The organism is Akkermansiaceae bacterium (assembly GCA_017798145.1).
Taxonomy (GTDB): Bacteria; Verrucomicrobiota; Verrucomicrobiia; order Verrucomicrobiales; family Akkermansiaceae; genus Luteolibacter.
Window position 1 is genome coordinate 1209096 of record CP059069.1, and the last position, 115343, is coordinate 1324438.

A 115343-nucleotide genomic window follows, 5' to 3' on the forward strand; every position below is an offset into this window, starting at 1 on the left:
CCCCCGTATGCACCATCCCTGCCAAGGAAACCAGAGCCTGGATGGCAAGTCCTCGGCTCGCGTTGATCACACCCACAGCAGCCCCCATGCTGTGCCCGATGTATGCGATCCGCCGCTCCTGCGGCACCGCCCTCAGAACCGCCATCAGATCCCCGGTTTCCTTGGTGATCGTCGCATCGGCGAAGCTCCCTTCGGATTCCCCGTTCCCCGAAAACGAAAACCTTACACAGGGCCAACCCTTCGCCGAAAGCCCATTTGCGATGGCCACCAGCAGCGGCCTGTCCTTGTTCCCGGTCACCCCGTGGCCGAGCACAACCATCACGCCTTGCCTGTCTCCGCCGTGGAATGCGGTGTCGATCCGCTCCCCCTGCTCGTTCCTGATCTGGCCTGTCGTGGTCATGATTCTTCAGTTCTCCGCGCGCCCCGGGAAAGTGAGTTCCGCCACGGCGGATTTGTCCAACTCCCCGCGTCCCATCCCGATGAGCAGCCTGTATTGCGCCTCGGTCGCCTCAGAGAGCGGGACTTTCACGCCCGCACGCTCCGCGATCCGGTTGGCGATCCCGCTGTCCTTCGCCGCATGGGAGGCGGAGAAAAAGCAATCGTGCTCCCGCAGGACCATATCGTCCCCGTCGGTCTCCAGCACCCGCGAGTTCGCACCCGTCTGCGCAAAAACCTCCCGCAAAAGATCCAGGTCTATGCCAAGGGCATGGCCCAGCCCCAGCCCCTCCGCCAGCCCTGCGGTGTTGATGTTCATCACCATGTTGACCAGAGCCTTGATCTTCGCCGCATTCCCGACCGGCCCGACGTATCTCAACGATGAGGAAATGTCACGGAGCAGGGCTTCGTTTTCGGAAAACACCGCCTCATCCCCGCCCACCATCAGATAGAGCGTCCCCTGCCGGGCCTGGGTGATCGAGGACGCCATGCTCGCCGCCATGGTCTCCGCACCGGCCTTGCCCGCGGCTTCCGCCGCCATCTCATGCGCCTCCGGGCTTACTGTCGCGCAGTTGATGAAGGTCTTGCCCTCCGCCCCCTCCAGGAGCGATCCCGCACCGGAGAAAATCCCAACCATTGCGGCATCATCCGTCACCACCGTGAAAATCACATCCGCCGCCGCCGTCACCTCCGCAGGTGACATAACCGCCTTCGCCCCGATCTCGGCAGCCACCGCCTCCGCCACCTCATGGCAGTGGTCATGGATCGCCGTGACATCGTAGTGCATGTCGTGAAGCCGCCGCGCCATGTTCGCACCCATCCGCCCAGCCCCCACAAAACCGATTTTCTTTTTGCTCATCGCCCTAAAAAACCCACATGGACGGCCATACCGCAATACAAAAAAGGGCGAGATCTGATAGATATCTCACCAGGCAGGGGCGAAGCCGCGGTCCCGAGGGATTTCGCCGTCGGGTCGCATGGCAAAGGCCGCCACAGTCACATCAGCGCCACCCTTCCGGCCAGCGCGAGGAAACCAAGCACCGCAAAGATCAGCTTGATCGCAAGGAACAGGCGGCACCAGCGTATCATCGCACGGTCGCCACGCAGCGCGGCGAGCTCGCGCGCCTCCTGCCAGTCGATCCACATGGTGGTGTCCCAGTTCGCCCCCGGCGTGTAAGCCATGCCATTCCTGATGCAGTAGCGCCGTATCACGAAAAGCCAGAGCGTGAGGGGCGAGGTTATGACAAGGACGGTGAGAAATGCGGGGAACATGGCAGGTCGCTCCGCTTCAGAGACAAGCCGCCATCCCCGCCCCGATCTCTGCCAGCCGCGCCTTCTCGGCATCCGAAAAATCATAGGGCACCACCTTGCCCACCCCGAGGGTCCCTATCACCGACTTGCCGTCTTGCGAAAGGACCGGCACCGCCAGCGAACCGGAGACACCCGTTTTCCTCGCATCCTCTTTCGCCACCCCACCGAGATCCTGCTGAAGATTGCACAGCTCCACCGGTTCACGCGTCGCCGCCGCCACGCCCGCGATCCCTTTCCCGAAGGGTATCCTGGAAATTTTCTCCAGCAGGAACTCCGGCACCCCTGCATGCGCCACCAGATGCAGCCACTCGCCCTCCGCCCGGTGCAAGGTTCCCGTCTGGCAGGAAAACTCATCCATCGCATCTTTCAGCATCAGCCCGGCGTCTTTCATACCCCACCCTAACCCACCAAGGCACCCCTGTCCATCCCCCCAGGCGGAACATTTCGCGCATCACGGCGGCGAAGGCCACTTCCGGTTCCTTGCCAGTCCCGTTCAGATTCACAGGCCTGTTGCAGGACGCCTTGGGCACGGGATTGCCGCGCATGTTCCCGCCTTGTTTCGGATGGGGAGCCACTCCGGAGATGCAAGCGTGGGGCTCGTCTCTTCGCTGGCAAGCCTAGCTCACTTCGCAGCCGCCTCCTGAAGCTGCCTGCGGGTGCCGGAGGCATCGCCGTTGTTGAAGTTCGTGCGCTGCACCATCATCACGGTGTAGCGTCCTTTTGCGGGATCAATCCATGCCTGGGTGCCATAGGCTCCGCCGTGGCCGTAGGAACCGGGGGAGAGCGGGGCGGTGACGCCGACCGGCTCGGCCACACGGATCCAGCCGAGGCCGTAGTTGCTGCCCGGGACAAAGCCGGCCTTCAGATCGCCGGTGTGGGAGCGGGTCATTTCCGCGATGGATTCCGCGGTGAGGTAGCGTTTTCCGTCGAGCTCGCCGCCGTTGAGGATCATTCGGGCGAACCTGCCGTAATCGGCGGCGGTGGAGAAGAGGCCGCCCGCCGCGCTGGGGAAGCGATCGGTGGAGGTCGGTGGTTTCCCGTAGAAAATTTTCACCGGCTGGGGCTGGAAACCGTCCTTGGTGGTCGCGTAGGAGACGGCGAGACGCTTCGCTTGGGCCTCGGTCAGGTTGAAGGTGGTGTCCTTCATGCCGAGGGGGGTGAAGAGGCTTTCGTTCAGGAAATCGGGGAAGGATTTTCCGGAAACGACCTCGATGATGCGCGCGGCGGTGCTGATCCCTGTCTGGCAATATTGCCATTTGGAGCCGGGTTCGAAATGGAGGGGCTTCCTGGAAACGAGTGCGGTGAGTTCGGCGAGTGTGGTGGTCGTGGCGTTTTCCCCGGCATCCAGATCCTGAAGTCCGCTGGTGTGGGCAAGGATCTGGGCGATTGTGATTGTGGCGGGTTTTCCGTCCGCACCCTTGAGATCCTTGAACTCCGGGAGGTGTTTCGAAACCGGATCGGAGATCGCGACGAAGCCTTTCTCGACGGCCATCATCATCGCGGTGCCGGTGACGGGCTTGGTCATCGAGGCGATCCAGAACATGTGATCCGGCGCCAGTTTCTCCCCGGTTGCGATGTTGGCGAAACCTGCGGTGGCGGCGGCGAGGATGCCTTCGCGGTTGCCCACCTCTGCGGTGACCCCGGCGATTTCGCGGGATTCGATCTGGTCCGCGGCAAAGGAATCGAGGGCTTGCTGAAGCGTGGATGTCGCCCCGGCGGCTGGGAGCGCGAGAGCGAGTGAAACTGAGGAGAGGAATTTTTTCATGGCCTTGGGGGAACCCTAAGGAGCGCGATCCCGGCTGGCAAGGGATCAGCAGCCGAGCGGCTTGCCGAGTTTCAGGAGCGCGGGGTCGATCTTGTATTTCGCATCCGCCACCTGTTCGATGGGAAGCTCGCCGTAGGTGCCGTCCCTGTAGATCATGATGGAATTCGTGTGCCCGGCCTCCAGTGCATCGACCGCGGCAACGGCGAACTTGTATGCCATGATCCGGTCGTATACGGTGGGCGATCCGCCTCGCTGGACATGGCCAAGGACGGTGAGGCGCGCCTCCATTCCGATGGAGTCGTTGATGAATCGGGTGATGTATTCCCCCATTTTCGTGCCCTCCGCGACGACGGCAATGACGTAACCGCGCCCTTCCTCGATCTCCGCCTTGATGCGCGCGCCGATCGTGTCGAGGTTGTATTCGATTTCCGGGACAAGGCAGATTTCCGCCCCGCAGGAGAGAGCGGAGGTGAGGGCCAGATACCCGCAGTGGCGACCCATGACCTCGACGACGAAGGCGCGGGAGAAGGAGGATGCGGTGTCGCGGATCGAGTCGATGGACTGGCGGATGACGTTGAGGGCCGTGTCAACGCCGAGGCAGTAGTCGGTGCCGGCGATGTCGTTGTCGATGGTGGCGGGGATGCCGGCGAAGGGGATCTTGAAATCCGCATGAAACTGGTTGAGCGCCCGGAACGAGCCGTCGCCTCCGATCACGATGAGCTTTCCGATGCCATGGGACTTGAGGTTGTCGTAGGCCTTCTGACGGACAGCCAGGTCATAGAATTCCGGCGAGCGGGACGATCGCAGGACGGTGCCGCCCTTGTGCATGATTCCGGAAAGCAGATCCTTGGTGGCCGGGACGATCCTGCCCGCGACCAGGCCTTTGAGGCCGTCATAGACGAGGTAGGGTTCGTAGCCGCGCTGGGCGGCGTATTCCGCCGCGCATTTCACGGCGGGGTTCATCCCTGCGGAGTCGCCCCCGGATGTCATGATGGCCAGTCCTGGCTTCTTTTGTCCCATGGTCTGGTGCCGGGTAGCAGGAAAGGTGCCGGACTTGGCGGATCGTCGGAAAACGCCGCTTCAATGGGCTGCGCAGCCACCGCAATTTTCCACCACCGCCGGCTCCCGGGATCCGTGAACGGCCTCACCGAGCCACATTTCCGGCGCGGATGCGAAGGAAGGCGGTGTCACCGGCGCAGGGGCTGGCCCCACCTCCAGGCGGTAGAAATTCGCCCCGGTGGGCGGCGTTGTGTCGGTGACGGAGGCCGGCCCGGAAACACCGGACACGGGGGAACCGAGATCCTGCCAGCCCGAAAGGATGGGCGATTCCTCGAGCTGGTATGCGAACGAGTTTTCGGCCGTCCATGAGAGTGTCACATGCCCGTTGGAGGGGTTACGGGAAATCGCCAGCGCGGGTGCCACGATTTCCGCCGGAGGGGCGCTTGTGATGTCCCAGCCTATGTCATCAAGCCCGGCCAGATCCAGCTCGGTGAACACCAGGTGGTTTCCAGGGATCTGGCAGCTGCTTGGATCCATCCTCGCGATCTGGTCCAGCCCCGCCGGGGTGCCGAACTGCCCGACTGTCTTGCTGAGGACATTGAGCGGGTTGAGTGGGTTGTATCCATTCGGTAAAACGCAGGCGGCATCGTCCCGCCAGTGCGCCCCGTCACCGGACATCGGAACATTTGCCCCGAAGCTCGCAGCGGACTTCGGCCCGGTGAAAACGGAGCCGATGATGTAGGCGGTCCAGGATGCGGAGGTGCCGACTCCGAAAATATGTCCGAGCTCATGCAAGGCGGTGCTGACAAAACTGGGATTGCCCGTCGCCGAAGTGAGCGAGAAATTCCATGTCGTGGACGTATTGAATGCGACCGAGCCGCCCCATGATGCGAAGTCCCTCGGCGGCACCTGCAGAGCCCCCGATTCACCGCGTGTTTCCACCAGGTTGAACCACGCCTGCGCGTCCGCTCCGGTGCCAGTCACCGAGTATCCGCCCGGGCCGCCCCTTCCGAGCGAGCCGCCCAGCGGCCTGCCTCCGGCGTAGATGACGACCGTATCGGCGGGTATCACCTTTCCGGGGATCGATTCCACCACATCGGTGGCCGGATTCCTCACCCTGGCGGCCCATGTCTCACCCGTCCACTCCGACTGGTCTATCCTTGCGAGATCGTCGGTCAATATGGATTCGAAATAATCGCAAACGGCACGGAAAGCCTCCTTGGACCCTGGCTGGTTGAAGAAACCGTTCGCATCCAGCGAGTAGTCGATCTCGATCTCGATGGCATCGGATGATGCGGATGACGCAATACACACCGTTGCGGCGACCATCAGGCTGCGATTTCTGGATTTTGCCGGAAACAACATGGTCTCAGGATAATCCACTCAGGATGGATCGCCAGAAAAACCGCCTGAGATTTCGGCAAGGATGGGCAGGTCCGCCTCCGCCCAGTCCAGTGCGGCAAGCCCGGACAAATCGCACCAGAGGATTTCCGAATGCTCCAATGCCATCGCACGGCCGTGGATGATCTTGCAATGGAAGGCCGACAGGCGTATCGAGACATCGCCGTCCGCCCATTCCACCTGAGCACTCAGCCTGTTTCCCACCGAAACGATGATTCCGAGTTCCTCCTGCAACTCTCGCCTCAGGGCGTCGCTGTGGCTTTCCCCGGCATCCACCTTCCCGCCCGGGAATTCCCATAGCCCGCCAAGATGCCTGCCCTCGCCCCTGCGGCAGGCAAGGATCCTGCCACGGGCATCGGAAATCACGGCGCACACCACCTCCAACATGAGCCCGGCTTGTCAAAGATCCTCCGCCCGCTGGCGTATCCACTCCAGCCCTTCGCGGTATTCCTCGCTCTGGGGCCGGGATTTCACCAGCCTCTGCCACAGGGAAACCGCCTCGCGGTAGATCGCCGCGGACTCCTGCTTTTTGTCCGCCAGCTCAAGCGCGAGCGCGAAATCCCCTAACAGATAAGCGCTTGACCGCTGCAGCTCCTCAACCGGCAGACCGCTCTCCAAACCTTTCGCCTCAAGATCCATCAGGGAATCCCTGGCCCTTCCCAGCAGTGCGATTTCCTCCTGCTTCTTGCCATCGTAGCCGAGCATCCTGCCCTTCTGCCACCACAGCAAGGCAAGCCGGTAATCCACCAGCGGCTCGCGCCCCGCACCGAGCCGTTCCAGCAGCTGGATGCCTTGCTCGAAGGCTGCCATGGCTTCCTTCGCCTTGCCCTTGTCCCGCAGCAGCCCCGCCTGCAGGCCGAGCTGCGCCGCCTTCCTGGCGGCCGCGACCGTGGAGTCTGGACGTTTCTGCAAAACACCGTCGAGGAGCTTCATCGCCTCTGCGGAAACCTGCTCCGCCGCAGCCACATCGCCGGAAAGGACGGAAGCCTCAGCCATCGCGCCGTAGCAGCCGGCCAGATCCAGCCGCAAGCCTATGTCCTCTGGGTTTTCGTTGAGCAGGCGCACCATTTCCGCCACCGCCAGCGCTCGCACTTCGCGCGCGTCGCCGAGCTTTCCCATCCCCTCCAGGATCGTCGCGGAGGAAAGGAAACACGCTGCCAGCTCAGACCGCAGCACGGCGGCATCCGGCCTGGCGTCGGCGAGTTCGTTGAGCTTCTGGGTGGCCCGCATGAGCTGATCCAGGGCTTTCCCGTCCTCGCCCGCTGCGGCAAGGAGCTTTGCTTCCTGGAAATCCAGGATCGCCAGCAACTGCTGGAGGCGCTGGGAATCGACATCGGCCTGCGGCACCGCGTTGAGCGCATCCCGCGCCTCACGGAACGCCTCACCGGCCTTTTCGTCCCCCTTTTCCAGCTTCAGCAGCGCGAGCAAAAGCGAATTCCTGCCGAGCCGGAGCTTTGTGTCGCCATCGGGTGCGGAGCCTGTCCAAGCGGAGATCGCCTCAGCGAGCCTGCGCTCCGCGGCTTCCGCATCGCCCGCCGCGAGCGAGACTTCCGCAAGCTGCAGCCGCACCCGCGAGCGCTCGTCGTCGAGGCTTTTGATCTCCGCCGTCCTTACCAGGAAATCCTCGAAAAACCTTTCCAGCCGTTTCAGCCGCAGCTCTCGCCCGTCGAGCGGGGGAAGGTCGCGCCGCCCCTTCTCCATCGCCCAGTCGAAGAGCCTGTCGCCGATGAGCCGCGAGGCCTCCAGCCGCGCCAGCCCGAGATCGCGCTGATACTCCATTTCATGCTCCGCCGCCGCCTTTGCAACCACCGCAGCGTTCATTTCCTGAACCGCATTTTCCGCCTTGGTCTCCAGCGAAAGCTTCGCGCCCTGCGCCTCCGCCCGCTCGGATTGGAGCCTGCTGCGCGTGAGAAGCCACAGCCCTGCGAAAACCGCACAGGCTGCCGCCGCCATCCCCGCGAAAAACACCGCCCGCCGCCCGAACCTCACCGCCCGCCTGCGCTGGTCCATCAGGCTCTCCCGCTCCGAATGTGCCGCCACATCACGCTCCACCTGCGCGAAGCCTTCCATCACCGCCCCCATCGAACCCGGCCGCTCCGGCGGATCAAGCCGCAGACATCTGCCCACCCACTCCCGGTAGCCCGACTCAAGCAGGTTGCGCGGCTCGCACGCCCATGAGAAATTCGCCTCCTGCAGCAGGCTGGCCGCGATCTTTTCCGAGTCCGCGTGGATGCCCTCCATGCGTGTCTCACCGTCGCTTGGCGCCACCGAAGTGAAAATCTCGTTGCAGCGCGGGAAGCGCCCCGTCAGCAAGCGGAACGCCAGCACGCCGAACGAGAACACATCCCAGCGATAGCCATCCTCCTCGAAGTATCCGCCCGGATCGAGCAGCTGCTCCGGTGCCTGGTAAAGCAGGGCGTCGGTGAAATCGAAATGGGTGATCCCCGGCATGTTGCCCAGGCTCCAGTCGGTGAGCCTCACCTCGCCGCCATCTCCGAAAAACACGTTCCCGGGCTTGAGGTTCCCGTGCACCACCCGCCTCGCGTGCATCTGGGCGAGTGCCTCCCCGATCTCCATCACAAGATCCCACGTATTCTCGCCCGGATGATCCCCGAGCCGGTGCTGCAGGCTTGCCGGACTCCAGCAAAAATTCTCCCCTTCCTCTTCCGCCTTGCCGTAGATGGGCAGCACCCAACACGCCGGCCGGCCTTCCAAATCCGCAGACTCGATCGGTGCAAGCCCCGCAGGCCACCCCCCCGCCTCGAGCCGCGCGACCGCCCTGGAAAGCAGCCCCCGGTTCACCGCCATGCCCTCGAAAACCTTCACCGCCCACACCACCCCGTCATCATCCCGCGCCGCGAACACCCTGCCGCTTTCTCCTGTGCCCACCGTGCCGAGCACCTCCAAGCCGTTCATTTCTGGCAATTTCATCTGCCGCAGCATTACACGAAAGCCACGCATGCTGCACCCCATAATATCGGCCTTCCACGGCTTGCCGGAAAGATCACGATTCCATGCAACATGACGGCTCCATGCCGCGTATCCCTCGGGTTAGCCGCCATTGCTCCATGAAGCCCCACTGCCCAGGAAACCCGCTCGACCGTTACACCTCCCGCCGCGAGTTCCTCTACGTCGGCCTGCTCGGCTCCGTCGGATTGGGACTGCCGCAGTTCCTCGGATCGCGCGCCAGCGCCGCCACCAAGACCTTCCCGCTCCACACCCCGGTCGCCGAAAGCGTCATCCACATCTTCCTCCCCGGCGGGCTCGCCCACCAGGAATCCTTCGATCCGAAACCCTTCGCCCCCGCCGAATACCGCGGCCCCTTCGGCGCGATCGACACCAAGATCCCCGGCATCCAGTTCGGCCAGTTCATGAAGGAAACGGCCAAGATCGCCGACAAGGTCACCATCATACGCAGCATGTCCCACGGCGAGGCCGCCCACGAGCGCGGCACCCACAACATGTTCACCGGCTACCGCCCATCCCCCGCACTCGCCTTCCCCTCCATCGGCTCCGTCGTCTCCCACGAGCTCGGCCCACGCAACGATCTCCCTCCCTACGTCTGCGTCCCCAGCGTCCCAAACGAATACGCAAACTCCGGCTACCTCTCCTCCGCCTACGGCCCCTTCGCCCTTGGTGCGGATCCCGCACAGGCCAATTTCCGGGTGCGCGACCTCAACCTCGCCGCAGGGGTCGATGAAAAACGCTTCGAGCGCCGCCGCTCGCTGCTTCAGACCGTGGACGACCATTTCCGCACTTTGGAAAAATCCGATGCGCTCGATTCCATGGACGCGTTCTACCAGCACGCCTACAAGCTCATCTCTTCCCAGAAAGCCCGCGAGGCCTTCGACCTCTCCAAGGAGGACGACAAGACCAAGGAGGAATACGGCAAGACCCAGGCCGGCCAGCGCATGCTGCTCGCCCGCAGGCTCGTCGAGGGCGGCGTCCGCTTCGTTTCGCTCACCGCAGGCGGATGGGATCACCACGACAACATCAAGAACGGCATCGAGAAAAACATGCCCGAGACAGACAAGGCCATCGCCGCCCTGATCCGCGACCTCGACCGCCGCGGCATGCTCGCCAACACCCTCGTCATGGTCACCTCGGAGTTCGGCCGCACCCCCAAGATCAACCCCACCGCCGGGCGCGACCACTGGCCGCGCGTCTTCTCCACCATGCTCGCCGGCGGCGGCGTGAAAGGTGGCTACGTCCACGGCTCCTCCGATGCGCTTGGTGGCGAACCCGAGGAGGACAAGGTCGGCGTCCAGGATCTCGCCAAAACCATCTACCACCAGATCGGCATCAACGCCGAAAGCGAACTCATGTCCCCCGGCGCACGCCCCATCGAGATTGTGGACGGCGGCGACATCCTCGACGCCATCCTCTCAAAGAAAGCGTAGCCATGGCTAAGCCTCGTATTCTTCCACTGATCACCGCTCACTTGGCACTGATCACGCAATCCTTCGGATTGACCCCCATATCCCCTGCCGGCGGCCAGCGCGGCACCGACGTCACGGTCACCCTCCGCGATGACAACATCGCCTCCTTCCAGGAACTCATCACCTACCAACCCGGCCTCTCCCTCTCCGGACTCAAGGTGAACGAAAAGGACAACAAACTCGCCACCGCCACCCTCCACATAGCGCCCGACGCACCCCTCGGCGAGCACTCCGTCCGCATCCGCACCGCATACGACATCTCCTACGTGCGCCCGTTCTGGGTCGGCCCCTTCCCTTCCGTGAAATCGGTCGAGTTCGAGGAAAACCCCAACCCGATCCAGCGCGTCGAACTCAACACGACCGTCGAGGGAACCATCACCCTCGAGGACGTGGACATGTTCGTCGTAGCCCTGAAAAAAGGCCAGCGGCTCTCCGTCGAGGCCGAGGCGATGCGGCTCGGGCGCGTGCTCTTCGATGCCTACATCGCCGTCCTAGATCCGAAGGACACCGAGATCGCCTCCTGCGACGACTCGCCTTTCCTGAAAACCGATCCCTTCGTTTCCTTCATCGCACCCGAGGACGGGGACTACCGCATCGTGATCCGCGAAGCCGCCTACGAGGGCGGCGACAGCTCGAAATACCGCCTCCACATCGGCACCTTCCCGAGACCCACTGCGGTCTTCCCGCCCGGAGGGAAACCCGGCGAAACCCTGGATCTCACATTCATCGGCGATCCCACCGGCCCCTTCGTGCAAACCGTCACGCTCCCTTCCGAAGCTTCCCCGGATTTCGCAATCCACCCGGTGCAGAACGGCGAGACCGCCCCCTCGCCCGTCCCATTCGCCGTCTCGCCACTCGAACATTCGTCGCAACCGCAAAACAACACCGGGCTCAATCTCGCCCACCCCTTCCCGCCCATTCCCTCTGCCGTCGATGGGATCCTTGACGCCACCAGCCCGCAGCGTTGGTTCAGTTTCACCGCGAAAAAAGGCCAGAACCTCGATATCCGCCTCATCGCCCGCTCGCTCGGCTCGCCTCTCGATTCCGTGCTATCGGTCCGCGATGCGAAATACAAGACACTCATCTCCAGCGACGACGACCAGCTATCACCGGACAGCTTTATCAAATGGACCTGCCCGGAAGACGGCACGTATTACCTCCAGCTCCGCGACCAGCTCGGCCGCACCGGCCCGGACTTCACCTTCCGTATCGAGATCGAAAACCGCAGGCCGGCCATCTCCGCATCGCTTCCCGTCGCGGAACGGAACGAATCCCAGAAGGAAAAGTTTTTCACCATCCCCCGCGGCAACCGCAGCGCCGCCGTAATCCAGCTCAAGCGTGAGAACACCGCCTGCGACATCGCCTTCGAAACCGTGGATCTCCCCCCCGGCATCCGCATGATCGCGCCTCCCGTCCCGAAATCGCTCAACAGCTTCCCGGTCATTTTCGAGGCATCGCCGGACGCGCCCCCCGGCTCCTCCCTCCAGGCTTTCACCATCCGCGCCACCGGCGAGCAAGCCCCGGAAAACCTCAGCGGAGCACTCTCCGACACCGTCCACCACATAGAGGTCAACAACGAGGGAACCTACCACTCGTTTTCCTCGGATCGCATCCCCACCGCCGTCACCGAGGCCGTTCCGTTCTCCATCGAGCTCGCCCCACCCGCCGTTCCCATCGTCAGAAACGGCAAGCTCATGCTCAGGATGCAGGTGACCCGAAGCGGCGATTTCAAAGGCAAGATCACCGCGAAACTCCCGTGGTTCCCACCCGGAATCACAGGCCCGGTCACCGTTGAGATCCCGCCGGAAAAAACCGAGGCCGAATACGAACTCAACGCCAGCGCCGAAGCGGCGGCAGGCACATGGCAGATCTGCGTGATGGCCGCCTCAGACACCCCGAACGGTCGCCGCTCCGTCTCCTCGCAATTCGCGCCACTCATCGTCGCCGAGCCCTACCTCAGTTTCACCCTAGACCTCGCCGCAGGCCGCATCGGCGAACCATCCGCCCTGCTCGCCAAGATCGAGCAGCTCCGCGAATTCAGCGGGGAGGCCACCGCCGAGCTGCTCTCGCTTCCCTTCGGCGTGACCTCGTCACCGGTGAAATTCACCAAGGATCAGTCCGAAATCACCTTCCCGCTCACCATCGCCGCGGATGCAAAACCAGGCAAAACCACCGGCCTCCTCTGCAAGGTGCTCGTCCCGGAAGGCGACGCAATGGTCACCCACCAGACCGGCCAGGGCGGAACCCTGCGCATCGACCCCGCCCCGAAAAAGGAAGAAGGCAAGCCCGCCCCAAAACCGCAGCCCGAAGTCGCCGGTGCCACGCCGCCCGCCAAACCCCTCTCCCGCCTCGAGCAGCTCCGGCAGAAAAAGTGATGAACATGCTCAGATCGACGAAGCCACCCGCCTGAGCTCCGCCAGCACCTCCGCTGCCAGCGGATGAATCGTACCCCGCCATACCCCGGCGATCGTAAGTTTCCCGAAATCCTTCAGCTCGATCGTTTTCACCGCCTTGGAAAACCCGACGCCGGGAACCTTCACCGTAACGCCAACTCCCATCCCCCGCGATACGTATGCCTCCACCAGCTCGATGGAACTGACTTCCATGCGGGCGGGCCAGCGGATGCCTTTCTTCGCCAGCCCTTTTTCGAACATCCTCGCCATCGACGATCTGGAGGAAGTGCGTATCAGCGCCTGTTCCCCGGCAAGTTTCGCAAGGCCGCCCCTCGGCATCGGCAAGCCGGCGGGCAACAACAACAGCAGGGGCAGCGAACCAAGCGTCTCCTTGCTTATACCCTGTGGCACCTTCGCATCCAGATCCACGATGCCCAGATCGATCTCCTCCCTCTCGAGCAGCCGGAAAACGCCTTCCGACCCGACATCCAGCAGGGTGAGTTCCATCGCCGGATGTTTCTTCCTGATCCGGAAGATCACTTCGGGCAGATAATTCTTCATCGCGATCCCGGGCGCGGCCATGCGCAGATGGGATGAGGATTTGCCCGCAATCCTCTCCGCCACCTGCGGCAGCTTCCCGAAAAACGGCGCAATGAAATCGTACAACTCCTGTCCGGGCGGAGTCAGCTTGAAAGGCCTCCGATGGAACAGCCGCACACCCATCCCCGCCTCCAGCAGTGAAATCTGCGCACTCACCGCCGGTTGCTGGATGCCATAGCTCATCGCGCGGGTGGCGGCGGTGATCCCACCCGCCTTGGCCACTTGGTGGAAAAGCTCCAGATGATGTAGATTCAGATCCTGCATGCCCTGATCATCGTTTTTATCGATGTTTTGTAAATAATTTTCAACTCACGCGATACAGCAGGATTGGGCATTGTCGCAGCATGTTGATTCTCCTGATATGCATCGCGGCGCTCATGGTGCTCATCGAGCGCATCTGGCCTGCCAACGGACTTCCCCGGGTTCGCGGTTGGTGGCTGCGCATCCTGCTCGTCAATCTCGCCCAGGTCGGGGTTGTCATCCTCGCCGGGTTCACTTGGGAGAAATGGCTCTCGGCGGCTTCGCTTTTCCATCTCAGCACATGGCTCGGCGATATCCCGGCCGCGCTGATCGCATACTTCGTCTCCACCTTTGTTTACTACTGGTGGCACCGCGTCAGGCACGAGTCCGCTTTTTTCTGGAAGCTCTGCCACCAGCTCCATCATTCGCCCCGCCGCATCGAGCTGCTCGCCAGCTTCTACAAGCACCCGCTCGAAATTTTCCTGAACTCACTCATCAGCGCCACGTTGGTTTATGCATTGCTCGGCTGCTCGGTCACCGCCGCCGTGATCTACACCGGGCTTACCGCCGTCGCCGAATATTTCTACCACTGGAACATACGCACCCCGCATTGGCTGGGATTCCTCATCCAACGCCCCGAATCCCACCGTATCCATCACAAGCGCAACCACCACACCCAGAATTACGCGGATCTGCCGCTGTGGGACTGGCTTTTCGGAACCTTTCACAACCCGGAGAAATCCCCCACGCGCTGCGGGTTCGATCCCGCCAGGGAGCAGCGCGTCATCGAGATGCTCGCCTTCCGCGACGTCCACAAAACGGAACCCTCCCCCGTGCTGGCACCCACCTGCATCGGCTGCTCGAAACGCTGGGCCTGCACCATGTCGAAACAACTCCACAACCCATGAAAACGCGCAACTTCATCGCCTGCCTCCTGCTCGGGATCGGCTCGTTGCAAATGGCCGGATACCTTACTGGATCAAAAATCCTTCGTGGAGCCGGGCTCGCAAGCGGCATATCACCGTTCCCGAAAGTCTTCTGCGAAGCGGACGGCTACGAGGCCTTCGCAGCCAGCTTCCGTTTGGAGGGGATGCGCGATGGCGACCCGTGGGTCATGACGCTCACACCGGAAATCTATTCCCGCCTCCATGGCCCATACAACCGCCGCAACGTTTACGGCGCATCGCTCGCCTTTGCTCCGCGCCTGCCGATGGAGCTTCGCGAGAACCTCTTCGCACAGTCACTCTCGCCGGGCTCAGCCATGCGCTCCGAACTCGGCATCCCGGCGGACGTCAACGGGTTGAAAGTCATCGTGACTCCTCGCGACGGAGAAAGCCACGGCCCGTGGATTTATGAAATCCAAACCAACTCCGCAAATCCATGAACGCCTCATCCAACGCCATGACCGCATGGCAATTCACCGCTTTCCGCATCATCTTCGGAGCCTACCTCGCCATCCACTTCACCGGCCTCGTTCCCTACGCCACCGAACTCTTTGGAAGCACCGGCCTGATCGGCGACCCATCGCTCAATCCCGCCGCAGGGCTTTTCCCGAATCCGCTCAACCTCGGGCTTCCGCCCGCCTCCCTCGCCGCAATCCTGATATCGCTGGTCGCCCTCTCGCTCTGCTACGCAGCGGGATTCCTACGCCCGCTTGTCTCCATTGTCCTCTGGTTCGGCTGGACCGCCCTGTTCCACCGCAACAACCTCATCTCCAATCCATCCATCCCATACGTCGGCCTGCTGCTGGCACTCTCTGCCATCGTGCCCGGAGGCGAGCCCCTTTCCACCGGCAGGATCCGCGATGATTGGAAAATGCCTGCCTGGATCCCTCGCTGCGCGTGGTTTCTACTCGCCGCCGGTTACACCTTCAGCGGATACACGAAGCTCCACTCCCCTTCCTGGACGGATGGCAGCGCGATGAGATTCCTGTTAGAAAACCCCCTCGCCCGCCCAGGTTTCATCCGTGATTCCATGCTCGCGCTTCCTGACGGATTCCTGGCCTCCGCAACCTGGTTCACGCTTGCCGCCGAGTTGCTATACCTGCCACTTGCTTGCTTCAGGAAAACCCGCCCGTGGATCTGGCTGGTGATGGTCTTGCTGCACATCGGCATCATCCTCGTGGTGGATTTCGCCGATCTCAGCCTCGGGATGCTCATGATCCATGCCTTCACCTTCGACCACCGCTGGCTACCCGGAAAATTCTCAAGGATCATCGTGGCATACGATGGCGATTGCGCGACCTGCAGCCGCTCCATCCGTTTCCTGGCCGGGCAGGATGATCGGGACATCATCCGTTTCACCACCCTGCAAAGCGATCGCGGCAAACAAATGGAAGCCACATCCGGCTCCGGACACCTCACCGGTCTGGTCATCGAGGCGGATGGCGCGATCCTGACGAAATTCCCCGCCGTGATCGCACTGCTAGAATCGCTCGGCGGCATGTGGCGGATAGCCGCCTGCTGCGCCTCATGGCTGCCGAAATCCGCCGGTGGCTTCGCATACGACCGCTTCGCCGCAAACCGCTACCGCTGGTTTGGGAAAAACCTTTCCTGCGGACTTCCGGACGCAGGGATCCGTTCAAAACTCCTGTGACAACCAAAACAAAAAAACGCAGCCGCCGAATCACCGTCCCATTGGCCGTCATTATCCTGCTCTCATTGCTTGGAGGTTGCGGGAGCCAGACCCCACACAAGGGCCGGCTGCCCTTTTCACTCGCGGAAAGGCCCCCTCGCAACGCAGGGAAAACGATGGATGTCATCGCCCGCAACGACCATCCCGGCACCCCATCCGAAAGCGCCGCCATCGCCACCCTCAGGCCGGGTGACGTGATCGCCTTCCACATGAGCCACAGCGAAGCGTGGACGCAGCTGCGCAAGGGGAAAATCCAGAAGATCCCCTACGACCTATTCCGCTACGGACACATCGCCCTAATCGTACCCGATCCTGGAAACGACCTTGCCACATCGGATCTCCGCCTGCTCCAGATCGCCATGAAACAGGCGGCCAATGCGGATGCGGCCACGGATTACCTGGAGGGAAAGCATTGGGTCGCCTACCGTCCGTGCGGAGATCTCGACTTGGCAAGGCTCCATGGGTTCTCCCGGCAGGTCACCATCACCGCCGGGAATGCGGAACATGCCTACGACTACGCGGGAGTGCTCGGACTCCGAAACAAGCCCTATCAGCCCGATTCCATTTCCGAGATCGGCGGGAAATTCAGTTGCGCCACACTCGTGGTGGCCGGATTGCACTATTCCGGCTGCCACCTCGATGCCGTGCACCGCAACGGCTGGTTCGATATCGTCACGCCCGGGCAGGTGGTGGACAGCTCAGTCCGCCAGGAGAAGAAGACCCCTCATCTCCTCTCCGGGAAATAGATCTTCTCCCATTGCTCAGCGATCTTTCGCTGCTCCGGGGTCATCTCATCCATCTGGTGCTTCATCGCATATCTTCCGAGAACGCAAAAGTGGATTACCAAAAAGAATTGAAATGCGAAGATCATGGCAAGGATGGGGAATGCGCCGATATCCCGCGCCACCACCTTGTGCCCGCCGATGTGATCCCAGATCGGTTTGCCGAGCCGCCTCGTCGTGAACCAGCTCATCGCGTTGCATAGGACCGCCAGCAGGCCCCAGCCGAAACCCACCCCCGTGACCATCACCCGCAGCGAGCGCCAGACCGCCGGTTTGAGCGCCAGGGCGGAGCCGTCCTCGTTCACCACCCTCAAGCCCATCAGCCATTTTCCCGGAGTCCATCCCAAGCTGTGGAGCAACCAGGACTCGATGGCGAACCAGGGCATGTACATGGACAGCAGCAGCCACATGTTCGCCATCGCAACCTCGATATCCCTGCCGCTCAGATACATCCCCAGCCACCAAAGCGCGGAAAAACCCATCAGATCCAGCCACCGGGCCCAGAACCTCCTGCCCAGATGCGGATTCGGCTGTCCGGACTTATCGAGATGCCCGGTCGGCAGCGGAGGTGGCAGCGCCTTCGCACGCCCACCTCCGAAGCTCTTGCTGAACAGCTCCAGCTCACCCACCGGCGTCCACTCCGCCAGCCCCTCATGCCAGACCATTTCATCCCGCCCCATTTCCCCATGCTCGATCCTGCCACGGATCTCATAATCCGGATACGGGCCGGAACGCTTGCCGTTGATGATGAGCCAGATTTCCATGGTCAGAGATTGCGCAGGGATTTCGCGGCATCGCTGCGGGCTGCGAAAAATGCGGGAACCAGCGCCGCAAGCGAACACAAAACAAAGGCGAGGAACCCGATCACCGCCTGCTCCAGGGGATCGTTGAATGCCGGCAAGACCCCGAATCCGGTCAGCTGCGCGGAAAAGGGATCGAACCCGATCAGCCGCATCCCCTCCTGCACCACCCCGCGGAAATGGATCACGATGCGCCCGAGGCCGACCCCGAGCGCCGCCCCGAGCAAGCCCAGCAACATCCCCTGATAGAGGAACACCCGCACGATCTGGCCCGGCGCGGCACCCAGCGCCTTCATCACCCCGATCTCGCGCCTCTTCTGGATCGTCACCGTGAACATCACCGCCATCATCGAGAACGCCGACACCAGCACGATGAACGAAAGCGCGAAATACATCATCACCCGCTGCTGGCTGATGAGCGCGAAGAACGCCTGGTATTGGTCGCCCCAGGTCTCAACATACCGCTCCGGGCCAAGGCTTTTCCTCGCCGCCGCCGCCACCTCCTCCGCCTCATACGGATCCTCCAGCCGCAGCGCGATCCCCTGCACCTGGCTTCCCAGCCCCGCGAGATCCTGTGCCAGCGGCAGCGGCACGAAAAGATCCGGCGTCACCGCCATCTGCGAGGCGGAGTAGATCCCGGCGACCACCGCCTCCTTGGGCAGCACCAGGCTTTTGAGCCCTTTGAGGATTTCGCCATCCATCTTCTCCGCATCCGTTTTCTCCAACGCATCGAAGCCATCGATCACCGCCTCCTTGTTGTCTTTGGAAAAGCGGAAGATAGCATCTCCTTCCCCGCGCTCCCCGCCCTCCATCGCCCGCAGCAGATTTTCCACCATCTCACGCTCCGGGGCACGGATGTCCTCGGCGAAGATCATCTCAAGGGCATGATACGCGCCGATCAGGTCATCGGCGGGCATCGTGAAATTCTCCCCGTCCTCGGACCACTTGTCCCGCAGCACCTCGGACACCGTCGCCCAGTCGTCCGCATACGCCTCGCGCGCCACCGGCTTCTCGGTCGCCTTGTAGGCCTGCATCACCCCCTCAAAGTTCCGCGTCGAATACAGCCGCATGGTGTCCCCCACCCGCAGCTTGAATTGCTCCGCCACGATGGAGGAAATCACCGCCCTGTCATCCAGACCGAGATCGGCGCTGGAATCGGGGAAATTCTCCAGATCCAGCATGTCGGAAACGCCTTTCACCTGCGCCGCATCGCCGGTGTCTATCCCCCGGAAACTGACCGGCCGCTGCCATGAGCCGACATCGAGGATCACGTTGTCCGCCACGAACGCCGTCGCACCGGCAACACCGGGGATGCGCGCCGCCTCATCCGCAAGATCCTGCCAAGGCGCCGCATCCTCCTCATCCGGCAGCGCCACCGTCCTAACAAGAACGTGAGGGGTGAACCCGAGCAGCCGCTCCTTCACATTCCGCTCCAGCCCCGCGAACACCGCCATCACCACCACCAGCACCAGCACGCCCAGCAACACCCCGACCAACGAGATCAGGGTGAAGGATGAAAGCACGGCGCGGCGCGGATTCAGATACCGCCTGGCCAACATGAAACTGAAAGAGCGCTTTTCGATACGCAGACCTAGCCCCATCCCACCCCCCGGCGCAACCAAAACCGGAAGCAAGCGGAGGCTGACAGCTGCCTGAAAATCGCTTTGCCCGCCCAAGGAGAGCTCTCCGAAGGCATGCACCGCCTGTTTCCCCTTCTCCACGGTCTTCCCGGCGAGGCAATCGTAGGCCAGGGCGAGCTCGGCGATGGTGGTGAGGAGACGGGAATGGCGGAGTTCGAGGAGTTTGCTAGGGTGGATTCCGAGCCCTTTTCCCTGATTCCGGCATGGATTACGGAATGCCCGGGATGGACGAGGGCACGCGGTGCTGTGGATCAAACTCCGAAACACTACACAATCGACATTTCCGCCTCACCCGCCGAACCTCCACGACTTGATCTCGCCCACCACAGTCATCCTCTCGGTGCTGCCCGTCTATCTGCTGATGGCAGGCGGGGCGGCGCTCAGGAAGCTTGGCGTGCTCAAGCAGGAGCATGACGCCGGGGTGATGCATGTGATCTTCTCGGTGCTGCTGCCGTGCTTCATCCTCGACAAGATGCTCGGTGCCGAGGTGCTGCGGGATATACAGGTTCTCGCAACCGGCACGGGACTCGGCTTTTCACTCATCATCCTCGGCATCGGCATCGGCTACCTTGCGGGAAAAGCGATCGGCCTCACGCCCGGTCACGGGATACGCACCTTCGCGCTCGCCACAGGCTGCCAGAACTATGGCTTCACCGCCGTCCCCGTGGTTGAGATCCTATGGGGCACATCCGCCGTCGCCCTCCTCTTTGTCCACAACATCGGCGTGGAAATGGCGATCTGGTCGGTGGGAGTGATGCTGATGTCCGGGGAAACCGGCGTGCCGTGGAAGCGCCTCGCCAACGGCCCCATCATCGCGGTGGGGATCGGCCTTGTGCTGGTCATCCTGCATGTGGATCATCTGGTCACCGGCCCACCGCGAACGGCGGTTTCCATGCTCGGCACCGGAGCTTTCCCGCTGGCGATCATGATGACGGGGGCGACGATCATGGATCTGGCAGGGAATGAGAAACCCTCCTGGAGAATCATCACCGCCGCGTGCGTGGTGCGCCTGGCCATCATGCCCGCCGTCATCATCCTCTGCGCGAAATTCATACCCATGGCCGCCGAACTGCGCCAGATCCTGCTGGTGCAGGCGGCAATGCCGGCCGCGCTCGTACCCATCCTCCTAGCCCGGATCTACGGCGGGCGCCCGGCTGTTGCCGTGCAGGTGGTCATCGCCACGACCGTGGTCTCGGTTTTCACCCTCCCCTACATCATCACCTTCGGCATCCGCTACCTGGATCTCACGCCGATCAGCCCCTGAGCCCAAGAATTTCCAACAATGCCCGAAACACCCGCAACGAAAGCCGTTTCCCTCCAGCCCGCCATCGACGGCCAGCTTTCCCCCGCCGAGCGCACCGCCCTTTTCAAGCGCTACATCGGCGCGGAGCAGGCGCGCATCCTCGCCCTCCACAATGCGGGCGGAGGGGGGCTGGAAATCGCACGGGCGCGCGCGGAATTCATCGACACCCTGATCTCCACGATCCTGCAGGCGACCATCCGCTCCCACGGAATCGAGGAATCCCCCATCGCACTCGTCGCCGTCGGCGGATATGGGCGCGGCACGCTGAACCCGGGCTCCGACATCGACCTGCTTTTCCTCCTGCCGCGGGCTTCTACGAAGCTGCCAAAGCCCGTCCAGGAACTCGTCCAGCAGATCCTCTACCCGCTCTGGGACGTCGGCTTCAAGGTCGGCCACTCCTGCCGCTCCACCGCCGAGTGCATCCTGGAAGCCCGCGCGGACCCGCAGAATTTCACCGCGCTTATCGACACGCGGCTCATCGCGGGGAACACGGAGCTTTATGCGGAGCTCGTGGAGAAATTCGCGAAAAACTGCCTCTCGAAAAAACCCGACGCTTTCGTGGCACTGCGGCGCCAGGATCTGCGCTCCCGTTACAAAAAAAGCTCCCACACCGTTTTCCTGCAGGAGCCGAACGTGAAGGAATCCTGCGGCGGCCTGCGCGATTACCAGAACATCCATTGGGTTGCGCGGGTGAAGACGGGATCTGAAAACCTGCAGAAGCTCGTCGATGACAGGCTCATCACCGCCGCCACCTTGCGCGAGATCGACGAGGCATACGATTTCCTGATGCGGGTGCGCAACCAACTCCACTACCACAGCGGGAAATCCACGGACATCCTCACACTCCAGCTACAGGGAGTGGTGGCCACCGCCTTCGGATACCCGCAGCGCAGCATCCTGCGCCGCACCGAGGCCTTCATGCGGGACTACTACCGCCACACCCGCGCCCTCTACCGCCACACCACCTCCCTGATGGAGACTTTCGAGATCCAGCAGGAAACCGTCGCCGAGAGCGGCATCGGCTCCTACCTGACCTTTCGGAAAAAGAAGCGCGAGGAGTTCGACGGCTTCATCGCCAAGGAAGGCCGCATCCATCCGGCCAACCAGGACATTTTCAGGGATGATCCGCACCGCATGATGCGCCTCTTCCAGCACTGCCAGCAGCGCAACCTGCGGCTCTCCCCCCAACTCCGCCGCCTTGTCGCCAGCCACTGGGAGGACATCGACAGGCCGTTCCGCTACCTCAAGGCGAACCGGGAGACCTTCCAGGCCATCCTCGAGCGCAAGGGCGAGGTCGCCAAGACCCTTCGGCAGATGCACCGCATCGGTTTCCTGGGGCGATACCTGCCGGAATTCGGTGCGCTGGACTGCCTCGTCCAGCACGAGTTCTTCCACCGCTACACCGCCGACGAGCACACCCTCCGCTGCATCGACGAGCTCGACAAGCTCGTCGGAAGCACGGATCCCTCGCTGGAGGTTTTCCGCCGCATCTTCCACCAGATCGTGGATCCCTACGCCCTCTACATCGCCCTCATACTGCATGACACCGGGCGCTCGGAAAACGTCCGCGAGCACATCGATGGCTCCGCCATGCTCGCCATCAAGCTTTGCTCACGCCTCCAGATCAAGGGGCCGCGCCGCGCACTCATCATGTTCCTGGTGGACAACCACCTCACCTTCTGGCGCACCGCCACCACGCGCAACCTGGAGCATCCGGAGGTCATCGCGGAGTTCGCCGCGATCATGAAGACCCCGGAGAAGCTCGATGCCCTCTATCTCTTCACCTACTGCGATACGAACGGCACCGCCCCGGGAGCATGGAACGGCTGGAAAGCATCCCTCATGCAAAACCTGCACAAGGCCACCCGCAGGTTCCTGCAGGAAGGGCGCGAGGGCTTCGCACGCAAGCTCGATGCCGACCGCAAGGCGGCGCGCGCCGAGGTGACCGCCATCATGCGCGAGGACTACCATGCGGAGATCCGCCAGCACTTCGACCGCACCCCGGCGGCCGCCTTCGCCTACCGCGAGGCGTCGGACATCAAGACGCAGATCCGCACCGTCCGCCATTTCCTGCTCGCGGAGAAAGACGCGCAAACCCCGGATCCGTTCTGCATCAAGTGGATCGATGAGCCGGAAAAAGGATACTCCGAGATGGTGCTTGCCTCCCGCGACCGCCCGCTACTCCTCGAAAAGCTCTGCTGCGCCCTCGCCTCGGAGCAGATCAACATCCTTTCCGCAGATCTCTTCACCCGCAGCGACGAGATCGTACTCAACATCTTCCGCGTCTGCACGACGAACTTCGAGCCCATCGCCGATGAGGCAGCCCGCAACCGCGTCACCGCAACTTTCACCGACATCCTTGGAGCCGAAACCTACGATCCGGAAACCTACCTCAAGCGCAAGGCGAACTTCCTCAGACCCCGCACCGAGACCGGCCTCTCCGTGCCGGTGCGCGCGCATGTGTCGAACGATCTCCACCCCACCTGCACCACCGTCGAGATCCAGGCGCAGGATAGGATAGGCTTGCTGCACGACCTTTTCCACACCATCAACGAGGCTGGCCTGGACACCGCGCACGCCCGCATCTGCACGGAGAAAGGGGTGGCCATGGACACCCTTTACATCACCACGGCGGACCACAAGCAGATCGGCGATCCGGAAACCCTGCGCATGCTGGAAGACAAATTCAGCCGGCTCGTTGACCGCCCCGATGCCTAGCCCCGCGAGCTCCGGAACCATCCGGTGATGCTGGCCCGCGTCTTCCCCGCGGGCAGCACCTCATGCCAATGATCCCCGGCCAGGAAGCATACCAGCGTCCCCAGTTTCGGCTCGACCATCACAAACTCCCCCTCCCTGTCCCCCGGCTGCGTCCATATTTTCAGCTCCCCTCCATCGCCCGGCTCCCAGCCGGGGTTGAGGTAGAGGATCACAGTCACGATCCGATCGGAGGTCTCCCGGTGGCGGTCGAGGTGCGGCTTGTAGAAACCGCCCTCAGGATACACCGCGAAATGCCCCTCGAAATCCATCAGCCCCAGGTAGAGCCCCCGGTTCAGCGCCAGCCGCACCTCCTCCAGCCTCGTGAGGTAACGCCGCTGGCATTCCGTAATCTCACCATCCCGCAGCCACATCACATGATCCATCCGCACATCCTCGCGGATCACCAGATCCTTCCCGCGCCCGACCCCCGCCCGGCGGAACTCGCCCTCCTCCCAGGCCGCCCGGCTCTCCGCCGAAAGCACGCCGGCAAGATCCTTTTCCAGGAAACCCGGAAGCGCGATCCACCCGGATCGCTGAATGCCATCAACCAATTCGCCGACGGATGATGTGAGTTGGTCGGGCAGGGCTACGCGTTCTTACGTTGAATGCAACGTGGTGGCCCGACCCGGATTCGAACCAGGGACACGCGGATTTTCAATCCGCTGCTCTACCAACTGAGCTATCGGGCCTCACGGCCTGCCCTTGCGGGCGGGCGGCGAGTAAGTCTCCCCGCCCCCGCTTTGACAACCCAAAAATCATCTTCGCTCCGGAAAATCTTCCCCATCATCCGCCCGCCGAGATGGAGAACGGGAATGAGGGAGCGTGTCCCCTGCCCCAAGGAGGGGCGCGAATGCTTGCGCGCGGCAACCCCGGAAAGATCATCCCGAGGCATTTCCCACATTCCCATCCGGCGGAAGAATTCGCGCCGCCCCTTGTCCACCATAGAACATCCGCAAGCTTTGCCCGGCAATCTTGCAGCCCGGGCGGGGAAGCAAGGTGACGATCCCGTCACAGTGCCGGACTCCCTTCCCGCCGCCGCCGCGCCACCTTGCGGGGCATCCGCATGGAGCTGTTCCTCATCGATGCCATCGGCCCGTTCTTCCGGGGCTATGAAAAGCGGCGGATCAACTGGTCCAAGATCCCTTTCACCCACCTCAAGACCTCGGGACCGGAGGCGGGGGCGCAGTGGGCGCAAATCCGGGAGGACATGCGGCACCTCGCCCGCGAGGTCTGCGCGCTCGGTTACAACGCCGTAACGCTCGACGACCTCGCCCATCTCGCTCCGCACCCGCTGCACGAGCCGGGGATCGCGGCGGACATCGCGTTTTTCCGGGAACAGTTCGCCGCGCTCTTCGAGATCCTCACCGAGGAGTTCAACCTCGCCGTCTATCTCACCAGCGACATCATCCCCCTCACCCCGGCCATCGAGGCCTCGCTAGCGGGGAAAAAGGACGAGCTGGAGGATTACTACCTGTCCCTCGTCGATGGCGTGCTCGCCGATTTCCCGCAGCTCTCAGGACTCGTCCTCCGCATCGGCGAGAGCGACGGCAACGATGTCACCGATCCCATCCGCACCAAGCTCCACCTGCGCAACCCGCGCGACACCAACCGGCTGCTGCGCAGGCTCCTCCCGCTCTTCGATGAAGCCGGGAAAACGCTCATCCTCCGCACCTGGACCGTCGGCGCGCACAGGATCGGCGATCTCATCTGGCACCGCGGCACCCTTGCGCAAACGTTGGCCGGGCTTGACTCGGAACATTTCATCGTCTCCATGAAGCACGGCGAGAGCGATTTCTTCCGCCACATACCGCTCAACAAGGCGTTTTTCCGCGTCAGGCAGAAAAAGATCATCGAGCTGCAGGCGCGGCGCGAATACGAGGGTGCGGGCGAATACCCGTCCTACATCGGGCGTGATTGCGAGCGCTTCGCCCGCGAGCTGGGGGGCGCGGAGAACATGGTTGGCATCTCCGTGTGGTGCCAGACGGGCGGCTGGCACCGCTTCCGCCGGCTCGCCTTCCTGCCAGGAAACCCAAACCCGGACATCTGGATCCGGCTCAACGCCGCTGCCGCGGTCCATGTTTTCCGCTACGGGAAAAGCGTCGAACAATCGGTCTCCGAAGCCCTGGGCGCGGACAAGGCCGCCGCCGCCCTGGAACTGTTGCGCCACGCCGACACGCTGGTGAACGAACTTCTGTACATCCCGGACTTCGCGCGCCAGAAGCTGTTCTTCCGCCGCGTCCGCATCCCGCCGCTGCTCAATGTCTATTGGGACTGCCTTTTCATCAACCACGCCGTCAGCAAGGTGCTCCGCCACTTCGTCCCGGATCCGGAGCAAACGATACGAACCGGCGAGGGAGCCGCCACCCTCTTCCCGGAAATGATACGCCTTGCCAGGGAGGCGGAGCTCCCCGTGGCCGACATCCTTCACATGCGGGATTTCTTCGCCTTGCTGCTGCTTGCCAGGCGCTACTATTTCCTCCCTTTCGATGAGACGCTCTCCGCCCGCATCCGCTCCGCGAAAAAGGGGTACAAGCACCGCCACCCCTCCCATGACCGCCAACGCTACCGGATCAAGCTTTCCTTCGAACCCTTCAAGGTGAAGCGGCGCACGCTCTCGTGGGCCTCCTCAATCCTCCTGCGGAAACAGCGCGGCTACCGCATCATAGACCACCTCTTCACCCTCCACCTGCTCGGCTACCTGTTCCGCCTCTTCAAGCCCCGCAACCCCCGGGACATGCCGAAAATCCTGAGGAAATCCGCGATGGGCATAGACGCCCTCTTCAAGTGACGGGCGTGGACGATAGGGAAAAAGGAAGGCCGCCGGGGTGTCCCTACCCCGGCGGCCGATAAGATTGCCATCTCTTCACCCACACCCATGAGATCGGATAGACAACTGCTGTTACACCCTTACATGAAGGCGGCATGGCCGGTCTTCAAGGGGGATAGACCTTAAACTTTTACGGATGTTCAAACTTTCTTTAAAAAAATTGATGGGGCACTTTTGCTGCATGACCGGCGAGGTGGAAAGCCCTTGATTCTTGGGCAACGCTCCCCAAGTCTTCCGCCGATGTCCCACGAACATATCGATGTCCGCTACGTGGCGAAGCTCGCCCGCCTCGACCTCACCGAGGAGGAAGCCACCGTTTTCCAGGGCCAGCTCGATTCCATACTGCACCATGTCGAATCGCTTTCCGCCCTGGATCTGCCGGACGATCTGGGCACCGAAGACCACGCAAGCCTCGCCATGATGCGCGACGACAGCCCCGGCACCAGCCTCGCCCCCTCCCTCGTCCTGGCCAACGCCCCCGAACAAGCGCAAGGCCAGATCCGCGTCCCGAAAGTCGTCGCCGACGCCTGAACAAAAAGGAAATCTCTGCATTTCAGAATTTCAAAATTTCAGCTTTTACCCAGAAAATGACCCTCACCAGCCTCCGCCAGAGCTACGCGAACGGCGAAACCACGCCCTCCTCCATGCTCCGCAGCCTTGCGGAAAAGATCTCCGAGCGCGACGCGATGACCGGCGCCTTCGTTTCCCATGACATTGATGCCGCCCTGGAAGCGGCCGGGAAAGCCGATCTCTCAAAGCCCCTCGGCGGCCTGCCCATCGCCATCAAGGACAACATAAACACCCTGGGCCAGCCCTGCACCTGCGGCTCGAGGTTTCTCGATAATGCCTACACCGCGCCCTACGACGCCACGGTCATCCGGAAACTCAAAGAGGCGGGAGCCATCCCCTTCGGCCGCATGAACATGGACGAGTTCGCGATGGGTTCCGCCACGGAAAACTCCGCCATCCAGCTCACCCGCAACCCGCGCGATCCGGAACGCATCGCGGGCGGTTCCTCGGGAGGCTCCGCTGCGGCGGTTGCGGACGGCACGGCCTTCGCCGCGCTCGGATCGGACACCGGCGGCTCGATCCGCCAGCCCGCCTCGCATTGCGGCGTGGTCGGCCTCAAGCCCACCTACGGGCGCGTTTCCCGATACGGGCTGGTTGCCTTCGCATCCTCGCTGGATCAGATCGGCCCGCTGACCCGCTCGGTGGATGATGCGGCGCTCATCCTCCAGGCCATCGCCGGGCACGATCCTCTCGACACGACCTCTCTCAATGTCCCGGTGCCGGATTATTCCGCCGGGATCAACGACGGGGTCGAGGGAGTGAAGATCGGCATCCCCGCCGAATATTTCGGCGAGGGCATCCATCCCGGAGTCCGCGCGAATGTGGAGAAAGCCACCAAGGAGCTGGAAGCGAAGGGGGCGATTCTCGTCCCCATTTCCCTGCCCCACACGCAATACGCCGTCGCCGCCTACTACGTGATCGCCCCGGCCGAGGCCTCCTCGAACCTCTCCCGCTTCGATGGCATCCGCTACGGAAACCGCGCACCGAACCCCGCCGACATCATCGATGTCTATCACCAGTCGCGCGAAAACGGCTTCGGCCCCGAGGTCAAGAGGCGCATCATCCTTGGCACCTACGTGCTTTCCTCCGGCTACTACGATGCCTTCTACACAAGGGCGCAGAAGGTGAGGAAACTCATCACCCGGGATTTCAGCGAAGCCTTCGCGAAGGTCGATGCGATCCTCTCCCCGGTCGCCCCGACCCCCGCCCGCAAGATCGGTTCCTGCTCGGACGATCCGCTCCAGGACTACCTTTCCGACATCTTCACCATCCCGGCGAACCTCGCCGGCATCCCCGCGATCTCAGTCCCCTGCGGCACGACCTCCTTCGACGGCTCCGACAATCTCCCCGTCGGCCTCCAGATCCTCGCACCACACCTCGGCGAGGCCATGATGCTCCGCGTCGCCAAGGCCGCTGAGCAGCGACTCTGATTCCAGCCTTTCAGCATTTACCCAAAGGATGACCCTCGGCTACTGCACCAACATCCACCCTGCCGAAACGTGGGCGGAAACACTCCGTGCTCTCGACACCCATGTCATGGCGGTGCGCGACCGCCTGCTGGAGTCCGGCGAGCAGCCTGCAAACCAGTCCTACCCCATCGGCCTGCGGCTGTCCGCACTCGCCGCCCGCGAGCTTCTTTCGGGCGATCACCTCGGGAGATTCCAGGACTGGCTCGCGGAAAAAAACTCGCATGTCTTCACAATCAATGGCTTCCCCTACGGCTCCTTCCACGGCACCCGGGTGAAGGAAAAGGTCTTCCTCCCCGACTGGACCAGCCGGGAACGGGTCGATTACACGCTAGACCTTTTCCAGATCCTGGCCGCCATCGCCCCCAAAAACGTCGGCGGCTCGGTCTCCACACTCCCCGGCTCGCACAAGACCTTCCACGCCGAGGAGGCACCGATCCGGGAAAACCTCATCGAGATGGCCTATTACATCGAGGATCTCTCGCAGCAACACCAGCTCGACCTCCACCTCGGCCTGGAGCCGGAGCCGCTCGGACATTTCGAGAACACCGCGGAGACCCTGGCGTTTTTCCAACGCCTCCACGATCATGCGAAATCCCCCGCCATCCTCGGGAAACGCATCGGCCTGAACTTCGATTCCTGCCACTTCGCCATCGAGTTCGACGACGCCGCCCCGTCGCTCGATGCGATCCGCGACGCCGGGATCCGCCTCTCGAAGATCCACCTCTCCAACGCCCTCTCGCTCGATCCCGGGAACCCCGCCGCCATCGAGGCCATCCGCGGCTTCGACGAACCGACCTATTTCCACCAGGTCATCGCCCGCCGCCCGGATGGCTCGCTCGAAAGGTTCCTCGACCTGCCCGTTTTTCTCGCCGCCGTAGATGGAGGAAAAGCGAACCCATCCGATTTCGCCGAAGCCCGCGTCCATTTCCACATCCCGCTCGATGCCCAGCCGGAGGCACCGCTCGCCTCCACCCACAACCACGTGGAGCAGACCCTCGCATGGTTCCGCAAGCATCCGTCCGCCTGCAAACATTTCGAGATCGAAACCTACACCTGGGGAGTCCTTCCCGGAAAACTCCAGCGCCCCGTCGAAGAGCAGATCGCCGCCGAGTACCGCTGGGTTCTCGGGCAGCTAAATTCCACTTCCACTGAACACAGATCACTGCACACTGACCACCCAATCTCATGAACGACATCAAGATCACACTCCACACCTCCGCCGGCGACATCGACGCCACCTTCTACTCCTCCAAGGTCCCGATGACCTGCGCGGCCTTCCTGAACCTCGCCAAGCGCGGCTACTACGATGGCATCGCCTTCCACCGTGTGATCGCGAATTTCATGATCCAGGGCGGCGACCCGACCGGCACCGGCCGGGGCGGCCCGGGCTACAAGTTCGCCGACGAGTTCCACCCGGATCTCCGCCACCGCTCACCCGGCGTATTCTCCATGGCCAACGCCGGCCCCGGCACGAACGGCTCGCAGTTCTTCATCACCCACAACGCCACCCCGCACCTTGATGGCAAGCACTCGGTGTTCGGCCAGGTGACCAACGGCCAGGACGTCGTCGATAAGATCAAGCAAGGCGACAAGATCACCTCGGTCACCATCCATGATGACACCACCGATCTCTTCGAGGCCCAGAAGGACAACGTCGAGCACTGGAACAGCATCCTCGACAAAGCCTGAAATGAGGCCGGGGCATCCGAGGGTCGTCCTGATCATGGGTGTCTCCGGCTCCGGAAAAACCACCATAGCCCGCCTCCTCGCCTCACGGCTTGGGGGCGTTTTTTTCGATGCGGACGATTTCCATCCGCCCGGGAACATCGCGAAGATGGCGGCGGGGATCCCGCTCGATGATGCCGACCGCCTCCCATGGTTGATCAGGCTTCGAGACGAGGTGATCGCACCCGCCCCGCCGGATCGCGTTACGGTTCTCGCCTGCTCCGCGCTCAAGCGCTCTTACCGGGAAACCCTCGGCCAAGACCTGGCCACGGTTTTCCTCCATGGGGACGAAGCCACCCTTATCGGTCGCCTCGCCGCCCGTCCCGGCCATTTCATGCGCCCGGACATGCTCGCCGGCCAGCTCGCCGCCCTTGAACCGCCGGACGAATCCGAGGCGCTCCGTTTCCCCGCAACACTCACCCCGGAGGAAATCACCGACGGCATCGTCCGAGCCTTCTTCCTTGAGGTTTAGAGTTTAAAAATCTAGGGTTTCTCCCGTGCTCCTCGACGTAAAGAACCTCACCACCCGCTTCCACACCCGCAACGGCGTCGTCCATGCCGTCGAGGACGTATCCTTCTCCGTGGACAAAGGGCAGACGCTGGGCATCGTCGGCGAGTCCGGCTCCGGGAAATCCGTCACCTGCTACTCCCTTCTCGGCCTCATCCCCATCCCTCCCGGCCGGATCGAGAAAGGCAGCGCCGTTTTCGATGGGATCGACCTCCTCAAGGCTCCGGAAAAACAGCTCCAAAAAATCCGGGGCAAGCGCATCTCGATGATCTTCCAGGATCCCATGACCTCCCTGAACCCCTTCATGCGGGTGCGCGACCAACTCACGGAACCTCTCGAACTGCACGAAAACATCCGGGGCAAAGCCGCCATCACCCGCGCGATCGATGCCCTTGCCGAAGTCGGCATCCCCGATCCCGAGAAACGCATCAACTCCTACCCCCATGAGTTTTCCGGGGGAATGAGACAGCGTGTCATGATCGCCATGGCGCTCATCACGAAACCCGAGCTCCTCATCTGCGACGAGCCCACCACCGCCCTCGACGTAACCGTCCAGAAACAGGTTCTCGATCTCATCCGCGACCGCCAGCGCGACCTCGGCACGGCGGTCATTTTCATCACCCACGATCTCGCGGTCGTCTCCGGTGTGTGTGACACGATCAACGTCATGTATGCCGGCCGCATCGTGGAAAGCGCCAAACGTGCCGATCTTTTCAGCAATCCGCTCCACGCCTACACAAGATCCCTGCTGAAATCCATACCTTCCGCCCAGCCCAAGGGACAGCCGCTCATCACCATCCCCGGCCTGCCGCCCAACCTCACCAGCCCCCCGCAAGGCTGCGCCTTCCAGCCGCGCAATCTCCTCGGGGATGCCAAACTCTGCGTCACCGATCACCCGCCCCAGCTCCGCGAAATCAAGCCAGGCCACTTCGCACAAAACTGTCCGGGCTGCCTCGCGAGCGCCTGAAAGGCCTTCGATGCCTACGCCAACCACCCTCCTTCAGGAAATCCGGGCGTGACACGGCCTCAAAAGCCATGCATCGTTTGGCAAGCTCAATTTCACCTCATCCCATGGAACATCCCCTTCAACGCATCGGCAACAATCTCTCCGCCAATCCCGAGCTCGGCAAGCTGACCCGGCGCGGCTTCGTCCTGGCAACCGCCGCCCTCACAAGCTGCAAGGCGGCCCCCGCCCTCGCCAGCTCCGGCGGACCGGTAAAAACCACACCGAACACCGGCTACCGCACCCCTTCCGTCGGCGGCCCGGTGCCGCGCAACAACGTCGGCAGCCTTTCCAGCGATTTCTCCAAAGGTGCCGGAGTCACCTTTTCCCGCGTGCTGGTTTCAGGGAACTACATCGCCATCACCTTCGATGACGGCCCGCACCCGCAGAACACCCCGCGTTTGCTCGACATGCTCGCGCAGCGCAACATCAAGGCAACCTTCTACGTGATCGGGCGCAGCGTGGACCTGCACCCCGGAGTGCTCCGCAGAACCGTCGCGGAAGGCCACGAGATCGGCAACCACTCCCATACCCACCGCCTGCTCTCCAAGCTCGGGGATTCCGAACTGCGCCAGGAAATGCAGCGCTGCCAGGATGCCATCGGCCGCGCCGCCGGTGTCCGGCCCCGCACCATGCGCCCGCCCTACGGCGGCCTGCTCCAACGCCAGCGCGAGCTTGTCCACTCCGAATTCGGCTACCCCACCGTCCTATGGTCCGTCGATCCGCTCGATTGGAAACGCCCCGGCCCTTCCGTGGTCACCAGCCGCATACTTTCCTCTACGACGGCGGGAGGCATCGTCCTCGCCCATGACCTGCACTCGCAGACGGTGGATGCCATGCCCGCCACACTGGACGGCCTCCTCAAGCGGGGCTTCAGCTTTGTCACGGTCTCCCAGCTCATCGCAATGAAAACCGAAGCGCCGACCGCGCAGGCTTCCATCACTCCCGCCCCTTGAGCGAACCGCATCCCCCCCCAGAAAGTGAGCCAGCTCAATCTCGGCGAGCGCTACTTTGCCACCCGCGAGCGCATTTCGCAGGTCATCAGTGGCATAACTGAGCTTGCCGAGGACACCTCCACGGATCTCGGTGACGCCCTTGCCGCCGAAAGCCTGGAAAAGGATCTCGGCGTACCCTTCCTTTTCGTCGTCTGCGGGGAGGTCAACGCCGGGAAATCCTCCCTCATCAACGGCCTCTTCGGCCGGGAACTATGCAAGGTGAACATCCTGCCGGAAACGGACAGGGTGATCTGGTATCGCTACGGCGCACCGCCGCGCGATCTGGCGACCACCCCCTCGCTGGAGGAGCGATACCGCCCCATCGAGTTCCTCAGGGACTTCAACCTCGTGGACACGCCCGGAACGAATTCCATCGTCAAGGGGCACCAGGAAATCACCGAACGCTTCCTGCCCGTAGCAGACCTCATCCTCTTCGTGTTCCCCGTAACCAACCCCTGGGGCGGAGCCACCTGGAACCTGATCTCAGGCCTCCCGAAGGAATGCCATCCCAGGATTGCCTTCGTGATCCAGCAGGCGGACCAGCGCGAGTCGGCGGACATCAAGGTCATCATGGAGCACATGACAAACCTTTCCGTCCAACGGATCGGGATCGTCCCGCAGATTTTCCCGGTGTCCGGGAAAATGGCTTTTGAGGCCAAGCGGGCGGGCGCATTCGCCGAGCGCGATTATGAGAAAAGCGGCTTCCCGGCGCTCGAGGCATACATCAGCCGCCGCGTTTGCGACTCCCCGGAGCGCCGTGCAACCCTCCACACCTGGAGCAACAATGCGTCCAACGCACTCCGCAAGATCGAGGATCGCATCGAAGACCTGACCCATGTCCTCAGCGACCAGAGCCGCTTCCTCTCGGGCATCGAGGATGAGATCGATGCCATGCGCGAAAGGCTGGTCAGCCGCCTGCCTCGCCACCTCGCCGGTGTGGCCGAGGTGTTCGAGAGCGAGGCCGTTTGGGTCACCCGCTCCCTGAGGAAATGGCTCGGTGTCACCCGCTCCGTGTTCCGCATCTTCGTGGGCGACAGGACGGGTAGCGATACGGAAGCCCTGTTCATCGAGCGGCTGCGCCTCGCCGTGGAGTCCGTTGCGGCATCCGACGGCGCGGATGTCGTCGCAGCCTGCCGCAGCCACTGGCAGGAACTAGGCACCCGCGTTAAGGAGGCGATAGGCACGGATGTCGATGAACAGGAGCCCATCGCCGAAAAGCTCGAACAGGCGCGCTCTCGTTTCGTGCAGCGGATAGGCCGCGCGGCACACCAGGGCATTGGCAACCTGCATGTCCGCAAGGCGCTTGAGCGCGAGCTGCGCCGCCGCAACCTTGCGCTGAAATCATTCACCGCCACCACCCTCCTCTTCCTCAGCCTCGGAGCCCTCTGCGGGATCTTCGGCTTCGCATGGCTGCCGTGGCTCTTTTGCGGCATCGCGCTGGTATTCATGGTCGGCGGCACTGCCATCGCACTCATCACCCGTTGGAAAATCTCCAAGGACTTTCAGGACTCCCTGCTCGATACCTGCGGTACCTTCGCGGATACGCTGCGCACCGATTACGAGGAAGCGCTCCGCATCTTCTTTCAGGACTACACCACCTGCCTGAACTCCATCCGCAAGCACCTCGCCCGCCAGAAACTCGCCATCGAGCCGAAACTCGGCCGCTGGCATGAGCTTTTCCTGACCCTGAAATCCATCGAGCAGGACTCCTGAAGGAACAAGCGCCGACCTGGGCGCGGGGGAAATACGCGCTTGCAAATCTTTCGGTTTGAATGACTATCCATGTCGATTTAATGGCTAGGGAAATCAGTTGCGAGCGCATCCGCCCGACCCCGCAAGGGAAGCGGGATCCGGTCTCGCGCCTGCGCTCCGTGCCCCACCGCCAGCCATTCGTGAGGGCGGTCATCATTTCCGCGATGCACTACATGGGGATCATCGCCGCCGCCACCACACTCACTGTTTACCTCTTCCAGCCAAGCCCTCTCGCCACCAAGGTGCTCGTCGCCACCCTCGGATACACGGCAGCCACCTGGCTGGTGGCTTTTTTCAAGAGGCGCAACACCCATTGCCCGCTTTGCAAGGGGACCCCTCTCATCAATAGCGGCGCCCTGCCGCACAAGAAGGCGTTCCGCCTCTATCCTTTCAACCAGGGCGTGAGCGCAACCCTCTCCATCATCGCCACCCAGAAGTTCCGCTGCATGTATTGCGGCACGGGCTTCGACATACTCAAGGAACCTTCCCACCTGCGCGGCAAGGAAGCCCAGGGCTACAGCTACGAGAACACCTACTCGGCGGACGAGAAACCCTGAAAGTCAGCCCTGTTCCGGCGTCACCCGGTGCCTGTGCACCCATACGCTCTGCACCAGTCCGAGCAGGAACATGCAGATCACCACGAAAGTCCCCGAGTAGCTCACGAGCGGCAGCGGGATCCCGGTGATCGGCATAAGCAGGACGCACATCCCGATGTTTTCGTAGATGTGCGCGAACAACAGGGCGACGACCATGCAGACGATCAGCCTCCCGGACACATCCCGGCTGTAGAAACCGATGAAAAGCCCCTGCACCAGCAGGAGCACGAAGGCACCCAGCAGCAGCAGCATCCCCCGGAAACCCAGCTCCTCCGCGATCACCGCAACAATGAAATCGTTATGCGCCGTGAGGTGGGGGATGAACCTCTTGTCGTGGAGGGAGCCCTTGTCCGAAGTCGCCTTCCAGCCGACCCCTTTCCAGCCCGCCTTGCCCACGGCCATGGAAACGTTGTGCGGGGCGTATCCGTCGCCCTTGATGTCCACTTGCTGCCCCTGCATCATGCGCAGCCAGAGATCGATGCGGTCTGGCCCGCGCTCTGAAACGAGGGGCAGGACCACGAAATAGAGGATGGGAAGCGCGCCTGCGGATACCAGGCCGATGAAGCTCAGGAAGCGGAAAGGAATCCCCGCCACCACCAGGGAAACGATCACCACCGGGATCCACACCAGCGCGGAGCCCATGTCCCCCATCTTCATCACCATCAGGAAGGGGACGGCGGATACCACGCCGATGATGCCGATGCGTATGAAAGGGTCGCCGAGGATCCGGTGCAGCTTGGGCAGGTCCTGCATCAGCCAGGCGATCATGATGATGCCCGATGTCACACCGAGCTGGGCGGGCTGGAAGCTGAGCCCGGCGATCACGAGGCGGTGCACCTCATCGTCCTTCTGCATCGCCATCACCATCAGCCCGAGGCTCACCGCATAGAGCGGGATGCCGAGCCAGCGTATCCACTTGTAGTCGATGAGCGCCGCCACGAAATACGCCACGCTGCCCACCACGATCCACATCTTCTGCTGGGAGGCGTAGTAGAGCCCGGCAGAGCCGAACTCCTTCATTTTTTCCGGACTGATCGGCAGGTGCCGCGCCGCGCTCTCGATCATGAACACACCGAATATGAGCAGCGCGTACATCACGAACACGAGCACCCAGTTCAGCCCGAGTATTTTCCGTAAAAATGGCGTCATCTCCCCCTAAGGCGGCAACCATATCCACACGCCCCGCCTTGGCAAGCAGGCATCCCCGCCCCCGGCGAAGATATTCCGCTCCAAGGCAGGCAAGGGATCAGCTCATCGCCCCTTTGCCGCGGGATCCGGCCAATCGGGGTGCGGGGAGCGGGCGGCGTTCATCATGGAGATGGCCTTGGCGACGAGATCCGGGTGCTTCGCAGCGAGATCGTCCGACTCGGCAAGGTCATCGGCAAGGTTGTAGAGCTCTACGGCCCCCCCGCGCTTGGGCCGGACGGCTTTCCAATCGCCGAAGCGGATCGCCTGGATGCTCTTGCTCCCGTCCTTGCCCTCGTGGAGTTCCCAGTAGAAGTGTTCGCGGGCGGGAGCCGGCCCTCCCTTGAGGAAGGTGGCGAGGGAATGGCCGTCGGGGCGGAAGCCATCGGGGATCTCCGCGCCGCCCAGCTCGGCGAAGGTCGGCAAGAGATCCCAGAAGGCCCATGGCTCATCGGTGACGCGCCCGGAGGGGATCGTTCCAGGCCACCAGGCGAAGGAGGCCTGCCGCAGGGCTCCCTCGTACATCCCGCGCTTGAAGCCGCGCAGCTTGCCTCCCATGGCCTGGTCGAAGCGTTTCCCGAGCGCTGAATCCGGAGGGAAGGACGAGCCGTTGTCCCCGGAAAAGACGATGAGTGTGTCCTTTGCGATGCCCTTTTCCTCAAGCAGGGCGACGAGTGCGCCGACATCGGAATCGAGACGCGAAACCATCGCCGCATAATTCTTCTCCTGCTCGCTCCAGGGCTTGTCCGCGTAGATTCCCTGGTCATCGATTTCGTAGCGCCCGTGCGGCAGGGTGATGGCGTAGAAGAGGAAAAAGGGCTCCTCTGAGTTTGCGCCTACCCATTTCAGCACATCGCGCTGGATCAACTCCTGGGCATATGCCTTTTTTTGCCCGTTGGCGTTTTCCGGGATTTCGAAGCGCTTGTCTCCATCGTAGAGGTAGGTGGGAAAATAGCTATGGGCGTGGCGCTGGCAGTTGTAGCCGTAGAAGTGGTCGATGCCGTTCTTGAAAGGGCTGCCGGTGGTGTCGAACATGCCCATGCCCCACTTGCCCATCGTGGCGGTCTGGTATCCGGCGGACTTGAGGATCTTAGCGACGGTGACGGTATCCGCCGGAAGCGGGCGCTGGCCTTCCGGTTTCGCCTCGCGGTTGGCGCGTGTGGGGCAATGCCCCATGTGCAGGCCGGTGAAAAAGGAGGAGCGCGCGGGTGCGCAGACGCTGGTGCCGGTGTAGGCGGAGGTGTAGCGGGTGCCCTCGTTGCAGAGCCGGTCCAGGTTCGGCGTCTTGATGAGCTTCTGCCCATAGACGCCCAGATCGCCCATCGAAATGTCATCGGAGAGGATGAAAATCAGGTTGGGCTTCCGTTTCTCCGCAGCATACGCCAGCCCATACAGGCAGAGGACGGAAATGGTGAGGGCTTGAATGAGTTTCCCCGTGGATCGTTTCATGCTCACGAAACTCCGGGAACCGTCCCTACTTGTCCAGCCGCGAGATGGACTTCCAGGCGGCGATGGATGCCTTGAGGTTCGCCCTCTTATCCCCCTTGAGGGCGTGACACTGCAAGGCGACAGGGCCCTTGAAATCCGATTTCCGCAGGACAGCCAGAAGCCTTTGCATGGGGAAATCCCCCTCCCCCAGCGGGCGGATCAGGGCGACCCAGTCCTTGCCCCCCTCGTCCGCACCGTTGACGCTGACAGCGAAAAGCTTGGCGCCCACGGCAGTGATGGTTTTCTCAAGATCCGCAGGATCCTCGTTTTTCAGGAAATGACAAAGGTTGAACATCACACCAAGCCGGGGATGATCGACCTTGGAAACCATTTCCATCGCCTGCGGCATGGTGGCGATAGCGAAGCCGTGGTGCGGGTAGAGCGCGACTTTCATATCCAGGGTTTCGGCGAGAGCGCAGATACCCCCGATGCGGGCGGGGGTATCCGGGGTGATTTTCCTGACAGTGAGCTCGATCAACGCACCCTTTCCCGCCAGCGGGCGGAGACCTGCCGCATCGAGATCCTTGCCATCGACATCTCGGTAAACGCTAAGGACCCTGATCCCTTCCTTTTCATAGGCAGCTACCTTTCCCGCAAGAACATCGCCTCCCCCATGGATCTGGCTGACACCGGCATAGCCCGATTTCCTAACAAAGGCCGCCTCTTCCCCATCGGCCCCGAAGCCGAGCCCGTTCTCAAACACGTAAAGTGCGGGCGGCTCCGCCCAGGCGCAAACCGAGACAGTGAAAATCAGGGCGGCAATCCGCTGGCGCAGGCTCATGCGGGTGAGCATCGCGCATGAACCGTACCAGATTGAAGCACAATCGGCGGGTGCCGACGATCCCTCATTTAATGGTTTGGAATTCGAAATTCGTTGCTTAGGGTTTGGGTCCCATGCGCACCGCCGTCTATGCAGGCTCCTTCGATCCGCCGACCAACGGCCATCTCTGGATGGTCGAGCGCGGCCTCCAGATGTTTGACCGGCTCATCGTCGCGATCGGCAGCAATCCCGCGAAATCCTATTCCTATTCGCTCGGTGAGCGCCTTGAAATGCTCCGTGCCTCCGTCCCGGAAAGCGGGCGACTGGAGGTCGCCCATTTCGACAACCGCTACCTCGTCGATTATGCGAAGAAGATGGATGCCGCCTACATCCTTCGAGGCATACGCTCTCCCAACGACTACGAATACGAGCGTGTGATGCGCCATATCAATGCCGACATGGCGCCCGAGATCACCACGGTATTCCTGATGCCGCCGCGCGATATCGCGGAGCTTTCCTCCAGCATGATCAAGTCCCTCACCGGCCCGGATGGCTGGGAGGAAACGGTCAGGCGCTACGTCCCTCCGCAGGTCTTCGATGTCCTCAGGCAGGGGCCGAAGCCCGTTTCCTGACCGGACGGGGCATGCCATCGGGATTGTATTGCCCGGCGGGATCCATCCCGCTAGCCTCCGCAGCATGAAACGCAGCCTGCTTGCCTTGGCCATCCTCTCCCAGCCGCTCACCGCCGAAAAGCCGCCCATCGCAGGAGCCGATGAGAACACGCCGTCCCAGGCGCACTATTTTTCCTGGATAGACAACACCAACGAGGGAACCACCACGGCGCAGACCGAGGCCAACATGGCTTTCTTCCAGTGGCTCAAAGACGAATACGGGATGCGACTCGACATCTACGCCTTCGATGCCGGTGCGATCGACGCGCCTAACTACTACGGAAAAACCGAAACCCGGAAATTCAAGTCGCAGTTCCCCGACGGATTCGCCCCGCTTGCGGAAAAAGCCAAGGGCTTCGGAGGCCGCCTCGGCGTCTGGCTCGGGCCGGACGGATTCGGAGACACCAGGCAGGAGGAGGATGCCCGCATTGAGCTGCTGACCTCGCTATGCCGGGATCACAACTTCCATCTTTTCAAAATGGACGCCGTCTGCGGCCAGCTGCGCGATGAGAAGCAGGACGCCTTCATCCGCCTCATGGAATCCTGCCGCAAGCACAGCCCGGATCTCATCCTGCTCAACCACCGTCTCAACCTCGGCAAGGCGGAACCCCACGCCACGACTTTCCTCTGGGAGGGCGCGGAGACATACATCGATGTCCACATGGTCAACAACAAGACCGCCACCCACAACCGCGCCCAGGCGATCTCACGCGGCCTGCCGCCGGAGCTGAAGCGCCTTAGCGAAGACCATGGTGTCTGCCTTTCCTCATGCCTCGATTACTGGCAGGACGACCTGATCCTCCAGGCCTTCAACCGCTCCATGATCCTAGCCCCGCAGCTCTACGGCAGCCCCTGGTTTCTGCGTGATGACGAATTCCCGCAGCTCGCCCGCATTTTCAACCTCCACCGCCGCTACCGCCACATCCTCACCAAGGGCATCGTCCTTCCGGAGGAAAGCTATGGCCCGAACGCGGTCTCGCGGGGCGACGGAAAAACCCGGCTGATCACCCTCCGCAACCTCACCTGGGAGCCTGTGACACACGACATCGACCTCGATGAAAGCATCGGCCTCGAAAGCGAGGGAGGCCGCGAGGTGCGCCTGCTCCATCCCTACGAGGAAATCCTCGGCAAAGACCTACCCGTCGGCGCACCCATCGGCATAACCATCCATCCCTTCCGCTCCGTGCTCGTGCTGGTAACCACGGAGGGCTGCGATGAACCTTCGCTCGATGGTGGGCCGTACCGGGTCGTTCGGAACGTCGATGGCCAGGACATCGAGATCGACAGGCTTACGCCCATCGCCCTGAGGCAGCCATGGCACCGCAAGCTCGGGGATTTGGAAAAAACAGGGCTGCCGGCGGATTGGGTCGGCTTCTATGAGGCCACCTGCTACGCGGCAGACAACAACGCCCTGGAAATGCGCAGCTTGGAACGCTCCGGACCCACTGCCATCCCGGCGGTGAAAAACGCCCGCGACGCCTTCCTTGGCCAGGCTCTCATCAAGACCCGCGCCCTTTCCGACCAATTCATGTTCGATGGCGATCCCACCACGGTTTTCGATTTCATGGGCGTGGGCAAAGACCGCCGCATCGAGGCTGGCTGCCTGCGCATCGACCTCGGATCGCCGCAGGAGTTCGATGTCTTCAGGATATCCACCCAGGCACCGGACCGCACCTTGATCTGGAATGCCGAGAATGGCGCGGAATTCAGCGAGGATCTCGTGACATGGGTTCCCTCCGAGGAAATGATTCAGGACGGTCCGGCGCTCAACGCCTATCCGCCCGCCGGCAAGTGGCGCTACTTCCGGATGAGGCAGGCGCCGGACCGCATTGCGGAGGTCGAGGCGTTCAAGGCGGGCTTGCCCCTGTCCCGTGACGGCTGGCGCGGCAGCAACCTCTTCGCCCATCCCGCCGCCGTCCCTGCGGTGGCAGCCTGGTCGGCCAAGGTGAAGGCCGATGAGATCACCCCGACATCTTACCTCTGCGTGGCGGTCGAGGGAAAACATGGCAAGGAAGGCTGCTACGCCGCCCTGCGCATGGACGGGAAGTTGATCGGTGCGCCTGATCGCGCCGTTTCCTACCCCATCAACCCATGGGAATACCCCACCCGCTCCCCGGAAACGGGCTACACCTACTACTTTCCGCTCGATGAAAGCATGGTGGGCAAGGAACTGGAAGTCGTCCTGCTAGGAATGAAGGGCGGCGGCACGGATCTACAGCCATCGGTCTGGATCACCGCCCGCGACCTTCCCTTCACCGTAGAGCGGGTGAAGATCCCGCGCTAGGGGATGCCGTGACGCCGATTGGCGGGGGTGCGGAATGTCTGGGAACAGCAAGGGTCACTCCCCGATCCTGAATTTCATCTCGTCGCTGTTCGCACGCAGCTCCGGCGCATACATCGCCTCGGCACGGGTCGGCAGGGCGCTGAATTTCCCGGGGATCTCGGCGCGGAGGCGGTAGCTGAGGTTGTGGCGACCGCGGGGCAGGTTCTGCACAAACAGGGAAACCTTCTCGTCCCGCAGTTCCATGTAGGCGCCGAGGCCGTTCGGGTTGTAACCGCTTTGCACGTCAACCGCTTCCATTCCCGCGGCCTTCCAATCCTCGAAGAGCAGGTATTCGTAGTCGTTCTTGCTGTCGATGCCGAGCTCGACCTCGATGAGGTCGCCGCTCTTGATCTCGTCACCGGATTTCAACTCCACGCGCTTCATCCTCGAGCGTTTCTGGTCGATGGCCTGGCCTTGTGAATCGACGGCGTCGATCACCTTGTTGTCGGGGACGAGCTTGTAGTAAGTCCTTTCCACCTTCACTTCGAGGCCGGCTTTCGTGATGAAATCCTCCAACGTGAAATACTCGACGTATGCGTTCGAGTAGAGCGGGCCTTTGCCTTTCTTGCGCAGTTCAACGGTATGCTTGCCGGTGCCGAGGATGTCGCCTGCGACGATCACCGTGCTATCGAAGGTGAAGAGGTTCTCCTTGGTGATCTCAACGGTCTTCAGAACCTTCCCATCCAACAGAACTTCGACGGTGAGTTTCGGATCGCCCTCACCGCTGGCTTTGAGGTAATCGCCGATGGCTTCCAGGCAGTAGGCGGTGTCGCGCGTCGAGTTCCAGTAGGTCGCGTGGCTACGGTTGTTGATGAGATATTTCACAAGGCCGCGTGCATCCGGGCTCTCCGGCTCGGCGGCGGCGAGCAGTTTCAGGAACCAGGCCTGCGCCTCGAATTCGCTGCCATACCAATACCACCAGTAACCGCCATTCCCCAGGTCGAGGTAAGCCGTCTGGTTCTCCTCGTCGCGCTTGAGGAACTGGCGGATGTTGCGGATCACATCGTCGCGTTTCTCGATATCCTTGGTGCGATGGAGTTCCAGCCCGAGCAATGCCTTCGCATAGACCGGCAGGTCGTTCTTGTCCCGGAAAAGGAAGCCCTCCATCTGCTTGTTGTCCTTGCCGCCCTCGCCGAGCACGCGACGGACGAGCGCATCCATGGAATCGGCTTTCTGCTTGGTGTTCTTGTCGCGCTTCTTCCAATTGGCGATCTTGTCCGCTTCGGTTTCCTCATGCTTCGCGAGCCATGCAAGGCCGCGCTCGATCATGTCGGCCGGGATCTTCGCTCCGCTGTCGCGGGCGAGGATCAGGCCGTGCAACACAACCGCTGTTGTATGTGGATAGGATTGGCTCTCGAAGGCGGAGAACCAACCCCAACCGCCGTCGGGGTTCTGCTGGTCGCGCAGTTTCGCGATCCCCGCCCGCTCCATCTTCGCAACCTCCGCCTCATCCCAAACCGGATTCCAGTTCGGGTTCTTCGGCTGCCAATCCTTCGCGCGCTCCTTGGGATCACCGATCTTCTGCGGGTTGAGCTGCGAACGCTTGTCCTTGATCGCCGCGAGCTCGTGGCCGAGATCCTTGAGGATATGGTGAACCACCGTGGTCGGAACGAAGCGGTTCAACGTCTGCTCGGTGCAGCCATACGGATAACTCGCAAGGTAAGGCAGCGCATCGACCATCGCGCTGGCCACGCTCGGCGAGTAGTTGAGCGTCAGCTTCGTTTCGGAAGGGCGTCTCTCCTGTGGCAGGGTGAATTCGATCACCGCCTTGTCTCCCTCCGGCGCGATCGCACGGCTGTAGGATTCCGTCTTCACCATGCCGTGGACATAAACGGGGAATTTCATCTCCATCGCATCCGAGTCGTCGGAGGCGATGGCCTTCATGCGTATGGTCACCTCGCCTTCGGAAACGGCTTTCGCGATCCAGTCGATGCGGGTCTCGCCCTGAGACGGAATCACCGCCCGGCGTTCCATGTCGCCGGTGCTTTCGAGGTTCTTGCCGTCGAGTTCCAGGCTCACGGTCACGTCCTTCGCCTCCTTGTGATAGTTGTGGACGACGGCACTCAGAGTCACCTCATCCTTCTCCACGAAGAAACGCGGTGCCTGCAGGCGGATGATGAGATCCTTGCTGGTCACGATCTCCGCCGATCCCTCGCCGACCCGTGTCCCCTTGCCCATCGCCCAGGTCTTGATTTTCCAGGTCGTCAGGTTGTCCGGCATCTCCATCTCGATGGTCGCTTCGCCCTTTTCGTTGGTTTCCACGGAGCCGACCCATTTGAGCAGGTCGGCGAACTCGGAGCGCACCATTACCTGAGGAGCCGCTTGCCCGCCATTCGACCCGCCGCCAACCTGATGCGACATTCCCTCGGCTGAGTCCATCGCCATGGCGGCTTTCGCCATCGGCGCACCAGGCATCACTGTGTCCGTAGCAAAATTCGATTCGAACAACATTTCCTCACGCATACCTCCGAATCCACCACCGTCGCCGGACCTCATTTTCCCCCTGCTCAGGAATCGCCTGTTCGCATGTATCCCGCCAAACATCCCAAGTTGCTGCATGAAGGTGGTATTCGGCATCTGCATGTGGTTTCCAGAAAGGCTCTGGGAATCCTCCACACCAGGGCCGTAGTGGTGGCGCTTCCAATCCCAGAAAAACGGCACGATCTCACCCACGTTCGACCCGCCGGAAATATACTCCAGGCTCTTGTCGTAAATGCTGATTGCCGCCGAGCCTTTGTAGGGTTTTCCCTCGGAGTCGGTGATCTTGATCGTCAGCGAGGTTTTCTCGCGCGGCTTGAGCCTGTCCTTTGCGGGGATCACCTCCACTCCGAGCTTACGCTTTTCGGGCGGCAGCACGATCTCACGGGTCACCGTGTGCACCTCGCCGTTCGCGACGGTCACACCGTCGATGAAAAAGTTGGGCATGTCGCCGAGCGCAACGGGGATCTCGACCACCTGGGACTTGCCCTTGATGCGGATGATTCTCGTCTCCTCCTCCTTGCCTTGGTTGGCGCGGATGAACAGCCAGACGCGGGACTTCCGCTTGTTCACGTTCACCAGCAGTTTCACCGTATCACCGGGTCTGTATTCCTTCTTGTCCGGGATCAGTTCGAGGTCGTTGTAGCGGAAATCGCCCGCACCATCCGCGCCGCTCACCGAGAACACCGTCGCGCCCTCGCGTTTGCGGCCTTTCGTATCCGTGAACTCCACCGCGATCCGGTATTGTCCTGGCTCAGAGGCCTCGAAAACCCAGTTTCCGCCCTCAGGCTTCCAGCTCGCCACCTCTTTCTCTGTAATCTTACCTTCCTCATCGACGCTGGATCTGTAGAGGATCGCCTTCGCTTCGCCCTCGACGGTTTTCCCATCGAGCGTGCGCGCCGCGAAGCTACCTGTCACCTTGTCGCCTGCCCGGGCATAACCACGGTCCAGCCAGACGGTGACATCATAGGGCTCCCTCGCAGCGAGCACGGAGCCGTTCCCCACGATGGTCCGCCGTGAGGCATCCACCACCTCGGCGGTGATCGTGTATTTGTGATCCTGATCGCCGTGAACAAGCTTCGCGATCGAACTATCGATCTTCACATTCACCTTCCCGTCGGCGCCGATCGGATAAGCCTGCTCAAGCACAAGTTCCGGGGCACCCATGCGGCCGCGATCACCCCACCATGGGGCGGGCGGGCGTATGCAGCCCCATACCCCCCAGCCCGGATACCACGGGTATTCGCCGTAACACCACCAATAGCCCGGTCCGTAGAGCCAGTCCCACGGCCCGTCGGGGAACCAGCGGTCGTTGTAGAAATTGCGCTCCACCTTGATCTTCACCGTCGCCTCTGTGACAGGGGCGCCGTGGTAGTAGTTTGCGGAAACGGTCGCCTCAAAAGACTCGCCGAGTGCGACGGGTTCCGAAGGAGCGTCCACCTTCACCTCGAACTCAGGCTTCTTGTATTCCTCAACACGGAAACTGAAACCCGTGTTCGGAACCTCCCCCCTGACTGTGACCATGTAATTTCCCAGCGCCGCCTCTTCCTTGAGATCGAAGTCGAAGGTGATCCCGCCATATTCATCGGCGATGAGACCGTCCTTTTTGAAAACCTCCTCGTTCCTGGCATCACGCACCTCAATAGTTGCCGACTTCCCGGCGAATGCCGACTCCTCCCCGAGATCATACCGCGCCTCCCCGGCCCACAGTTTCACGTGAACCGCCTGCCCCGGGCGATACACCGGCCTGTCGGTGATGCCGATGGTTTTCTGCGCCACGTAACGGTATTCATTGCCGTTGTTGCCACGCCAGTTGAGGTTCCTGTCCGCGAGGTATGCCCGGCGCTCGCCCGCACGGGCGATGATATGCCAACGGTCATTGTCCCAGCCCTTTTCCTCCTTCAGCACCAGCTTGCCGTCCTCGTCGGTCTTTTTGGTGAAATGATGGGTGACGATGTTGAAGCGCCTTTTGCCATCGGGCTTCTGCAGGTAGTCCGCGTGGTAACCGAAGAACTCCAGCTCACCCGCCACCGGCGCACCCGCCGCCGCATCCACAAGGTAGATCACCTCCCTGCCCGCCTCGCTGCGTTTCAGGATCACCAGATCCCTCACCCACACCACGATCCATGCGGTGTTCCCGTCCTCAAGTTCCGACTTGAGGAGATAGGCGCCAGGCGCAAGTTTCCCAAGCCCAATGTTCGCCTCCGTGTTCTCATGGCCGGCCGCCGGCTTCAGTTCCTCCGTCCACGAGCGGATCTCATCGCCGAGATACCTATCCCTGTTCTTTTCCATCAGCACCCTTCCGAGCTGGGAAAAGGATGACTTCATGTGGTCGATCTGGACCGGATTCGATTTCAGATGCTCGATGATGTCTTGCATCAGCAGTTCCTCCTTCGCCTGCGTCAGCGAAAGCTTCACGGATTTCGCGTTGCGGAAAGTCAAAGGAACTTCCACAGGCTTGGAGGCGAAATAGGTCGGGGTCGCGCCGAACTGGCTCCAGTTGCCCCGGATCTGCTTGAGCAATTTCGCCCGGCTGTCGTTGTTGCCCGCGCCGTGAAGTCGTATGACCTCATCGAGGGTCTCTGCAGCGGTGGCATACTGCTTCCGGTTCAGGAAAACCTGCACCAGCAGATCCCCCGCCTGCCACTCCGAAGAACCTTTCCCGGCTCGCATCAGCTTACGCAGCCCCGGGATGAATTGGTAGTCTTCGCGAAGCGTGAAACGCTTCACGCCGTTCGCCAGCTTCGCGATCGTCTCTTCCTCTTTCAGGGTCGATGCCTGGAGTATCCCATCGCGCTCCTTCACATCCGGCTGCGACCACCAGCCGTAGGAGGCCAGCGTGTTCACGCCGTAGTTCTGCTGGCAAAATTGCAGCCATTGCAACTCCTGCTGCGGCGCGGATTCAGGGGTGAGCCTGCCGATCTCCGCCATCAGCCAGCGCCAGCGCTCGCCGTCGGATTTCGACGCCTCCCATGATGCCGGCATATCGATGTAATCCGGTTCGCCGTCCTTAGCGACCGGAGCGCCTTCGCTGGTGATCACGTCGATTTGCTCCGTATAGTCCGGCACCGCCGTGAGATCCGTTTTCAGGGAAAGCCGCCACAGGTAGCCCCCCATGCGGTTCATGGTGAGCGCCTGGGACATGCTGATGAGCAACTGCGCCTCGGCATTGCCGCCTTTCTCCACCTGCTCCCATGCCTGCGCGTAACATTGCAGCGCCCGCAGCCTGTCCTGCTCCTGCACCTGCCTCCACTCGCCCCTACCGTCATTGCCGCGCTGGAATGCGTTGTCCACGATCTGGCCGTAGTGCTGGACACCCATATACATCTGACCGGCCGCCTGCATGAAAACCGGATTGCCCTTCTTGGAATCCGTCAGCTCATCCATAAGCTCATCAAAACCTTTGAGAGCCCCCAGCCGGTTCATCGAGTTCAGGGCTTTTTTCAGATCCTCACCGGATTCGCCGTCGTCCAACTCGCGCAACAGCTTCACCCGCAGCTCATAAGCTTCCTTCCAATTCCCTTCCTTCTCCAGCTGCTCCGCCTGTTTTCTCATTTCGGGTGCCTCCGCGGCGAAAATCGAGCCGCACATCAGTAGGGAAAGTATCAGGTTTTTCATGTCTCTACCATAGGAGACACGGGGCGGGGGGAAAGCTTAGAAATTTCCGGAAAAAAACTCATACCTTGCCCTCAAGGAAGGGCAGCAGCTCGTCCACTCCGAAATCCGCCAGGATCTCCCCCTCCCAATCCAAAGTCGGCGCCTTCGACTGCCCGGAGAGTTCCACCATCTCCGCCATCGCCTCCCTGTTCCCGGAGACCATCACCTTGCGCACAGCAATCCCCTCTTTCCCCAGATACTCCTCCACCTCCGTACACCATGGGCATCCCGCCTTCAGATAAAGCACCCTGTCGTTTTCCATGTCCCCATGATCGTGCAGAAACACAGCGGAGCAAGCCCGCAACGCAGGAATGCAAACAGGGCTCCGACAGCCGCGAATCAGCTCCCCCTTGTCCGTATCCATCTTTCGGTTCAGCAACCCTTCTTGCTCCCATCACCACCAAAACCTAGGCGATCATTGACACCTCGACCACCAAACTGCTTATTCCCACTGTGATAAATGTGATACTCACTCAGAAAAACCGGGTTCGCAATCAACACCGCCGCCATGTCGCCTAGCTGGAAATTCCGTGATGTTCCGCAAGATCACCTCAGGGGAGGGCAGTTCCTGTCACGCCCATGGCCGGATGACCTGCCGGACAAGTGCGGCGTCTGCGGCACAGTATTCCGACACGGTTTCAACCTCAGCATGGGGCCGGGGAAAATCGGGCGCATCCTGCGCAATACAGCCTACTACGGGTTCATCCCGTTTCTCTTGCTGGGCGGCTTTATCATTCCGGGACTGTTCCCGGAATTCACCAGGAACCTGCGTGGCAACCAGGGATGGTGGGTCGTCTTCGGAGGAATGTTCTTCCCGCCCATGCTGCTCGGCGCACTCTCCGTGGTGATGCCGCAATCCCGCCTCGTGCTGTGCAAGAAATGCGGATGGAGCCACGACTACAAATTACCAAAGCCGGCACCTCTGCCACCAAGCTGAACCGAATCTCCGCAATCCTTTGCCGGGAAAACCGTGCCCCCGCCACCGCTCACTCATCCAGGAATTTCCCGGGATTGAGTATCCCGTGGGGATCGAGCGTGCGCTTCATGGAGCGGTGGACGGCGAAGGATACATCCCCGAGCGCCTGCCGTATCCAAGGCTTTTTGGCGAGGCCAACACCGTGCTCGCCGGTGATCGCCCCGCCTTTTCCCAGCACCCATGTGAAGAGGATGTCCAGGGCGGCATCCGCGCGGGCGCGGACTTCGGGATCATCATAATTCTCAACCATGAGGTTCGTGTGGATGTTCCCGTCCCCCGCATGGCCAAAGCAGGCGATGGCGATGCCGGTCTCCTTCTGGAGCATCCGGGCAAACTCCACCAACTCCACCAGTTTCCCCCTCGGCACGACGATGTCCTCATTGAGCTTGGTCAGGCCGGTATCGCGCAGGGAGTAGGAGAACTCGCGGCGGAGCTGCCAGATCGCCTCGCACTCCGCATCGTCCATCGCCACCCGGATGTCGCAAGCCCCGCATCCGACGAGCAGCCTGTAGAGTTCCTCGCCCTCGGAGCGGACAGCTGCGGGGCGGCCGTCGATCTCCACGATCAAGTGCCCCTCGCCAGGGGGGAAGGTTTCCGCGCCAAGACGTTTCCTCGCCGCCTCCAGCGTGAAGGAGTCCGTGATTTCCAAGGCGGAGGGGAGGTGCCCCGCCTGCAGGATGGCCTGCACAGCCTTGGCAGCGGCGGGAAAATCGGGGAAAACCGCCGCCAGCATGACCCGGGCGGGAGGCTTGGGGATGATGCGCAGGGTGGCCTCCGTGACAACCCCCAGCATCCCTTCCGATCCTACGAAAAGCCCGATGAGGTCGAAGCCGGTCTTGTTCTTGTGCAGGCGTCCGCCGCATTTCATCACCTTCCCGTTTGCCAGCACCACCTCAAGGCCGAGCACATAATTACGGGTTACGCCGTACTTCAGGCAGCGTGGCCCGCCGGCGTTGGTGGCGATATTTCCGCCGATAGAGCACTCCTTGAGCGATGCGGGATCCGGCGGGTAGTCCCAGCCAAGGGCGCGGACCGCCTCCTGCAACTCCCCGGTGATGACCCCCGGCTGCACGACGGCAACCCCATCCTTTGGGCTGATCGCGATGATCCTGTTCATCCGCGCTGTGGAGAGGACGATGCCACCGCGCACCGGTACACAGCCGCCGACGTAGCCGATACCAGCGCCGCGTGTGGTAACCGGAATGCGGTGACGGTGGGCGAAGGCCAGCACCGTGGAAACATCCGCCGTGCTTTCCGCAAACACCACGACGTCCGGCATGTGACTTGCGAACCACTTGTCCCCCGAGTGGGCTCCCTTCACCTCATCGGTTGCGGAAACCTTTTCCTCCCCAAGCAGCGAGGTGAGGATGGCACGGAGATCAAGCCTTTCCGCTTCCGGCTGGGTCCCGTTCCCATCCCCATCCCCGGAGCCCTCCTCCGCGATCGTATCGAGCTCATCCCACACATCGTCATTGCTCAGGACATTCAGGCGGGGCCTGACCTGGAAAACGCGGCCTTTCTTGGGAGGCAATCTCATACGGCGCCTACAGCATTTCCGGAAGGCGGGCGGAGGTCAATCCCCACTATCACTGATAATACGGCCTCAGCATCAGGTAACAGACGGGGCCGGTGAGGGCGACGTAGAGCCAGATGGGGAACACCCAGCGGGCGAGTTTCCTGTGCGCCTCGAAGCGGTTCGTCCACGCTGCGATGAAAGTCAGGAGAATCGCGGGGAGACTGACCGCAGCCAGTACGATGTGAGTGATCAGGATGAAAAAATACACGTATCTTATTGCTCCGATCCCGCCGAACTTGGTCTCCACGGTGGTGAAATGATAGGCCACGTAGCAGAGGAGGAAACCTACGGACAATGCCATGGCCGCCAACATGAGTTGCTTGTGCAGGCCAATCTTGCCCCGCTTCACCGCCACAATCGCCCCAATCAGGGCCAATGACACCAATGTGTTGATCACCGCGTGGACGGGCGGGAGGAACGACATCGTCCATCCGTCCGGCAGCGGGATCTTGTAGGGCGAGCGCATCATCACCACCAGCACCAGAACCAGCGATGTCAAAACCCATGCCGCCCTCGTCAGCTTCGCCGAAAGCACCGCATCCGGCTTGCGCTTGAGCCATTCATTCCTTTCCCCGCCCGTTGCCATATCCTTGTGTCAGTTCGTCGTTTCCCCACCCTTGGCGAGCTCCGCACGGATGCGCGCGGCCATTTCGGCCTTGTCCCGCTCATACTGCCCGGGATCAAGCGCCCGGCCTTCCTCAGACCTCGCTGCGGCCAGCGACCATTTCCCGATCACATTGAAATCCCGATCCACCACCATCAGTCCGAGATCGTGCAGGAAGCGGCCGTTCGCCTCGATGTCCGCCGGATCGGTGCGCTCCCGCACGCCGAGGAACTTCAGGGTTTTCTCCATGTATTCATGCGTCGCCTTTTCCTCGCCGGCATTCAGGAACCACCAATCCTCGGTCTCCGCACCGAGAGCCTTCGCATACTCGCCAAGACGCTCCACGTTGTCCCGCTCCGGATCAACGCTGATGCAGACCATGTGGAAATCCGGATGTTCCCTGAACTCATCGTAGATGGCCCGCAGCTCCGCGCCGTTGCGCTCCGCGCAATGCGGGCAGATCGCGAAAAACTCGGCCACCACCCAGACCTTGCCGCGCAGGTCGGAAAGCCTCACGGATGCCCCCGCCTGGTTCGTCGCGACCAGATCCTTTTCGATCGGATACCATTCCTTCTCGCGCTGCTGGCCGACGTTCTGGAATGATTCCGTCTTCTGGGAGTTCGCGCGGATGTTCGGGACGATCAGGAAATTCACCAGCGATAGGATGGCCGCGCAGACAAGCGCGACTCCGCAATAGAATAGGATGATTGTGTTTCTTTTTGTCATAATGTCTGCGGGCTTGCCGCCCTCCTGGATTTGATGATGAGAAGAACGAAAAGGAGGGCGAAACCCATCCCCACATAAAGCACCGTGGCTCCGCCTTTTTGTTCGGAAATCACCTCCTCCTCGGCAAGCAGGGTGTCCGCCGTCTCACCCAACAGGGCTTCCAGTTGCTCCACATTCGTCTTCTCCGTGCCGGTCTTGACCCCTTTCTCGTCCCAGCCCTGTGCCTGCCCGAAATCAAATGTAGCCACAAACGCCGCACCCCCGCGTTTCTGCGGAATCACCGCGCGCCGAACATGCCTGTTCCTGTCGATCAGCACCAGCGAGCCATCATACACCCATTCACCGCCCTTCTCATGCGGCAACATGTTCGCCTTGAACTCGTTCTTGACGAACTTGTGGAGCGTCCGCCTGTCGTTCGTGCCAACCGACCACCTGGGCAGCTCCGCACCCAGCTCACCCGCCAGTTTTCCCAGCTCGGCCTTGAGATCCGCGGGCTTCCCCGGATCGAGCATCAGGGTCACCAGCGCGAAATCCGGCTCTTCCGCGTATCGTTCGGAAAGCCGTCTCATCACGCCGCTGGTCATTTCATCCGGCTGCGATTGCGGCAGGCATTGCACCGCGATCACCTTGCCCTTGAGGGAAAGCAGATCCGTCAGTTTCCCATCCTGACGCATGAAACTCAGATCCTTGGTCCGGGAAATCTGCGTCACGAAGCTTGGCCTGTCGTCGCTTTGACCCTCCTGCGCCCGCTTGTTGTATGCCCGCAGGATCAGAAACCCTCCCACCACCATGATCGCCACGAGGATCCACGCCGTGCGGCGCAGCTTCTTCGGATCGGGGGTGACGGGTTCTAGGGTATGGTCTGTCATCTGGCGCCGGCAAGGTAATGAATGAACGCCTCTTGTCCACCCGGAGGAAAAGAAATTCGCGCAGAAGTCGCCGTTTTCTCGGAGTGAAACTGCGAGCCACCGGGAAACCTGGAGATCCAATCGTGTGGACCGACCAACCAAATATCCCGACCATCTAGCCCGGCATGGCCAACCCATCGCCCCCAAACCTTTGGGACAGGCCGATTTACCCCTTGGTCTCGCAGGCGCGCCCCTAACTCGGCAGACCCTAACAATACGTCATTCGTCCGGATATTCGGTTGCAGCAACACGATCAACCTGATGAATTCGCTCAAATGAAAAAAACCCCGGCTACGCCGTTGGCTCTCTTGGTTGGAATCGGCATCGGGTTTTTCATCACCAAAGCCGGCACGCCTGCCGATTCCGGCCATAACGCAGAATCCCTTTCCCCCGGTGAAGACGCATCTGCGAATCCCCGCACCCGCCCTTTATCGAGAACCACATCCGCAGCGAAGGCTACCTCCGGGCGGACTTCGTCCTCCCCCCGCAGCCTCGCCGCCCTGCTTGAGCTGACCGGCGATCACTGGAATGGCCAGGATTCGATCACATTCTTGCAGGCCATCGAGCAACTGGGCGCGGATGAGATCGCCGCATTGATGATCGGTCTTGAGAAACCGGATCCGACCAACCCCCGCCGTTACCGGCTCTGCATCGCCCTGATCAACCGTTGGGCCGCGATCGATCCCGGTGGTGCCTGGGACGCCGCCACGCAATTCGGCGACAATAACTTGAAACAGCAGATGATCTCGACGGTGATCGGAGCCATCGCCCGGACGGACCTAGGCAAGGCGCGGCAATTTCTTTCCGGGATCGAGAATGCCCAGACCAGGCAGTCGGCACTCTACGCATTCGTCAACGAAGCTGCCTCGGAGGATCCGGAGGAGGTTTTCCGTCTGCTTGCATCCGAGCCAACGAAGTTGAATGGTTACGGCTATTACCAGAGCCTGTTCCTAAAATGGGCGAAGGACGATCCCGATGCAGCCATCGCGAAACTCGACTTGATCAAAGGAACCTGGGACAGGCAGCAAGCCCTGCAAGGCATCGCCACGGCGCTCATGGCATCCGACCCGAAGCGCGCCCTGGATATGCTCGACGGTATGACGCCCGGAGCAAGCCGCACCAACATGCTTGCCTCGATCACTTCCACTTGGATGGGACAGGACAGCGATGCGGCCATCGCATGGATCAACGGGCTGCCTGCGGCGGATCGCTCCACGGCACTCCAAAACGGCATTTGGCAACTCACCCAGCAGGATCCCGCCAAGGCCGCCGCGTTCCTTTCATCGTTTCCCCCAAACAACCAGACCAGCCACCAATATTCGCAATTGGCGGGCCAATGGGCACAACTGGATCCCGAGGCCGCGCGGAAATGGGCGGAATCCCTGCCAGCCGGACAAGCCAGGGAACAAGCCATGAACCAAATCATCAGCACCATCGCGCGGACCGATCCGGCGAAAGCTGCGGCCATTCTCGGCGGCTCGGTCCTGACAAGCCAAAACTCCCACCAGGTCGGCAACCTCCTCGGGGAGTGGATCAAGACCGATCAAACGGCAGCGCTCGCATGGCTCGACAGCCTCGACCTCCGTGGTAGCGCCCGGATGAATGTGCAGAGCCAGATCATGCATAGCTGGGTCAGTGAGGATGCCACCGCCGCCAGCCAATATGCGCTGGGTATCCAGGACGGGAAGTCACGCCAGCAGGCGATCAGCACCCTGGTCAGCGCATGGGGGAACAATGATCCCGTGGCGGCGCGGGACTGGATCATGAACTCCCTTGAAGGGGATTCCAGAAACCAATCCCTCAACAACCTCATCCAGGCCCTGAGCTATCAGGACCACTCCACCGCGCTTGAATACTACAAGGAAGCGACCGCGAACCTCGCGCCGGAAGCGATCGAAAAGACCTTCGGAGCCACCGCATCACGCATTGCCAGCACTTGGGTCCAGCATGATCCCAAAGCCGCCGCCGAGTGGGTGTTGGGCCTGCCGGAAGGGGAATCACGCTCGAACTCGATCCAATCCTTGGTGGATAATTATGGGAACCACGATATCAAGGGCGCCGCGGAATTCGTCAACACACTCGCCGTGGGGAAGGAACGCGACCAGGCGGTGGGTGCGCTGGTATCCGACCTGGGACAACAGGGTGATCCCGAATCCGCCTTCGACTGGGCGACAAGCATCAGCGAGGCCTCCAGCCGGGAAAGCATGATCCGCAACGCTGTGAGCCAATGGAAGGAATATGACCCTGCGGCAGCCCGGGCAGCCGTGGCCGCCGCCGACATCAGCAACGAGGCAAGGAAGAACATCCTCAATGGTCTTGAAAACTGAACCGGTCCAAGAACGGGGCGACCAAATTTCCTCGGCATCAGATTCTTCAAGCAAGGCTTCGCCTCCCTCCGCGCCCTTTGCGGCTCTGCGGTGAAAAATGCAACCCCACCTGCTGTTTCCAAAATCGCAACCGTCCCCCAGCAATCAGAAACACCCACCTACGTCCTTGCGCTTTCCCCGCGTTTCCACAAACCTCAGCCCATGGATCACGCCACCGAAACCGAAGTCGCAGACGCAGCGAAACACCTCCGCTCCCTTGACCAAGGGCTCAACCAGATCCTCTTCGGACAGCAGGAAATCATCGAGCTGGTGATCACCGGCGTCCTCGCCCGCGGCCACATCCTCCTCGAAGGCCTCCCCGGCCTCGGCAAAACCGAGCTCGTCAAAGGCCTATCCAAGCTCCTGCGCCTAGAGAACAAGCGCGTCCAGTTCACCCCGGACCTGCTCCCCGGCGACATCACAGGGAATCCCGTGCTACAGGAGGTCGATGGCCGCCGCGAGTTCGTCTTCCAGCCCGGGCCGCTGTTCGCGAACATCGTCCTGGCGGACGAGATCAACCGCGCCTCCCCGAAAACCCAGTCCGCCCTGCTCGAGGCCATGCAGGAGCGCCGCGTCACCGTGCTCGGGAAAACCCACGACCTGCCCCTCCCCTTCTTTGTCCTCGCCACCCAGAACCCCATCGAGCTAGAGGGCACCTACCCGCTCCCCGAGGCGCAGCTCGACCGCTTCCTCTTCAAGCTGGAGATCACGAAAAACGACGTCGCCACCCTCCAGAAAATCGTTTCCAGCCGCGAACTCGGCACCGAGCCGCAGGTCGACCCCATCATGACCGCCGAGACCCTGGCAGGACTCCTCGCCCTGGTCCGCCGCATCTACATGCCCGATGTCGTCGCCAACTACATCGCCCGCCTCACCGATTCAACCCACCCCGGCCAATCCCCCGCCTCCGCCCAGATACGCTTCGGAGCCAGCCCCCGCGCAGCCCTCGCCATGGCATCCGCATCGAAAGCCCGCGCCCTCATCCACGGCCGCACCAACGCCTCCTTCGAGGACGTGAAAGCCATCGCCCCAGCCGTGCTCCGCCACCGCATCGTGCTCGACTACAACGCCCGCGTCGATGGCCACACCCCCAATACGGTTGTCGCGAAACTCCTTGAGGAAATCCCCTACCAGGACACCGCAACCCCGAAAACCCTCGTGCCCGCGTAGCTGCTGCCTCCCGCAGCGAAACCCCACAAAGCATCACGAATGAACCGCCTTATCGCCTTTTCCCTCCTGCTGGCATCCCTCGCATCCGCCCAGGAAACCCTCTTCCGCCAGGTTGCGGATACCAAGACGGACACCCACGTCGAGGCCACCGCGCTGTTCGCCCACCCCAGCCTCGGCGGATACCATCCCGTCCGCATCTTGATCGCAAACAACCAGAGGGTGCCACACACCGTCCGGCTCGATTTCTCTGACTCCACGAACTACAACAACGGCCTATCGACCAGCTCCACCTTCAGCTTCACCGCCCCTCCCGGCCGTACCGTCACCTCAGACATCCTCGTGCCACTCGCCCCGCAGAACGGCATCGTGAACTACAGCAACATGAGCTGCAGGCTCAGCGGCACCATGGGAAACACACAGAGCACCCTGAGCTCGCCCTTCTCGGTGGATTTCCCCTGCGTTCTCCTCAGCAACAGCCTCTACACCCCCAACGCCTCCTCGCTCGATTCGGAAGTCTCCTCCCGCGGCGGCCATTCCCGCTTCGGCGGCTCCTCGGATTTCGCCACCAAGTTCGATCCCAAACGCCTCCCCGACGATTGGCGCGCCTTCTCCGGATTCGACACCATCATGCTCACGGACTCCGATTGGTCGGAAATCCCGCCCGGCCCGCGCAACGCGATCACCTCATGGCTCCGCCTCGGCGGGCACCTCGTCATCCACTCCTCCTCAAATCCCACACTCTCCGCACTCGGCATTCCCGATGATGCCAGCTTCGGCAAGGCGCAGGTGCGCCCCATCGCCCCCAGCCTCACGCTCAACCCCAAGCAGACCGTAGACCTCGCCACCTCCGGGCGCGTCGCGAAAACCCGCATGCAATCGGTCGCCAACGACTTCGATGGCTCATGGCCGCTGCAGGACGCATTCGGCGAGAAATCCTTCAACTACATCCTCTTCATCGTCATCCTCCTCGCCTTCGGGATCCTCGTCGGCCCGGTCAACCTCTTCGTCTTTGCGAAGTCCGGCCAGCGCCACCGCCTTTTCGTCACCACCCCCATCATATCCGTCGCCACATCGCTCATCCTCATCGCCCTCATCATCCTCCAGGACGGCTTTGGCGGCGATGGCACACGCCTCGTCCTCATGGAAGTCCGCCCGGATGGGAACCAGAACGCCGCATACGTACAGCAGGAGCAGTTCTCCCGCACCGGCGTGATGACATCCCCTTCCTTCTCGGTGGATGCCTCCGCGCTGATGGTTCCGGTTCCCATCGCATCAAACAGATGGTCGCGCTTCACCAGCGGCTACGATGCCTCCGGCAGCTACGACATCCAGCCTTCCGGCGGCAAGCTCTTCGCCTCCGGGGGATGGTTCCAGAGCCGCTCCGAGCAAGGCCAGCTCATCACCGCCGTCGTCCCCACCCGCGGGCGCATCGAGTCCACGCCACAGCCGGACACCCTCATCTCCACCTTCGATTTCCCCATCCAGACCCTTCTCTACAAGGACGCCTCCGGCCAATGGCACCGCGCCGAGAACGTGATCAAGGGCAACAGGGTGAAGCTCATCCCCGTGGATCCCACCATGGCCATGCCGCTCCTGAGAAAGAACAGGAACCTATTCACCGAGCGCAACCGCTCATACCTCGAGCGCATCGAGGATCGCAACGACCACTTCATCGCCTTCACCGACAAGGCCCCCGCCATCGACACACACGCCGGCATAGTATGGAAAACCACCACCATCATCACCGGCCCCATCGCCCGCTGAAAATTCAACTTTCGACAAACAGCCTAATGACTGCGCCCGGGAACAAACCACATGATCTGAAGGAGCCCGCCTGCGCCTTCGCACTCGAAGCCAGGCTTCCCCTTCGGAATGCGAAAATTGGATCCGGTGAACTCGTGAAAATCCCGTCCTTCATAATCAGCAACAGAACCACGCAAAACCAACCTCTTCCATGAAAGTTGAATTTTGAATATTGAATTTCCATGAGCGAAGCCGCAATCACAGTCCACAACCTCTACCGTTTCTTCGGCCCGCTCCAGGCCGTCAACGGGGTCTCCTTCGAAATCCCGCACGGCTCTGTCTGCGGCTTCGTCGGCGCGAACGGGGCGGGGAAAACCACCACCATGCGCATCCTCGCAAGCCTCGACTACCCCACCATGGGACATGCCGAGGTCTGCGGGATCAATGTCGTCCACCACCCCGCGGAGGTCAGGAAGCTCATCGGCTGGATGCCGGACCACTTCGGCAACTACGACAACATGACGGTGCTCGAGTATCTCGACTTCTACGCCCGCGCCCTCGGATACAAGGGAGCCGAGCGCCGCCAGCGCATCGACGAGGTGATGGATTTCACGGATCTCATCCCGCTCGCCAACCGCTTCTCCAACAAGCTCTCCAAGGGCATGACCCAGCGCCTCTGCCTCGGCCGCTCCCTGCTGCACGACCCGCAGGTGCTCATCATGGACGAGCCCGCCGCCGGCCTCGACCCGAAGGCGCGCGTCGAGCTCAAGCACCTCATCCGCGTACTCGCCAAGGAAGGCAAAACCATTTTCATCTCCTCCCACATCCTCTCCGAGCTCGGCGAGATGTGCGACTCGCTGCTCTTCATCAACAACGGCCGCATCGTCCACCACGGCGATTCGGAGAGCCTGAAAAAATCCACCGACCTGCTCGGCGGAGTCCTCTACGACGTGAAGCTCGACGGCGATCCCCAGGCGCTTTCCGATTGGGCGGTGCTCCAGCCGAACATCGAGTTCCTGGAGTCCCGGAAAAACGGCGGCCGCATCCGCATCGACACCGAGGATCCCAACAAGGCCGCCGATGTCCTCGCCCGCATGGTCCGCGACAACCTCCGCGTCGTCGATTTCCACCGCGAGCAGCGCAACCTGGAGGACGCCTTCATCGACATCCTCGCAAACATCGACAAGGGCGCACCCGCAGTCGCCCCGCCCCCTCTGCCCCAGCAATCCGAGCAACTCCCCCAGGAACCCCCCTATGACCCGTAGCCGGCCTCTCTCTTGGGATTTAGAATTCAAAATTTTGGATAAAACACCGTGCACCTAACAGATTTCCCCGACCGCCTCTCGCCCATGCTCGTCAAAGAGCTCCGCCAAGGCTTGCGAACCAGGTCCTTCGTCGCGGTCTTCATGACCCTACAGGCCATACTCGCCATCGTCCTGCTCTCCGCCGGGGCCGGCGCCGCCTCCGACAACTCGGGCCAGGTGATCTCCACGATCATCTTCATCTTCTTCTCCATCGCCGTTCTCATCATCCAGCCGATGCGTGGCATCTCCGCGCTCTCCGCGGAGGTGAAGGGCAACACGATCGACATGATGGTCCTCACCCGCCTCTCCGCGTGGCGCATCGTAACGGGGAAATGGTTCGCCATCGTCAGCCAGTCCGCGCTCATCCTGGTCACGATCGTGCCCTACCTGATCCTCCGCTATTTCTTCGGCGGGATGAACCTCTTCGGGGAAATCATGATCCTCTCGCTCATTTTTCTGAGCTCCGCCACACTGACGGCCATCACCGTAGGGCTTTCCGCCTCCGGCTCCGCCATCCTCCGCTCGGTGCTGCCCATGGTGGGCCTGCCCATCGGAGCATTCATGCTTCTCGTCGGCATGGTATCGAGCAGCCTCAGTGGGGGCGGACGCACGAGCTTCGCGGAAATGGTTTCCCTGTCCACCACGGAGTCCCAGGTCGGCGTTTCGCTCTACCTTGCCACTTGCGCATACCTTGCTTTCTTTTCCCTCTCCAGCGGCACCACCCTCATCGCCAGCTATGCGGAAAACCACTCCACCCTGCGCCGCCTGATCGCGCTCTGCGTCGCCTTGGTCGCCGCCGTCCTGGCATCCATGGACTTCACGTCCAGCGATGCCCTGCCCATCATCTTCACCATCATCCTCACCCCGGTCTTCTCGATCTCGCTCACGGAGTTCGCACCGCCCGCCGCCCCCACCCTCGCACGCTTCGCGAAGCTCGGCCCTGCGGGGAAACTCGGAGGCTTTTTCCTGCTCCCGGGCTGGCCCTCCGGTGTCTTCTTCTGCATCCTGCTGACAGCGGTTTCCGCCATCCCATTCATCCTGAACGATTCGGGCTACAGCAATGATCACATCATGAACGGCCTGATCTGCCTCGCATCCCTCCTTTTCCCCGCCGTGCTGGTCAATTTGTTCCGCACGCAGGGGCCGCAGCGCGTCTCCAACTACGTGCTTTTCCTCCTCGCCTCCGGCGTGGTCGCCCTAGTCCTCGCAGTGATCGCCGAGTCCATGTCCAACGAGGGCTTCCTGTGGCTTTTCATATGGATCCCGCCCATCCTATTCGTCATTGAGGAAATGAGCCACAGCAGCAAAGACGCCGTTGTTGTTTCCGCCATCGCGATATCAATCATCTTATTCGCCATCCTATTCGTTCTTGCCCTTGCGAACTTCAGGAAGTCGGTCAGCGAAATCGAGAAGGGTCCAGAATCCCCATGAAAGCCTTTCTTCCGCTCATCGCCTCGATCTCCACGCTCGCGGCCAGTCCATACGGGATCTCCATCCCCCCCGGGACACAACAGCAACTTCCCGTAGGCACAACGGCTGTCCGTTTTTCTCCTGCTGACTCGGATTATGGAGCTTCCGCGAAACCGGAGACTTTCCTACCATACGGTGTCTTGCGCCCAGACTCCGTACCGGCCAAGGATGAGGTCTGGCGTGGCTTCGTCACCGAAACCACCGAAGCCATTGAAACCGGAATCAGGCATTGGGAAGTCCTCGATTCCTTCAACCTCGGCGCCCGCAACGAGAACACCCCCTTCCGCTACATCGAGCTGCTCACCATCGCCAAAAAAGCCGCGCCCCAGGCCAAGATCGGATTCTCGCTCGCGAACTACGACCTGGAATTCCTAGACGATGCCCTGCGTGAAGGCGCGGGAGACCAATTCGATTTCATTTCCCTCAGCCCCTTTCCCTGCTCGGAAGGAATCGCCCCCGTCCTTCCCACTGTCCTGCCAACCCTCCGCAGGCTCCTCGCGCTCCATGGCGTTGACGCGGAAATGCCCGTCCACATCACCCTGACCGGCAGCCAGGAAGCCCTCTCAGAGGCCGCACCCCTAGCCCTCTCGCTCGGCTTCGCCCATGTTTTCCTCGAGACCGATCCCGCCACCTTCGCAAAGATCCCCACCGCACCCGCCGCCGTCCCGGAGACCGCCGATCACTCCGGGAAAACAGCAGGCAGCATCACCTTCGGGCAAAAAAACCGCTATGACGGCCTCCACCAGCTTTTCCCAACGGACACCCCGTGGGATGAGGAACTGGGAGCGAACCGCCTCCACCTGTGCGCGGATCCACCTGTCTTCCGCACCACTTTCCTCACCGCCGCAGGACTCGTCCCGCCTGACACATCAACCCTCGAGATCACCGTCACCGCAAGACGCCTTCCCACCAAGGAAGGCTTGGGAAAACCCACCGCCATAAACCTCACCTACGAATCCACCTTCGGCACCAACTCGCCCGAAACATGGTTCTCCGTCCCCGGTGAAAACAAATGGCACACCCACACGTGGAAGATCACCGACGCCAAATTCACCGGCAAACTCGGCTGGAACTTCCTCCTCGACGCATCCGGTGCCGGCAACGACGTCCTCATCCGCGAAATCAGTGTCAGCCGCTGAACTCCCCGGCCTCATGCCGGCCTCCCCTCCTGCGGCTTCCGCATCCGAAGAGTCCATGCATCTTCCGGAAGCCGATGGGAAGGCGTGGCTTTCCCGGGATGCATGAAGAGAGCTTGCGCCATCCGCGCTTTGCCCCGTATCACCGAATCCGACAATTTTTCAGATCGCCTGTCTGATCGCCCCGCGAGGGCTGCATGGATCCGGGGTTGCGGCCATGAGCCTCCTTTCCCTCCGTTGGATGAAATTCCCGCTTCACCTCGCACCGTATCCCTTGCAGCCTGATCCATCCCAAGCCCATGAGCAATTTCTCCCACCTCCCGACAGCCGCGGGCTTTTTCGAAACCGGCGCCCTGAAACTCCTCCTCGAAGGGGGCGTTTTCATGTGGCCCATCCTTGCACTCCTCATCCTGGCCCTGGCGGTGATCATCGAGCGCTATCGCAGCCTCAAACTGTTGGAGACCGATGCCTCGGCATTGCGCTCGGAGGTGATCTCGCTGCTTTCCGAGGACAGGGTCGAGGAATCGCTGGAGCTGTGCGATTCCTCCACCGGCCCTGTCCCTGCCATCCTTTCCAACGGGCTGCGGAAATACCTCGTCCTGCGCCGCCTCGGCTACGATCCCGCACAGATGGAGCAGCAGGTCCTCAAGAGCATGGAGACCTACGGCGTGAACATCGTCGCCGCGCTCGAGAAACACCTTCCCATCCTCGCCACGATCGCCTCGGTCGCACCCATGCTCGGCTTCCTCGGCACGGTGCAGGGCATGATCGTCGCCTTCGGGGACATCGAGGCGAACATCGGCCAACAGAACATCGTGCAGGCGGCCGCCTCCGGGATCCGCGTGGCCCTTCTCACCACCGCCTTCGGGCTGGTCGTCGGCATACCGGCCTACATGGCGTTCAACTATTTCACCGGAATCATCAACGACTTCGTCCTGCAGGTGGAGTCCTCGGCGGCGGAGCTCATCGAGGTCGTCACCCTGCGCCTGACCCTAGACAAGGAACCGAAATGAAACTGCATCGCGGGAAAATGCTGGTCGATCCGCCCGCCTGCGCGAGCTCGGACATCGCCTTCACGCTCATCATCTTTTTCCTCGTCTGCGCGGCGGTGCAGCCGGAGACAGGCATGTCGCAGGCCTTGCCCAAGACCGAGGAGAAATCCGAGAAGCGCGACCAGAGCCAGAACCTTGAGGTTTCGATCACCCCGTCCAGCATCATCCTCAACGGCAGCCCGCTGAAACCGGACGAGTTCGCAGCCCGCATCTCCGCCGCGCTCAAGGCGAAAACGCGCGAGGCGGACAGGATCGTGGTGGTGAAAAGCGCTCCGAACACCCCCTACCCGCTGTGGCTTGCCGTATCGCAATCCATCGACAACGCCGGTGGCATCCTCACCCTCGAACTGGAGTCCGAGAAAACGATCAACGTCCGATGAAACTCCCGCGCAAGAAACTCACCGCATCCGTCCCCTCCTTCGCAATGGGCGACATCGGCTTCCTGCTGCTCATTTTCTTCGTGATCCTCGCCCGCGCCCAGGACGACAGCCACATCCAGTGGGAGCCCGCGCGGATGAAGGACGTGGAAATGGCAGCCGCACCGCTCGCCACCGTCACGATCGACGCCGGCTTCAAGACCTACCTCGACGGAAAGGAGATCGCCCCCGAGGAAATCGCGGGAAGGCTCACCGAAATCCTCGGCGATGCGCCCGCCGGCCAGCGCAATGTTTTCCTGAAGGTCCACAAGGAGGCAAAGGCCAGCAACTTTGAGCCGGTGATCTCCGCGATCAGCGAGGCGGGCGGCGACCTTGTCCACATCCTCGAACCGGAGAAGGAAACGAATCCAAAATGAACATCAAACCGGAAGACACGAAACCCAAGCGGACCGCGATGGCCAGCACCAAGGCGGATCTGCGCGAATTGCGCAGCAACTCCCAGGCGACCGTCCAGGAAATCCAGGCATTCCTCCGCGACTTGAAAGGCAAGAGCCCGCAGGAAATGCTTGGGGTCGTAGCTTCCAACAGTCTGGTCCGCGCCCTGTTCATCTCAGCCGGAGTCGTCGCGGCGGTGCTTCTGCTTTTCACCGCGATCCCCTATTTCACCGCCGATGAAAAGCCCGACAAGCCGGCCTCGGAAAACATCCCTGGAAATGAACAGCCGGAACCCGGGGCATTGCCGGAAACCCCTGTTCCGGAAGCGCCACCGGAACCCGACCCACTCTCAAAACTCGGGGTCGGCGAGGAACTTGCCGCGCCTCCCGGCACCAACCCACTCGAGGACAAGGGCGACGACTTCCTGAAAGACCTGGAGTGATGGACTGGCGCCGGGCATGGGAATGGTTCCTGCAACACATCCGCCGCCCGGCCGTGATGACAGGTATCTTCGCAATCCTGTGGTGCCTCGCATGGCTCGATTCGCATGTCTGGTTTCGTTTCCCCACGTGGTTCCACGCCCTGTTTTTCCTTTCGGCCATGCCGGTGTGTTTCCATTGGGTGAAACACTTCCGGAAAAAATCCAAGGTCGCATACCTGGCCGCGCTCAGCGTCTCCTACATCCCCGCATGGGTGCTCGTCGCCGAGATCCCCCTGCTCTTCTCCGGATATTCGCTTTCGTCCTCCCTCTCCGACGCGGGCGCCTTCGGCGCGTTCTTCCTCGGCCTCGCATGGGCGGTCTGGTGGATGGACCGCGAGACGAAACGCATCCGCCCCGCTCCATCCGAACACCGCACATGGGATCCACGGCGGCTGACCGCATGGTATTTCGGCAGGAAAAACGCAAAGCTCAGGCAATCGGTTTTCACCCTGCTCACCTACAGCGCCCTGTTCTGCATGATGTTCCTTTTCCTGACGAAGCTCACCGGCTGCGCGATCTACGAGGCACCCCTCGGCGGCGGCGAGGACAAGCAACTCCGCCAGACCGTCAAGATCCAGAAGGTCATCAAGAAAAAATACGTCATCAATCCCTACAGCAGCATCCTCTTCAACCCGCCGCCCATCGATGATGTGGAACTGCAGTTGTTGGAAGTGACCGAGCACCTCTATCAGATCGGCCAGGGCAAGGCGGACGGCGCGGGCTTTTCCGCAGGAACCACCCGCGGCAAGGTGCGTTTCATCCGGCTCATCTATGACGGCGGCGACTGGCAGCAGGACATGGACCGCGGCTCCGATCTCAACCTCCTGACCGAATACGGCGTCCGCACCGGCCAACCCGTCAACGACCGGCCGGAGCCGATGAAGATCGCTCGGCTCAAGGCATTCCCCGCCCGCAAGAGCCCACCTATGGTTTACATGACCGGGCAACAGGGAATCGATGTCAGCGATTCCGAAGCCCTCATCCTCCGCGAGTATCTGTTGGAGAAACACGGCATGCTCTTCGCCGACAACGGCGGAAGCTCCGGCTGGGAGGGACAGTTCGTGTCGATGATGAAGCGGATACTTCCAAAGGTGGAGCCGATCAACGTCTACCTCGACCACACGATCCACCGCATCCCCTACCCGCTGCCGAAGCTCCCCATCGTCGCCCCGCACGGCCGCTCGAACGCGCTCGGCTGGGTGGTGGACGGACGGCTCGCCGTGTATTACCATCCCGGCGATATCGGCGACGCCTGGGCCGACGGCCACTCCGGCGTCCCGCAGGAGATCTGGGAGGGCTGCTATCAGCTCGGCATTAACATCATCCACTACGCCCACGCGGAATACAACCGCTGGCTGGAAAGCACCAAGCAATGAAATTCCCCAGAGCAATCCTCGCCTCCATCACCGCACTTCTGCCGCTGATGTCCCCCGCCCTCTCCCCTCTGGAACAGATCCCCGTCGAGACTTTCGGGAAAATGAAGGAGACCGAGCGCTACCAGATGCGGATCGCGGAAAAGCATTACACCGACAAGAATTTCAAGACAGCCCTGGCGGAGTACGAGAAGTTCCTCACCCTCTACGAGAAAAGCCCCGGTGCGCCCTACGCGCAGCTGATGTGGAGCCACTCGATGATGCACCTCAAGAAACCGAAGACCGCGCTCCGCGAGGGTTTCCAATCCGTCATCGACTACTGGCCGGAGTCCCAGGAGGCCACCATCGCCGCCTACTGCATGGCCGATGCCTACCGCACCATGGGCGAGGTCAAGAGCGCCCAGGAGGCCTTCCGTTTCCTCATCCGTGAGTATCCGGATCACGAGATCGCCGTCCGCTCCCGCACCGACCTGCTCCACTACGCCCGCCTGCACCAGGACAAGGAGGAGGAGATGTCCCTGCTCCAGGATCTGGCCTTCAAGGTCAAGCGCACCGAGACCTCCAAGGAAACCTGCGCGAGCGCCGCCCGAGAGCTCGCCGAAATCCATTTCTTCGCCCAGCGATTCGATGAGGGCAAAAAGGCGTTGGCCACGAACTATTCCGGCAAGGAACTTTTCGACAACGTCTTCAACCTATCCGCGAAGACCGTCGGCCACCTGCTCAAGGACGAGAAAACGAAAGCAGCCGCCATCAACCTCGCCGACCAGCTGCTTGCCAGCCTCCAGCAGGACATCAAGGAACGCCCGGACGAAGGCAAGGAGATCCTGTACAAGGCCGTGGGGCTCAACGCCACTCTCGGCCGCCCGGCGGAGATCTGGAAAATCTACGAGGAGATCGCCGAACGCTACGGCCGCGACGACGGGATCCTAGGGAAAATGGCCGAGTGGTACAAGCAGCGCGACAAGCGCGAGGATGCCCGCCGCATCTACGCGGAGTTCAAGGATCAGGTCGCAGGGCTGAAGAACATCGCCGCGATGCATCTGGAAGAAGGAAAGGTCAAGGAGGCCATAGAGATCTACCGCAAGCTCATCGAGATCGACGGCGACCATGCCGACGAACATCTCTGGGCCATCGCCGGCTGTTACGAAAAGCTGTCCGATTGGAAATCGGCGATCGGCGTTTACCGGCAGGTGAACCGTTTCCCGGAAAGCAATTTCCGCATGGCTTCCTGCCACCGCAGGCTCGGCGAGCACAAGGAGGCCATCCTGCTCTACGGCCAGTGCATGGTCGCCGATTCCGCCGCGCCCGAGGCCACCCTCCAGACCGCCTTCACCTATGAGGAAGCCAAGGAAAAGGAAAACGCGATCCGCACCTTCCAGCTCACCTGCCGCCGCCACCCGAAATCCGGCCAGGCCGGCAAGGCCCATGCGCATCTGCAGAACAAATACAACATCAACGTGACACTCGGCGGTTCGGAAGAGGACTGACGAGAGAATTCATGCGGCCACCGCTGAACCGGAAGGTGCGAAGGCGGGCAGCCGGGGGATCAAGGCTCGGGCGGACGGATGGACCTCATTCGCCCCGGTTCTCCCCGCTCTTCCAGAGCCTGATGTCATCGATGTCGTTCTTGCTCTCCGCACCTGCGGTGCTGCGGCCATTCCTGATATCCGCTTCGAGGTCGGCGAGCAGTTCTGCGACCGTTTCGGGATGCTTACCGAAGAGGTTGTCCATTTCCGCAGGATCCTTGCCCATGTGGTAGAGCTGGCCTTTCGGAGAGCCTCTCGGGACTTCCTTTTCCTTCGGCGAGCTCCATCCGCCGGAACCGCGAGCCAGGATGAGCTTCCACTCCCCCTTGCGGTATGCGAAATGGCCGGAGATGGAGTGATGGACGACTCCCTTGCGCGTGGAGCGGATCGGCTTCCCGAGCAGTGCGGGGAGGAAGCTCACGCTGTCCTCGCAGGTTTTCTCCGGCGGTTTCTCACCAAGCATGTCGGCTGCGGTGGCGAAGAGATCGGTGAGGCAGATCGTCGCCGCGGATTGACTGCCCGGCTCGACCTTCCCAGGCCAGCGGGCGATGAAAGGGATGCGGTGCCCACCGTCCCAGATGTCCGCCTTGGAGCCGCGCATCCAAGCGCTGACAACATGCCCTTTCGCGGCGAGCCCCTTGATGTCGGCGGCTTTCGAGCAGCCGTTGTCGCTGGAGAAAATGACAAGCGTGTTCTCCCCGAAGCCGTTCTCCTCAAGCGCACCGCTGATCGCACCGACCACCTCGTCGGTCTGCATCACGAAATCCCCGTATGCCCCGAGTCCGCTCTTTCCCTTCCACTCGTCCGTGGGAACAATGGGCGTGTGGGGCGAGCCCAGGGGGAGATATAGGAAAAAGGGTTTTCCCCCGCCCTTGCGCGAGGCGATGAACCGGAGCGCCTGATCTCGCAGCCGTGGCAGCATGTTGACCTCATCGTCATGGGCGATCACCTTGTCCCCTTCCACGACGGTTTTCATTTCACGGGCATGGTGGAAGCCGTGGAAAAAACCGAAACCCCGCGCCAGGGGGCCGTCCGGAATCAAAGAGCCGACCGGCGTGCCACTGGTCGGCTTGCGGGTCCGAGGATCCAGGTATTGGAAATTCAGGTGCCATTTCCCGATGATCGCCGTGTCGTAGCCTTTCGAGGATAGGTAGCCCGCGATGGTCTGCCTGTCCTTGTCGATCAGGCAGGGTGCATGGCCGGTGACAACCCCGGACTGGAGCTTTGTCCGCCAGCTGTAGCGCCCGGTGAGCAGCCCGTAGCGAGTTGGTGTGCAGACGGATGAGCCGGAATGCGCATCGGTGAAAACCATCCCCTCCCCGGCGAGCCGATCGGCGTGGGGTGTGGGGATCTTGCCTCGCCCGGGGTTCAGGCAGCGGACATCCCCGTAGCCGAGGTCGTCGCAGAGGATGACCACGATGTTGGGCGGGGATCCCTGGCCTAAGGCCGAAGCCAGCAGCAATGGGAAGGAAAGGGGTATGAGGGAATGCAGTCTCATGATATCTAGGGCGCCTCCTGCCTGATTGCATTGGATGCGATGCGACCGACGGCTGCAAGGATTCTGTGCGGATGCCGAAAGCCAGGTGGTCATTGAGTTCAGCATATCCTGGAAAATCCGGGTTTTCCCCACCACCCGCAGGATCCACCAATTTCCTCGCCAAGGAGCAACCGCACTGCTATTCCCATGCCCGGCGGGGACTTCCGCCGAAAACCCAAAACCCCCATGTCTGCCAGGCAACCTATCCGGCAACGCCAGCCCGACCGTGCAATCTTCTCCCGGCATTACCACCGTGCGGCGAACGAACCCACGATCATCCCAAGGATGAACCGTCGTGACATGGAAAAGTTCAGGGAGGATAGGAAGACCCGCTTGCTGAAGCGGTTTTCCATCGCAATGGCGGTCGCCTCCCTGGCACTGGGACTGCTGCTTGTAAGCCTGCTGTTCATCTTCCGCTAGTCCACCGGCCTTGCCGAGATTTGCAGATAATCAGTTGCGGCGAAGTCCCTCCGCGCATTTACTGGATGCAGATGTCAGGGGAAACGAAGACGGCAAGGCTGAAGACAGGCAATGCGCTATTGCTGCTGGCCGCGCTCATCATCGTCATCGCCGGCCTGCGCGAGGCGAAGTCTTTCTTCCTGCCCGTCCTCATCGCTTTTTTCCTGGCCACAATCAGCTTCCCTTTGCTGAGTTTCCTCCGCAAGAAAAAGGTGCCGCGGGCCATCGCTGTGCTACTCACCGTTGCTGTTGACTTCGTTTTCCTGGCTGCGCTCGGTGTCCTCGCGGTCACCCTCATCGGCGATCTCCAGGAGAAATGGAACAGCCGCTATGCATCCGAGTTTTCAAGCCAGATCCGGGTGGCATCCGGCTCCCTTGCGAACAAGCTGAGCGGATACGGCATACCGGATGCCCAGGATAAGATCAACGAGGTGGTCAACAACAATGTCGCCAATCTCCAGAACATCCGCTTCGAGAAAATCTGGGATGTCGGCACCGGAGTGCTCGGCCAGGTCGTCGGTTTTTTCGGCACGTCCCTCATCACCCTGATCCTGACGGTATTCATGCTAAGCGAGGCGCGCATGTTCGGCCGCCGCCTTGAGGCCATCAGCCTAGCCAGGGGTCCCAACCTGGCGCGCATGCTGAGCGCCACCCAGGACATCCAGAGATTCCTCGCAATCAAGACCGCCGTAAGCCTGCTCACGGGGATTCTTGCGGGATTCCTCTGCTGGATCGCCGACCTCGATTTCTTCATCCTCTGGGGCATACTCGCGTTTTTCTTCAACTTCATCCCGGTCATCGGCTCCATCATAGCGGGTGTCCCGCCAACCATACTCGCCCTCCTCGTCGCGGGAGTGCCCAACGCCGTGCTCGTCGCGGGCGGCTACCTCCTCATCAACAACTTCCTCGGAAACTTCGTGGAGCCGATGCTTGTCGGCAGGCGCTTCGGCATCTCCACTCTTGTGGTCGTCATCTCCGTGCTCTTCTGGGGCTGGGTCTGGGGACCGCTCGGAATGCTGCTCGCCGTGCCTCTGACGATGGTTCTCAAGGTCATCCTGGAAGGCAGCGATGAGTTCCGCTGGATCGGGATCGCCATCTCCGCAGAACAGCCTGCCGGGACGGCGGAGAAAAAACTGCTTGAGGTGACGCCACCGGCGCAGGCATCGGCGCAGGAACCTCCCGCCGTGGAGGCGAAAAGAGCATAGCCGCCCAGATGAAAGCACCCAGCTACCAGAGCCTCGCGATCGCCGCACTCGCATCCGTCCTCACCCTGATTTTCATCGGTGCCATCGTCCGCGTCTCGGGCGCAGGCATGGGCTGCCCGGATTGGCCCACCTGCTGGGGGCTGCTCATCCCGCCAACCAGCGTGGAGCAGGTCGATTTCGACCGACTGCCGGTCGAGAAATTCCAGAAAAAAGCGGAAGGATTGGGGCGCGATCCGAGCACGATCACCCGCGAATCCTTGCGCAGGGATTTCAACCCGAGGCATGTCTGGACAGAATTCCTCAACCGTCTCAGCGCACTGCCCGTCGGGTTTTTCACGCTTGCGACATTCATCGCATCCTTCGGCCAGCGAAAAAGGCGGCCGCATGTTTTCTGGCTTTCCTTCGCCGCGCTGCTGCTCGTCCTGGCGAATGCCTGGATGGGCGCAAGGGTGGTTTTCAGTGGCATTTCCCCCGGCATCCTCAGCATACACCTGGCCTTGGCGATGCTGCTGATCTGCGTCCTCACCTATTGCGTCTGGGCTGGGACTGAGAAGCCCAGGAAACTGGAAATGTCCGCAAACGCAAGGCTCGCCAGGCTTTCCGTCGCCCTCCTGCTGCTTGCGGTGGTTGCGGAGGGTATCATGGGCTCGCAGATCAGGGAAATGACGGACGAGCTTTCCAAGGCTCACCTCGATTCCCCCCGCGCGACCTGGATCGGCGAACTGGAGGGGAGCACCATCTACCTGATCCACCGCAGCTTCTCCTGGGCCATCCTGATCGGAACCGCCTACGCCTTTTTCCTCGCGAAAAAGAGCCAACCCGGCGGCGTCACTCCATGCCAGATCGGTGTCATGGCCATTGTCATCGCCCAGATGGTGCTAGGTCTCGTCATGGCCCAGATCCATATCTACTCCTGGGTGCAAGTCCTCCATGTCGGCCTAGCCGCACTGCTCCTCAGCCTGGTTTTCCGGTGGCTGCTGCTTGTCCCCGACGGAAAACGCCCGCTTGCCATGACAAGCGGGCGCTGAGATTTCGGCGGTTTCGCCGGATCGCTCAGCCTTCGCCAAGCCCGCGGATCTCCCGACCCTCGCCGCGTCCCGAGTCCGGCCTGGCTCCCCTGCCTCCGCCGGGGCTTTCACCCCTTCTCTCGAACTGCGGAGCCGCCTGTGGAGCCGGCGCGACGGATCTTTGCGGAGCGGCCGGGCGATCGCCGAAGGCACTGCCGCTACCCGCCCCCTGATCCCTCGAAAAAGCGGGATTCATGGAAGGTGCGGAACCACCACGGCCGGAGCCCCCAAAACCCCGGCTGGCACCGCTGCTCTCGCGGCTCCCGAAATCCGGGCGGGTGAATCCGCCAGGCTGCGTGGAACCACCTCGGCTGAAATCTCCGCTGCGGCTTGGGAAAGCGCTGGATGAGGATGATCTCCTGTCGTCATAGGCGGGGCGCTGGATGCCGCTCCCGTAGTAGGAGCCCGAGACGCCCCTGCGGCCTCCATCCGACGAGCGCTGATGCATCCAATCGCTGTTGTTGTAGCCCCTCTGGTCGCGACCCGGGCTTGTCACGCTGACGTTGCTTGACCAGGAGCGGCCCAGGGAACGGTAGCGTTCGCTGCGGTTCTGGTAATTGGTCAGCGTGTAGCTGCGCACAGTGCTAGGCGGCGGGCAGTAACTGCTGCCCCTCGACCAACCGTGTGGATGCGGTGCTCCGACCACGTAGCGCGGACGGTAGCCGATGGGGTAATAGCCGTACAGGTGGGGATCGTAGTAGCAGCGGCGGGTGTAATCGTAATAGGCTCCCGCATAGGGGTCGTAGCCCCATCGCGGACTGCCGGTGCTCACGAAGTAGGAGGTGGAAAAACTGCTCCCACCGTAGCCATAGCCTGCCCCATAGCCCCCGCCGTAGCTGGATGAGTAATAGGGATCGTAGGCGCAGGACGATACGGCGAGGGCGGAAATCCCTGCCACGAAACCAAACAGCACGATTCGATTCATTTTCATAACGCAAGCTTGGACTGCCCGCGCGTTCTGTCCATTCAACATTTCTGCGGAAAAATTTCGGGAGCCGCGCCGCATCAGCCGCCGCCCCTGGCAAGCGGTGCATGAAATGATGCAGACAATGGGCGATGCGTCCTGGCGGGCTGCGTGGGATGCAGGCCGGCATTCCCCGTAAAACGGCCTCCCACAGCTTTTCCAAGTTTTACTGTTTGAAGTTGGCGGTTTGACCCTATCCTTCCCCCCAGAGAAGCAATGGCCAGACGCAAGCAACAGAGCAACAAACCGCGCGAGAAGGCGCCCGCCAGGGGCGGATCGCCCAATCCCCTCTCGCTGCTATTGCTCTGGCCCTTCCACCTTTTCCTGGCGCTGACAAAGGGCATGTCGCCAGTCACCCGTCTGTTCGCCCGGCTTTGCGGGATACCGGTGATCGCAGGGCTCTGTTTCCTCGCCGTCCTCGCCTTCATTTACGGCATCCGCTCCACACGCTACGACCTCAACCGCATCAACCGGATGCCGGAGCGCACCATCATCCTCGACCGCCAAGGCACCGAGATCGGTCGCATCCACGGCGAGAAACGCGAGATCGTCCCGCTCAAGGAGGTCTCGGAAAATTTTCGCAAGGCCATACTCGCCCGCGAGGACGAGCGCTTCTACTCCCACGGTGCCGTCGATCTCATCGGCATAGGCCGCGCTGTCCTTGCGAACCTCAAGGGCAAGCGCGAGGGAGCCTCCACCATCACCCAACAGCTGGCCTCCGATGTCTTCCAGCTCAAGGCCGGCGAGCAGCGCGGGGAACTCCTCAAGCAGCTCGACAGGAAATGCCTGGAGATCGCCATCGCCTTCCGCATCAACGCAGCCCTCGACAAAGACCGCATCCTCGAGGCCTACATCAACCAGATCAACTGGGGCCGCCAGATCAAGGGCGTCGGTGAGGCATCGCGCATCTACTTCGAGAAACACCCCTCCCAGCTCACCCTCTCCGAGTCCGCCCTCCTCGCCGGAATCGTCCGCGGCCCGGATGCCTACAATCCTTTCAGCTCGATGGAGAAAGCGGAGCGCGAGCGCAACACCACCCTCGCCCGCATGGTCGCAGCGGGAAAAATTTCCCAGACGGAAGCCGATGCGGCGAAGGCGGAACCCATCAAGGTGCGCCCTGCATGGCGACGCGCCTACCAACAATCCTACGCGATGGACGCAATCCGCCGCGACCTCGAGATCATCCTTGAAAAGGAAAACATCCAGCTCGGCGGCCTGACCATCGTCACCACCATCGACCAACGCCTGCAGACCGTCGCCGAGGAGGCGCTCGACAAAAAATTGCGCGAAACCGAGCGCCTTTCCGGTTACCCGCACCAGACCCGCGCCGCATGGCAGAACTTTCCCGCGGAGAACCGCAAGGAGCCGGAATACATCCAGGGCTCCGCCGTGCTCATTGAGAACCGCACCGGCGCAGTTCTCGCCCTCGTCGGTGGGCGGGATGCGAACGAATCCCAGTTCAACCGCGCCATCCAGGCGCGCCGCCAGATCGGCTCCATCTTCAAGCCATTCGTCTATCTCGCGGCCTTCGACAAAGGCCTGCGCCCCTCCACCATGATTTCCGACGGCCCCATCCAGCGCGGCGAGATCAAGGGAGCGCCGACATGGCGGCCTAACAATTCCGACGGGAAATTCGGCGGCATGAACCCCGTATCCTACGGCCTCATCCGCTCCCGCAACACCATGTCGGTCCGCGTCGGAAACTACGCGGGAGTTTCCAAGGTGAAGGAAGTCTCCCGCGCCGCCGGCTTCGGCACCGCCATGCCGGAAACGCCATCCTCCTTCCTCGGCTCCTGGGAGGCCACGCCGTGGGAGGTCGCCACCGCCTACACGATTTTCCCCAACGACGGCAACCGCTACCGCCCCTTCCTCGTCTCCGAGATCAAGGATCGCAACGGCAACATCCTCTACACCACCCCTCCGCTCCCCTACCAGGCGGCCAACAGCGGCTCGGCATGGTCGGTTTCCAAAATCCTCGAACAGGTCGCCACCTCCGGAACCGCCGCCTCGATCAAACGCCTCGGCTTCACCAAGGACGCCGCCGGCAAAACGGGAACCACCAACGACTTCAAGGACGCATGGTTCGCAGGCTACACCTCGAACCTCACCTGTGCGGTGTGGGTCGGCTTCGACCAACCCAAGAAAACAATCCAGGGCGGCTACGGCTCCACCCTGTCCCTGCCGGTATGGGTCGATATCATGAAAACCGCCGACCGCCTCGACTACAAGGCGGGCGAACTCCACTCGAACATAGCCCTCACAACTGTCTCCGTTTGCAGGCTCTCCGGGAAACGCTCCACCGCAGGCTGCGATGCGGCAGGCACCTCCTACTCGGAAAATTTGCCGGCTGACACCGCGCCCTCCTCCTCGGATCTCTGTCCCATCCACCCCGCCCGCGCCGTTCCGGTCTCGGAAAACATCCCCTCACCGCGCAACAACTCTCCAAACCCTCCCCGCGCACAGCCCATCCGCGAAGACCCTCCCCCCCTCCGAGCCCAACCGGTGCGCGAAGCGCCCCCGCTGCGCGCACAACCCGTCGAAGAAACTCCGCTCCGCGCACAGCCGGTTGACTAGGCCAACCCATTTCCAGACAATTTAACCCAACAACGGCATTTACCTCCAAACCACCATGAAAACCGGAAGATCCAAAATCCAACATCAAACATCCAACACCTCTCCCAGGGGCTTCACGCTCCTGGAAATCGTCATCGTGCTCGGCATCATAGCAGTCATCCTCGGCGGCTCCATCGCCATGCTCGGCAAACTGGGTGATGGTGCGAAAGTCCAGCGCGTTGACGGCGACTTCAAGAACATCGAGTCCGCCGTGCGTTCCTACGCCATGCTCGCGGGCAACCCGCCAACCACCTCCCAGGGGCTCGAGGCGCTCTTCGTGAAACCCACCAGCCCCCCCGTCCCAAAACGCTGGGCCAGCGCAGGGAAAGGCGTGCCGCTCGACCCATGGGGTGTCCCTTACCAATACCGCAACCCCGGCAAGATCGATGCCTCCACCTTTGAGATCTACACCAACGGACCAGACAAGCAGCCAGGCACCGATGATGACATGTCCTCCCAGGAATAAGCCGCCAGCGGGCTTCACCCTCATCGAGATAGTCATCGCACTGATGATCGTTGCGCTGATCACCGGCGGCTCCATCGCCGCGATGCTCGCCAACTCCTCGGAGCGCAAGCTCGGCAACGCCTCCGGCGAGATCGAGCTTCTCGCCAAGAAAGCCCGCACCGCATCCATCCTCAACCAGACACCCTACGCCATCGAGTTCCACGCCGGCTTCGTACGGCTGCTGCCCTTTTCCCAAGCCTCGGAAAACGAGCGCACCACCGCCCTCGGGAACTCCATCGGCGGCGAGGCCGTGGCGCAGGGAAACCGCCGCGCCGTCCGCCAGGAAATCTCGATAGACCCCGACATCTCCCTCAGCGTCCGCCGCTGGAACACCACCGATTTCATCAAGCCAAGTGACTCTTTCATCCCCGTCTGGCGCTTCGATCCCGACGGCCTTTCCGAACCGATCACCGTCCGCCTCACCCTAGGCAACAGCTACGCCCAGGACACCTACCATCCTCTCACCGCCACCATCGCCGAGTCCGAGCTGGAGGCGAACTGAGGGGATGGTTAAACGTCAGAAGTTATTTGTTATCTGTGATCCATCGCCCATCCGTTTTCCTCAATCGTTGAAAGTTGACTGTTCCAGCCCCAGGCAAACCAAAGGCTTCCTCCTTCTTGAGGTCGTCCTCGCGCTCGGCGTTTTCGCGATCGCCTGCACCGGGCTGACCGTCGCCTTCCACCGCATGGCGGATGCCGCGCGGCTCGCCCAGAGCGAGCTTCGCATCACCCGCATCCTGGATTCCGCGCTCACCGAGCAGCTTTCCTATCCCACGCTCGAGGAGGGCGTCACCCAGATCCCGGTCGAGGGCACGGACATCGAGCTCGATGTCGAGATCCTCCCCATCGAAGACCTCGAGAACCAGGACGGCGAGCTGCTCCAGCAGATGTTCCACATCACCGTCACCGCGAACTGGTTTGAGAACGGCGCATGGCAATCCCGCTCCGTGGAAACATGGCGCTACAACCTGATGTACCAGCCATGAGAGGGATTTTGGACATGAAGAGATTTGATATTCGGGCAAGAAAGCGAGTTCGTTTCTTGTCTTGCCGAATCTCCCAATCTCCCAATCACCCGATCATCCCTTCCGCGAGGCACGCCTTCACCCTTCTGGAGCTGGTCATCGCACTGCTCCTCATCGCACTGCTGGCAGGTATGATTTTCACCACCTCCAACGCCTCACTCACGCTCGGCAGGAACGTGATCCGGACCCAGAACGAGGAGATGCTGCACCAGGCGTTTTTCGATTTCCTGGAAAACCGCATTTCAGCCCTGCCGGGGAACACCCGCATGGAGATGACCGTGGAGGATGCAGGCTCGCATTACCTCACGGATCTCACCCTCCAGGACGTGCCGCTTTCCTTCACCTGGGGCGGAAGCGAACGCACCGCAAAAGCCATACGCCTTTCCACCGTGAAGCGCCGCTCCGGCTATCTCGACATCGTCCTTAGCTACTACGAGAACGAGATCATCGAGCCGGATTCATCGGAAACAGCCGGCGGGGGCTTCGCATCATCGGCCGTACCGGAAGAACCTTTCGCCGAGATCATACTCCTCACTGATGTCGCATACTTCGAGTGGCGCGTGCTCGACGGCAGGACGATGGAATACCAATACGACTGGGATCTCCCCGGCCGCCTCCCCCTCCAGATGGAGTTGACCTGCGCCTTCGGTGCGCAAGGCGAGGAAATCCGCCAGGTCTTCTGGATCCCGCCCCGCCAGAATCCCGAGATCTTCATGCGCCAGCTCCAACAAGGCCAGGGCGGTGGCGGCCAAAACCCCGGCCAACCGGCAACACCCGGCAACCCCGCAACACCCGGCAACCCCGCAACACCCGGCAACCCGGAAATCATCATCAAACCTCCCGGCAGATGAAATTTCCCCGAAGACATGCCGCAAAACCCGGCTTCGCACTCATCGCGGTGCTCTGGCTCATTGCGATCCTCTCCCTCGCCGCCGTCACCACGCTCCGCGTCATCTCCTTCGACATGGAGCTGGCCACCGCGAAGGTACACGGCTCCCGCGCATTCCAGCTCGCGGAAACCGGCATCGCCATAGGCACAAACCCCGTCGTCGAGCGCAACGACCCCCTGCTCCATCGCTTCGACGAGGCGAACAACGAGGAGGTCCATGTCACCCTCACTTCCGAAGGCGCCCGCTTCAACATCAACACCCTCATCCTTTCCGAGGACAAGTCCCTGATCCGATCCGTCTTCACCTACTGGGGGCTCGATCTCGATTCCGCCCAAGCACTCACAGATGCCCTCACCGATTGGGTCGATGCCGACGACGAGGTCGCCCTCAACGGCGCGGAGATCGAGGACTACGAGAAAATGGGACGCATCAACCAGCCCTTCAACCGCCCCTTCTACGATATCTCGGAAATGGCCCTCGTCCGTGGCATGGATCAGGTCGCGCAAATCCGCCCGGATTGGAAAAACTGGTTCACCGTCTGGTCGAGCGGAACGCTCGACCTCAACGAGGCCAGCGCGGAACTCATCGCCGCCGCCGCCGAGGTCACCGAGGCGCAGGCATCCGTCATCCCGGAAACCGTGCGGGGCGCCGACGGCATACGCGACACCGAGGACGACGTCCCTTTCCAGGATGTCGATTCCGCACTTTCCCTGCTTGGCATTGGCGGAGAAACAGGGCAACTCATCGCCCAGCGCTTCACCGTCAACGATACGACAACCCGCATCACGTCCACCGCACGCTCGGGCGACTCCACCCGCCGCATCACCGCCATCGTCCGCAACCGAACAGGCAAACCCATACTCCTCGACCGCACGACCGAGATCGTGCCCTAAACGCAAAATCCCAAATTCCAACTCACAGGAATGACGACGCATCCACTCACCGGAAACCCACGCTACACAACTCTTCCTTGGAAGTTGAATGTTGAAAATTGAATCTTATGGCCAAAAGCAACAGCACACACCTCCTCGTCCCTGGCGAAACCGAATGGGAATTCTGGACACTCGCGCCCGGCGCACCCCCGACCATGCATTCGGCGCATCCGGTGGCGCAGCCCTCGGAAATCGCCAAGCCGCCCCAGGGCGATGTCATCTTCCTTTTCCCGGTCAAGGCGCTCACCGCCCTGCCCATGCATGTCCCCACCGGTGACACCTCGCTGTTCCCCGATCTCGCCGCCACCCACGCGGAACGCGCCGGGCTTCGTCCCGATCCCTTTGCCGGGCAGCTCACCGATATCTTCCCTGTCCTCACGAGTCCGGAAAACTCCGTCTTCCTCTCCGTCGTGCTGCGCAACCCGCAACCCGCGGATTTGCCCCTGAAATCCCCAAAAGCCTTCGATATCTCCCCCCGCGCCTTCCCCGCTCGCGGCAACACCCTCACCCTCTGGCGCGAGCTGGGCAGCTGGGTTTTCGCCATCCACAGCGAGGGAAAACTCCTCTACTGCCAGGCGACATCCGTTACATCCCCCTCCCCGGATGCATCGCTCATCCGGGAAATCCGCATTGCCATCGCCCAGCTCTCCATGCAGGGCGTCCGCGCGGAGCCTTCCTCCGCCATCGTATGGTCTTCCGATCCCGAGACGGACACCTCCCTGCTCTCCAGATCCCTTTCGCTCCAGACTCAGCTCACCGCCCGTCCGGCGCCCATCATGCCCGAGCCCCTCGGAAAGCTCCTCCCCGCCGATGTCCGCGCCGCCCGCCGCGCCGCCCGCAAACGCCAGAACATCATCCTCGCAGCCGCAGCCCTCGCCGTCATCTATCTCGGCACCATCGGATACCTCGGCTACGGCCTTTGGAAAACCAACTCCACCACCCAAAGGATCATGGCGGAAGTCGCAAAAGTCGCCCCACAGCAGGAGGCATTCCGGCTCCACATCGAGAAATGGGACGAACTGGAATACGGCATCGACCTCAACCACAACACGGTCGATATCCTCAACCGCATCGCCCGCTCCATCCCCTCCGGCTCCGGGCTACGGCTCACCAGCGCCATCATCTCCGCCGAGGAGATCCGCATTGAGGGAGAGGCACCCCAGCCTCAGGCCGTCAACGAGTTCTCCAAAAACCTCTCCAGGAACAACGACCTCGCCTTCTTCGAGTGGCAGACCCCGGAGCCGCGCCAGACAACCCGCGGCTGGGGATTCGTGTTCACCGCCGCTCCGCCCGCCGTGACCCCTTGAGATTAGCGTTCCATTCCCGCCATCCCCAGTCCATCCTCACCAGCCGGAAAGCAACCCCTGCACCGACAAAGCCACCACCCACCGGCATTCCCTTTCCGTATCCGCCATGTCAGACCGCGAAAAAAAACTCCTCGCCCTCCTTCTCCTCGCGGGCTTCGTCATCCTCAACTTTTTCCTCTTCACCGTCTATACCCAGAAAAAGGCCAACTACTCCGGCTCCCTCGACACCGCAAAGGCGGATCTGCAGCAAGCCATCGCGATCAGCGAAAGCTCCGCGCAGTATGCCGAGGAAATGGACTGGCTCGCCGCCAACGAACCGGAACCCGCCGCCTACCAGGATGTCCAGACCAAGCTCCAGCAGTTCGCATACTCACAGGCCACCAATCTCGGCCTCACCGTCAAAACCCAGGAACTCCTCCCCACCGACACCAGCGGCACCCATTACCACCGCGCACAGATCAAGATCAGCCTGAGCGGCCGTGAAAAGGCGCTCTACGATTGGTTCGGACAAGTCAACGACCCCGCCGCCTTCCGCACCGCATACCAGATCGTCCTCAAGCCCAACAGCCAGGACGACACCCTCATCGACTGCACCGCAACCCTTTCCCAATGGTTCCCTCCCGCAACATGAAAACCTCATTTCTCCCAGCCCTCATCGCTTTCATCCCCGCCATCGCACTTGCGGATATCCCCAGGAAAGCTCCGCCCGTGAAGTACACCGGCCTCTACACCAACAGCCCCTTCACCTCCAAGCCGCCCGCCCCCGAGGCCGCACCCACGGCCAACCCCCTCGAAGACTACACCCTCGCCGGCATCGCACCCGTCCCCGGCGGCTACCGCATCACCATCATCAACAAGAAAAACCCGGAGATGAAGGAAGTCATCGAGCCGGGCGGAAACGGCCAGTTCAAGGTCGTCTCCGTGAACCGGAACCCGGGGAAAACCCTCGGCACAACCGTCGTCCTCTCGTCCGGATCCATCCAGGGCACGGTCTCCTTCGAGCCCGAGCTCATCACCCTCAAGTCAGCGCCCGCCGCCGCCCCCCAGCAGCAGCAGGGCAACCTCCCTCCCGGCATCACCCCGGCCATGGCGGGACAGGTGAATGCCAACGCTCAGAACGGCGGCAGCCCAGATGTCCGTCAGCCCCGCCCCCGCATCGTGCCGCCACCCGCCCCCGCCGGCAACAACAGCCCCGGAACACAGGGCAGCAGCCGGGACAGCCGCTACCAGCCCCGCAGCGACCGCCGCAGATAGATCATTCCAACAACCGCAACCTTTTCCACCTACCCACACAACATGCGCCTTTCCCCGCTCATCCTCATCCCCTTCCTGGCATTGCCGGCCCTCTCGCAAAACGAGGAAGTCCCCGCCATCCCGGGAATCGTCCAGCCTCCCGCCGTCCCCATTCCTGCCCCGGAAGCCCCCGCTCCTGCCCCGGAAGCCCCCGCTCCCGCCGCGAACCTCGGCGACACCGTCATCAACGAATCCATCGAGGAACTGAAACTCTCCGGACAAGCCCTCGCCGATCTCTACCGCCTCTACACCGGACGACGCGTCATCGTCTCCTCCGCCGCCAGCCAGGCCGAGTTCCAGTTCATCCAATACGCATCCCCGCAGGATCCCCTCACCTACCGCGAGGCCGCCGAACTCCTCAAAAAAGCCGCAACCATCGAGAACTTCATCTTCGTCCCCGCCACCGACCTCCCGGGCGTGGATTACCTCACCCTCGCCACCGCTGGCGTGAAACCTGCTGGCATCGGCATCGGCGTCTACACGGAAAACGACACGCTCCCAGAGGGCGATGCCGTCATCTCCTACGTGATGAGCCTCAGCTACATCAAGCCGGATGAGGCCGTCCGCACCTTCACCCAGATCATCGGCCAGTTCGGCGCCTTCGGCTCCATCGCCGCCGTACCCAACGCCGCCTCCGTCGTCATCACCGAAAACACCTCCCTGATCCGCAAGCTCATCGACCTCAAGGCGGAGATAGACAAACCATCCTCCCAGGTCGCAACCCGCTTCATCGACGTGAAATATGCCGATGTCACCGAACTCGCCACCACCCTCAACGAGCTACTCGGCCAACAGCAAACCACCAACAACACCGCCGGTGTCCAGCGCGCGCCCCAAGCCCAGCCTGCCGCCAATGGCAACATAGCCATCAACATCGAGGGCGGGGCAGGAGCCACAGGTGCCGCCGGCGAATCCACACCCGTGCAGATCATCCCGGACGCACGCACTAACCGCATCTTCGCCATGGGCCGTCCCGTCGATCTCCTCTTCGTCGAGGGTCTTGTCCGCGAATTCGACACCCAGACGGACAACCGTAACTTCCTGCGCCGCAAGCTGAAGTTTCTCGCCGTCGCCGATTTCCTGCCCATCGCCGGGGATGCCCTGACCCGGGCCTTCACAGGCACCGGTACCGGGGAAGCCTCCCAGTCGCAATCATCCGCAGGCGGCGCGAGCCGACAGCAGAACACCCGACAGCAATCCAACAACGGCCTCTTCAACAGCGGCGGCCAGCAAGGCAACTCCTTCGGCGGCACAGGCGGCGCTGGCGGCTCCTCCGCCTCCCGCGGCAGCGCACTCTCCGATCCCCAGGTCAACTCCGCCCCCGAATCCCTCCTCATCGGACGCACCCAGCTCGTCGCCGACAACATCACCAACTCCATCGTCATCCAAGGCCCCCCATCCGCCATCGAGATCATCGAGAAACTCCTCGACCAGGTCGATGTGAAGGCGGACCAGGTCATGATCTCCACCGTCTTCGGACAGCTCTCGCTTGGCGACACCACCGAGACCGGCGTGGACTGGCTGCGATCCTTCCGTGGCAACGACAAGGGAGGCGTCGCCGGATCCATCATCGGCGGCGGCCCCGTCAACAACAACGACCCCACCGGACTGCTCACACCCGTCACCGGCATAACCGCAGGTCTTTTCCCCAACCAGAACGGCCTCTCGCTCTACGGCAAGATCGGCAACTCCCTCGCCGCATACGTGAACCTGCTCTCCACGGACAGCAATTTCACCATCCTCTCACGCCCATCCATCTACACGGCCAACAACCAGAAGGGCACCATTTCCTCGGGTCGCCGCATCGCCGTCCCCACAAGCAGCAACCAGTTCAACAACAGCTTCAGCACAAACATCGAATACCGCGATGTCGTCCTCAAGCTGGAGGTCATCCCGCTCATCAACTCCCAGGACGAGGTGACGCTCCAGATCGCCCTCGTCAGCGATGATGTCATCGGCAACACTCCCATCGAGGGCGTGGGCCTGGTCCCGATCATCGGCACCCGCGAGTTGCTGACCACTGTCACCGTCCCCAACAACCAGACCATCATCCTCGGCGGACTCATCACGACCAACGATTCCGAGGATGTCACCGGCATACCCATCCTCAGCGACATCCCCGGCATCGGACGCCTGTTCTCCACCAAGACCAAGGGCATCAACCGCGACGAACTCATGATCTTCATCCAGCCCTCCATCGTGAGCGGCAGCAACGCGCTCGACTACGTCCAGGCGGACATGGACTCCCGCTACAACGTCTCCGGTGATTCCCGCACCTTTGCCGATGGCACCGTCCTTCCGCCCCTAGACCCAGTCGATGAAAAGGGAGCCTCCCCACGCGGCAACACCCGCATCCCCGCCGCCGTCCCAGTGGAGGAAAAAAACTCCACCCGCCCCATCAAGCGCCCTATCCACAGGCAATGAGGAACCGCGTTCTCCGGAACGCGACACAGGCTGATCCTGCCCGGTCGGTGCCCTGACCAATCATGCAGCAGGCACCGACTCCCCGGCCAGTGGGTGAACTTTCCAAAAACACCGCCTTTCATCACTTGCTGGTTCCTGCGCAGATGAGTTGCACTGCGCAATCCAGGATCACCGGTGCGCGGGTCGATCCGCCCATCCACGCATCGTCTCAAGCCACCGCCACCTGCCGGTCCACATCCTCGCGCAGGTTCTCGATGATGTAATCCTGCCTGCTGGGCGTGTTTTTCCCCATGTAGAAGGCCAGCAGCTCTTTCACGCCCTTACCCTCCTCATACTCCACCGGATCCAGCCGCATGTCCGGCCCGATCATGAACTTGAACTCGTCCGGCGAGATCTCACCCAAGCCCTTGAAGCGCGTGATCTCCGCGTTCTTGCCCAGTTTTGAAATCGCATTCACACGCTCTTCCTCGCTGTAGCAATAGATCGTCTCCTTCTTGTTCCGCACCCGGAACAGCGGCGTCTGCAAAATATAAAGGTGCCCGTCGCGGATCATCTCGGGGAAAAACTGCAGGAAAAACGTGAGCAACAGCAGACGGATGTGCATCCCGTCCACATCCGCATCCGTGGCGATCACCACCCTGTTGTAGCGCAGCGATTCGATCCCGTCCTCGATGTTGAGCGCCGCCTGAAGCAGGGCGAACTCCTCGTTCTCATAGACGATTTTCCTCGGCAGCGAATAGGTGTTCAGCGGCTTGCCGCGCAACGAGAACACCGCCTGCGTCTCCACATCCCGGCTCTTGGTGATCGATCCCGAGGCCGAGTCCCCCTCGGTGATGAACAATGTGCTTTCCTCGCGCCGCTTGTGCTTCGAGTCGAACCTCACCCGGCAATCCCGCAGCTTCTTGTTGTGCACCTTCGCCTGCCGCGCACGCTCCCTCGCGATCTTCTGGATGCCTTTCAGATCCTTCCGCTCGCGCTCCGCGGCCATGATCCGCTTCTGGATCGCCTCCGCCACCTGCGGGTGCTTGTGGAGATAGTTATCCAGCGATGATTTCAGGAAATTCCCGATGAACGTCCGCAGCGACTCACCCTCCGGCGCAATCACCGCCGAACCCAGCTTGGTCTTCGTCTGGCTCTCGAACACCGGCTCGATGATGCGCACGCAGATCGCCGCCTCGATCCCGGCGCGGATGTCCGATGGATCATACTGCTTCTTGTAGAAACCGCGGATCACCTGCACCAGGGCCTCGCGGAAGGCGGCCAGGTGCGTCCCTCCCTGCGAGGTGTTCTGGCCGTTGACAAATGTGTAGTAATCCTCGCTGCTCTCGGCACAATGCGTGAAGGCGATCTCGATATCATCCCCCACCAAATGGATGGGCGGATACAGCGCCTCGGTCTCCATCTCCTCCCTCAGCAGATCCAGAAGCCCGTCCTTCGAGCGGAATTTCTTGCCGTTGAAAACAACGGTCAGCGCCGGGTTGAGATACGAATAATACCGGCACATCTTCTCCACGTGCGGATCGCGGAACTTCGTCTTCGCGGGAAATATCGTCCTGTCGATGTCGAAGGCCAGCCTCGTCCCGTTGAGCCCGTCGTCCTTGCGCGGGTTCTTCATGTCCACCGCAAGCTCGCCCTTGGAGAACTCCAGCGCCTTGGTCTCCCCGCCGCGCCATGCCTGGATCTCGAAGAATTCCGAGAGCGCATTCACCGCCTTGATCCCCACCCCGTTCAAGCCCACGGATTTCTTGAACGCCTCGCTGTCATACTTCGCGCCCGTGTTGATCTGCGCCGCGCAATCGAAGAGTTTCCCCAGCGGGATCCCCCGCCCGAAATCACGCACCTCCACCCGGCTCTCGTCGTCGATGTCGATCCGGATCTCTTTCCCGTGCCCCATGATGTGCTCGTCGATCGAGTTGTCCACCGCCTCCTTGAGCAGGATGTAGATCCCATCGTCCGCCGAGGAACCGTCACCCAGTTTCCCAATGTACATCCCCGGCCGCAGCCTGATGTGCTCCCTCCAATCCAGTGACTTGATGTCGTCTTCCGTGTATCCCGCTGCCATTTGTTACGCGTTTCTAAAATGCCCGGAGCACCAGCGCAAGCGTTGAGAAGAGGAGTCGGCATGCCTGCAAGATTCACCATCCATTGTTCCGCATTGCCATCCGCCCGGAATCCTCCAATCTCGCGGCATGTCAGCTGAAAACACTTTCTGGAAAGGCAGCCCCTCGCAATGGCTCAACATCGGCCACTTCGGCGCGGCGATCCTCATCACGGCGGCCATCGCGGTTGGCGGCGTGTTTTTCCCACCGGCCTTCGTCGCGCTCATCATCCCCTTTGCCTACGCCCTGTGGCGCTACCTCACCGTCCGCTGCCAGGTCTTCGAGGTGACAACCGAGCGGCTGCGAATCACCACCGGGATACTCAACCAGCACATCGATGAGGTGGAGCTTTACCGCGTCAAGGACATCCTGGTAGAGCGGAAATGGTGGATGAGACTCACCGGCCTCGGCAGTGTCCACCTGGAAACTTCCGACCGCTCGCTGCCCAAGCTCGATATCCCGGCTATCCGCGACTGCATCGGCCTCCGCGAGGAGCTTCGCAAGCTCGTCGAGGCCATGCGAGACAGGAAACGCGTCCGCGAAATGGATTTCGATGAAACCGGCGGCGAGGACGGCTTCGGGGATATCGCAGGGCCGGCCTGAGGCGGGGCGACCGTATCAGGCCACCTTCGGCTGAACGTCCGGTATGGATGGGCCGCGGGGCTGCATGAAGTTCGTCTTTGCGCGCAGGATAAGCGTGCCAAGGCAGAAATCCGCGAGCGGCAAAACGACGTTGAAGTTCTTGTGCATGTAGCGGTGGTGCAACAGGTGATGGCCGTTGAGCTTGCGGAACCATTCGGGCTTCTCGACGCGACGCGCCTTGGGAAGATGCATGCACCAGTGGATGTATTCGTAGATGCCGTAGTAGGCGGAAAACGCGATCGCACCGCCAGCGACAAAACCCCATGATCCGACGCTCCATGAGCTGAAGAGCCACGAGATCGCCGCGAACGGGATCGCACCGATGAGGACGAGCACCGCACCGTTCCACCACGCCATCGGGATGGTTTCCTTGTCCTTCTCGTTGATCAGGTGATAGGTCTCGTCCGCCTTGAAGACCTGGTGATGGACAACGGCGTGCGCCTGGAAGGCATAGCGGAAATTCCAGACCGGCCTGTGCATCACATACTTGTGCAGGGTCCATTCGAAAAAGGAGCCGAAGACGATGCCGACGGCGATGCCCGAAAGGCACCAGATGATGAATTGGGTCATTGTATTGATGGCCCACAACAGGGGCGCAAGAGGGGGTATAGGCGGACTGGCAGGAAAACAAGCATTGCTTTTGCCTGATTCGTCATTCCCCGCTGCGCTTGATCTTCGCATCCACCGGAGCGGGCCGCCCGGCGATGTCTTTTGAAAGGACGCTGATCGCGGCGGAAAGCTGGGTGTCCCTACCCGCCGCCTGGTCGTCGGGCCCAAGCGGCACAAGGACATCGGGGACGGCGCCGTTGAGCTCCAGGTCGCGGCCGCTTTTGGAATCAAACCAGCCGCGGAAAGGCACTTGCAACTCGCCCATATCCGGGATGCTGACCGGCACGGCGGAGATGACACCTCCGTTGGTGGGCTGCCCGACAAGGGTTCCCCTCCCCAAGCGCTTGAACGCATGGCAGAAAATTTCCGCATTCGAGAAAGTGTTGCCGTTGCAAAGCACCACCATCGGGCCATCCCAAGAGGGGCTGATGCGACGATCCACCGGGTAGCCGCGGGGGCCCCCGCGCGGCACCGTGAAGGTGTGCGCAGGCTGGCAGAAAATGCCCAGCAACTCATCCGCCACGCGCCCGCCCGCGTTGTCCCGCAGATCGAGGATCAGCCCTTCGGAAACGAGGGACGCCCTGTAGACCTCCACCGCAAGCTCGCGCAGGTCTTCGGATTTCATCCTGCGGAAAGGGAGGTAGGTGATGCCTTGCTTCCCCGCAGCCTCCTCCGCTGCCAAGATCTTGGCCGCACGATCTAGGCTGCGGATTTCCCCGTAGCTCACGGGGACCAGTTCCATCGCCCTTTCCGCACCCGCCTCATCCGCGACGACGATGGGCAGGGACACCCCTTCCGCCCCGTTGAAGAAACCCTCCAGAGGAGAGCGCGCATCCACCGCCTTGCCGCCGATGCGGAGGATGGACTCACCCGCCCGCGGCGGATAGTCCAGCCGTGAAATCGGCGAGCCCGGCACCGTCCCGGCAACCACCAGCCGCCCCTCCAGGCTCTGGGAAAATAGGATGCCCGGATGGGCGGTGGGCTTGCGCGGGGATTCCGGAACCGATTTCACACCCCACGGCTTGGTGAGGAAAGTGAGGTGCGATGCGTTGAGCTCCCCGAGCAGTTCCCCAACCACGCGGTCAAACTGACGTGAATTCCGGGATGCGGCCGCGGCATCCTCATACCTCGCCAGCATGGCGGGCCAGTCCCTGCCGTTCATCGCCTCATCGTAGAAACGCTCGGAAATCGTCCTCCAAATGCGCCGAAAGCCCAGCCTCATGAGTGCGCCGCGATCCTGGCTGACGGATAACCCGAAGCGGAACTCCGCCTCCCTGACGCGCCCGAAGCAAACCGTGGGCACGCGATCCAGTCGCCAGAACATCGCCCCGTTATCCGCAATGCCCGCCGGAATCCCCCGGAAATCCGCATACTCCCTAACCTCGCCGCCGCCGATGGGCTGGGCATAGACCGTCTTGTCCGCGGTGTCCCGGCTCTGGAAAAGCACAGACCGGGAATCGGGCGCCCAGACAAGACGGGTCGGCTCGCTGACATCCGTATCGACGGGCCGCAGGGAATCCGCGAGCGTGGCGAAATCCGCCTCGCCCTTGATCAGCTTTCCGGCGGCATCGAAAACCCACATCCTTGCCATTTCATCCGCATCGCGCCGCGAGAGAATCACGATCCTGCTCCCGTCCGGCGACCATCTCGGCGACCCATCAAAGGCGGGATGCGCTGTCAGATTGTGGGCTTGTTCCGATCCGTCCGCAGGCACGATCCAGATATCGCGGTTCGAGTGAATGTCCTTGGCCGCGACGACGAGCCATTTCCCGTCCGGGGACCAATCATAGGTCGGCGAGTCCCAGCATGGCATCACGGTCTTCTCCTCGCCACCGGCAACGGGCAAGGTGACAAGATCCCCCGTTGCCTCGATCCACGAGAGCATGGAGCCGTCAGGACTGAGCCTAAGGCTGCGTTTTGAGCGCTCTGAGGAAGACAAGACCGTGATCACATCCATCGCAAGAGAGGCGGAGCAGACCTCGGCGCGGAGACCGTCGTCCCTCAGGAAAAACAGCGTGGAACCATCCCGGGAAAGCAGCGGATCTCGCTCGTCGCTGGCATCCGTTTCGGTGAGGCGCACCGCCTGCTCCGCACCGGCGGACATCGTCCAGAGATCGCCCGCCGAGGAGAAAACGACCGATTTCCCATCCCGCGCGAAGGCGGTGGATGATGTGCCGCTGACTTTCAGCTTGCGGATGAAACGGGATGGCAATTTCTCCGTGGCAAAAAGGTCGATCTCCTCCGGCGCCTTGCCGGATTCCGGGAAAAACCGGTACACGCCCTTACCCGCGCGGAAAACCATCGTCTTCCCATCGGCGGAGAGCGCTGGGTTCACAACGGAATCTTCCTTGAAAAAAGTGATCTGCCTGGATGCTCCCCCGCCCGGTTCGAAAAAGCGTATGTTGAATGTCCCGGTCTCGTTGGAGAGATAGTAAAAGCCCTTGCCATCCGGATGCCACAGCGGCGTGCGCGCTTCCCAATCCCCGGCCACCAGCTCGCGGAAGCTACCGTCCTTCGCATCAAAGAGGTGGATCTGCGAAGCCCTTGCACCCCTGTAGCCGTAGCGGAACGGCTGCTCCCCTCCCCGGCAGAAGAGATAGCGCATGCCATCCCCAGAAACCGCGGCGGAATGCGCCGTCGCATCGAAGAGCATGGTCTCCCGGGTCGGCTCCAGAAGACTGATCCTCAGCAACCGGAACGGGCGGTATCCGGAGCTTTCCCGCTCGCCCCGGGCGATTGCAAAGGTGCCGTCCGGCGAAATGTCGTTGAGCATGCAGCCCTCGGTGTTGGCGCTGTGCCTGCGCGCATCGCTGCCATCCGTTTTCACGGAATGGATCTGCTGGCTGCCGCTGCGCTCGGAGGTGAAAACGACACGTTTCCCGTCCGGGGTGAACTTCGGATAGGAATCGCGGGCGGGATCCGTCGTCAGCCGCACCGCTTCCCCGCCCGCCGATGGCGCGAGCCAGATATCATCCAGCCACTCGAAGGCCAGCGTCCCGCCGTCCGGCGAGAGCGCGGGCCACGCCATCGCATTCACCGCAGTCCTTCCGGCGGAGAATGCCGTGAGGAGAAAAGCCATCGCTAAGACCAGCAGGGTGGGACGCATGGCCAAAGGCAAGCCCCCATCACGGCGGGGAGCAAGCGGTAACTTCCAGCCGCATTTCCTCTCCAGCGGCCTTGCGGAGATCCTCCGCGCAGCTAGCCTCACGGAAGTGACCGAACCCGAGCTCCCCGTTTCCCCGCCCAGGGCATGGGTGGAAATCCAAATCCCCGCCCTGCTTGCCAATCTCGCCTTCGCGCGCGAGGCATCCGGCTGCGCGATCATGGCCGTCGTGAAAGCCGGGGCATACGGCCATGGCCTCGAGGAAATTTCCAGGGCGCTCGCGGACGGCGGGGTTGAGTTCCTAGGGGTGGCGAACATCGGTGAGGCGCGCAGGATACGCGAAGCCGGCATCGCCACCCGCATCTACCTGCTGGGCGCGACATGGGAGCAGGAGCGGGAGGAAATCGTGGCACGGAACATCACGCCCTGCATCTCCACCGTCGAGGAAGGCATCGCCTTCGATGCGATCGCAGCACGCCGGGGCGTGACCCTTCCGGTTCACATCGCGGTCGATACGGGAATGGGGCGCGGCGGTTTCCTGCCGGAGGGCATCGCCGGGAAAGTTGCGCAGCTCGAGGAACTGGCGAACCTGGAGATCGAGGGCATTGCGTCCCACCTGTCCTCCTCGGACGAGGACGAGGAATTCACCAACAGGCAGATCGCATCGTTTGAGGAAACGGTGCGCACGCTCGGCGGGGCGCAGCGCTTCCGCTGGCGGCATCTTTCCAACAGCGGCGGAATCCTCGGCTATCCCCAGGGCTGCTGCAACCTCGCACGCCCCGGCCTCATGCTCTACGGGGTATCCCCCTTGCCCGCCCTCCAGGAAAAGCTCCGCAATGTGATGTCCCTGAAATCCCGCGTCACCCTCGTCCGCACCGTCCCCGCAGGACATGGCATTTCCTACGGGCGCAGCTTCGTCACCACCCGTCCTACCAGTATCGCCACAGTCGGAATCGGGTATGGCGATGGATACCCGCGCCATGTATCGGGAAAAGGGGCATGCGTCTTCATCCGCGGCGAACGCCATCCCATTGCAGGGAGGGTCACGATGGATCAGATCGTCGTAGTCCTGCCGGATGACAGCGAAGTCCGCAACGGCGACGAAGCCGAACTCTTCGGGCCGAACATCCCCGCCGCCGAAGTGGCCGCGCTGGCGGACACCATCGTGTGGGACATCTTCACCGGAATCACACCCCGGGTCCAGCGCATCCATCTCGGCGCAGCCCCCGCAAAATGAAAAGGCACCCGCCCCACAATCGGGAGCGGATGCCGTGAATTTTCAGGCTAACCCGGGATCAACCCCAGTCGTCGTTGCCACGGCCGCCACCCTTGTAGCCACCGCCGCCGCCGCCCTTGTAGCCGCCGCCACCGCCACCACGGCGATCTCCGCCGTAGCCGCCGCCACCGCCGCCGCCCTTGTAGCCGCCGCCGCCGCCGCCGCGGCGTTCACCGCCGTAGCCACCGCCGCCTCCGCCGCCACTGCGAAATCCGCCCGGACGGGCTTCCTTCGGCTCGGAGGCGTTCACGCGCAGCGCGCGTCCCTGGTAGTCCTTGCCGTCGAGAGCCTCGATGGCCGTGTTCAGCTGGCTCTGATCACCGAGGGTGACGAAAGCGAAGCCCTTTGACCGGCCGGTCTCGCGGTCGGTGATGATCTTGACCCGGTCAACAGGGCCATAGGATGCGAAGAGTTCGGTAACGTCTTCCTCGGTAGCGGTGTAGGGCAGGTTGCCCACGTAGATGTCCATTTTTTCTTATTCTTGAGTCACGCCATCACAATCAAAGCTTCCCGAGACCATGGCGTAAAAGACCGGACGAAGCGCGTCACTCCGGATGTATCCCGTATTGACACCTGCGGATTACCCATATCCTCGGGTTTTGGCAAGATTTGATTTTTTTTGGAAAAACCGCAAAACGCACTCCCCCACGTCAGCGAAGACACGCATTTCACCGGGATCGAAGCCATTCCCGGAAACCACAAGGCAGGGCACCTGCTCGCGGGTGTGATCGGTGCCCGGGTGGTAGGGGTCGTTGCCGTGATCCGCCGTGATCATGAGAAGCTCATCGGGATGCAATCCCTGCAGGAACCCGCCAAGCCAAACATCGAACTCCACGAGGCACCTCGCATATCCCAATGGGTCGCGGCGGTGCCCGTAGAGCGAATCGAAATCTACGAGGTTGGCAAAAATGAATTCTTCCTGATCCGCACGCTCCTCGCAAAGCGAGCCCACCAGCGCCATCCCGTGCGCATTTCCCGCCGTTGGATGGGACACGGAAATCGCTTTTCCGGCGAAGATGTCGGAAATCTTGCCGACACCTATCACCTCTACGTGCTTCGCCACGAGATCGTCGAGCACGGTTCCGCCGGGTGTCAGGGAATAGTCGTGTCGGTTGGCCGTCCTCCGGAAGCCGGAGGTTTCATCCCCCGTGAAAGGCCGCGAGATCACACGGCCAACCCTCATGCCCCGCTCGTCAAGGAGCCGTCGCGCCGTGCGGCAAACATCCTGCAGCCTGCCCTCGCCAAACGTCCCCTCATGCGCCGCGATCTGGAGAACGCTGTCCGCACTGGTGTAGAGGATGGGGAAGCCCGTACGGAGATGCTCCCCGCCAAGTTCCTCCAGGATCTGCGTACCGGAGGCCGCCTTGTTGCCGATGAACTCCGTGCCGCATGCCGCCGCAAGGGTGTCCACGAAACCCTGCGGGAACGATTCGCAGGTGTAGAACGGCTCTTCCAGCAGACAACCCATCAACTCCCAGTGCCCCGTTGTGGTGTCCTTGCCAGCGGAAACCTCCGTCAACCGGAAGGCCGACGCGCCTTGCCTAAGCGGCCCGGATGGCTCCCTGCCCATCAGGCCGGCCAAGCCGAGCGAATCGAGATTGGGAAGCCTCAGGCCGGGAATCCCCTCAAAAAGGTGCCCCAGGGTATCCGCTCCCGCATCCCCGTATGCAGCGGCATCCGGAGCGCCGCCGCAGCCGACGGAATCCAGCACGATCAGAATTGCCCGTTTGCCCATGCCCCAAACTTTCAGAAATCCACGCTCCGTCCACGAAAAAGGGCGGAGGTTGCCCCCCGCCCTGTTGAGTTATCATTCGAACCCGATCACTCGGGCAGATCGAGGGGACGATCAGGGAGAACCCCGTCAAAACCTCCGCCGCCGCTTGGCGTGACAGGCACCGGAGGAGCCCCTGCATCAACTCCACGCAGCGGACGCCCGGTGGCATCGATGATTTGTGCGGTGACAAAGATGATCAGGTTGCTCTTGATCCGGTTCTCGCCCTTGGATTGGAAAAGGCGTCCGATCAGCGGGATATCTCCAAGGATAGGCACTTTGTCTTCCACGTTCTGCACGTCCTCGCGCATCAGGCCACCCACGGCGACGGTGTAGCCGTCATAGATGGTGAGCGAGGTGTTGACGCTCCGCTTGGAGAAGACCGGCATCTCGATGCGGTTTTCGGTGATGATCGCGTTGACCGGGTTTCCGAAGATGTCCGTGGATGGCGATTGGATGGGGCTGCCGTAGTTGATGAAGCCCTCGAACTCGACGATCTCGGGGAGGAAACGCAGGTCGATCACGAAATCGTTCTCACCGATGGTCGGCTCGATCTCAAGGGTGACACCCGTGTTCTTCGTCTCGAACGCCGTCGGTGTCGCCGGTGTGGCAATCCCAACACCGCCGCCGCCGCCGCCAAGGAAACCGCCGCCGTTGTTGTTCTGCTGCGGGAGCTCCGGGGGTTCGTATTCGGTCGGGTAGATGAATTCGCGGATGACCTCGATGGTCGCCTTCTGGCCGGAGCGGGCGGTGATCGAAGGCGCTGTCATCAGGTCGATGCCCTTTTTCTGCGAAAGGCCGCGCATGATCATCTGCACTTGGCCGTCCGAGAACAGGCCGGTGAGGCCGAGGATGCCGGGCGCCACGTTGGCAGCCTGCGCAGTGCGGCTCGGGTTGTTGAGGATTGCATCGATGCTGTTGCGGTTCACCGCCTGATCACCGCTGCGGAGACCGCCGGTCACGATGTTGCTGACGAGATCCGTTCCCGCAGGGATGCCGGGGATGGAGGTTCCGTTGACGGGGCTGACAAAATCGGCACCGGTGCGGGAAGCACCGCTACCTATCGTTCCGCCGGTTCCGAAGAGATGGCTCTTGGAGAGGCCGAAGGGCGTGACAATCCAGTCGAATCCGAGCTCATCGTTGTTCTCCTGGGTGATTTCAACGAATTTCGTGGTGATCTTGACCTGCTTGGGCTGGTCGTCGTTGAGTTCGATGAGCTGTTCGATCTTATCGAGTTCCGACGGGGTGTTGGTGACCAGCAGGGAACCGGAGGATCCCAAGGTCGCCGAGCTGCCATCGGCAAAGACGATGCCCGCGTTGCGTAGAAGCTCGATGATGGGCGGGCGGGCACTGAGCAGGCCACCCGAAGCTCCTGCACCTTCCGCAAACGGATCGGCTTCCGCCGCAGCGCCACCCGGTGTGCCGGCTGCGAGCTTGGCTGCGAAGTCCGGCGGGACACGGAACGTGCGTGTGAAGAAATCCTCGCCGATCTCGGTCTGTGGAACCAGCGTGACCGCAAAGTCATCCACCTTGTAGCGCAGCTTGGTGGCATCGCAGATGTATTTGAGGGCGACGGCAAGCGGCACGTTGCGGAGGCGCAGCTCGTTGATGCGGAGGGCGCCCGGATCGTTGCCACCGAGCAGCGAGCCTTCGCCTGCTGCCGCGTCGAGCCCTGCGTCAGCACCGCCCAGAGCGGTGTTGCGGGGGCGGCGGATCACGAAGTTGACGCCTTTCCTATCGGGATCGAGCTCCAGGACATCGAGTTCCGAGGCACGGAGGCGGAGGAAGTCGATCGCCTCCTCCACGGTGGTGTCCTCGAAGTCGATCCTCGGGATCACAATGCGGCGCAGCTTTTCGGTGATGTATGCAACACCGTCGGACGAGCCTGAGTTGGTGATCTGTTCGGTAAAGATGGGGAGGGTGGCCGGAACGGAGAGCTCCCAGGCCTGATCGACCTGCATGAGCAGTTCGGCGCGGGTCTGATCGTAGGCGGCGCGGTAGTAATCGCTTTTCGCGGCGGCAACCTTCTCCATCCCGCGGCGTGCGGCGGTGTTGTAGGGATCGATGCGCAGGATGGCCTCGTAATCCGTCTTGGCGGCATCGTATTTGCCGAGGTCGAAGTTGCCCTGTGCCATGTAGAGGGTGCGGCGCACCTCATCGACATTCTGCGTATGCTCGTAGGTGAGCGCTGGGTTGGTGCGGATCGGGTCGTCGAGGTAACCGAGCTCGGCCTTGGCCGCGAAATTCTCCGGATCGACATCGGGCGAGAGAACCTTGTCGAGCAGGGCGCGCGCCTCGTCGTATTTGCCAACCTTGCGGAAGGACTGTGCCAGGGCGACGCTGGCCTTGGCGAGGTGATCCGTGTAGCTGGCGCGACGGTCGGAAAGGGTGGGTGCATCTGGCAGGGTGCTGAGCGCTGCGCTGAACTTGTCAACCGACTGCTGGTAATCCGCCTTGGCGTAGGCTTCGCGACCCTGGATGAAAAGGCGGTCGGACTCAGCCACGGCTTCCTGGCGGCGAATGATCTCGCGCTGGGCAAGGCCGCTCACTCCGGAATGGGCACCTTCACCCGCCTGGGAGGATGAGATCGCGAAAGGCATGGTCGAGGCAAGAGCCATCAGGGTGGCTATGCTGCGGTTGGAATGGTACAGAGGCTTTTTTTGCATAAGGAACGTTGAGGGTTTTGGCTGTAATCGTGGGGTTTGGAAAGCGTTTTTTATCGAAAGTCTGTAATTGTTGGCTTCATTCGGCGATCGGGCCGGTATCGCCCTTGGCATACTCGTAGGTCTTTTTCTGGCCGTCCGGGCCGGTCGCCTCAATGGTGATCTGGTCCGGTGTCACCTGGGTGACCTTGAAATCCTTCTTCTCGCCGCCGGGCGGCAGTGAGAATTCGGTGTTTTCCTCCACCCGGAACTCCTCGCCGGCCATGCCGAGCGCCGCAAGCGTGAGTACGGCGGTACGGTCGTAGTAGGAAAACTTGTCCGCCTCTCCCCTGCGGAACATGGCCGGGATCTCGTATTTATCACCCAGCTTGTTGGGCTTCTGATCCTCGATGATGACGAATGTTACATCAACCTCCGCCTTGATGGCCTCATTGAGCACCCGGCGTTTCTCGAAATCCAGATACTTGAAACGGCCTTTTGCGGCACCATCGGCGAAGAACACCTGACCCTTCGGAATCGGATTGCCCGCTCCGATGTTGTTCCTCCTGCCAGCGCCGTCGCTGTATTCGAAGGTGAACTTGCCATCCGACTCGAAGCCGGGCCTAAGCACCCATTGCACGGATTCATCGCTGGCGAATGAAAGTTTCGTGAGCAAGCTCGGGTAGGACTTGTTGTCGTTGGGATCCGTCTTGGCGTTGTATTCCTCGAGGTTGGAGAAGCCGTCCTCATCCGCATCCCTCTGCGGTGAGTCCCCGAAGCCGGGGTCGATGCGGTGTTCGATCCACCAGGAGTTCGGGATGGGGTCGTGAACCATCTCGCCGTCGATGAGATCGAGCGGCCTGGTCTTGTCGTTCTTGTTCACGAAAAGGGCGACCCCGGTGAAAAGATCGACGGGACGGCCTGCGTCATCGCCCTTCTGCCAGGAGCGGCTGAGGCTGAAGGATGCCTTGGCGGTGGGCACGAGATCGCCCTCCTTGACGGCGGGATTGCTTTTGCCGGGAACGGGGCCGGAGGCCTCGGCGCTGAAATCCTCAGCGACCGATCCATATTTCTGCCAGCCGACAAACACCAGGCCTGCGGCGACAACTGCGGCGCCGCCGAGGGCTGCCTTTTCGTAATTTTTGGAAATCCAGGACATGATGGGGTTTGCGGTTCAGGGTTTGGGGAGTTCCTTGGCCGGGAGGAACATGGAAACATCAAAGCGGACGAAGACGATGACCTCCTCATTTCCCAGCACCTGTGCGAGGATGCGTGTGCTGTCGACGGCCTCGGCGGGTGCCTCCTCCGCATCGGGGGCAGGCTGCTCCTCACCCTCTGCAGGGGCGGGTTCATCCGGGTCTTCCGGAGACTCATCCGGGGCAAAGAAAGCGAAGGGATCCGCAGCTTGCGGCGCGACAGCGGCGGCAGGCCTATCGTCCTCGAATTTCGCATCGCTCACCTTGGGCGGCGTATCCCGCTCGTTGGCGATCTTGATGCAACGGACGACGTAGTAGTGCTTGTCCGTCGCACCGAGGAAGCTGAGGAACTCGCGGGCTGCGGACTCGGAGGATTTGAAGGTCATCTCCACCGGGAAATTCCTGGCCACGGCATTGGGGCCGGGGTTGAAATTGCCGCCGTTCTCCTCGGGCAAGGTCACGCGGTGAATGCGGATCAGCTCGCTGGGGCCCGCTTCCGCAAGGCCGAGCAGCGCGTGGCTGATGCCATCGAGCTGGAAGCCGAGCGCACCGGTCGCCTCCTCCCGGGCAAGGCCGCCGCTGTAGGTCTCGAAGCCGAGATAGAATTTCTCCGGAAGCTCGCAGCCTGCGGCCGCAAATGCCTTGGTGATATCCCGGTTCGCCTGCTTGAGGCGATCCCCGAAGACCTGGGGGCTGGTGTTCTCAAGCTTGCCGGGGCGGAACTTGTCGAACAGGCCGCTGAGTTCGGCGATGGACTGGCGGTATTCCTTGAGCGCCTTCTCTTTTCCGTTCCTGTTCTCAAGGGTTGGGTAAAGGGCGATGCTCTCGGAATTGGAAACGCTGGCATACGATTCGTCGAATGCCGCCTTCGCCTCCTCATAGCGGGTGCCGCCGCTGGAAGCGAGGTAGAAGAGTGCGCCGCAGAGAACTACGGTGATTGCAACGAGGGCGGATACGAAAGGGTTGCTCTTGATGGAGTTCATAGGGTTGGAAATCGGGGGCTGCCGGGATCAGCGGACAGTGACCTGGCGGGAAAGCGGAAGGATCAGCTCGAAGGGGAAGGCGAGGTCGCCCTCGCTGTTCGCACCGCTGCTGATGCTCTTGAGGATCTGCTCATCGCTGAGGGGGGTCATCTTGCCCTGCGGGTTCTTCACGGAAAACGCGAAGGTGGTGGAGTTCTCGCGGAGCTTTTTCAGGAGATCGGAGACCACGTTCTGGCTGCGGTCGTTTTCCCTCCAGAAGCCCTTCACGAGGATCGCATTGGCACCTGGGGCGGCAGCCTGCTGGTTGCGGCGCGGGTTCGCCGCCTCGGCAGGGGCGGGCGGATCAGATATGGCGGTGCCGCCGCTCTGGGAGCTCACGTAATCGGATTTCACGATAGGGCGTGCCGTGGGCTTCGGCGCGTTGGGCCCTGTCGGCGGGATGGCATTGTAATCATAGAGCGGCGACATTTCCGTGAGCCAGACGGAATCGCTCGCGAAAGCGCCGCGCAGCTCGCCGAGGAGCTCGAACCAGAAGGCATGGTCGGATTCCATGCCGATGTAGGCTTTCGCCACGAGGGAAAGCTCTCCCTCGGTCTTGAGCTGGCCGCGGATCTGGGACTCGATTGGCGCAAGTTTCTCCTGTGTATCGAGCATCATGCGCGCCTTTTCCTCGGCGGCGCTTGCGGCGATGTTCTGGAACACCGCCCAGCCCGCGAAGCCTGCCACGAAAAGCGCGGCCGCGGCGATCAGGAAGGGCTTGCGGCGATCCGCAGCGCGGGAAACCTCCACAGCGGAGGGCACGAGGTCGATGTTGATCGTCGATTTCCCGATGCCGCGCAGGCCGAGGCCGATGAGCTCGCCCATGGTGTGCGCCTCCCTTTGGAGAGTGTCCGTATCGACGCCCTTGGCGATGGCCACCTTGCCGAGAGGATTGAAGAACTCCACGGGGAGGCCGAGTTTTTCGGAGAAAAACTCAAGCGTGTAAGGCAGGTTCGCGCCGCCGCCCGCAAGCAGCACCTTGCGGGGTGCGCTTCCGGCGTGCTGGCTGCGGTAGTAGTTCGTGGTGCGAGCGATTTCCGCAGGCAGGCGGGTCAGCGCGTTGCGGATGACCATGGCCAGCGCGGCGAGCGACTCGTCCATGGTCTCGGTGTGGCCGCCGCCCAGGGCGACGAGACCGTTGGTGATCTTCTGGTGCTCCGCGTCCGGGAAGGATATGTTGTATTCCTTCGCGATGGCGGCGGTGATGGATGCGCCGCCTATCGCCACGCTGCGGGTGAAGAAACGCGGACCCTCCACGTAGAGCAGGTTGCTGGTCTTCGCGCCGACATCGATGATGAGCGTAGGCTCGTCGGGGGTGCCGTAGGTTTCGCGGAAGGAGTTGTATAGCGCCATGGGCGCGACATCGACCTCGACGGTGGACAGGCCCGCGCCGGTGACGGTTTCGTTGATCTCATCGAGGGCATCGCCCTTGATGGCGACGATGACGACCTCCTTGTCCTCCCCGCCCTGGATGAGTTCGTAGTCCCAGACGACCTCGCTGATGGGGAAAGGGACGTGCTGCTGCGCCTCAAAGGTCACGAGCTGCTCGATGTTGTCATCCTGCAGCGGCGGAAGTTTCACGAAACGCGTGAAAACGGCCTGGCCCGACACCGCGTAGCGGACTTTCGCCTTGGGCACCTGGAGCTTCCCGATGAGGTCGTCGATGACCACCCGGATCTGCGCCTCCCGGGAGGCTTCGAATGCGGGGTCCGCGATGATGGTGTCTGACTCGTATCCCTTCAGGATGAGCCCTCCGCTCTTGGATGTCTCGAACACAGCCATGCTGATCCGCTGTGAGCCTAGGTTGAGTGCGACGGTTGTCTGGGTATCGGCCATGGTGTGCTTGCGATCGGTGAACGTTGGGGAAATTCCGGGGATGTGGTTTTCTATCTATGCGTATCAGCGGCGTTCCTTGAGGATCTCCGCATAGCGATCCCACCACATGTGCGCGAATGCGGACTCGCTCTTGTCAAGCAGTGGCACGCTCTCCGTGCGGGATATCTTGTCCGAGGCGCTGTTCCACCAACCCACCTTTTCCTTGCTTGTCTCCTGGGCGACCTTCTCGCCGTTGACCAGCACCTCGTATCCGACGAGATAGACAAGGCTCTTGCCGGCGCGGTCGGACCCGCTGAGCCTGCGCACGGAGGCGGGCGAGAGGTAAACGGAGCTGAAGACCTCCTCGTTGAGGGGCACGTTCACGTGGGTGATGTCCTTGGTGAGGAGCAGGTAGGTGCCCTTCTTGTCGGGGTTCTCGACCGCGACGTACCATTTCACCAGGATCCTATCGACAGTCTTGGAAGGTGGCTCGGGAGACATCTGGATTTTCAGCGAGGCCTCGATCTCCAGCCAGTCCTTCGCCTTGAAGGATTTCTGTTTCCCGCCGCTGAAATCAGGGGAGGGGAAATCGTCGAAATCGGGTTTCTTTCCCTCGACCTTGTAGGTTTGGGCATCTGCAAGCGGTGCTGAGATCACTGCGGCAAGGGCGCAGGCGGCGGCGGCAAGGGAGGTGAATCTTTTGTTTTTCATGCGCTTCGGGTTTCACGTGAAACTAGGAATAAGGATGGCAGGTTGGCCAGATAAAAGGATGGGCGGGCCAACTTTTTTCAGGAAAATGCTCCATGTTTCTCCCATGGCGGGCGGACAAGCGGTTGACGGATGGCCGCGCCGATGGCTTGACTACGCCCATGCCGCGCACCGCATTCCCGTTTCCCGATCCCGCCACGACCGTTGTCGGCAGCATCGGCGATGCCAGGGCGCTGGCGGAGGAGAGCCCCGCATCGCTAGCCGGGCAGTGCGACATCGCCGAAATCAGGCTCGACCTGCTCCACCGCGAATTCCCGCAGGGCGGTGCTGCGCCATGGGGGCACCTGGCGCCCTTCCCCTTGCTTTTCACCGCCCGCTGCCACAGCGAGGGTTCCCCGGTGGATCTTGATGTGGGAACGCGCGCAGCCATGCTGCGGGCGGCGCTTCCCCATGCATCCCTCATCGACATCGAGGCGCGCTCCATCCCTGAGATGGCGGCCCTGATCGCAGAGATCTCGGCGGAGGGCGTGCCTTGGATCGCTTCTTACCATGATTTCGAGAAACTGCCTTCGCGCGGCGATTTGGAAGCCCAGGCGGGTATCGCCAGGGAGGCGGGTGCCGCCGCCTTCAAGGCGGCCGCGCAACTGCGGACGATGGATGATCTAACGGCTCTCGCCCACTTCCAGATGAATGATGCGGGAATCCCGCTGGCGACGATGGGGATGGGCGTCCTGGCCCCCGTCTCGCGGTTGCTCTGCGCCCAGGCGGGCAGCGTCCTGAACTACGGCTACCTGGGCTCGACACCCACTGCGCCGGGCCAGTGGTCCGCACGGCGGCTGCGCGAAAACATCCGCTCCCTGCGCCCTATCTGTTAGAACAAGCGAGTCCCCGATGCACGGATACCTGACACCCGCAAACCTGGCCTCCTCATGCACCGGGGAGAAACCCGCACGCCTCGCCGTGCTGGGATTCCCTGTCGCCCATTCCGCATCGCCCCAGCTGCACCAGCCCGCATTGGATGCGTTCGGGATCGCCGCGGCCTACGTGCGGCTGGAAGTCATGCCCGGCGCGATCCGCGAGGCGTTCGCGATGATGAGAGGGCTCGGCTTCATCGGCTGCAACGTGACCGTCCCGCACAAGTTCGAGGCGATGGAAGCCTGCGATGAGGTATGCCCGCAGGCGCGGCTTCTGGGCGCGGTCAACACCGTCGTTTTCAAGGACGGCGGGACGGCGGGATTCAACACCGACGGCCCCGGCTTCGAGCAGGCGGTGAGCGAGGCCTTCGGGTTCTTTCCCGGCGAAGTCCACACCCTGATCCTCGGCGCGGGAGGCGGCGCGGGGCAGGCGATCGCCACGCAATGCGCCATCGCCAGGCCGGCCCGGCTCACGCTTGTCAACCGCAGTGCGGGCAAGATCGAGGCGCTTGCGGAAAGACTTCGGAAAATTTCCCCGGAAACGGAAATCGCAGCCGTGCCGTTTTCGGATCCCTCCCTCGCCGGCCTCTGCCATGCCGCGGACCTGCTCGTGCAGACGACATCACTGGGTCTGAAGGCCGGAGACGCGCAGGTGATCCCGGAGGAATTCCTCTCGCCCCGGCACTGTGCCTACGACACGATCTACCAGCCACCCGAGACGCCGTTCCTGGCCGCCGCGCGGCGCACCGGCTGCCGCACCGCCAACGGCCTGGGCTTGCTCATCCACCAGGGTGACATCGCCTTCCGGCACTGGTTCCCCGGGACAAGCCCCCTACCCCACATGCGGGCGGCGATGGCCGGGAAACCCTGAGCTTCTCAGCTGCCGCCGAAGAGATCGTCCTTGAGCTCATCGAGATCGAAGCCCGTGACATCGCTTTCGATCCAGTGACAGGCGATCACCTTCCTGAGCTCGAAGCTCCTCTTGCCCCCAAATTCGCCGCGCCTCACCTGCACCCGGACGCGGATCAGGCCGTCCGGCTCCATGGGTTCCATCGTGGATCCGAAAATCGACCTGCCATCCCGCCTGGCCGCAAAGGCAGCCTCCAGCAGAATGCCTTCGTCGCTGCGCCGCTCGATCACGAAAATCGGCGATGAAATGCCGGTCTCCAGGGGCTTCCCGAAGACCGGGGAGATGAGTTCGAAGCGCAGGCGCGACCCGCCGCGATCCGCCCCACCATCGCCGGAGACCTCCCTGGCGAGCAGCCGGAACTCGCCTTCCTCCGGTCCGCCTCCGGCCAGGAAGAGGGCCCATGGGTGATCCCCGTAGCGGGAGAAATGCTCCCAATCGAGCTGCCATGTGCCGCCCTTGCGGAGGAAGACGGCATCGAAGATCGCCCCATCCGCGCCTTCCTTCCAGCGGGTGTTTATGACCCATTCATCGCCGATTTTCAGGGGTTCCTGCCCCACCCTGCGTATGTTTTTCGCATCGACCGAGGGGAAGGGGTTGGAGGCGTAGAAGGTGGCCATCCTGCCGGCCGTCGGGATGGGATCCGCCACGAACTGGTTGCGCCCTTCAGGGGTGCCGGCCGTGAGGAAGCCCCCGAGCGCGCGGTGGCAATCCGGCAGCGCGGCAGTGAGCAGGGCGATCCTTTCGTCAGCCAGCGTGCCTTCGGCCATGTCTGTCCTGGCCACCTGCATGCCCTGGATCTTGTCGGCCAGGCCGGTTCTGCGGTTGTGCCACCAGATGGCAAGACCCATGAGCAGTGCCCAGACAACCACAAGCCGCAACATGAGGTTCTTGCGCTTCTTTTTCCGGACAGCGCGCTGGCCGCCCTCATCGAGGGCTTGACCCTTGTTCGCGAAGCTCGCGACCGCATCGTCCCGCAGCGAAGTTCCGTTGCCCGGGCCAGAGGACGGCCAAACGCCGGTGCCCGGCTTCTGCCCGCAGATGCCGCAAAGCCTGTTGGCGTCGTGGCCTAGCTCCGAGCCGAAGAGCGAGCCACAGCGACCGCAGTGATAGTGAGGTTTGATCATAGGCGCTTCGTCAGTCTCCGGTCATTCGCCCAGCCAGCTCTTTGCCAGCAACCCGTCGATGAGCCATTGGTCAGGAAGGGACTCAACCGGGCCAGGACCCAGCCTGAGGATGACCTGCGCATCGGCCTGCACCTCCCCGGTGATCTGGCTGGGCTGGAAAAGATTGAGGAATTCCTCATCGAGCCCACCGCCGATCGGCACATAACCCCAGAGATTCACATGGCCGTCCTTCGACATGAGCCGGTAGCAGCGGTATTTTTCCTCCGGGAAGGCGAAGGTGTAGAAATCCGCCATGGACACCCACGCCCTGGTCTCGCTGCCATCGCCCTCGCCTTTTTTGAGCGAGGCGAAACCGGCGCTGGAGTAACCGGTGCTGGCTTTCCAATCCATCTTCAGGACACCCGCCTCCTGGCGGAAAAAGGCGCTGAATCTGGTGAAATCGGCTAGCGTACCCTCGAGGATCCCGTAGCGTCTGTTTTCCTTGTCGAAAACCGTCCAGACCGAGTCGTCCGCTGTCCACCCGGCCTTCATGCCCAAGGGCTTCCACTCCTTCTTGATCAGCTCACTGTTACGTTCCGCCGCGTAGGCGTATGGGATGAAATCCTCAGGGTTTTCGGCGGAAGCGTAGATGGCGAAGATCGACTTCGCCTCTTCCTGGCTGTTGGTGAGGATCTCCAGGTTCCTGAGGTCATCGCTTTCATCCGCCGGCTTGGTCTTGTCCGGCGTCATCTGGCTGTAAAGCGACTGATCCTGGCTGCGATTGCCTTTCCCATCCGGAAGCTGGCTGAGGACAACGGCCAGCACCACGATGGCAACCACGCCCAAGCCTGTGAGCAGCATCCATTTCAGGGAGCTGCCGCCGGATTTCTCACCCCAATCCGCGCGCTCCCCGCGGCTGAAGCGGCGGCGCTTCTGCATGGTGGGCTGCGGGCTCACCTGCCCGCCCTCGGCGGCGGCGGCCGCAGCTGCGGGTGCGGTTTGGACAGCGGGCATTCTCCGGACGGCGCGCCCGGCCAGAGGGTCGTGCGAGGGGTCGATCTCATTCACGCGCAGGCGCTTCGAGGTCGGGGCCGGGGGCAGGCTGATCCTGGCATCCGCGGCTTCCTCGGTGTCCATCGGAACCAGCTCCGGCTCCTCCGGCTTGGATTTCATGGTGCGGGGCTCGACCAGGCCTTGAGCTTTTTTCTTGGCAGCACCCGCTCTTTTCGACGCCTTCGCAGCTGTTTTTTTCGCCGTTTTTTTTGCTGCCTTCCTGCGGGTGGGGATCTCAGGCTGCTCCGGCACTGCGGCGTCCTCTTGCTCCAGTCCCGTTTTTTTCGGCGGGGCGGCCTTGCTAGGCTTGAGCGGGTTGTATTGGCCTTCCTGCTCGAGTTTGAGCAGGGGTGCATGGCGGCTCACCTGGGGTGAGCGGGATTCCTTTTTCGGAGGCAGCCCGCGATCGGCTTTCCTCGGAGGCAGACCCATGCGGGATTTCTCGGAAATCTCGTCGAGATCGTCCCAATCGTCACCCGGGGCGATGGGCGGGACGTGGTTGTTAGGGTCTTCTAGGTCGGGATCCATTCTGGTTGTTCTCAGTGGGCGCCGTGCCATGCGATGACCTACACCCCTTTCGTTGTTTCCGTATCAATACCCGGATGAAAGCCGGGACACAAGGCTTTGGCCGGCTCTGCCGAAGGCATCGGGCAGAGCGTTGCGGCGCGCTGTCTGGAGGTTTGAATCCGCAAAAAACGTGCTGTATCCGGCGCTGGTCCCGCTGGCCAGCACCTTGGTCGGGTCTTTCGCATCGCGGAGCACCCATGCGAGCGTGACTTCGTTGGTGAGTTCCTCGGCGAGGAGCGAGTCCAGCCTGGAACTCCTCAGCGTGGAGTAATCGACACCCTGGATCCTGCCCTCGAGAACGGCATCCGCATCTCCCCTTGCGGCGAGCCTGTATGTGCCGTCCTGGACGAGCGCATCGGTGACGGCGGATGTGGCGAGGGCTTCCGCGCGGGGTTCGAGGCTTCCGTTGGCAAACATCGGCACGGCGATGGATTTCACGTTGGCCAAAGAAGGGGGCTTTGAGCCGCCCAGGCCGTAGCCGGCGCAGGATGCGAGGGCGAGGGAGAGGATTGCCAGGAGTGCGGGTTTCATTGGGATCGGTGTCATGGGGTGGGAATCACTCACTCGCCGAGCGCCTTGAGCCTGGCCTTGGCCTTTTCATGGGCGCTGCCGGATGCTGAGTTTTTCAGGACTTCCCGGTAGTAGATCTTGGCGGATTCGGTTTGACCGGATTTGTCGTAGAACTCGGCGATCTCGAGCGAGCGGGCGAGATCCTTGCTTTTCAGGCTGCCCATGAGCCTGCGCGCCTCGGCGTTCTTCGCATGGCCGGGATACTGCATGAGGTAGTCGCGGAACGCCTCGTCGGCGAGGTCGAGAGTGGCCTGGTTGCGGTTGCCCCGGTCCGCCTCGGCCAGCAGCACGACGCCGACCCGGAACAGCGCCTCGGCGGAATACTTGCTGTCGGGCTGGTCGCGGACGAGCTTTCGGTAGGCTTCGATGGCGAGCTTGGATTTCTTGGCTTCCCGCTCCGCCTGATACAGCTCGCCGATGGTGAACTGTGCCTTGGCGGAGGTTTCGGAACGCGGTGCGTTGTCGCGCACCTGTCCGAGCATCTCGACGGCCTTATCCGTGGAAAGGCTGCCCTTGATGCCGATGATCCTGAGTCCGGAAAAGCCAGCCTTGACCTTGCCGTCCGCGGCGGACTGCGCCATTTCCGCCTGTTTGCTGAGAGCCTTTGAATATAGGCCGCTGCCCTGGTACCTCTGGAGGAATTTCTGGTATGCCTCGAAGGATTCCACGATATCGCCTTCCTGCTCAAGCAACTCCGCTTCCCGGTATCTGGCCATCGCGGCGGAAGGCGCAAAGGGGTATTTGTCCGCCACCCGGCCATACTGCTTGATCGCCTTGGAGCGCTTGCCCGCATCATCGGAGGCCTTGGCGATCCGATAGAGCGCCTCGCCCTCCCCGGAAGCGGCCTGCGTGTTTCCCGCAAGGGGGATGCGATCGTCGTCGCCACCACAGGAAACCGCCGTCACAACAGCACCGAGAACAGCCAACGCCAATGGGATACGCTTCGTCATGCCGCAAACATAGGAACTTTGGCGCGGGGTGAAAGAGCAAATTGCAGGAGATGCCACGCGGGCATGTCCCGGGCTCACCGTTTGCCGAGTTCCGCCGATCTGGCAGCAGCTGCGGATACGGCCCCGATCAGGGCGGAGCGGACGTTTTTTTCCTCCAGAACGGCAAGCCCGGCGATGGTGGTGCCGCCCGGCGATGTGACCATGTCCTTGAGCATGGCGGGATGGCTGCCGGTTTGCAGCACCATCTCGGCAGCGCCGCTGACGGTCTGCGCGGCGAGTTGCAAGGCCTCCGCGCGCGGCAATCCGGCGCGGACGCCGCCGTCGGCCATCGCCTCGATGATGAGATAGACGTAGGCGGGCCCGCTGCCGGAAAGGCCGGTCACCGCGTCCATGAGCTTTTCCGGCAGTGAAACGGCGAGGCCGACAGCGCCAAGCAGGGAGCGCACGGCATCCTCGTCGGCAGCATTGCATCGCCCGCCGAGCGAATAGGCGGCGGCCCCCTTGCCGACAAGCGCAGGAGTGTTGGGCATGCTGCGGATCACGCGGACGGATTCCGGGGTGTTTTTCTCCAGATCCGAAATGGTGACCCCTGCGGCGATGGAAATCATGAGCTTGCCGCCGGCATGGGATCCCAACCCGGCAAGCGCCGAAAACGCATCCTGTGGCTTGGTGCAGAGAAGCAGGACATCGGACGCGGCCAGCACCTCGGCGATCTCTGCGGTGGCCACCGCGCCGGTTTGCTTGGTGAAGTTCTCCCTGGCAGCCGGGATCACATCCGTGCCCAGCACGCCGCCCTTGTCCACCACCCCGGCCGAGATCGCGCCCTGCACGAGCGCAGTCCCCATTTTCCCGCAACCGATCACACCAAGCTTCATGCGGCGAGACTAGGGGGGAAACCCGCAGCGAGGCGAGCGTCATTTTCCTTGGAAATGCGCCGCCCTGCATCATCCTTGTGGCATGCCGAAGCCGCACACGCTCCTTTTCCTGCTCGCCGGATTCGCCGCCTGCCATGCGCAGGGGGAGCCGCCGCCGGAAGCTCCCCCCGTGCGGCTGCCCACCGTCGCGGAGTGCATCCCGGCAGCGGTCTCGGAGCTGGGCGCACCCACCGTGCTCAACTTCCACAAAGGGCTGGCCACCGCAGTCAGCGCCGCGAACGAGACCGCCCAGATCCATACCGTACAGGGGCTGAACCACCTCCACGGAGGATGGGAGTTCGAGGCCATGCGCCATTTCGCCATCGCCATGGAGGCCGATCCGCAATGCCTCATGGCACATTGGGGCATGGTCATCAGCATGCTCTCCCCCTCGCCGGAAACCGATGCCTTCCGACTCGCCGCCACCAACCGCCTGCTCGACCTCATCAACAAGGGCGCGGGCACGGAGCTGGAGCGAGGATTCGCATTCGGCCTCATCAAATACATCCAGGAAGGGCCAAAGGGTGCGGCGGTCGCTTTCCGCAAGGTGGCGGACAAGTTCCCCGGTGAGATGCAGTCCGAGATTTTCGCAGCCCTCTTCGGGCGGGGGGGATACGATGAGTTCGGGGACATCACGCCGGACCAGGATGCGGCGGAGGAACGCCTCATGAAACTCGTCGAAAGGGATCCCGATAACGCCCTCCCGCTCCATGCCTTGCTCCTCATCCGTGCGGAGGGGCCGGATCTCGCCCCTTCGCTCGATCTGGCGCGCAGGCTCTGCCAGCTTGTGCCGGACTACGCCCCGTATTTCCACGTCCTCGGCCACTACGAGTGGCGCTGCGGCCAGCACGCGAAGGCGGTCTCCGCATTCAGCCGCGCCGCAAGCCTTTACTCGGCCTGGATGAAGGCAAATGACGCAAGTCCCGCCGATTGCGAGGGATGGGTGCGAGCCGAGTGCTACCGCGTCGTCGCGATGGCATCCAAGGGGGATTTCGACAACGCCCTGGCCTCTGCGGAAAAGATCGCTGGCACCACCCTTGACCCGGCGCGCCCATTCGCCCCCGGCACCCGCCATCTCCTCTGGGATGCGAAAACCCTGCCCGCTCGCATCCTGCTGCGGCGCAGCGCCCCCGGCGATTCACAGAAGGCCCTGGAGTCCCTGCCGCCTCCCAAGGAAAGTGAACCTTTCCGTGAGAAATCCCTGGCCTATTGGTGGATCGACGGGCTCCGCATCGCACTCGAAGCCCAGCGTCTGCTCGATGCGGGGGATGTGGAGAAAGCCTCGGAAACCATCGCCGCGCTGAGCTTCCACGGCACAGCGATGGCACAACGGCGCAACATCGCCTCAGCTGTGGGCGAGCAGACGGAATGGAACCGCTCCTTCCGGGCACTGGAAATGCTGGCCGCCGAGCTGCGCGGCAGGCTCGCCCTCGCCGGCCCCCCCGCCGGGCACGGCTCCGCATTCAACTGGTTCCGCGGCGCAGCGGACAGGCAGAAGGCCGCCACCATGCTCAACACGCCACCCATCCTCACCCCGATGGCGATGCGCCTCGGCGATTATTTCATCGCCCGCAACCTGCCCTACAAGGCCGTCCGAGCCTACGAGGAAGCCCTTGAACGCTTTCCCAACGACGCCGAGTCCATCGCACGCCTCGAGAAGGCTGGAAAACTCGCGGAGGCATCAGGCCCGGAGCCGGCCGAGGAGGATGCTCCCGCACCGGAATCCGAGTAGGGGTGCGCCGCTCAGAAGCCCGCAAGGAGATCCTTCACCCTGCCCGCGATGATTTCAGAAAGTTGCTCCTCGCCCTCTTCCTTGAGGAAATCGCAATAGTTCGAGGCAACGGACTCCAGGTCATCCGAATAGGCGGCCCCGAGCGATTCAAAGCCGGCCAAGGCTTTCTCGAAGTGCTTCCGCGCCCAGTTCCTGTCCCCCGTCTTCAGCAGCGCCAGGGCGAGGTTGTTGTGGGACTGGGCGGTGTCCGGGTGATTCTCGCCGAAGAGCTCCCGCCGCGTCTCCAAGGCCATCATGTGCATCTCGCGCGCCTGGTCGAGATAGCCGGCCGCCAGATAGACGGCGCCGAGGTTGTTGGAAACGGCGGCCGTCTCCTCATGGTTCTGGCCGAGCTCCGCGTGCATGATCTCAAGGGATTTGAGGAAATGGTCCTCCGCCGCATCGAGATCGCCGGAAGCCTTGGCGATGAAGCCCAGGTTGTTGGTGATCGCGGCGACATCAAGAAGGAGCGGCGGTTCGTGCTTCTCAAAGTATTCCACAGCAGCCTGCCATGCGCGTGTCACCTCCTCGCTGCGGCCCTGGCCATCGAACGCCGCACCGAGCAGGGCGTAGAGCCTGCCCACCTGCGCGATCCTGTCCGGCCTGTTTTCGAGCTGGTCGATGGCGTGCTCCACATCCTCGATGGCTTCATCATGGCGACCCAGCTCGAGGAAGATCCCGGCGCGGGACTCCAGCGATGTGGCAAAGGCGTCGATGGTATCGAGATCCGGGCTGAGCGCGTGCTGGCTTTTCTCGACAGCTGCGTTGGCGGCGTGGAGGGCTTCGTGGAGGTTGCCCTCGTTGCGGAGCGCGAGGACCCTGTCCTGCATGATCTGGATGAAATTCGCGGTGGGTGTGTCCATGGGTGAAGCTTGTTTTGTATTTGCAATGGATATGCGCAACACCCCTCCATGGCCAGCGAAAACCTTCAATCCCCGCCCATTCTCTCCAGCAGCTGTTTCCTTGATGCAGGCAGGCGCCCCAGGTGGTGCAGCAGTGAATCCGCCACCGAAGCCCTGCCGCCGGATATCCCGAGCAGTCCGGCCATCTGCTTCTCGAAATGCAGCATCGCCCTCAGGCCGGGCTCCTCGGAATCCAGGTGATCCAGCCCGCGCCGCAGCAGATCGTGCATCTCCGCATCCGCGTGACCCGGCTCGACCGCCGCCTCCACGAGCTGGCAGAAATATCCGGCCATTAGGGCGGATTCGTATTTCCTGCGCAGACCTTCCCTCCAATTCGAGATGGCGACCTCCCGCAGAATGTGGAGTTCTCCCGCCCTCGCCCTCGCCACTCCGATCTCCCCGGAGAAAAACAGGTCAAGTTTCCCCGCGAACGGGCTTTTCGGCCTAAGCGCACCCTTGGCAACCGTCTTCACCAGCCCCTCCCCCAGCGTGAACCAATGGACGATCAGGCTGGTGTCCGTAAGGCGGGTTGTGCGGATCAGGATGGCTTCCGTGGCAAACACTTGGAATTGAATGAATTGAAGATTCGGCTTGATACGTCCGTTTCGCTGCCCTAGCCACTGTCCAGCAACCATGGCACAGCAATCAAACAAAAAGATCAAACGCCGCCGCCGCGCGGATTACCTGAAGCGCAAAAAGGAGCAGGCGAAGCTAGGGGGCATCCTCCCCAAGGCCACCGTTAAGAAAGCGGCCAAGAAAGCCGACTCCCCAGCGGATGAGAAGCCTGCAGCCAAGAAAGCCGTGGCCAAGAAGGCTCCCGCCAAGAAGGCCGCCAAAAAAGCCCCAGCCAAGAAAGCCGCGAAAAAGGCCGCCAAGAACGCCGAGGACTGAACGGCGCATCCGCCGATCTCCCAATGCCGGGTTTCCTTTTCGGGAAAGCCCGGTTTTTTCATGCCCGCAAACGCAGTTTCCTCTTCCCTAAGGACACCCCTCGCCTAGTCTGCCGCCCGAAGAACCCGTGTTCTTTCGGGTTTGGAATTTCAAAGCTCAGAATCTAATGAAAATCGTCGTCGCATACTCAGGAGGCCTCGATACCTCCGTCCTCCTCCTCTGGCTCAAGGAAAAATACAACGCGGAGATCATCGCCTACTGCTCCGATTGCGGGCAGGGCGACGAACTCGACGGCCTTGAGGCGAAGGCCCTCTCCACCGGCGCATCCAAGTGCTACATCGACGACCAGAAGGAGGAATTCGCCCGCGACTACATCTTCCCCATGTTCCAGGCAAACGCCCTCTACGAAGGCCGCTACCTGCTCGGCACCTCCATCGCCAGGCCCTGCATCACCAAGGGCATGGTCGAAGTCGCCCTGAAAGAAGGCGCGGATGCCATCGCCCACGGCGCCACCGGCAAAGGCAACGACCAGGTCCGCTTCGAACTCTCCGCCGCCGCCCTCGCCCCCGGCATCAAGGTCATCGCCCCATGGCGCGACGCGGAATTCCGCAAACAGTTTCCCGGCCGTAAGGAGATGATCGAGTATGCCGAGGCAAACAACATCCCGATCAAGGCCTCCATGAAGAAACCGTACTCCATGGATCGCAACCTCCTCCACATATCCTTCGAGGCCGGTGCCCTCGAAGATGTCTGGTATGACGCCACAGGCCCCGCCGACCGGGACATGTATGTCCTCTCCGTCTCCCCGGAGGAAGCCCCCGACAAGCCGCAGATGCTTCAGTGCCTCTTCGAAAAGGGCAACATCATCGGCCTACAGACCGAAGGCCTTGGCGAACTCATCTCCTCACTGGGCGATTTCATGGTTCTCGGCGAAAAGGACGGCTACACCCTGCTCACCCCCTACGGTGTCATGCGCTGCCTCAACGCCCTCGGCGGAGCCCACGGCATCGGCCGGGTCGATATCGTGGAGAACCGCTTCGTCGGCATGAAATCCCGGGGCATCTACGAGACCCCCGGAGGCACCATCCTGCTCGCCGCCCACCGCGATCTCGAGACCCTGGTCATGGACCGCGAGCTGCAGATGACCCGCGACACCCTCATCCCGAAGTACGCCCAGCTCGTGTACAACGGCTTCTGGTTCGCTCCCGAGCGCCTCGCGATCCAGGCGCTCGTCACCGAGTCCCAGAAAACCGTCTCCGGCGAAGTCCGCCTGAAACTCTACAAGGGCAACGTCATGCAGGCCGGCCGCCGCAGCCCGCACTCGCTCTACGACGAGCACGTCGCCACCATGGAAGGCGGCCAGGAGGCAGCCTACAACCAGGATGACGCCACCGGCTTCATCGCCCTCAACGCCCTCCGCCTCAAGGCCAACGCGAGGCAGAAGTAGGCATTGGGAAAGAAACTTGAACCGCGAAGACGCAAAGACGCGAAGGAACCTCCGGAAAAGAAATTTTCCAATTCCTCGCAACCCATGGCTTCGCGGGTTAGCGGTTCAATTTCTCATGACCTTCATCGAAAAAGCCCTCCTCCCCCTCTCCCGCAGCCATCCGGGCATCCACGAGTTCCTCTGGTTCGGCCTGAAACAGGCCTGGGCCTGCATTTTCGGCGCGCTCCTTCTAACAGGCATCCTCGCCACCCGCATCTGGTATCCGGACATCCCCCTCGCCCGCTACGATTTCCTCGTCCTCTACGCCATCGCGATCCAGCTCTCCCTGTTTTTCCTGAAGCTTGAGTCCTGGCGCGAGATCGGTGTCATCCTGCTCTTCCACCTCATGGCTACTGCCATGGAGCTTTTCAAAACCTCCACCGGGATCGGGTCCTGGAGCTATCCGGAAAATTCCGTCCTCCGCATCGGCAACGTCCCGCTTTTCACCGGCTTCATGTATGCCGCCGTCGGCTCCTACATGGCGCGCGCGTGGCGCGGATTCCATTTCCGCTTCACCGGATTTCCTCCGCTTTGGATCGCCGGAGCCATCGCCATCCTCGCCTACGCGAATTTCTTCACCCACCACTACACCCTGGACATCCGTTGGCCGCTCATCCTTGCCGGAGCCATCGCCTTCAGGAAAACCATGATCCATTACAGGCCGAAGGACATGGAACTGCGCATGCCTCTCCTGTTGGGCTTCGCACTCGTCGCCCTGTTCATCTACATCGCCGAGAACCTCGGCACCGCCGCCCGCGCGTGGCAATATCCAGGCCAGGAAAACGGCTGGAAGCCCGTCCATTTCTCCAAGTTCACCGCATGGTACCTGCTCATGCAGCTCTCCTTCATACTCATCTGCTCGCTGCGCCGGCTTGAGGAAAAACTCGGCATCCAGGGGCCGGGAAAGATCATTCCCGGAAAGTCGATCTGAACCCGGAAAGCGGTCACTTCGCAAGGCTACGCCGCAACCAATCCCGCAGAAGTCTCCTCTCCGGCGTATCCCGCAGCACCCAGGCATCCGTGTGCTCTGCAAACGGCATCGCCACAAACGTGAAATCCCCCTCCGGAGATGTATCGCGAAGATACCCTTTGACCGCATCCACACTCGCCTCATGGCTGATGAACTGCGGCCTCATGCCCAATCGATTTAGCCTTGCCGACGCAGCCTCCCGCCCGTCCCCCGAGTAGCCCCATTCCCTGACCCCATCGTAATGGCTATGGCAGATGAACCCCCTCCACAGCTTCGCGATTTCATCGTCATGCAGGCCGATGAAATTGCAGGCGATCGCCCCTCGCGAGAATCCGGCGAGGAACAGGTTCGTTTCATCACCGCCATACTCGCGGCATACCTGCCTCACGGTCGCCATGCAGTAGTCCACCGTCGCCCCCACGTCGCCCCACCAACTGGTGGCATTGCACCCGTTCTCCTTGTCAACGAATGGCAGGGAAACCCAGATCACGCCTACACCTCCGGAAATCCCATATCCCAGCTTGCAGGAATCGACATCGCCCGAGCCACCTTTCCAGCGGTTGCCCGGATACTCGGCGATGACCGGATACTTACGCCCCTTCACCCAATCCCTCGGCAGATAGAGCAGATGCCTGACTGCCGTCCCCTCGTAACCCTCACCCGCGACAGCCACGCGCCTGCCCGCCGCAGGCTCCCCGGTCGCGACCTGCGGCAGCACCAGATCCCCTGCAGCAAGGCACCCAACTCCCAACATCAATCCCACCATCCAAAGCGGGCAAAAGATCCAATCAACGGTTTTCACAAGCCTCATCCGTGTATTCCGTGCAATCCGTGGCTTGACATCTTCCAACGAAGCCAATCAGCCCCTTTCCCCAAACAGCCTGACTTCATCCGCCTGGAAAATCGCCTCCGTTTTCCCATCCGCCTCCAGCAGCAACTCCCCGCCCGCGCCTATCCCTCGTACGCAGCCCTCCCTGACCTTGTCCGCGCATTTCAGCGTCACCCGATGGCCTGTCAGGAAACAACGCTCCCTGACCCCGCCGAGCAGACGGTCGAAGCCCGCACCTATGTTTCCCACATGATGTGCCAGCCGTGTCACCACCTCCAGCAGCACCTCCTCGCGCTCCAGCTCCCCGCCCCGCTCCATGACCATCGAGGTCGCGGCAAGACCCGGGGGGAAACCCGTGCTGTTCACATTGATCCCGATCCCGACAATCACGAAATCCGCCCCCGCCTCCACCAGGATCCCCGCAATTTTTTTCCTCCCTACCATCACATCATTCGGCCACTTGATCTCCGCCAACGGCACCCACCTATCCAAGGCCTCCGCAACCGCCAAGCCCGCAACCAGGGCAAGCCGCGGCCAGAACGCCTTGGGCTGGCACGGCTTCAGCAGCACGGAAAACGCCAGCGACTCTCCCTTCGGCGAGAACCATTCCGCCCCCCTCCTGCCGCGCCCCGCCAGCTGCTCCTCCGCGACCAGAACCAAGCCCTCCGCCATGCCCTTCTCGGCCAGCGCACGCAGCTCGTCGTTCGTCGAGGATACCGTTTCCCGCCACAGCACCCGGAATGGATCCGGCAAGCGCTCCGCAATCTGACCGAAGCAATTCATCCGCGCATCCTGTTTCGATGCCGGAAAGATTCAACACCCGTTTGCATGATGCCTTTTGGATGCCCGGCGGTGGCTTAGCGAATCCCGCCCTTGTGGATCACCTCATCCCAGGAAGCTATGCCGATGGTCTTCAGATATGGCTGCGCCACCTCATCCTCGCGCGGCGTGCCAAGGGCTTGGTAAAGATGCCAGATCGGCTTTTTCCCCAGCGGATCGCCTTTTTCATCGGGAAATTTCCGCAGTCCGATACGCAGCCCGCCCTCGCTTCGGTTGTCAATCCAGTTGTGGTATTGCCATGCCTCGATGGAGCGCAGCCGCTGGATCTTCTTCCAGGCCATAGCCATCCCCGCCGCCTGATCCTCCAGGGATTTCGCGGAGTAATCCGGGGAGTTGAAACCGTTTTCCGAAAGATGCACGGGACGCACCTCCTTCCCCTGGAACAGCATGGTCGGAGTGTGCATGTAGGCATCGAGCACCTCGATGTTTTTCGGGGTGATCTTGGGCGTGTCGAAGGAAAAGTTCGGGGCCTTGTCCTCCCAGGCCCGGGGGTTGCGCAGGTTTTCCGGATACGGATGATGGGCGAGCGCCCATGGGAAATCCCCTTCCGTCCGCGAATATTCCGCCAACAGCTCCAGCATCCGCCGCGAGCCATACCACTTCGCATTCCCGCCGTGCGCCCAGTGGTGGGTCAGCGTGATGAACGGCCTGCTGCGAGGATCATATTGCCGGGCGATGAGATCCATGAGCCGCAGCGAGCGCTGGTAGAGATCCATGTAGGACAGCGCGGATTTTTCACCCGCGTTGGTCCACACCCACCCGGCATCGACCTCGTTCTGCATGATCCAGTGATGCACACGCCCGAATCGGCCATCCTTGCGGCTCCAGCGCCCCACGATG

98 protein-coding genes and 1 tRNA gene (2 of these 99 cut by a window edge) are annotated in these 115343 nt (G+C 62.1%); 54 read left to right on the top strand and 45 right to left on the bottom strand.

From position 1 onward, the window contains the following. The 9 genes from HZ994_05165 to HZ994_05205 form a co-directional block, all read right to left on the bottom strand. Positions 1-400 carry the 5' portion of an alpha/beta fold hydrolase gene (locus HZ994_05165; GenBank protein QTN31738.1) on the bottom strand. The gene continues 332 nt to the left of window position 1, outside the view, so only the first 400 of its 732 coding nucleotides appear in the window; its start codon is at positions 398-400; its stop codon lies beyond the left edge, outside the window. Between the two features lie 6 nt (positions 401-406). Continuing rightward, complete coding sequence (locus HZ994_05170; GenBank protein QTN31739.1) at positions 407-1294, bottom strand: NAD(P)-dependent oxidoreductase; 888 nt, start codon at positions 1292-1294, stop codon at positions 407-409. A gap of 137 nt (positions 1295-1431) precedes the next feature. Further along, positions 1432-1707, bottom strand: coding sequence for a hypothetical protein (locus tag HZ994_05175; GenBank protein ID QTN31740.1), 276 nt, complete (start codon positions 1705-1707; stop codon positions 1432-1434). Between the two features lie 16 nt (positions 1708-1723). Beyond that, positions 1724-2137 (bottom strand): GAF domain-containing protein, encoded by a 414-nt coding sequence (locus HZ994_05180; protein QTN31741.1) that lies wholly within the window; start codon positions 2135-2137, stop codon positions 1724-1726. Positions 2138-2368: 231 nt separating this feature from the next. Then, a complete protein-coding gene (locus HZ994_05185; protein QTN31742.1) occupies positions 2369-3511 on the bottom strand; it encodes a beta-lactamase family protein in 1143 nt (380 codons plus the stop codon). 45 nt (positions 3512-3556) lie between these two features. After that, positions 3557-4531, bottom strand: coding sequence for a 6-phosphofructokinase (locus HZ994_05190; protein QTN31743.1), 975 nt, complete (start codon positions 4529-4531; stop codon positions 3557-3559). Between the two features lie 60 nt (positions 4532-4591). After that, the gene (locus tag HZ994_05195; protein ID QTN31744.1) at positions 4592-5875 is read right to left on the bottom strand and encodes a hypothetical protein; all 1284 of its coding nucleotides are present in this window, start codon (positions 5873-5875) and stop codon (positions 4592-4594) included. 18 nt (positions 5876-5893) lie between these two features. Then, positions 5894-6298, bottom strand: coding sequence for a (deoxy)nucleoside triphosphate pyrophosphohydrolase (locus HZ994_05200; protein QTN31745.1), 405 nt, complete (start codon positions 6296-6298; stop codon positions 5894-5896). 12 nt (positions 6299-6310) lie between these two features. Further along, on the bottom strand, positions 6311-8842 hold the full coding sequence (locus tag HZ994_05205) for a hypothetical protein (protein QTN31746.1): 2532 nt from the start codon (positions 8840-8842) through the stop codon (positions 6311-6313). 137 nt (positions 8843-8979) lie between these two features. Here HZ994_05205 and HZ994_05210 point away from each other — a divergent pair, with 137 nt between their 5' ends. Further along, entirely contained in the window at positions 8980-10311 is a 1332-nt protein-coding gene (locus HZ994_05210) for a DUF1501 domain-containing protein (GenBank protein ID QTN31747.1), read from the top strand. A gap of 41 nt (positions 10312-10352) precedes the next feature. Further along, a complete protein-coding gene (locus HZ994_05215; protein ID QTN31748.1) occupies positions 10353-12725 on the top strand; it encodes a PPC domain-containing protein in 2373 nt (790 codons plus the stop codon). Positions 12726-12734: 9 nt separating this feature from the next. On the opposite strand, the gene HZ994_05220 is transcribed toward HZ994_05215, so the two are convergent. Beyond that, positions 12735-13607 carry a LysR family transcriptional regulator gene (locus HZ994_05220; GenBank protein ID QTN31749.1) on the bottom strand — a complete coding sequence of 291 codons (873 nt, stop codon included), beginning with the start codon at positions 13605-13607 and terminating at the stop codon, positions 12735-12737. Between the two features lie 80 nt (positions 13608-13687). On the opposite strand from HZ994_05220, the gene HZ994_05225 reads away from it, so the two are divergent. The 4 genes from HZ994_05225 (at position 13688) to HZ994_05240 (ending at position 16963) form a co-directional block, all read left to right on the top strand. After that, a complete protein-coding gene (locus HZ994_05225; GenBank protein ID QTN31750.1) occupies positions 13688-14491 on the top strand; it encodes a sterol desaturase family protein in 804 nt (267 codons plus the stop codon). Continuing rightward, positions 14488-14967: a hypothetical protein gene (locus HZ994_05230; protein ID QTN31751.1), complete on the top strand. Its 480-nt coding sequence runs from the start codon at positions 14488-14490 to the stop codon at positions 14965-14967. Before HZ994_05225 ends, HZ994_05230 begins: the two co-directional genes overlap by 4 nt. Next, on the top strand, positions 14964-16178 hold the full coding sequence (locus tag HZ994_05235; protein QTN31752.1) for a DUF393 domain-containing protein: 1215 nt from the start codon (positions 14964-14966) through the stop codon (positions 16176-16178). The genes HZ994_05230 and HZ994_05235 overlap by 4 nt, the downstream gene beginning before the upstream one ends. A 155-nt stretch (positions 16179-16333) precedes the next feature. After that, complete coding sequence (locus tag HZ994_05240) at positions 16334-16963, top strand: hypothetical protein (GenBank protein QTN31753.1); 630 nt, start codon at positions 16334-16336, stop codon at positions 16961-16963. On the opposite strand, the gene HZ994_05245 is transcribed toward HZ994_05240, so the two are convergent. Both HZ994_05245 and HZ994_05250 read right to left on the bottom strand, forming a co-directional pair. Continuing rightward, positions 16942-17763 (bottom strand): RDD family protein, encoded by an 822-nt coding sequence (locus tag HZ994_05245; protein ID QTN31754.1) that lies wholly within the window; start codon positions 17761-17763, stop codon positions 16942-16944. The two genes, HZ994_05240 and HZ994_05245, sit on opposite strands and share 22 nt — an antisense overlap. Before the next feature lie 2 nt (positions 17764-17765). After that, positions 17766-19694, bottom strand: a complete 1929-nt coding sequence (locus HZ994_05250) for an ABC transporter permease (GenBank protein ID QTN31755.1) — start codon at positions 19692-19694, stop codon at positions 17766-17768. A 55-nt stretch (positions 19695-19749) separates the two neighbouring features. Between HZ994_05250 and HZ994_05255 the strand changes: the two genes are divergently transcribed. After that, entirely contained in the window at positions 19750-20703 is a 954-nt protein-coding gene (locus tag HZ994_05255; GenBank protein ID QTN31756.1) for an AEC family transporter, read from the top strand. Between the two features lie 18 nt (positions 20704-20721). Next, positions 20722-23460, top strand: a complete 2739-nt coding sequence (glnD, locus tag HZ994_05260; GenBank protein ID QTN31757.1) for a [protein-PII] uridylyltransferase — start codon at positions 20722-20724, stop codon at positions 23458-23460. On the opposite strand, the gene HZ994_05265 is transcribed toward glnD, so the two are convergent. Both HZ994_05265 and HZ994_05270 read right to left on the bottom strand, forming a co-directional pair. Continuing rightward, positions 23457-24050 carry a 2OG-Fe(II) oxygenase gene (locus HZ994_05265; GenBank protein QTN31758.1) on the bottom strand — a complete coding sequence of 198 codons (594 nt, stop codon included), beginning with the start codon at positions 24048-24050 and terminating at the stop codon, positions 23457-23459. The genes glnD and HZ994_05265 overlap by 4 nt on opposite strands. A 62-nt stretch (positions 24051-24112) precedes the next feature. Continuing rightward, positions 24113-24188, bottom strand: a tRNA-Phe gene (locus HZ994_05270). 374 nt (positions 24189-24562) lie between these two features. Between HZ994_05270 and HZ994_05275 the strand changes: the two genes are divergently transcribed. The 10 genes from HZ994_05275 (at position 24563) to HZ994_05320 (ending at position 34905) form a co-directional block, all read left to right on the top strand. Next, positions 24563-26287 (top strand): hypothetical protein, encoded by a 1725-nt coding sequence (locus HZ994_05275; protein QTN31759.1) that lies wholly within the window; start codon positions 24563-24565, stop codon positions 26285-26287. Positions 26288-26566: 279 nt separating this feature from the next. Further along, complete coding sequence (gene gatC / locus HZ994_05280) at positions 26567-26857, top strand: Asp-tRNA(Asn)/Glu-tRNA(Gln) amidotransferase subunit GatC (protein QTN31760.1); 291 nt, start codon at positions 26567-26569, stop codon at positions 26855-26857. Positions 26858-26913: 56 nt separating this feature from the next. After that, positions 26914-28326 carry an Asp-tRNA(Asn)/Glu-tRNA(Gln) amidotransferase subunit GatA gene (gene gatA / locus HZ994_05285; GenBank protein QTN31761.1) on the top strand — a complete coding sequence of 471 codons (1413 nt, stop codon included), beginning with the start codon at positions 26914-26916 and terminating at the stop codon, positions 28324-28326. A 28-nt stretch (positions 28327-28354) separates the two neighbouring features. After that, positions 28355-29554 carry a metabolite traffic protein EboE gene (eboE, locus tag HZ994_05290; protein QTN31762.1) on the top strand — a complete coding sequence of 400 codons (1200 nt, stop codon included), beginning with the start codon at positions 28355-28357 and terminating at the stop codon, positions 29552-29554. Beyond that, entirely contained in the window at positions 29551-30054 is a 504-nt protein-coding gene (locus HZ994_05295) for a peptidylprolyl isomerase (protein ID QTN31763.1), read from the top strand. Before eboE ends, HZ994_05295 begins: the two co-directional genes overlap by 4 nt. Before the next feature lies 1 nt (position 30055). Further along, entirely contained in the window at positions 30056-30562 is a 507-nt protein-coding gene (locus tag HZ994_05300; GenBank protein ID QTN31764.1) for a gluconokinase, read from the top strand. Between the two features lie 25 nt (positions 30563-30587). Next, complete coding sequence (locus HZ994_05305) at positions 30588-31565, top strand: ABC transporter ATP-binding protein (protein ID QTN31765.1); 978 nt, start codon at positions 30588-30590, stop codon at positions 31563-31565. Between the two features lie 104 nt (positions 31566-31669). Next, entirely contained in the window at positions 31670-32557 is an 888-nt protein-coding gene (locus tag HZ994_05310; protein ID QTN31766.1) for a polysaccharide deacetylase family protein, read from the top strand. 24 nt (positions 32558-32581) lie between these two features. Continuing rightward, a complete protein-coding gene (locus tag HZ994_05315; GenBank protein ID QTN31767.1) occupies positions 32582-34309 on the top strand; it encodes a dynamin family protein in 1728 nt (575 codons plus the stop codon). Between the two features lie 80 nt (positions 34310-34389). Beyond that, complete coding sequence (locus tag HZ994_05320) at positions 34390-34905, top strand: hypothetical protein (GenBank protein ID QTN31768.1); 516 nt, start codon at positions 34390-34392, stop codon at positions 34903-34905. A 3-nt stretch (positions 34906-34908) separates the two neighbouring features. Here HZ994_05320 and HZ994_05325 read toward each other — a convergent pair whose 3' ends face one another. The 3 genes from HZ994_05325 to HZ994_05335 form a co-directional block, all read right to left on the bottom strand. Beyond that, positions 34909-36093 (bottom strand): FtsW/RodA/SpoVE family cell cycle protein, encoded by a 1185-nt coding sequence (locus HZ994_05325; protein ID QTN31769.1) that lies wholly within the window; start codon positions 36091-36093, stop codon positions 34909-34911. A 102-nt stretch (positions 36094-36195) separates the two neighbouring features. Continuing rightward, positions 36196-37578, bottom strand: a complete 1383-nt coding sequence (locus tag HZ994_05330; GenBank protein QTN31770.1) for an arylsulfatase — start codon at positions 37576-37578, stop codon at positions 36196-36198. 25 nt (positions 37579-37603) lie between these two features. Next, entirely contained in the window at positions 37604-38398 is a 795-nt protein-coding gene (locus HZ994_05335; GenBank protein ID QTN31771.1) for a sugar phosphate isomerase/epimerase, read from the bottom strand. A gap of 113 nt (positions 38399-38511) precedes the next feature. On the opposite strand from HZ994_05335, the gene coaD reads away from it, so the two are divergent. After that, the gene (gene coaD, locus HZ994_05340) at positions 38512-39009 is read left to right on the top strand and encodes a pantetheine-phosphate adenylyltransferase (GenBank protein ID QTN31772.1); all 498 of its coding nucleotides are present in this window, start codon (positions 38512-38514) and stop codon (positions 39007-39009) included. Between the two features lie 64 nt (positions 39010-39073). Beyond that, on the top strand, positions 39074-41332 hold the full coding sequence (locus HZ994_05345) for a hypothetical protein (protein QTN31773.1): 2259 nt from the start codon (positions 39074-39076) through the stop codon (positions 41330-41332). A 54-nt stretch (positions 41333-41386) separates the two neighbouring features. Here HZ994_05345 and HZ994_05350 read toward each other — a convergent pair whose 3' ends face one another. Both HZ994_05350 and HZ994_05355 read right to left on the bottom strand, forming a co-directional pair. Further along, positions 41387-47467 carry an alpha-2-macroglobulin gene (locus tag HZ994_05350; GenBank protein ID QTN31774.1) on the bottom strand — a complete coding sequence of 2027 codons (6081 nt, stop codon included), beginning with the start codon at positions 47465-47467 and terminating at the stop codon, positions 41387-41389. A 58-nt stretch (positions 47468-47525) separates the two neighbouring features. Continuing rightward, positions 47526-47768 (bottom strand): glutaredoxin family protein, encoded by a 243-nt coding sequence (locus HZ994_05355; protein QTN31775.1) that lies wholly within the window; start codon positions 47766-47768, stop codon positions 47526-47528. A gap of 246 nt (positions 47769-48014) precedes the next feature. Between HZ994_05355 and HZ994_05360 the strand changes: the two genes are divergently transcribed. After that, entirely contained in the window at positions 48015-48443 is a 429-nt protein-coding gene (locus HZ994_05360) for a hypothetical protein (protein QTN31776.1), read from the top strand. Between the two features lie 49 nt (positions 48444-48492). Here HZ994_05360 and HZ994_05365 read toward each other — a convergent pair whose 3' ends face one another. The 4 genes from HZ994_05365 to HZ994_05380 are packed head-to-tail and all read right to left on the bottom strand — an operon-like array spanning position 48493 to position 52257. Beyond that, positions 48493-50019, bottom strand: a complete 1527-nt coding sequence (locus HZ994_05365; protein ID QTN31777.1) for an FAD-binding protein — start codon at positions 50017-50019, stop codon at positions 48493-48495. 49 nt (positions 50020-50068) lie between these two features. Next, the gene (locus tag HZ994_05370; GenBank protein QTN31778.1) at positions 50069-50644 is read right to left on the bottom strand and encodes a DUF420 domain-containing protein; all 576 of its coding nucleotides are present in this window, start codon (positions 50642-50644) and stop codon (positions 50069-50071) included. Positions 50645-50653: 9 nt separating this feature from the next. Then, complete coding sequence (locus HZ994_05375; GenBank protein QTN31779.1) at positions 50654-51388, bottom strand: SCO family protein; 735 nt, start codon at positions 51386-51388, stop codon at positions 50654-50656. Then, positions 51385-52257, bottom strand: a complete 873-nt coding sequence (locus HZ994_05380) for a hypothetical protein (protein QTN31780.1) — start codon at positions 52255-52257, stop codon at positions 51385-51387. The genes HZ994_05375 and HZ994_05380 overlap by 4 nt, the downstream gene beginning before the upstream one ends. 314 nt (positions 52258-52571) lie before the next feature. On the opposite strand from HZ994_05380, the gene HZ994_05385 reads away from it, so the two are divergent. The 12 genes from HZ994_05385 to HZ994_05440 all read left to right on the top strand — a co-directional run bounded on the left by HZ994_05385 (position 52572) and on the right by HZ994_05440 (position 66690). After that, entirely contained in the window at positions 52572-54623 is a 2052-nt protein-coding gene (locus HZ994_05385; protein ID QTN31781.1) for a hypothetical protein, read from the top strand. A 201-nt stretch (positions 54624-54824) separates the two neighbouring features. Continuing rightward, positions 54825-55832, top strand: coding sequence for a MoxR family ATPase (locus tag HZ994_05390; protein ID QTN31782.1), 1008 nt, complete (start codon positions 54825-54827; stop codon positions 55830-55832). Between the two features lie 39 nt (positions 55833-55871). Then, the gene (locus HZ994_05395; protein ID QTN31783.1) at positions 55872-57596 is read left to right on the top strand and encodes a hypothetical protein; all 1725 of its coding nucleotides are present in this window, start codon (positions 55872-55874) and stop codon (positions 57594-57596) included. 221 nt (positions 57597-57817) lie between these two features. Continuing rightward, complete coding sequence (locus HZ994_05400) at positions 57818-58840, top strand: ABC transporter ATP-binding protein (protein ID QTN31784.1); 1023 nt, start codon at positions 57818-57820, stop codon at positions 58838-58840. A 48-nt stretch (positions 58841-58888) separates the two neighbouring features. Beyond that, a complete protein-coding gene (locus HZ994_05405; GenBank protein QTN31785.1) occupies positions 58889-60310 on the top strand; it encodes a hypothetical protein in 1422 nt (473 codons plus the stop codon). Then, complete coding sequence (locus HZ994_05410) at positions 60307-61488, top strand: hypothetical protein (protein ID QTN31786.1); 1182 nt, start codon at positions 60307-60309, stop codon at positions 61486-61488. The genes HZ994_05405 and HZ994_05410 overlap by 4 nt, the downstream gene beginning before the upstream one ends. A 296-nt stretch (positions 61489-61784) precedes the next feature. Beyond that, positions 61785-62498 carry a MotA/TolQ/ExbB proton channel family protein gene (locus tag HZ994_05415; protein ID QTN31787.1) on the top strand — a complete coding sequence of 238 codons (714 nt, stop codon included), beginning with the start codon at positions 61785-61787 and terminating at the stop codon, positions 62496-62498. Continuing rightward, entirely contained in the window at positions 62495-62917 is a 423-nt protein-coding gene (locus tag HZ994_05420; protein ID QTN31788.1) for a biopolymer transporter ExbD, read from the top strand. Before HZ994_05415 ends, HZ994_05420 begins: the two co-directional genes overlap by 4 nt. Then, positions 62914-63330: a biopolymer transporter ExbD gene (locus HZ994_05425; GenBank protein ID QTN31789.1), complete on the top strand. Its 417-nt coding sequence runs from the start codon at positions 62914-62916 to the stop codon at positions 63328-63330. Before HZ994_05420 ends, HZ994_05425 begins: the two co-directional genes overlap by 4 nt. Continuing rightward, a complete protein-coding gene (locus tag HZ994_05430; protein ID QTN31790.1) occupies positions 63327-63791 on the top strand; it encodes a hypothetical protein in 465 nt (154 codons plus the stop codon). Before HZ994_05425 ends, HZ994_05430 begins: the two co-directional genes overlap by 4 nt. Further along, a complete protein-coding gene (locus HZ994_05435; GenBank protein QTN31791.1) occupies positions 63791-65206 on the top strand; it encodes a DUF4159 domain-containing protein in 1416 nt (471 codons plus the stop codon). The genes HZ994_05430 and HZ994_05435 overlap by 1 nt, the downstream gene beginning before the upstream one ends. Continuing rightward, positions 65203-66690 carry a tetratricopeptide repeat protein gene (locus tag HZ994_05440; GenBank protein QTN31792.1) on the top strand — a complete coding sequence of 496 codons (1488 nt, stop codon included), beginning with the start codon at positions 65203-65205 and terminating at the stop codon, positions 66688-66690. The genes HZ994_05435 and HZ994_05440 overlap by 4 nt, the downstream gene beginning before the upstream one ends. 85 nt (positions 66691-66775) lie before the next feature. On the opposite strand, the gene HZ994_05445 is transcribed toward HZ994_05440, so the two are convergent. Then, on the bottom strand, positions 66776-68227 hold the full coding sequence (locus HZ994_05445) for an arylsulfatase (protein QTN31793.1): 1452 nt from the start codon (positions 68225-68227) through the stop codon (positions 66776-66778). Between the two features lie 225 nt (positions 68228-68452). Between HZ994_05445 and HZ994_05450 the strand changes: the two genes are divergently transcribed. The 3 genes from HZ994_05450 to HZ994_05460 all read left to right on the top strand — a co-directional run bounded on the left by HZ994_05450 (position 68453) and on the right by HZ994_05460 (position 70958). After that, positions 68453-68686, top strand: a complete 234-nt coding sequence (locus HZ994_05450; protein QTN31794.1) for a hypothetical protein — start codon at positions 68453-68455, stop codon at positions 68684-68686. A 71-nt stretch (positions 68687-68757) separates the two neighbouring features. Beyond that, positions 68758-69930: an AI-2E family transporter gene (locus tag HZ994_05455; GenBank protein ID QTN31795.1), complete on the top strand. Its 1173-nt coding sequence runs from the start codon at positions 68758-68760 to the stop codon at positions 69928-69930. Between the two features lie 8 nt (positions 69931-69938). Beyond that, on the top strand, positions 69939-70958 hold the full coding sequence (locus HZ994_05460; GenBank protein ID QTN31796.1) for a COX15/CtaA family protein: 1020 nt from the start codon (positions 69939-69941) through the stop codon (positions 70956-70958). A gap of 25 nt (positions 70959-70983) precedes the next feature. Here the strand turns inward: HZ994_05460 and HZ994_05465 are convergent, their stop codons facing one another. After that, entirely contained in the window at positions 70984-71928 is a 945-nt protein-coding gene (locus HZ994_05465) for a hypothetical protein (GenBank protein QTN31797.1), read from the bottom strand. Positions 71929-72177: 249 nt separating this feature from the next. Between HZ994_05465 and HZ994_05470 the strand changes: the two genes are divergently transcribed. From HZ994_05470 to HZ994_05515, 10 genes are all read left to right on the top strand, one after another. Continuing rightward, a complete protein-coding gene (locus HZ994_05470; protein ID QTN31798.1) occupies positions 72178-74535 on the top strand; it encodes a PBP1A family penicillin-binding protein in 2358 nt (785 codons plus the stop codon). Between the two features lie 55 nt (positions 74536-74590). Further along, complete coding sequence (gspG, locus tag HZ994_05475; protein ID QTN31799.1) at positions 74591-75040, top strand: type II secretion system major pseudopilin GspG; 450 nt, start codon at positions 74591-74593, stop codon at positions 75038-75040. Further along, a complete protein-coding gene (locus HZ994_05480) occupies positions 75015-75581 on the top strand; it encodes a prepilin-type N-terminal cleavage/methylation domain-containing protein (GenBank protein QTN31800.1) in 567 nt (188 codons plus the stop codon). The genes gspG and HZ994_05480 overlap by 26 nt, the downstream gene beginning before the upstream one ends. Before the next feature lie 67 nt (positions 75582-75648). Next, complete coding sequence (locus HZ994_05485) at positions 75649-76065, top strand: type II secretion system protein (GenBank protein QTN31801.1); 417 nt, start codon at positions 75649-75651, stop codon at positions 76063-76065. A 56-nt stretch (positions 76066-76121) separates the two neighbouring features. Then, positions 76122-76955: a prepilin-type N-terminal cleavage/methylation domain-containing protein gene (locus HZ994_05490; GenBank protein QTN31802.1), complete on the top strand. Its 834-nt coding sequence runs from the start codon at positions 76122-76124 to the stop codon at positions 76953-76955. After that, positions 76952-77887: a general secretion pathway protein GspK gene (locus tag HZ994_05495; protein ID QTN31803.1), complete on the top strand. Its 936-nt coding sequence runs from the start codon at positions 76952-76954 to the stop codon at positions 77885-77887. The genes HZ994_05490 and HZ994_05495 overlap by 4 nt, the downstream gene beginning before the upstream one ends. 107 nt (positions 77888-77994) lie before the next feature. Further along, positions 77995-79233: a hypothetical protein gene (locus tag HZ994_05500; protein ID QTN31804.1), complete on the top strand. Its 1239-nt coding sequence runs from the start codon at positions 77995-77997 to the stop codon at positions 79231-79233. Between the two features lie 106 nt (positions 79234-79339). Next, positions 79340-79864, top strand: a complete 525-nt coding sequence (locus HZ994_05505) for a hypothetical protein (protein QTN31805.1) — start codon at positions 79340-79342, stop codon at positions 79862-79864. Beyond that, positions 79861-80487 (top strand): hypothetical protein, encoded by a 627-nt coding sequence (locus tag HZ994_05510; GenBank protein QTN31806.1) that lies wholly within the window; start codon positions 79861-79863, stop codon positions 80485-80487. The genes HZ994_05505 and HZ994_05510 overlap by 4 nt, the downstream gene beginning before the upstream one ends. Positions 80488-80529: 42 nt before the next feature. Continuing rightward, positions 80530-82950 (top strand): hypothetical protein, encoded by a 2421-nt coding sequence (locus HZ994_05515; protein ID QTN31807.1) that lies wholly within the window; start codon positions 80530-80532, stop codon positions 82948-82950. 208 nt (positions 82951-83158) lie between these two features. Here HZ994_05515 and HZ994_05520 read toward each other — a convergent pair whose 3' ends face one another. Next, positions 83159-85012: a type IIA DNA topoisomerase subunit B gene (locus HZ994_05520; GenBank protein ID QTN31808.1), complete on the bottom strand. Its 1854-nt coding sequence runs from the start codon at positions 85010-85012 to the stop codon at positions 83159-83161. A 127-nt stretch (positions 85013-85139) separates the two neighbouring features. Here HZ994_05520 and HZ994_05525 point away from each other — a divergent pair, with 127 nt between their 5' ends. Continuing rightward, positions 85140-85652 (top strand): PH domain-containing protein, encoded by a 513-nt coding sequence (locus HZ994_05525; protein QTN31809.1) that lies wholly within the window; start codon positions 85140-85142, stop codon positions 85650-85652. A gap of 15 nt (positions 85653-85667) precedes the next feature. Here HZ994_05525 and HZ994_05530 read toward each other — a convergent pair whose 3' ends face one another. Together HZ994_05530 and HZ994_05535 are read right to left on the bottom strand one after the other, a co-directional pair. Further along, the gene (locus HZ994_05530) at positions 85668-86261 is read right to left on the bottom strand and encodes a sterol desaturase family protein (GenBank protein QTN31810.1); all 594 of its coding nucleotides are present in this window, start codon (positions 86259-86261) and stop codon (positions 85668-85670) included. Positions 86262-86343: 82 nt separating this feature from the next. Continuing rightward, the gene (locus HZ994_05535) at positions 86344-89379 is read right to left on the bottom strand and encodes a PD40 domain-containing protein (protein ID QTN31811.1); all 3036 of its coding nucleotides are present in this window, start codon (positions 89377-89379) and stop codon (positions 86344-86346) included. A 25-nt stretch (positions 89380-89404) separates the two neighbouring features. Here HZ994_05535 and alr point away from each other — a divergent pair, with 25 nt between their 5' ends. Continuing rightward, complete coding sequence (alr, locus tag HZ994_05540; GenBank protein ID QTN34325.1) at positions 89405-90640, top strand: alanine racemase; 1236 nt, start codon at positions 89405-89407, stop codon at positions 90638-90640. Positions 90641-90698: 58 nt separating this feature from the next. Here alr and HZ994_05545 read toward each other — a convergent pair whose 3' ends face one another. The 7 genes from HZ994_05545 to HZ994_05575 form a co-directional block, all read right to left on the bottom strand. Continuing rightward, the gene (locus HZ994_05545) at positions 90699-91148 is read right to left on the bottom strand and encodes an RNA-binding protein (protein QTN31812.1); all 450 of its coding nucleotides are present in this window, start codon (positions 91146-91148) and stop codon (positions 90699-90701) included. A 111-nt stretch (positions 91149-91259) separates the two neighbouring features. Further along, a complete protein-coding gene (locus HZ994_05550; protein ID QTN31813.1) occupies positions 91260-92414 on the bottom strand; it encodes a phosphopentomutase in 1155 nt (384 codons plus the stop codon). An 86-nt stretch (positions 92415-92500) separates the two neighbouring features. Then, positions 92501-95116 (bottom strand): type II and III secretion system protein, encoded by a 2616-nt coding sequence (locus HZ994_05555; GenBank protein ID QTN31814.1) that lies wholly within the window; start codon positions 95114-95116, stop codon positions 92501-92503. A 76-nt stretch (positions 95117-95192) separates the two neighbouring features. Next, positions 95193-96251, bottom strand: a complete 1059-nt coding sequence (locus HZ994_05560; protein ID QTN31815.1) for a hypothetical protein — start codon at positions 96249-96251, stop codon at positions 95193-95195. Positions 96252-96266: 15 nt separating this feature from the next. Continuing rightward, on the bottom strand, positions 96267-97271 hold the full coding sequence (locus HZ994_05565) for a hypothetical protein (protein QTN31816.1): 1005 nt from the start codon (positions 97269-97271) through the stop codon (positions 96267-96269). A 27-nt stretch (positions 97272-97298) separates the two neighbouring features. Then, positions 97299-99146, bottom strand: a complete 1848-nt coding sequence (gene pilM / locus HZ994_05570; GenBank protein QTN31817.1) for a type IV pilus assembly protein PilM — start codon at positions 99144-99146, stop codon at positions 97299-97301. A gap of 63 nt (positions 99147-99209) precedes the next feature. Continuing rightward, on the bottom strand, positions 99210-99836 hold the full coding sequence (locus tag HZ994_05575; protein QTN31818.1) for a hypothetical protein: 627 nt from the start codon (positions 99834-99836) through the stop codon (positions 99210-99212). A 158-nt stretch (positions 99837-99994) separates the two neighbouring features. Between HZ994_05575 and HZ994_05580 the strand changes: the two genes are divergently transcribed. Further along, positions 99995-100708 carry a type I 3-dehydroquinate dehydratase gene (locus tag HZ994_05580; GenBank protein ID QTN31819.1) on the top strand — a complete coding sequence of 238 codons (714 nt, stop codon included), beginning with the start codon at positions 99995-99997 and terminating at the stop codon, positions 100706-100708. A gap of 16 nt (positions 100709-100724) precedes the next feature. Beyond that, positions 100725-101618, top strand: a complete 894-nt coding sequence (aroE, locus tag HZ994_05585; GenBank protein QTN31820.1) for a shikimate dehydrogenase — start codon at positions 100725-100727, stop codon at positions 101616-101618. A gap of 5 nt (positions 101619-101623) precedes the next feature. Here aroE and HZ994_05590 read toward each other — a convergent pair whose 3' ends face one another. The 5 genes from HZ994_05590 to proC all read right to left on the bottom strand — a co-directional run bounded on the left by HZ994_05590 (position 101624) and on the right by proC (position 106775). Then, positions 101624-102781, bottom strand: coding sequence for a hypothetical protein (locus HZ994_05590; GenBank protein ID QTN31821.1), 1158 nt, complete (start codon positions 102779-102781; stop codon positions 101624-101626). Between the two features lie 21 nt (positions 102782-102802). Then, positions 102803-104341 (bottom strand): hypothetical protein, encoded by a 1539-nt coding sequence (locus HZ994_05595; GenBank protein QTN31822.1) that lies wholly within the window; start codon positions 104339-104341, stop codon positions 102803-102805. 63 nt (positions 104342-104404) lie between these two features. Further along, the gene (locus tag HZ994_05600; GenBank protein ID QTN31823.1) at positions 104405-104911 is read right to left on the bottom strand and encodes a hypothetical protein; all 507 of its coding nucleotides are present in this window, start codon (positions 104909-104911) and stop codon (positions 104405-104407) included. Positions 104912-104940: 29 nt separating this feature from the next. Beyond that, positions 104941-105900 (bottom strand): tetratricopeptide repeat protein, encoded by a 960-nt coding sequence (locus HZ994_05605; protein QTN31824.1) that lies wholly within the window; start codon positions 105898-105900, stop codon positions 104941-104943. A gap of 74 nt (positions 105901-105974) precedes the next feature. Then, entirely contained in the window at positions 105975-106775 is an 801-nt protein-coding gene (gene proC, locus HZ994_05610; GenBank protein QTN31825.1) for a pyrroline-5-carboxylate reductase, read from the bottom strand. Between the two features lie 82 nt (positions 106776-106857). Between proC and HZ994_05615 the strand changes: the two genes are divergently transcribed. Next, a complete protein-coding gene (locus HZ994_05615) occupies positions 106858-108546 on the top strand; it encodes a hypothetical protein (GenBank protein ID QTN31826.1) in 1689 nt (562 codons plus the stop codon). Between the two features lie 11 nt (positions 108547-108557). On the opposite strand, the gene HZ994_05620 is transcribed toward HZ994_05615, so the two are convergent. Both HZ994_05620 and HZ994_05625 read right to left on the bottom strand, forming a co-directional pair. Beyond that, on the bottom strand, positions 108558-109448 hold the full coding sequence (locus HZ994_05620) for a tetratricopeptide repeat protein (GenBank protein QTN31827.1): 891 nt from the start codon (positions 109446-109448) through the stop codon (positions 108558-108560). A 65-nt stretch (positions 109449-109513) separates the two neighbouring features. Then, positions 109514-110050 (bottom strand): recombination protein O N-terminal domain-containing protein, encoded by a 537-nt coding sequence (locus tag HZ994_05625; GenBank protein QTN31828.1) that lies wholly within the window; start codon positions 110048-110050, stop codon positions 109514-109516. A gap of 70 nt (positions 110051-110120) precedes the next feature. Here HZ994_05625 and HZ994_05630 point away from each other — a divergent pair, with 70 nt between their 5' ends. The 3 genes from HZ994_05630 (at position 110121) to HZ994_05640 (ending at position 112795) form a co-directional block, all read left to right on the top strand. Beyond that, positions 110121-110378, top strand: a complete 258-nt coding sequence (locus HZ994_05630) for a hypothetical protein (protein QTN31829.1) — start codon at positions 110121-110123, stop codon at positions 110376-110378. Between the two features lie 166 nt (positions 110379-110544). Beyond that, entirely contained in the window at positions 110545-111825 is a 1281-nt protein-coding gene (locus HZ994_05635) for an argininosuccinate synthase (GenBank protein ID QTN31830.1), read from the top strand. 115 nt (positions 111826-111940) lie between these two features. Then, positions 111941-112795, top strand: a complete 855-nt coding sequence (locus HZ994_05640) for a DUF817 domain-containing protein (GenBank protein QTN31831.1) — start codon at positions 111941-111943, stop codon at positions 112793-112795. Positions 112796-112808: 13 nt separating this feature from the next. On the opposite strand, the gene HZ994_05645 is transcribed toward HZ994_05640, so the two are convergent. From HZ994_05645 to HZ994_05655, 3 genes are all read right to left on the bottom strand, one after another. After that, positions 112809-113645: a hypothetical protein gene (locus tag HZ994_05645; GenBank protein QTN31832.1), complete on the bottom strand. Its 837-nt coding sequence runs from the start codon at positions 113643-113645 to the stop codon at positions 112809-112811. A gap of 48 nt (positions 113646-113693) precedes the next feature. Beyond that, positions 113694-114416, bottom strand: a complete 723-nt coding sequence (locus HZ994_05650) for a biotin--[acetyl-CoA-carboxylase] ligase (GenBank protein QTN31833.1) — start codon at positions 114414-114416, stop codon at positions 113694-113696. 104 nt (positions 114417-114520) lie between these two features. Then, positions 114521-115343: the final stretch of a hypothetical protein gene (locus HZ994_05655; protein ID QTN31834.1), read on the bottom strand. 1262 nt of this gene lie beyond the right edge of the window; 823 of the gene's 2085 nt are visible here — the last part of the coding sequence; the start codon falls outside the window, past its right edge — the gene reads right to left on this strand; its stop codon occupies positions 114521-114523.

Coding starts and splice junctions, on each gene's coding strand:
- HZ994_05175 (QTN31740.1), bottom strand. CDS start 1,707: ATGTTCCCCGCATTTCTCACCGTCCTTGTCATAACCTCGCCCCTCACG.
- HZ994_05450 (QTN31794.1), top strand. CDS start 68,453: ATGTCTGCCAGGCAACCTATCCGGCAACGCCAGCCCGACCGTGCAATC.
- HZ994_05630 (QTN31829.1), top strand. CDS start 110,121: ATGGCACAGCAATCAAACAAAAAGATCAAACGCCGCCGCCGCGCGGAT.
- coaD (QTN31772.1), top strand. CDS start 38,512: ATGCGCACCGCCGTCTATGCAGGCTCCTTCGATCCGCCGACCAACGGC.
- HZ994_05615 (QTN31826.1), top strand. CDS start 106,858: ATGCCGAAGCCGCACACGCTCCTTTTCCTGCTCGCCGGATTCGCCGCC.
- HZ994_05545 (QTN31812.1), bottom strand. CDS start 91,148: ATGGACATCTACGTGGGCAACCTGCCCTACACCGCTACCGAGGAAGAC.
- HZ994_05410 (QTN31786.1), top strand. CDS start 60,307: ATGAAAGCCTTTCTTCCGCTCATCGCCTCGATCTCCACGCTCGCGGCC.
- HZ994_05455 (QTN31795.1), top strand. CDS start 68,758: ATGTCAGGGGAAACGAAGACGGCAAGGCTGAAGACAGGCAATGCGCTA.
- HZ994_05185 (QTN31742.1), bottom strand. CDS start 3,511: ATGAAAAAATTCCTCTCCTCAGTTTCACTCGCTCTCGCGCTCCCAGCC.
- HZ994_05620 (QTN31827.1), bottom strand. CDS start 109,448: ATGGACACACCCACCGCGAATTTCATCCAGATCATGCAGGACAGGGTC.
- HZ994_05605 (QTN31824.1), bottom strand. CDS start 105,900: ATGACGAAGCGTATCCCATTGGCGTTGGCTGTTCTCGGTGCTGTTGTG.
- HZ994_05425 (QTN31789.1), top strand. CDS start 62,914: ATGAAACTCCCGCGCAAGAAACTCACCGCATCCGTCCCCTCCTTCGCA.
- alr (QTN34325.1), top strand. CDS start 89,405: ATGGCCAAAGGCAAGCCCCCATCACGGCGGGGAGCAAGCGGTAACTTC.
- HZ994_05370 (QTN31778.1), bottom strand. CDS start 50,644: ATGGCAACGGGCGGGGAAAGGAATGAATGGCTCAAGCGCAAGCCGGAT.
- HZ994_05355 (QTN31775.1), bottom strand. CDS start 47,768: ATGGAAAACGACAGGGTGCTTTATCTGAAGGCGGGATGCCCATGGTGT.
- HZ994_05320 (QTN31768.1), top strand. CDS start 34,390: ATGGCTAGGGAAATCAGTTGCGAGCGCATCCGCCCGACCCCGCAAGGG.
- HZ994_05575 (QTN31818.1), bottom strand. CDS start 99,836: ATGAAAAACAAAAGATTCACCTCCCTTGCCGCCGCCGCCTGCGCCCTT.
- HZ994_05510 (QTN31806.1), top strand. CDS start 79,861: ATGAAAACCTCATTTCTCCCAGCCCTCATCGCTTTCATCCCCGCCATC.
- HZ994_05590 (QTN31821.1), bottom strand. CDS start 102,781: ATGATCAAACCTCACTATCACTGCGGTCGCTGTGGCTCGCTCTTCGGC.
- HZ994_05500 (QTN31804.1), top strand. CDS start 77,995: ATGGCCAAAAGCAACAGCACACACCTCCTCGTCCCTGGCGAAACCGAA.
- gatA (QTN31761.1), top strand. CDS start 26,914: ATGACCCTCACCAGCCTCCGCCAGAGCTACGCGAACGGCGAAACCACG.
- HZ994_05595 (QTN31822.1), bottom strand. CDS start 104,341: ATGGATCCCGACCTAGAAGACCCTAACAACCACGTCCCGCCCATCGCC.
- HZ994_05310 (QTN31766.1), top strand. CDS start 31,670: ATGGAACATCCCCTTCAACGCATCGGCAACAATCTCTCCGCCAATCCC.
- HZ994_05205 (QTN31746.1), bottom strand. CDS start 8,842: ATGAAATTGCCAGAAATGAACGGCTTGGAGGTGCTCGGCACGGTGGGC.
- HZ994_05445 (QTN31793.1), bottom strand. CDS start 68,227: ATGAGACTGCATTCCCTCATACCCCTTTCCTTCCCATTGCTGCTGGCT.
- HZ994_05220 (QTN31749.1), bottom strand. CDS start 13,607: ATGCAGGATCTGAATCTACATCATCTGGAGCTTTTCCACCAAGTGGCC.
- HZ994_05400 (QTN31784.1), top strand. CDS start 57,818: ATGAGCGAAGCCGCAATCACAGTCCACAACCTCTACCGTTTCTTCGGC.
- proC (QTN31825.1), bottom strand. CDS start 106,775: ATGAAGCTTGGTGTGATCGGTTGCGGGAAAATGGGGACTGCGCTCGTG.
- HZ994_05345 (QTN31773.1), top strand. CDS start 39,074: ATGAAACGCAGCCTGCTTGCCTTGGCCATCCTCTCCCAGCCGCTCACC.
- HZ994_05555 (QTN31814.1), bottom strand. CDS start 95,116: ATGCAAAAAAAGCCTCTGTACCATTCCAACCGCAGCATAGCCACCCTG.
- HZ994_05195 (QTN31744.1), bottom strand. CDS start 5,875: ATGTTGTTTCCGGCAAAATCCAGAAATCGCAGCCTGATGGTCGCCGCA.
- HZ994_05230 (QTN31751.1), top strand. CDS start 14,488: ATGAAAACGCGCAACTTCATCGCCTGCCTCCTGCTCGGGATCGGCTCG.
- HZ994_05245 (QTN31754.1), bottom strand. CDS start 17,763: ATGGAAATCTGGCTCATCATCAACGGCAAGCGTTCCGGCCCGTATCCG.
- HZ994_05480 (QTN31800.1), top strand. CDS start 75,015: ATGATGACATGTCCTCCCAGGAATAAGCCGCCAGCGGGCTTCACCCTC.
- HZ994_05430 (QTN31790.1), top strand. CDS start 63,327: ATGAACATCAAACCGGAAGACACGAAACCCAAGCGGACCGCGATGGCC.
- HZ994_05435 (QTN31791.1), top strand. CDS start 63,791: ATGGACTGGCGCCGGGCATGGGAATGGTTCCTGCAACACATCCGCCGC.
- HZ994_05600 (QTN31823.1), bottom strand. CDS start 104,911: ATGAAACCCGCACTCCTGGCAATCCTCTCCCTCGCCCTCGCATCCTGC.
- HZ994_05520 (QTN31808.1), bottom strand. CDS start 85,012: ATGGCAGCGGGATACACGGAAGACGACATCAAGTCACTGGATTGGAGG.
- HZ994_05640 (QTN31831.1), top strand. CDS start 111,941: ATGACCTTCATCGAAAAAGCCCTCCTCCCCCTCTCCCGCAGCCATCCG.
- aroE (QTN31820.1), top strand. CDS start 100,725: ATGCACGGATACCTGACACCCGCAAACCTGGCCTCCTCATGCACCGGG.
- HZ994_05330 (QTN31770.1), bottom strand. CDS start 37,578: ATGAAACGATCCACGGGGAAACTCATTCAAGCCCTCACCATTTCCGTC.
- HZ994_05235 (QTN31752.1), top strand. CDS start 14,964: ATGAACGCCTCATCCAACGCCATGACCGCATGGCAATTCACCGCTTTC.
- HZ994_05460 (QTN31796.1), top strand. CDS start 69,939: ATGAAAGCACCCAGCTACCAGAGCCTCGCGATCGCCGCACTCGCATCC.
- HZ994_05495 (QTN31803.1), top strand. CDS start 76,952: ATGAAATTTCCCCGAAGACATGCCGCAAAACCCGGCTTCGCACTCATC.
- eboE (QTN31762.1), top strand. CDS start 28,355: ATGACCCTCGGCTACTGCACCAACATCCACCCTGCCGAAACGTGGGCG.
- HZ994_05200 (QTN31745.1), bottom strand. CDS start 6,298: ATGTTGGAGGTGGTGTGCGCCGTGATTTCCGATGCCCGTGGCAGGATC.
- HZ994_05505 (QTN31805.1), top strand. CDS start 79,340: ATGTCAGACCGCGAAAAAAAACTCCTCGCCCTCCTTCTCCTCGCGGGC.
- HZ994_05390 (QTN31782.1), top strand. CDS start 54,825: ATGGATCACGCCACCGAAACCGAAGTCGCAGACGCAGCGAAACACCTC.
- HZ994_05645 (QTN31832.1), bottom strand. CDS start 113,645: ATGAGGCTTGTGAAAACCGTTGATTGGATCTTTTGCCCGCTTTGGATG.
- HZ994_05465 (QTN31797.1), bottom strand. CDS start 71,928: ATGAAAATGAATCGAATCGTGCTGTTTGGTTTCGTGGCAGGGATTTCC.
- HZ994_05180 (QTN31741.1), bottom strand. CDS start 2,137: ATGAAAGACGCCGGGCTGATGCTGAAAGATGCGATGGATGAGTTTTCC.
- HZ994_05420 (QTN31788.1), top strand. CDS start 62,495: ATGAAACTGCATCGCGGGAAAATGCTGGTCGATCCGCCCGCCTGCGCG.
- HZ994_05350 (QTN31774.1), bottom strand. CDS start 47,467: ATGAAAAACCTGATACTTTCCCTACTGATGTGCGGCTCGATTTTCGCC.
- HZ994_05385 (QTN31781.1), top strand. CDS start 52,572: ATGAAAAAAACCCCGGCTACGCCGTTGGCTCTCTTGGTTGGAATCGGC.
- HZ994_05470 (QTN31798.1), top strand. CDS start 72,178: ATGGCCAGACGCAAGCAACAGAGCAACAAACCGCGCGAGAAGGCGCCC.
- gatC (QTN31760.1), top strand. CDS start 26,567: ATGTCCCACGAACATATCGATGTCCGCTACGTGGCGAAGCTCGCCCGC.
- HZ994_05535 (QTN31811.1), bottom strand. CDS start 89,379: ATGGCTTTTCTCCTCACGGCATTCTCCGCCGGAAGGACTGCGGTGAAT.
- HZ994_05300 (QTN31764.1), top strand. CDS start 30,056: ATGAGGCCGGGGCATCCGAGGGTCGTCCTGATCATGGGTGTCTCCGGC.
- HZ994_05225 (QTN31750.1), top strand. CDS start 13,688: ATGTTGATTCTCCTGATATGCATCGCGGCGCTCATGGTGCTCATCGAG.
- HZ994_05375 (QTN31779.1), bottom strand. CDS start 51,388: ATGACAAAAAGAAACACAATCATCCTATTCTATTGCGGAGTCGCGCTT.
- HZ994_05365 (QTN31777.1), bottom strand. CDS start 50,019: ATGAGATTGCCTCCCAAGAAAGGCCGCGTTTTCCAGGTCAGGCCCCGC.
- glnD (QTN31757.1), top strand. CDS start 20,722: ATGCCCGAAACACCCGCAACGAAAGCCGTTTCCCTCCAGCCCGCCATC.
- HZ994_05530 (QTN31810.1), bottom strand. CDS start 86,261: ATGACCCAATTCATCATCTGGTGCCTTTCGGGCATCGCCGTCGGCATC.
- HZ994_05440 (QTN31792.1), top strand. CDS start 65,203: ATGAAATTCCCCAGAGCAATCCTCGCCTCCATCACCGCACTTCTGCCG.
- HZ994_05560 (QTN31815.1), bottom strand. CDS start 96,251: ATGTCCTGGATTTCCAAAAATTACGAAAAGGCAGCCCTCGGCGGCGCC.
- HZ994_05380 (QTN31780.1), bottom strand. CDS start 52,257: ATGACAGACCATACCCTAGAACCCGTCACCCCCGATCCGAAGAAGCTG.
- HZ994_05360 (QTN31776.1), top strand. CDS start 48,015: ATGTCGCCTAGCTGGAAATTCCGTGATGTTCCGCAAGATCACCTCAGG.
- HZ994_05295 (QTN31763.1), top strand. CDS start 29,551: ATGAACGACATCAAGATCACACTCCACACCTCCGCCGGCGACATCGAC.
- HZ994_05210 (QTN31747.1), top strand. CDS start 8,980: ATGAAGCCCCACTGCCCAGGAAACCCGCTCGACCGTTACACCTCCCGC.
- HZ994_05240 (QTN31753.1), top strand. CDS start 16,334: ATGGATGTCATCGCCCGCAACGACCATCCCGGCACCCCATCCGAAAGC.
- HZ994_05275 (QTN31759.1), top strand. CDS start 24,563: ATGGAGCTGTTCCTCATCGATGCCATCGGCCCGTTCTTCCGGGGCTAT.
- HZ994_05415 (QTN31787.1), top strand. CDS start 61,785: ATGAGCAATTTCTCCCACCTCCCGACAGCCGCGGGCTTTTTCGAAACC.
- HZ994_05395 (QTN31783.1), top strand. CDS start 55,872: ATGAACCGCCTTATCGCCTTTTCCCTCCTGCTGGCATCCCTCGCATCC.
- HZ994_05550 (QTN31813.1), bottom strand. CDS start 92,414: ATGGGCAAACGGGCAATTCTGATCGTGCTGGATTCCGTCGGCTGCGGC.
- HZ994_05190 (QTN31743.1), bottom strand. CDS start 4,531: ATGGGACAAAAGAAGCCAGGACTGGCCATCATGACATCCGGGGGCGAC.
- HZ994_05580 (QTN31819.1), top strand. CDS start 99,995: ATGCCGCGCACCGCATTCCCGTTTCCCGATCCCGCCACGACCGTTGTC.
- pilM (QTN31817.1), bottom strand. CDS start 99,146: ATGGCCGATACCCAGACAACCGTCGCACTCAACCTAGGCTCACAGCGG.
- HZ994_05325 (QTN31769.1), bottom strand. CDS start 36,093: ATGACGCCATTTTTACGGAAAATACTCGGGCTGAACTGGGTGCTCGTG.
- HZ994_05635 (QTN31830.1), top strand. CDS start 110,545: ATGAAAATCGTCGTCGCATACTCAGGAGGCCTCGATACCTCCGTCCTC.
- HZ994_05335 (QTN31771.1), bottom strand. CDS start 38,398: ATGAGCCTGCGCCAGCGGATTGCCGCCCTGATTTTCACTGTCTCGGTT.
- HZ994_05565 (QTN31816.1), bottom strand. CDS start 97,271: ATGAACTCCATCAAGAGCAACCCTTTCGTATCCGCCCTCGTTGCAATC.
- HZ994_05525 (QTN31809.1), top strand. CDS start 85,140: ATGTCAGCTGAAAACACTTTCTGGAAAGGCAGCCCCTCGCAATGGCTC.
- HZ994_05170 (QTN31739.1), bottom strand. CDS start 1,294: ATGAGCAAAAAGAAAATCGGTTTTGTGGGGGCTGGGCGGATGGGTGCG.
- gspG (QTN31799.1), top strand. CDS start 74,591: ATGAAAACCGGAAGATCCAAAATCCAACATCAAACATCCAACACCTCT.
- HZ994_05515 (QTN31807.1), top strand. CDS start 80,530: ATGCGCCTTTCCCCGCTCATCCTCATCCCCTTCCTGGCATTGCCGGCC.